Genomic DNA, 115,343 nt, shown 5'->3' with positions numbered 1-115,343 from the left:
CAGTGCTCCCAGATCGTCGTAGCGCCCTTCGTAATCTGGTACAGCCAGGAAGGATAATCCTGCTGGAACAACAACTTATATGCGATATCATTATGCCCGTTATCGCTCAGCACGAAGTTCAAATACGGCGTGCCGACAAAGCCGGTCGTCAAATGATAATTGCTCTCCTTCAGCAGCTCCATCAGCTTCTGGGTGGCACGTTCCTTCGCCTGGCCCTCTACCAGCCCGAACATTAGAGCCAGTACCTGCGCGGTCTGCGTACCCACGGCTAGTCTTCCCGACGGGGTAATGAATTCATCCTGGAAAGCCTTCCGCACATTGCGGTACAACTCGGCATATTTCACGGCGTCGTCCGCCTTATTCAACACTTCTGCCGCCTTCAACACTAAGGATACCGAGTACGCATAGAATGCCGTGGCGATATATTCGCGGTCGGTCGCGCCAACATAGCTGTCTTCCTTGGCATCCAGCGCCAGCCAGTCCCCGAAATGGAAGCCGGTATTCCATAGAAATTCGTGCTCTCCCTGGCTGCGGATATATTCCACCCAGGCTTTCATGCTGTCATACTGCTCGGCCAAGAGACGCTTGTCGCCGTAAACCAAATAGATCGTCCACGGGTTAATGACCGCCGCATCTCCCCAGGCCGCCGAGCTGTGCTGATCCTTGAACTCCTCGCCGCCTTTCTTGCCAAGCACGTTTGGAATGACGAATGGCACGCCGCCGTTATCGAGCTGATCAGCAGCTAAATCCCGCAGCCATTTCGTAAAAAAGTCGGCAGTACCATGCAAATACGCCGCCGTACGGATGAACATCTGCGCATCCCCCGTCCAGCCGAGCCGTTCATCGCGCTGCGGACAATCGGTGGGGACGTCCAGGAAGTTGCCTTTGAGTCCCCATTCGATATTGTGCTGCAGCTGATTCACGAGCGGGTCCGAACATTCGAAGAAGCCCGTACGCTCCATATCAGAATGCAGCACCATGCCCTTGAATTGCTCCAGGCGTACCTTGCTTTCGTCAAAACCGATCAGCTTCACATAGCGGAAACCCTGGAACGTAAAATGGGGCTCATAGGTTTCAACGCCATTTCCTTTCAATGTATAACGTATCGTTTGCTTCGCTTTACGCAGATTGCCGATGTAGAAATTGCCCTCGCGGTCCAGTACCTCAGCGTGCTGCAGCATGATTTCCTTCCCGGCTTCTCCCTCTACCTCGAAGCGCACCCAGCCGACCATATTTTGCCCCATATCGATGACGAGCTCACCCTTTGGCGTCTTCATGATTTCCACGGGTTCAAGCTCATTGACAATCCGGACAGGGTCGCTCTCCTGAGCGACGAGTACGTCTTTGGAGTGAGGCAGAATCTGTACCGGATGCCAGCCATCCCGATCATTGAAGCCGGCTTCCGACCAGCCCGCCTGCTCCAGCCTGGCGTCATAGGTCTCCCCATGATAAATTTCCGACATCAGGATCGGGCTGCCCGCCGCCTTCCACTCGCCGTTGGACACGATTGTCAGCTGTTCTCCATTTTCCAGCTCAACATGCATTTGCAGCAGCAAAGCCAACTGGTCGCCGTAAATGGAATGCAGTCCTTCCCAGGCGAGATGGCCTTTGTACCACCCTGTGCCGAGAAGGGCTCCGATGACGTTGTCGCCAGATTGCAGCATGCCTGTGACATCATAGGTCTGATACTGCAGCCGCTCATTGTAACTCGTCCAGCCCGGATTAAAGTAGCTGTCGCCCACTTTCTGGCCATTCAGCTTCAATTCGTACAGACCAAGCGCCGTCGCATAAATCCGCGCCGCTTTCACCTTGCCCTCGATCCGGAAGCTTCTGCGCAGCATAGGACACTGCTCGGCGCGATCTGCAACGTGGCTAGCCTGAATCCACTCCCCTTCCCACTCCTGCGGAGTCAACAGACCCATTTCCCAATAAGCTGTGTCCGACCAACCGGTGCACTCCTCCTGCTCGTTCCAGGCGCGGACACGGTAGTAGTAACGCTTGCCGGACTCGCACGCCATGCTGTCCAGCTCGATCTGGATCGAAACATCCGATGTCACTTTGCCAGAATCCCAGAGCATCTCGTTCCCCGGCTCATCCGCCGATACGGCGATTTGATAAGCCAACTGCCTTACTCCCCGCCTATCCGATTCCAGCTTCCAGCTAATCCGTGGATGCGGTACAGCCAGACCAACCGGGTTGACCTTATATTCGCACCTAACGTCAGTGATCTTAAACATAGCCATCCTCCTCATTTAAAGATTGATTATCCTTTAACCGCGCCAGCCGTCATTCCCGCTACGATCCGCTTATTGAAGATGAGGAACAGAATCAACGGCGGAATGGTCAGCAGAACGACATCGGCAAACAGCAGATTGTATGACGTGTTATACAAGCTCATGAAGTTGTACAAAGTCAGCTGCGCCGTTGCGTTCTCTGCACCCGGCAGGAAATACAGCGGGTTGACGAAATCATTGAACACGTTGACCGAGGTCAGCACGATAATCGTGGATGTGACCGGTTTAAGCAGCGGCAAAATCATGCCAAAGAAAAAATTCAGGCTCCCTGCGCCGTCCACGAGTGCTGCTTCATCGATTTCCCGCGGAATCGTAGCGACAAAGCCGGAATACAAAATAATCGCAAACGGGATATTGATCGCAACCTCAATCAGAATGAGCCCGGCCATCGTTTTGAACATGCCGATTCCGTTCAAGACCCAGATGGTCGGCACAACCGCAGGCGGAATCATCAGCCCGGCCAGGAATAGAAAGTGAACGATTGTGAGCGGCTTGCTCTTTCTGCGCTGCATAATAAATCCCGCCATCGCGCAAACGAAAACCAGAATGACGATCGAAGCGACCGTAATAAATGCGCTGTTGCCAAAAGCGCGAATCAGCATGTAATCCTGGGCCTGAATCACTTCGCGGTAATTTTCTAGGATTTGAAATACGTTCGGCCATTGCAGATTCATCTTGGAAGCTTCCTTGCTGTTCTTGAAGGAATTGATCAGGATGAAATAAAACGGAATGACGAACAAAATCACTGTAAGCAAAATAGCGAAAATCTCCGCCATGATTTTTCCAAGTTTGCGCATTACAGATCGACCTCCCTTTTCGTCAGGAACCGGTAGAGCGGGAAGGCCAGCACGGCGACGATCACGAATAAAATGACGTTGCCCGCCGTTGATAATCCGTAAAATCCGCCTTGATATTGCTTGTATATGATCGATGCGATCAGATCAGAACTGAAGCCAGGTCCCCCCTTGGTCATCGTCCAGACCAAATCGAAGGTTCGCAATCCGCCTATAAACGATAAGATAATAACGGAATTCATCGCCGGCCGGATCAGCGGCAGCGTAATATGCCAAAATTTGCGAAAGGCGTTCCCGCCATCGATATCGACCGCCTCGTAATAATCGGCCGGGATCGACATCATCCCTGCAATATAAATAACGGTAGCAAAGCCGACGCCTTTCCAAATATCCACAAGTCCGACCGAATAAATCGCGAGCGCCGGATTCCCGAGCCAATTCGGCCCCTGAATGCCAACCGCCGCCAATACCGTATTAATTAAGCCCCGTGACGGGTGCATCAAGTAACTGAATGTAATCCCGACCGCAATCGTACTGATCAGAGTTGGAAAAAAAACGACCGATCTCAAAAAATCCTTGGATCGAATGCCAGAGGTCAACAGCACCGCCAGCAGCAGGCCAAGTACCACCTTCATCCCGCTGGTCATGACGGCATAAATAAACGTATTGCGAAACCCGATGTTCAGCGAAGACTCCTTAAAGAACATAATGAAGTTGTCAAAGCCGATGAATTCCCAATCGGTGAGCGTCCAGCGCGTCATACTGAAGAAGAAGGACACGATCGTCGGCAGCAAGAAAAAAATAAAGAAGATGATGCCCGCGGGAAGCAAAAATCCATAGCTGTACAAAGACTTCGTTGATTTCATATAGGCTTCACTCCTTCCTCGGAATTGCCGGCCCCGCAGCAACTGCCGCAGGGCCGATTGTTATCAAACAGCCGTTACCAGCCTTCAAGACCGAGTTGGAGCGCTTGCTTCTCAACGTCGCTGTCGTACTTCGCCGCGCCTTCAGCTGCGGTCGAAATTCCGGTAGCTACTTCGACGGTTATCTGCTCCAGAGAAGGTCCCTTGATCGGGGAATAGAACTCCAGCGCGGGAGCCGTATTGCCGGACTCGAAATAAGGCAGCATTTCTTTTACAGCGGCGTAGGTATCGTCGGGCAATTCTACGCCCTTGATCGGCATCGGCCCTTCCGGCTTCATAGCCGTCAAATAGGCCTTAACGCCTTCTGGTGAGACGAAGAACTCCATCCACTTCTTGGCGGCATCTATATTAGAGCCCTCTTTGTTCACATAAATGCCGCCCGGCATCCAAATCGTCAAGCCGTTGACGTCCGCCGAATCGCTCGGCTGGGCGAACACGCCAATATCATCCATAACCTCAGGGTAATTCGCATTAATATTTGTCAGTACAAAAGTTAACATCGGATAATGCGCCGCTTTTCCCTCAGCGATCATACCGAGCGCATCCGCCAGTGTCGTTGCCGTAGCATCATCATTGAAATGCTTCTTATCGCGAAGCGACTGCAGTTTCTCGAAGCTGCGAAGCGCTTCAGGCGTCGTGGCGTATTTGGCTTTGTTATAGGTATAATCATCCGCAAAATTCGGAGCCAGGGAATGCACGTTATAATAATCAGCCAGCACGGCCAACTGGGAGGTCCAGGAATCGCTGAAGGAACCAATGACCGGCGTATATCCGGCTTCTTTGATTTTGTCGTTATTCGCCAGCAGCTCATCCCAGGTCTTCGGCACAGACAGCCCTAGTTCATTGTAGAGTTTCTTGTTGTACAGCCATGCTCCGCCAACTGTTGAGCCGCCTGGAATGCCGTACACCTTACCGTCCACCGAAACCGTGTCCTTAAAGGAATCCAGCACATTGTCCATAAACGGCTCGTTCGTCAGATCTACGAAATACTCCTGCGGATTCAATGCTTTGAACAAGGAGCCGGAATTGTAAAACATCAAGTCGGCCATATCGCTCGTGGCTAGGCGGGTTTTTACAACGTTATCTCCCTCTGTGCCGCCGGGACGCAGCTCGATCTTGGTCTCAATGTTCAATTGCCGCTCGATTTCATCGGCTACCGCCTTAATGCCATCTACGGCAGTCTGGTTGTCGATAAGCAGCGTGAGCGTCGTTTTCACAGGCGTGTTCGAGCTTGACTTCGCCGGATCGCTGCCGGCATTTCCGCTGTTTGCGCCTTTGCCGCAAGCCGAAAGTACAAGCAGCATCAAAACCAGAGTTAGGCTTAACCATGTTGATTTTCTTGTGAACATCTTGTACGAACCCTCCTTTAGGTCATGTTGCCCCCATCTTATTTGCACCCATTTCCCGCCCAAGAGCCCGGGATCTCTTAGGCAAAGCGTCCGTTAAACGCTTACATGTATAGTTTAATTTTAAAATGAACGAAGCACAGCTGTGGATTTTTCGCATTTAGGGGGAGTGATTTTCCTTTAGACAAAAAAGCCAGGCGAACCCCTGCCTGACTTCATTTAACTTGCAGCTGTTTCTGATATTCTGTCGGCGTAACGCCCACAGTCCGCTTGAACAGGTGACTGAAGTATTTAACGTCCTCATAACCGACCATATGGCAGACATCTTGAATACGCTCAATTCCGCCGACCAAGAACTCCTTCGCCTTCTCCATCCGATATGTCGCCAAATAGTCCGAGAAGGACTGCCCTGTCTGAGCCTTGAAGAGACGGGACAAGTATCCGATACTCACATGATGCTCGCTTGCGAACTGCTGTAGATAAATGTTCTGGTGATAATTCTGATGGATCCATTTCAGGAGCACAGGGATCAACTCTTTAGGCAGGGTATCCTGTGAGACTGTCTGGGCACAGAGGCTTAAAGCGAAATGCTCCAGATGCCGGCCGAGCTCTATGAATGTGGATGCCCCCTCGAACACTCCTTGCAGCTCGCTATCCGCCTGCCACCTTTCCACGGATTCCTGCTGCAACTTATATTTTAGTGAATAGGCCATGTCATTCAGGAAAATCATCAGCTGGCGGCGGGGCACTCGCTTCCCGGCAATCTTGGCGACGATTGTGGCGGCGGTTTCTTTGATTTTGGCCATTTGGCCTTTCTTGATAAAGGCTTCCAGCACTCTGATGTCGTCCCATAGGTCGCTAAGATTCGCCTCGCAATCATTTTCATTTGGACTGATCCAGGTCGACAGAGCGAAGCTCCGATTCGCTTCCATACTGCTGTCCAGCAGCCTATACGCAGCATGCAGCAAAGTCTTCGCCTGCTTCAGTCCCCAGCCGACGTGCATCACTCCATCCCGCTTCGCTTCGTGGAACCATTGGTGCAGCCCGGTTTCATACCGCTGCAATACTCCAGGTTCGGTTAACGGATACAGCAATATTTTACGCTGCCCATCCAGCTCCACCATGTAGCCGCCGCCGGCCGCATAATTCATGAATTCACGGAGGCTATCATCTACAGCAGGCGGCATATTGACCATACCTTGCTCTGCCATAACCAGGACCATGAAATAGGGCTGCTCGAATATCTCATCAAAAAGCGGAGAATCGACAGGCTCCGGATGAAGCAGCATTTGCGACAGCAGCCATTTGTCCTTGGCGCTCCTCAGCTTCTCGTCGCTTTGGATGCGCTCGATGGCGTGATCAATCGTTTCGTAGAGCGCTTCTCTTTTGACGGGCTTCAGCAAATAATCGATGACTCCGAGCTTCAAGCCTTGCTGGGCGTAAGAGAACTGATCGTGCACGCTCAGAATGACCGACCTGATCGCCGGATCCAATGCTGAAAGCCTCTCGACTAATTCCAAACCGCTCATACCGGGCATCGTAATATCCGTGACAACCAGCTCTGGCCTGATTCTCTCAGCCGCTTCAAGCGCATCATCCCCGTTGTCATAGCTGTAAACCCGGTGCTGCGGCTCATAAGCCTTGAACAGCTCCGCCAGTTCGGCAAGCGCCCAGCGCTCATCCTCGACTAAAAAAATATTCATTCTTTCGTCACCTCTGCCAGCAATGGTGTAAAAATTTTGTAAGGAAAGGTCAGCGTTACCGTAGTCCCCGCTCCCCAGGAGCTCGCTAACTTTACGCCATACATTTCACCGTACAGCAGTTGGATGCGTTGATGGATATTGCTAAGCCCAATTCCTTCGGTATCTTCCTGCATTAGATGCTTACTGCGCTTATTGTAATCAGCAAGACGCCGCTCCAGCTTCCGGAGCTCCTGCTCCTGGATGCCCAGGCCGTTATCGCTGACCGAGATCAGAAGGAGTTCCCCTTCCGTGTATATCTTGAGATCGATCCGAGCGTCCGATTTCTTTCGGCTAAAGCCATGGATAATCGCGTTCTCCACCAGCGGCTGTACCGTAAGCTTGAGGACGGAGGCGTTCATTAGTTCCTCAGGGACTTCCATTCTAAGCTCGAACCGGTCACCGAAGCGATGCTTCTGAATGTTCATATAATTATCCACGTGCTCCAGCTCCTGCCGCAGCGATACGGGAAGCTGCAAATTCTTCATTGTGTATTTGAATAAATCGGCTAGTGATTCCGACATTTCCGCAACCTCTTCAACACCCTTTAAACGGCTGATGGACTTCATGATATTCAGCGTATTGTAGAGAAAATGCGGATTGATTTGCGCTTGCAGCGCAGACAGCCTGGCATTGTTCTCGGCAAGCTTGGATTCGTATACCTCTGTAATTAGGCGCGATATACTGTTTAGCATATTGTTGTACACGCGGCTGAGCACTCCGAGCTCGCCCCTGTTTTTCATGTCCATCCTTCCGCTTAAGTCACCCCGTTCAACCCGGTTCATCTCGGTAATAAGCTCCCTTAAGGGCTTGGTCACATGGCGGGCAATCATGTATGCGACTATAGATGCAAGTACGGCTGCGATTAATCCGACAATGATAAGGATGATCTGTGCCTCCTGCTGTTTGGCGACCAGGAATTCATTAGACAGCAGGATCAGGATATTCCAATCGGTGTAGCCCGATTTCTCGGAGGTGTACAAATACTTCTTATCTTGCCAAACAATTTCCCCCCTATCGTCTGCATTTAGCGCATGAGCGAAGGCTGCGACGCGCTGGCCCGTATAGGCATCATCATTGTCGTAAATGACAGCGCCTTCATCTGTGACGATGAATACGCGCATCTGCTCGCCGAGCGGGTCGGAGCCGGAGTAGACGAGCAAGCGTCCCATTTCATGGGCATTGATATCTATTTTGAGCGAACCGATTTTATCCCTCTTCGGTATCCGGTAGATATGGCGCACAAGGGAAAGGTTTTTCTCCCTGTAACCTTCTTTGCTTGAGGAGGAAGGCGGGAGCAGCAAATAACCGCTTTTGGATATGGCGTCAAGCCGGGTCTGCCAAGGCTCCTCCAAATATACTTCGGCGTTCAAGGTTGACCCAGAGTCATAATTATAGGAAATATGGTCCGTCGTATAAAGGCGGATTCCCGCAATTTCCGGACGGGGATGGGCATAGTTAAAGAGCAGGGCAAAGAGCTCGTTCCTTATCTTCAAGCCTTCTTCTGGCTTGATAGTCGCATGTTTCGCCAGAATTCCTTGGATCGCTGGATCGCTGAATATGGATAGTGAAATCTTCTCAATGTCATCCATAAAAAAGTCGACCGTTCTGCTATACTGCTTGCTAAGCGTGTTTAGCATCGAATAAGTGTGCGTCTTTGTATCCCTCGTATTTTCGTAATAGAAAATCATGCAGGTCAAGCCGATGACCACGAATAAAACAAAAATGAAGGCGATCAAAATTTTCGTCTGCAGCATGAGATTGCGCCAGGTTCTCAGTGGAATCATCTCTTTTCCTCGATGTCTAGTAGAAAGCGTATCGCTTTGCATCTATTATAACCATGAGTATTTTTATAACAACTAGAATTTTAAGGCCGCGGTCATTAAACAGCAAAGGTCTAAACTCGGTATTCTACCGGGTTCAGACCTTTTAAAATAACCCTGCCTATTATCCTTTTACCGCAGAACCCATAGTCATCGCCCTTTCTACCTGTTCACTGAAGAACAGATAGATGATAACCATCGGAAGGCTGGCAATTGTCATCACAGCCCCCATTCCGCCCCAATCCGTACTATATTGACCCTGAAAGAACAATAGTCCCAAGGGTAGTGTTTTCATCGATTCATCGGAAATAAGAATGTTCGCTAGCATGAACTCATTCCAGTTGTTCAAGAATTGAAATATAACCACCGTCGCGATCGCAGGTACGACTACGGGGACTATAATTTTAGTGAACAGCCGATAAACACTCGCTCCGTCCATACATGCCGCTTCTTCAATTTCAGAAGGGATATCGCGCATAAAGCCATAGAAAATAAGCGATGAAAATGGTAATCCAATGACGATATAAGGAATAATGAGTGCTCCATACGTATTCGCCAAGTGAAAGTCCTTTACGAGAATAGCAAGTGGTATCATGATTACCTGCAACGGCATGAACATGCCAACCAGCATATAGAGCCGGACCGTTTCCCGGAACTTCCAGCGTAACCGGGCGATAGCGAACGAGAACATTAACGCTAAAATGACGATAAATAACGTTGCCACCGTAGAAACGACCACACTGTTCATAAAATACTGCGGGAGATTAAATTGAGTCCAAGCATTAACGTAGTTTTCATAACGGAATTGGGTCGGCAGCCCAAATGGATTGGTAACAAATATTTCATTGTTATCCTTGAGCGAATAGGAAATCATCCAGAACAGCGGATAAACGGAAATGATGAAATACAGCCATAAAGGAACCTGTATGAAGAATGATTTAACTCGTTGCATAACGATCTCTCCTTCTAAGATGCATGTTAATCATCTTTACGATCAAACACCTTGTTGATAATCATCGTCGCTACTAGTGAAATGGCGACCAATAATACAGATATGGCTGAGGCATAACCATACTTATTCTCCAGGAAGGCGTAACGGTAAATCATGAAGGTTAAAGTATAATTGCTAGTGCCCGGTCCGCCATTCGTCATAATGAGCATTTGTACAAAAGCGCCGATTCCTGATGTGATCGCAATGATAAAACAGAACTTAAAAGTTTCTTTCATCAAAGGGAGCGTTACTTTACGATGAGCCATCCATTTGCTGCAGCCGTCGATGGTTGCTGCTTCATAGTATTGCTCGGGGATCGATTTCACTCCTGCGTAGAGGAGGCTGAATTGATAGCCCATGAACTGCCAGGCGTTAACAAAAGCAATGGCAATAATCGATACCGTCGGCGAAGTCAGCCAATTTTGTTGATAAGAGATGCCCATGATCTGAAAAAGCTTATTAATCAAACCGTTCGTCGGATCATACATCGCAATCCAGAGCTGGCATACTACTGTCACAGACAAGATTACAGGTACAAAATAAGCCGTCTTCAGCATTTTTCTAAATTTGACTCGCGGATCGGCACAAGCAAGCGCTAGAATCGTGCCGAGGCCAATTTGAAAAACGACCAGAACAACTGCAAAAATCAAGCCATTGCGCAAGGCTGTCATTAAAAGGGGATCCTGAAACATTTCTTTATAATTATCAAGACCGTTAAATACGGCTGTACCTAATCCATCCCATTCAAAAAAACTGCGATACATCGTTTGCAGCACCGGGGAGATGAGAACGATCGTATAGGCGAGCAATGCCGGCAGCAGAAAAATCAGTATCGCTTTCTTGTTGCTTAAATATCTATCCATGGTGTAACCCCACTCCTTTCCTGGAAGCAATCCCCCCTGATTTAACTAATGCATCAAGGGGGATTGCCTGGGTCTCTTTTTCTCAGTTGTTCTCTTTAGCCAATACCGCATTCAGATTTTTAATGAACTGCTCCACGGAGTAACCGTCAATCAGCATACTTTGTGTGTTGTCATCCAGCACATTTCTGATCGAAACATTGTTCAGAGCGACCGCATAATTCGTAGCATTTGGAAGCACCTCATCGGCGATGCGCTGCATCATCGGCGGAATTTCGGCAGTGATTTCTTTATCCACTTTTACGGATACGATAGGACTGCCAAGCTGGGCGTATTTATACTCGGCTGCCTTTTGGGCAAGAAAGCTGGCTACTTTCACTGTCAGCTCCGGATCTTTCGTCGATTGAGATACGGCGAAGCCGCCGGGGGATGGAGATCCATTGACCGCATATTTTGTTTTTTCATAGGTTTCTTCATCCTTCGCCGGCCAGTACATCCAGTCCACTTTATCGCCGAGCTTCTCTTGAGAGCTATAGATTTCCCATTGTCCGTTTACGAACATAGCAGCCTTACCCGTGTAAAATAAGGATGAAGCTTGGTCATAGTTCGTATTTGTAGCGTTTACATCAAATAAGCCAGCTTCTTGCAATGTTCTCAGTTGATGAGCTGCAGTGATGAAGGACTCGGGCAGTTCGGTGACACCGGCTTCATCCAGCTTTCCGTAGCCCATGGCTTCCTCGCGCGTGACAAGGCCTTGATAAAGCGCTGTGGAGATCCACTTCTCTTTTGCAAAAATGGAAAGCGGAACATATCCAGTTTCCTTCAGTTTTTTGGCAGCCTCCGCTAATTGATCAACAGTCTTAATCGGCACTTCAATACCGGCCTCTTCAAATATTTCTTTGTTGTAATAGAGAATTTGGAATTCGATCCCGGTAAATGGAAATGCGTAAATATGACCGTCTGGTGCAATTAGCCTTCCTTCAACCCCGGGATTCAGTTTATCCTTAAAAGTTGTAGTTTCTTCAAACTCATCTAACAAGAGGACGTTTTTAGATTTAGCGAACGTTTGCAAAGTTACCCAGTCCGTTTCGAATATATCTGGCATATTCCCTGTAGCGGCATAGGTTTTTAGTTTCTGATATCCATCTTGCACCGCAGGATCCAACACAATTTCAACATTCGGCATTTCCTTCTTCAGTTCTTCTACCGCATAGTCAAACGGTTTGGAGGTATCGTCGTCAAAATGCTGGGCATACACCTTCAGTTTAACCTTCTCTTCCCCTGAACTGCCGCTTGAGCTTGTAGAACTCTGACTCGAATTTCCCCCTGAGCAAGCAGCTAGTAACAAAGATAACATGGCGATGGTGACTAGAACTGTTAAAGACTTGAACCTCATTTTTTTCATGCTGTACCCCTCTTTTCTGGATTTAACTTGATGCCCACCTTGTCCTTGGCAGCGTTTTCAAAGTGTATTTTTATTATAAAATTGTTCAGCGTTTTGATTAATGCAATAATCGAGCACGATAAGGAATAAACAGGACAAAAAAGACGAATCTATTCAGGATTCGCCTTATTTGCATGAAGCTGCTCGAATTCGGAAGGGGTTAGACCAAATCTCTTTTTAAAGCATTTACTGAAATAATTCGGGTCATTATATCCTACCTTGTCTGCCACGGCTGACAGCTTCATGGGTCTGGTTAGCAGGATGTCCTTCGCTTCCTTCATGCGAATATAGGTAATATAATCTACGACTGAAATGTTAGCTTCCCTCTTAAACACTTTGCGCAAATAACTGGCATCTATATATAGGGCCTGTGCCACACCTTCGACGGTCAGCTCTGAATCTGAATAGTTTTGTTGAATATATGCTTTGGCAGCCGTAAATAATTGATACGATTTCGAAGGCCTAAATGATTCTCTATAGTTAACCGCTTTGCTGAACAGCTCGGCGATCCATCGCTCGGCCTCTTCCCAGGATCGCAGCGCTTGCAGCTGCTGTTCAAGTGTGCTGTCAGTTCCCCACACTTCTTCCGAGCTCAGTTCGGACTCGATGATATAAGCACGACAAAGGCTGATTAGTGCCTCCAGATAGCTCTGTCCCATAACGCTTGAAATATCCATCTTGTTAATAACCTGCCAGATTCGGCTCAGCTCTTCGTGAACTGCATCCGTCTCTCTCATCCTTAGGGTCAGAATCAGCGTCTCCTGCACATCAAATGGGAGAACTCCGGTGTTTGCCGCTTTCTGAGGAGTAGCTTTCTCCTGAAAAGCTGGCCGTGAGAGTTCATCCAAGGTACGCTTTACCCGCTGAAGCGTCGTCGAAAATTCCACCTTATTGAACGGTTTAAGCAGATAATCCTGTGCCCCGAGCCGGATAGCCTGCCTTGCATAATCAAACTCACTGTGCCCTGTCACAAAAACAACAGATATATCAGGCTGTGTCTGCTTTAATAGTTCCGCCAATTGCAGCCCGTCGATAAACGGCATGGATATATCAATGAATGCGAGATCGGGGCGATTCTCCTTGGCTTCCTCCAACGCTTCTCTTCCATTAGCCGCCTCGCAGCAAATATGGAATCCATGGCTAGCCCAGTCCAGCTTGCTTCGCATGTAGTCTCTGAATAATGGTTCATCGTCAACAATCATAACTTTATACATGATGCTCACCTTTATCATAGTTATTGGGTAGAATGAGTTTAACTGTCGTCCCCTGTCCTTCCCTGCTCTCGATGTGAATTCCATAGATGTCACCGAAATACAGCTTCAATCTCTCATGCACGCTAAATATGCCGATTGATTTTCTTTTATCCGAATCCTCTTTGAAATCAGTAATACGGGATACAAGCTGTGGAGACATTCCTACGCCATTATCCTCCACTTCAATGATCACGCGATCCCTGTCTGCATGCGCAGAAATCCGAATAAAACCGCTGCTGTCTTTCGTCTTCAATCCGTGATATATCGCATTTTCAGCCAGGGGCTGCAGCGACAATTTAGGAATGTTGATCCCCTTGAGCTCGTCAGGAATAGCAATATCGTATTGTAAAATATGAGGATAACGGACCTGCATAATCGTTAAATAATCATTTACGATTTTGACTTCTTCTTCGAGCGTAATAATTTCATAGCCTTTGCTTAGAGCGACACGATAGAAGTCCGCAAGGGCCTTGGTGGTATCCCTGGCCTCCTCCGTTCGTTCCATGTCAGTAAGCACATAAATCGTATCCAAGGTGTTGTATAGGAAATGCGGCTTTATCTGGGCATGCATAAGCGCCAGCTCGTATTCCCGCTTATGCCGCTGCTCATTCTCCACAGTGGCGATAAGCTGCTTGATTTGTTGGATCATGAGGTTAAATACGGAAGCAAGCAGCCCCGTCTCATCCTGTGTACGAATAGCCGCCGTTACGTTCAGATCCCCTTCCTTGACTCTCCGCATCGATTTAGCAAGCTGAAGCAGAGGATTCACTATAATCTTGGATAATAGACCTATCCCTAGTAATGCAAGCAATAAACAAACCATCCCGATCGCGACGGTCATCCAGACATTATGACTGATCATGCTTTTTAGTGCGGTCATCGGGTTCATGTTCACTAAGTTCCAGTTCATTCTGTCGTAGGGATATATACTGATGAATTCCTGCCCTTGGGCACTGTCCATAATCTCTGAATACGGTTCAGTAAGAAACGTCAAGGGTTGCTTAATCTTCAAGTTATCGAACGGCTCTAGAAGATATTTCGGATTGGAGCTGGAAATAATTTTCTGAGCGCTATCCACTAGCAAATAAGATTTGGTAATGTCCTGTTTTTTCTCTGTACCTAGAAATGAAGAGAATGTAGTCTCCTTCACATTGATAAAAAGAGCGCCTAATTTGTTGCCGCTATCTACATCAATTACGACCTTGCCAAGAGTAAGCACGGGAACCGCCGGGTCACTGACCAGAAAATTACGCTGCTCCATCGAAAACCAGCGATTCTTTCCATAGCTTCCCATCCGCGTCATCTGTTCAATCATTCCGCTATCAAATACCTTCTGTTCGTATTCGTTGATGCGAGAGTATGAAGTATGAATATGGTTGTTCCTATCGATAAAAATGGCAGAGTCAACATCGGGAAACAGAATGAGGTCTGTAGATAGTTTGCTCTGGATTTGTCTTCTGAACTTCAGCTCTTGTACCGAATCGCGTTGCTCCGGTGAACTGGAGATAATGCGATTAATGTCAGTAGCAATAAAGTTTGCGCTATTCTCCGCATTGTTAATAATAGAATCGATTTGGGAGACAATTAATTTTGACTCGTCCAGGGCGCCTTGCTCCATATTTTGGATGGTAGATTGACTGAAATTATAGCTAGAGAGATATCCCGATATAAAAAGAGGAATAACAATCAGAGGAAGGAATATAAAAATAATTTTGTGCATGATTTGTAATCGTCCAAACCATTGGAACATGGACTTCCATCTTTTCACTATAATACCTCCCGCGATTTCATAGCTGCTACTAATCATTCTAGAATTCAAATTGTAATTTGTATAGGAGGTCTTCTTTTTTTATATAATTATGGATATTCTGGATCAAATTTATATATTGTGATTCCAATCACTCAGTCGCCATTGCGCCTGCGTTATGCTTCTGATGAATTGATGATGTGCATGATTGCACAGGCCGCTTTCACAAATAAAAATGGGGAGGTAACATAGATGGATCAAGCTGTATTAAATAAGCCTGAACAGCAAATGCCCATGTTTTGTTTTCAATGCCAGGAGGCATCTAAAGGCACCGGTTGCACGATCGTAGGCGTATGCGGGAAAACATTCGATGTAGCAAACCTGCAAGATTTGCTCATTTTTGTTCTGAAAGGCATATCATTCTTTAGCGTAGATACAGAGCTGCCTGAAGCGCTTGAACACCAAGCATCTGTATTTATCATGGACTCGTTGTTTGCAACGATTACTAACGCTAACTTTGACAGAGAAGTGTTCGTCGCTAAAATTCGGGAAGCGCTCAAACTTCGCGATGAAGTGCGCCAACATTGGGAGCGTCAGCAACCAGCAGGCAAGACGTTGCTGCCGGATGCGGCGGTTTGGCATAGCGACGATGACAAGTCGTTTGATGCTAAAGCGGAGCAAGTCGGTGTGCTTGCCACAGAAGATGCCGACATCCGTTCGTTACGAGAATTACTCACTTACGGGCTTAAAGGAATGGCTGCATACCTGTATCATGCCTATCAATTGGATTATATCGATGCTCAAGTTGATAAATTTATGCGCCGGGCTCTCGCTGCTACTCTGGACGATACATTGACCGCAGATCAATTGGTCGCACTCGTGATGGAGACTGGCAAATTCGGCGTGGATGCGATGTCCTTGCTGGACCAGGCGAACACCAGCACATACGGTCATCCTGAGGTTACAAAGGTCAACATCGGAGTACGCAACCGTCCAGGCATTCTGATCAGCGGGCATGATCTGAAGGATCTCGAGGAGCTGCTGCAGCAAACCGAAGGTACAGGCGTAGATGTGTATACCCACAGCGAAATGCTGCCAGCCCACTACTATCCAGCCTTCAAGAAATACGAGCATTTTGTGGGGAATTACGGCAATGCGTGGTGGAAGCAAGCTAGTGAATTCGAAGACTTTAACGGCCCGATCCTGATGACGACCAACTGTATCGTACCACCCAAACCAGGTTACATGGATCGCATCTATACGACGGGTAATACCGGATATCCTGGCGTACGGCATATTCCAGATGGGATAGACGGCCAGCCTAAAGATTTCTCCGAAATCATTACCCTCGCCAAGCAGTGTCAGCCTCCGACTGAGCTGGAGACCGGAGAAATCATCGGCGGATTTGCCCATAACACCGTGACCAGCATCGCCGACCAAGTTGTCGATGCCGTTAAGACGGGTGATATCAGACGTTTCTTCGTCATGGCTGGCTGCGATGGCCGGATGAAATCCCGCAATTATTATACTGAATTTGCTCAGCAGCTTCCCCGCGATACAGTCATTCTGACTGCAGGCTGTGCGAAATACAAATATAACAAGCTCGATCTCGGAGATATCGGTGGCATCCCGCGCGTTCTAGATGCGGGCCAGTGCAACGACTCCTATTCGCTCGCCATTATTGCGCTAAAGCTTAAAGAGATACTGGGACTTGATGATATCAATGAACTACCGATTTCATATAATATCGCCTGGTATGAGCAAAAAGCGGTCATCGTGCTGTTGGCTCTGCTCTACCTCGGGGTCAAAAACATCCATCTCGGGCCGACGCTGCCTGCCTTCCTCTCTCCAAACGTTGCCAAAGTGCTGGTTGATCAATTCGGCATCGGCGGCATTACGAATGTCGAGGATGACATGGAAATGTTCCTTGGAGCTTATGCTCAATAATTAGTAAAACGCCTTGTCGGCGTAACTCCCAGGATTATACTCCATATATTAAGAGACAGGCTGCGCCCTTCGCTTGATTAGAAGTGAGCGCAGCCTGACTTTCATCATAGAACTATTTCAAAACCAATGACTTAAAATCCAGCTTTCCCGATCCCTCATAGGTAAAATAGAGCGCCTGCTTCCCATTCTCCACACTGATTTTCGTCCCATAATATGTAAAGGCACTGCTTGGCGTTATCGTTATCCTTGCGATCGGCTCTGTATGTAAATCATTCGATACGAGCATGAAACCCGAAGCACGCCCCCGAACACATACAGCGATTTCCGTTACATCCTGCATCAAAAAATATTTGAAGCCCGCCACTGCTCCATTTCTCATATTTGCAATATATTGAAAAGGATTATTTCCCCTATCTTTCCCGCTTTGCGTGAAATACGGATGATTTCTGAAAGTTATATTTCCAAAATATACACCATACCGGCCAGCGCCTTTCGCCGACATCAGGTGGCAGGCAATTCGTGCCTCATACTCTACTTTGCCAATAAGCGGACCGTTGTTCAGACCGCAGCTGCTCATCTCCACCTGAGGAATCGTCCCATCCTCCCTAATCTCGATCGGTTCGGCAAGTCCCTGTCTGGAATAATGATGCCGGTTCGTTTGCCTGTGATGAAACACATACCATTGATCTCGGACCTGAACGATACCGCCATGATTGTTGCCAATATAGTTATAGGCAAGCTGATCCGAATCGTGACCGTTCAAGTAAAGGTCGCCATTGCTTACGATCGTTCCGCCGAATTTAAACTCGCCTGTCGGGCTTTTGCTTGTGGCATAGCATAATTCATGGCCATTGATCGACGAATATATCAAATAATAAGTATCTTTTATTTTACGAATGGAGCTTGCCTCAAAAAACTCATGTCCTTCGAACCCGGTTCCGTCCGCCTCCCCCACTTTTGGCAGGATAAGCTTCGGCTCGTCGATCACGGTCTTCATATCCGGCTGTAACTGAATTACGTATCCGCCTTTGCAAGTGCGTCTCTTCCATCCGGTCATGAAAAAGGGAACCTCTTTCTTGGGAGCAAAGCCCGAATACAGATAGACGCATCCATCATCATCAACTAGGACGCCGGGGTCGAATAAAATAGGATCTCCGCTGTTATCCCACAACAAATCTCCATTCGGATGGCTTACATAACCGTAAAACTCATACTTGCCTGCTGGTGAATCACATACGGCGATGGCCATAACGCTGCGAAAAGCCAGGGTATAATACAGGTAATATCGCCCGTCAGCGCCCCTTGCCACATCGGGAGCATACATCTGATACAAGCCTAATTTATTCATAGGATCTTGAGTTTTCTTATAAATGACCCCTTCGTATCTCCAAGCGCTTAGGCCATCAATAGGGGCAGACCAGCAAACATAATCATTCATACAGAATAGCTTCCCATTAAATCTGTCGTGCGAACCAAATACATATAATCTATCTCCGAATACATAGGGTTCACCATCGGGGATGTATTCGAAGCTAGGCAAGTATGGATTCAAAGCCTGGCGCGGCATCATCTTTGACTTCATCTCCCTTTATGTTTATACAACAGTTTAAAGGAATAAATGAGTCCAGCATATCAACCAAAAGTTGCCGGAGGAAACTAATGACGGCAACTAAAAATTTCTTCTGTAATATAACGGCGCATTGCCCGTAACCTCCTTGAACACCCGGCCAAAATGCGTCACACTTCCAAAGCCTACTTTCCTGGCGATCAAGTGCACCTTCATGGAAGAGCCCTCCAGCAGCTTCTTGGCTTCCTTAATCCGGACGCTGTTCACGTACTCTACATATGTGAAACCTGTCGCTTTTTTAAAGTACCGGCTCAAATAATAAGGGCTGATATAGAACTTATCCGCCAGCAAATGCAGCGATAGTTCCTCCATGTAATATTCGTTAATAAAGCGAACGATTTCCGATATTCTTTCGTGCATGGAACTCGGCGAGGCTGGCAGCTCCATGGCGTTCTGCTTAAAATGCCTGCAGCAGATAATAAGCAGTTGCACGGCAAGCTTCTGCGCAAACAATTCGAAGCCGCTTTCCTGTTCCTTCATTTCCTGTAGAATAGCCCGAGACAGCGGCTCGATCGACAATTGGTTTCGCAAAGAACCGCTCATAATCAGATAATCCTGCTCCAGCAGAGGCCGAAGCGCTTCCTTATGGGAACCATCCGGCGAAAAATATTGCTCGTGTATATTAATAATGAGCCGCTCATGCTTCGGCTGGGCCGCATTGATCGTACGATGCAGAATATTCGGCGCAATAATGACCACATCGCCCTCGTTGATCGCTATCGTCCGGTCCTGAATAAAGATATTCCGCTGGCCGGACATCAAATAATAGATTTCGTACGTGCTGTGAAAGTGGCTGACCGGCATATGGTGGCTTAATGCTTCCCGGTGGGACACCAGAAAATTTCCTGTGCTATTTTCGAAATAAAGATCTCCCAAACTGCTCCGCTCTCCTTTCCTAGCCTAGCCGTTGTTAATGATGTTGATTTTAATATTTCATTATATCGCAAGAATTAAGAAGAACTAGCATAAATCTGCAAAACATGTACATTTTACGATGCTAAAATAGCAGTATAAACAAGAAGGAGGAAGGATATCGATGCCATCATCCACATCCCTTAAGACCCCGATTCAATGGGCGCAACAGGCCTGTGAAGCTTTAATGGCCAAATTCGAACCGGAGGATCTTCCACCGGACCGGTTCCACTATCATCAAGGCGTCTTTCTGTCCGGCATGGAAAAGTGCTGGCGGCAGACCGGAGAACAAAAATTATATGAATATATGAAACGTTGGGTGGACAGCCAAATTCTCGAGGACGGCAGCATCAAGAAATTTATGTCCAACGAGCTCGACGACATTCAGCCCGGCGTGCTTCTCTTCACTCTCTATGAGCAGACAGGAGACGAGCGATACAAAAAAGCGCTGCATACGCTAGTGCCTCTGCTGAAGTCATGGCCGACGAATCCGTCAGGCGGATTCTGGCACAAGGGACATTATCCGAATCAAATGTGGCTGGACGGCTTGTATATGGCCGGCCCGATTGCCGTACAATTTGCCAAGACTTTCGGCGACAGCGAATATTTCTCCATGATGACCTTCCAGGCTCTCCTCATGGAGAAGCATACGAAGGATTCGGCCACCGGCTTGCTGTACCACGGCTGGGACGAAACCAAAGAGGCTGAATGGGCCAATCCCGTCACGGGTGTCGCACCGGAGTTCTGGGGCCGCGCTATTGGCTGGTATCCCGTCGCTTTGCTGGAAATGTTCGAATACCTGCCGGAGGATCACCCGGATAAAGCCAAGCTCGTGACCATTCTGCAGGATCTGCTTATCGCTCTGACGAACTATCAGGATCCGGCCACCGGACTATGGTATCAAGTCGTCGACAAAGGAGATCGCCCAGATAATTGGCTGGAAAACTCCTGTACGGCGCTGTATGTGCATGCCATTGCCAAAGCGGTCCGGTTCGGATACTTGGACGCCAATTACATGGACTATGCTTGGAAAGGGTACCAAGGCGTAATCGATACACTGATGTTCGACGAGAATGGCAACGTCGTAATCGGCAACATTTGCATCGGTACCGGAATTGGCGACTATGCCCACTACATTGCCCGCCCCACCAGCGAAAACGATCTGCACGGCGCCGGCGCCTTCATTCTCATGTGCGTAGAGATGAATCTGGCGGCAGCAACGTAATACGGGATTTTATAAACAGCTAAAAAGAGCCGGCGGATGCCGGCTCTCCATAAATAAGTATTTGTACTCTGGCCCGTGTTGTCGAATTTCTTGAGGTTATGAACACGATACGATAGATTTTCCCTGCAGCTCATTCAGCACCTGCTCCAACACCTGCGATTCCTTAACCGCAAGCATTTGGATCTTGGCCACAGCCTCTTCCAGCAAGCTCGTATCTTCCTTTAAGAAGAAGGCATACTTATAAAATAACTTCCGGATCAAGAAGGCCTCTCGTTCAATCTCTTGATACTGGGCAGTCAATTTCTCGGGCGGGCTCCAATAGCGGTGCTGTTTCATATACTCCAATCGGTCGGCCATCCTTTTTTTGTGCTCCCAAAGCAGATGGACCGGAATAATGTTCCGGTATAATGCGGAATCGGATTGGAGCAAACGCAAATATTTGACGATTTCCTCGTAAACTTTAAGCCCGTACACGTGTTGATTGGGACTGGCGATCGACCTGTATCTCTCTGAACTGTTACGGGACAACACATAATCCTCCAGGCTTTCCATCACCAGCTGAGGATCAAATGAATAGGTTCGCTCTTTATTTAAACTATACAGTATAATTTCCTTCGTATAATACGCTTTGCTTCGATCGGCCTGTCGATAGCTTTCCAGAAACGGCTCATATCCGATATCCGTTTGTCCGTACTCATAATTGTGATTAAAACCGAGTGTATGAAAGACTTGCTTCTCATCATCATAGCCAAACAATAAAGTGTCATGCGCAAAATGATGCCGCCTGTACATGGCCTTTCCGGGCAAATAAAATTCATCTAGAAATAAATAGACATAGTCTCCTTGATCGATACTTCGCTTGAAAAAAGCGATCAAATCCGTTCCCATCTCCATCCGGCTGAGCAGATCTGCCGTCATGATTTTGAGATGAAGCAGCTCATTGTAGTGGTGTGTATGCATGGGCTGATAGTAGTTAACAAATATATGTTCATCTAGATGATTAAAAAACTCGGGGTCCGCGCTCCATTGAATATAATGGCTATGAAGCCAGGGGAAAAAGTGCGGATGCTCCGGCATAACGGATAATGGATACGCATGGTGCAAATAGCTGTACAACGCAGGCTGCATATGAACGGGGAGCTGTTTATGCATTATTGTATTCCCCCTCCGCAAGCAGCAACCGCCAGCTTATCCTCCATATACGCCGCCATCTTACGGATCGTATTGCATTCATGGAGATCGAAATGGTCAATGTCAAAATGCTTCTGCAGTTCTACCTCAAGCTTGAGCGCAAGTAACGAATGCCCGCCAAGCTCAACAAAATCGTCATCGATTCCGATATTGACGTTTTCAAGCACATCCGACCATACGGTGGCCAGCTTTTGCTCCAGCTCCGTTTGCGGCGCAGCGTATTCCGTCCCTGTATAGTGAGATCTTTCACTCGGCTCGGGCAGGGCTCTACGGTCTATTTTTCCGTTGGGGCTTAAAGGCATTTCATGAAGTTGAACGAACCGCGTGGGGATCATAAACCTAGGCAGAGACTGTGACAAAATATCCCGCAGTTCGCCAGCCCCAAATGTCCTGTCTGAAACGTAGTATCCGCAAAGCTGCTTCTCGCCGGCTTCGTCCTCCCGCACAACAACAACACTTTGCTTGATGGAAGGAACCTTAGCCAACTGAGCATCGATTTCGCCCAGCTCAATACGGAAACCGCGTATTTTAACCTGATGATCCATTCGCCCGACATACTCGATCGTTCCGTCAGGCAGCCATTTTGCGAGATCGCCTGTTCTGTAAATTAGTTCTCCCGCCGCGAAAGGATGATTTACAAATACCTCGTTCGTCAGATCATCTTGATTTAAATACCCCCGGGAAAGGCCGGCTCCCCCGATACAAAGCTCCCCTGGAACACCGATCGGCTGAAGCTGACGATTTCCATTTACGATATACATTTTGGTATTGCTGATCGGTGAGCCGATCGGCAGGGTTGCCGCTTCTGGATCAATGCTGTTGATTTTCCAGTACGCCGCATATACCGTACATTCGGTCGGGCCATATATATGATATAGGCGGCCTGCACCCAGCATATCCAGCGCTCTTCTCACATGGGGTACCGATGCCTGCTCTCCCCCAAAAAAGATGGCCTTCATATTTTTCAAGCTCGATAGCTCACAATCTATGAACAAATTAAATAAGGCTGTCGTCATAAAAGAAACCGTGATTTGCTCACTTTTGATCAGATCCGTAATTTGGGCAATCTCTCCCATTGTTTCCTTCGGAACGAGGACGAGTGCCGCCCCGTGCAGCAAAGCGTTGTAGATATCAAATGTGGATCCGTCGAACGCATAGCTGGACAATTGGAGAACCCGGTCCTGTTCTGTGATCTGAAACTCGGTTGCACCCTGGATCAGACTGGTTACATTGCAGTGCGTGATCAGGACCCCTTTGGGAGCGCCTGTTGTCCCTGAAGTGTACATGATGTACATCAGATCTCCGGGTTGATTCATATTCGGCAAATTGGATCTGTCTTCACAATAGGAGAGCTCTTCGTCCAACACAACTTGATGCTCCACACCCACAGCCTTGGCTGAAAGATGCTTTTGCAGCAGCATCAGCTTTATTCCGGAATCGCCGATCATGTAATTCATCCGCTCCTGCGGATATTCCGGGTCGAATGGAACATATGCACCTCCGGCTTTGAGGATCGCGAGAAGACCTGTAATCATCTCCATGGACCGTTCCGCGAGAATGCCAACAGGCTGCCCTGCCTTGACCCCTTTGTTTCGCAAGGTGTGCGCCAGTTGATTTACCCGTTCATTTAATTGGCGGTAAGTCATCGACTGATTTTGAAATGCCACCGCAGTCCGATCCGGGAACTGGTTGGCCTGCTCCTCGAACCATTGATGAACCGTCACGTCTCTGACGGGAAACGAAGTGTTGTTGAAATCCATCAGAAGCTTGTGCTTCTCTTCCTTCGTAACAATGTCGAATTCCTTAAGCATTTGCCCCGGGGATTTCATTCCCTGCTCCATGATCAACATCAGCCGATCGCAAATTTGCCGTATTTCCTCTTCCGTAAACAAGCAGATTCTATAGTCTATTTTAAGCAGCAGATTGCCGAGCATGTTATGAAAATGAAAAGCAGCGTCCAAAGTCAGATCCTCGCAGCCGTAATCTTCACTATTCCCCAATTGGGCCTCAGCTTCTTCCGCCTGCCCCATATCCAAATAATCCATACTTAGCTGAAATAAACGGTTCACATGGGGATGATTCTTCCTGATCTCGGACAGCAAAAGATCATATGGATACTTATGATGCCGCAGCGCAGACAACTGTTCCTGACCCGACTGTGAAACAAGTTCTCTGAATGTCATCTCCGGTTCAAGCGTTATTCTTAATGGTGTAGTGCTGACAAACATACCGAGCGCATGTTTATCATTCATATTTGTCCGGTTCAAATAATTGGTACCGACGACGATATCTTGGTTGGATGTTAATTTGAACAGAAGTATAGAGAGGGCGCTTAGAAGTAAGCTCGAAGGACTCACACGATGCTCTTGGCAATAGTGATTGATTTGCTCCGACAGCGGCTTTGGCAGAAAATATGAAAACCTTGCAGCATGTGTATTTAGGGCAGGTGCAAGGTTCGGTTTGATCGAAGAGGAGTCTGGAACAGTTTGAAATTTTTCGAGCCAATATTTCCGGTCTTTCGCAAACCTGCCGGACTGAAGATAATTTTTCTCTTCTTCTATATAAGCTTGGTAAGAATATGGCAGGGGTATTTGAGGGGATTCGCCATGAAGCAGCTTGTGATATAGCCTGTAAACTTCCAGTCCGCATTTACTTAGGGAGAATCCATCCTGAATGATATGATGGGATTTCATGTATACCCATGTTTCGTCCTCGCCTTTTAAAATGATGCAAAAGTAATACAACTCCGAATCGATGAGCTGAAACGGAATTTTTCCTTGTTCCCGAATCCACTCGTCAATGACGGATTGATCCGTATCCTCGCTGAAATGAACGATATCAACGGGTTTTAGCTCAGGCTGCGGCATAAACGATTGATATACTTCCCCCGAAGGTCTGACATGCAGGCGCAGCTGAAAAACATCATAGGATGCAATCAACGCTTGAACAGCCTTCTCCAGCACGGTTACATCCAGCCTTTGCTCAAACTTCAACGCTGCATTCAAATTTCCAATCGAGGTACCCGGATAGGTTGCTTCCATCATCCAGATTCTTTGCTGCGGATGTGTTAATTCATGCTCTCCATTTGTAACGACCAGTTCATTTGTAACCATCTCTCCACTCCTGTTCTCTCTATGTTTTCCATCTAATTTCCATGCGGAGAAATTATAGCATGTGGGAGTAGTGTTTTATACTTCATTATTTTACATTTATTGTTTAAATTCTTTTGATTAGAAATAGTCATTTATTCAATGCTTTTTAATGATTCAATCATATTGATTCGGGACACCTTTCTCCGAAGCAGCAGGTTAGAGAGAGTAGTGAGCAAGAAGGCAAGAATGACGGATACGAGCATAACAAACATATTAATTTGATCTGGGATTTGCTGATGGGTACTCGACAGTGCCTCTATAATAATGGAATACATGTAGCCGCTAATCGGCAGTGCTATAATGACGGCAAAGGTGGTGAGTATCATGTTCTCAAAGAAGATCAGCCTGTTTATTTTGCTTTTTTGATATCCCAATACCTTAAGCGTAGCCAGCTCGCGATTCCTTTCATAAATATTGATGGAGGATATCGTGTAGATGGCACCAAACGAAAGAATGACGGCACTAATGATAAACATGATGAAGATAAAACTGTTTTGCTTCAGAATATATTGTGCGGATTCTTTCAAATCCTCCTTGTCCACGATGGTATCTACCTGATGGTCTTGTTCGAAGGACTGGCGAACGTTAGTAAGGTCTGCGGCGCTGCTGGCTTTCACTAGAAGCGAGGTTGGGTTGTAGTCGATGCCAAAGCTATGGAGATACGCTGCCGTGCAATAAAAGGACGGATTCGAGTACTGATTGGATATTTGCGCAACCTTCATTTCGACCGCTTTATTCGCAAACGACGGATCGGTGAACTGGATTCGGATCGTATCCCCTACCGCAATCTTATAGTGATCCGCATACGATTTGGGTACCAGCACCCCGCTGTCCATAAGTGTCATCGGATTGTCGTTCTCGTCGAAAAATTGAATGAGAGCATTGTCCTGCTCCGTAACAATCAACGTGGCGTTCTCATGATCATCGCCTTTGACGAATTCCACGGGATAAGCTGATAGATGATAGCTGCTCTCAATCCCGGCAGGCAGCTGTACCTTCTGAAGCTCTGCTTCCCTCGCATATTCGATCCTCAGATCATAGGTATTTACCTCTTCGATCTGGTCAGCCACCCTTTGCAAGGACGTTTGAGTCCCAAAAGCCGTGATCAATAACACCGTACTTACCACAACACCAACGGAGCTCGCTATCGCCTTGTGCTTATTAAGAAAGATGTTTCTTAAAATAAGCTTATAGCTATAGGAAATCCGTCTCCAGATTCCCGGAAACCGTTCGATGAGCAGTCTCTTCATCTTCTTCGGCGGCTTAGGCCTCATCGCCTGCGCTGCCCGTTCTCGCAAAATGCCTGCGCCGCTCAGGTAACAAGCCAGCATGCCGAATGCGCTTGAGAAGAGGATAGGCGGAATGACCGAGAAAGAGGATAGGGAAAAGGTAATGCCCGGCAGCGAGTAGGATCTGGCATTGGACGCCTCAATCATTGGAACGAATAGAATCGCCGAAACGACGCAGCCAAGAATGGAGCCTATGATGCCGACAAGCACCGGGAATCCCATGTAATGGAACATAATGCTGCTGTTCTTCACTCCTAACGCCTTCATAATGCCTACTTGGTTCCTTTGCGAATCGATGATCCGAGACATGGTAAGGTAAAGAATGATCGCTTCGATCATAAAGAGAACCAATGGAATAACCTTACTCATCAATTTATTGTTATGGACCGTTTGCTGGAGCTGCGAATAACTGAACGTCCGCTCTTTGCTGATTTGGCTTACATAGAAAAGATTCTTGGATTGTGCTTCAATGTTCTGGCTTAACTGGTTTACATCGTACCCTTCTTCCGCATCGATCAACACTTCATTATAGAAAAGGCTGCCGGCGATTCGAGTAACTCCCGCTTCAGCCACATATGCGAATCCAGACGTTTTATGATTCTGGGTTTCGTTCTTCTTCGCATATTCCACATTCTCGCCCAAGCCGCTAATGGTGAATGCCACATCCTGATCATTGACGCTTAACTGTATTTGATCTCCGATTTTGTACTGATGTTCCGTAGCGTAATGGGAATCCAGCAAAATTTGATCCTTGCTAGACGGAATGCTGCCCTCGATCATCGCTGGCGTATTCATGCTATTGTTGGCAGGGATCGAATGGATCTTTAAGGTCGCTTTCGCATTGTCAAAAGATTGCATCGCATCAAAAGTGTACCGTCCTTCAATTTTGTTTATCCCTTCGATTTTGCCTAATTCCGCCATCTCCTGTTTGGAAATTCGGTCGTAGTAGACGTTCAAGTCGCTTAAATTATGCGCTTGAAAATAGTCCTTCGAATAAGCGCTAAGATTATCACTTAACGTAACTAGCCCCGTGTAGAAAAAAGCACCTACGGTGATAACCAACACAAAGGCAAGAAATTGGCCGATCGATTGCTTGATATCCCTTAACAATTTCTTGAATAATTTCATCACCACTCAATCCCTTCAACGCTTTGTTTGTGCTCATTGACTGTTACGCTTTCGATTTTTCCGCTTTTCACCCGAATGATTTTATCCGCCATCGGAGCGATCGCGGAGTTATGCGTGACCAACACAACGCACTTTTTCGTTTCAGTGTTCAAATCCTGAAGAAGTTTCAATACGGACTTGCCGGTCATATAATCCAACGCACCGGTTGGTTCATCGCAGAGCAATAGCGAAGGGTTTTTGGCAACGGCGCGGGCTATGGCGACTCGCTGCTGTTCTCCTCCAGAGAGCTGGGAAGGGAAGTTTTTCATCCGGTTCTTTAACCCTACTTTATTTAATATCTCCTGGGCATCCAAATGGTTTTTGCATACTTCAGTGGCGAATTCAACGTTTTCTAAAGCGTTCAAATTGGGAATTAAGTTATAGAATTGAAAGACAAATCCTACCTTCTCAGCGCGATATCCCGTGAGCTTCTTTTCGTTGAAGCTAGTTATATCCTGACTGCCCACAGTCACTTTACCCGAGGATGCCGTATCCATGCCGCCAAGTATGTTCAGAATCGTGCTTTTTCCGGCGCCGCTTGCCCCAAGAATAACGACGAACTCGCCCTCGTTGATGGAAAAGTCAACGCCGTTCAGCGCCTTGATCGGCACTTCGCCTATTTTGTATTCTTTCGATACGTTTTTGAATTCGATTAATGTTTTCATAAATCATATCTCCCCGTTATTGATTTTCGACTTCTGAAACGCTCCCTTTGGCCTTGTATATTTTAATGTATGACGGTATACTACTCATGTAGCATACTATAATACAACAATTATATTGTCAATAACTGGATCGCGTGTGAAAAGCTCCTCTTTTCCTCAAGGCCATTTGCTATTGACATCTTTTTACGCTTAAGTTATGGTTTGCTGCTAGATAGGTAACAAACTACGATGCTGAGTGGTGAGGCAATGAACGTAACTTTCGACGATAAACAGCCGATTTTTCAACAAGTAGCCCATATCATTGAGGACGATATCCTGAACGGAACCTACCGAGAGGACGAACAGATTCTTTCCGTGGCTCAGTTTTCTCAGCTGTTTCAAATCAATCCGGCTACCGTAGTGAAGGGGATCGGCTTGCTCGTAAATGAAGGTATTTTGTATAAAAAAAGAGGGCTTGGCATGTATGTCTCGACGGATGCCAAACAAAAGATTCAAAATCAGCGAAGAGACCGTTTCTATAAGGAGTTGCTGTCAGATCTACTTTGCGAAGCCGATAAACTCGAGCTGACGACCGAAGATATCATTAACATGATCAAACAATTACGGAAGGAATGAATCTATTGTGAGCATCGTATTGAGTTGCGATAAATTAAACAAAAAATACGGTCGAACCTACGCATTGCGGGATCTGGATATGCAGTTGGAGAAAAACGTGATTTACGGCTTGCTCGGGCGAAACGGTGCCGGCAAAACGACCTTGCTTAACATCATAGCAGGCGGAATTTTGGCGAACGACGGCACCATTGAGATAAGAGGACGGAAGCTTGGAAAAGGAGAATTTCCTGAGGATTTCTGTTTCGTTCGGGAGAAGAACAAGCATTTCGGAGGAGCACGAGTGATCAAGGCTTTGCAGCTTGCTGCAAATTTTCATCCCCATTGGGACTGGACGTTTGCTCATAAGCTGCTTCAAACGTTTCAGCTCGATCCAAACAAAAAAATCAAACAGCTCTCAAGAGGCACGGAATCGCTCGTAGGTATCATCATCGGTCTGGCCAGCCGGGCGGCGTTGACCTTATTCGACGAACCCGTGCTTGGACTTGATGTCTTGATGCGAGAAAAGTTCTATAAGGAGCTGTTAGAGGATTACGCCAATTACCCCCGTACGATTTTGCTTTCTACACATTTGATTGACGAAATCGCTCCAGTCGCAGAGCGGGTTTATATCATGGATCAGGGCTCGCTCCTGCTTCATGACGAGATTAATCGGTTACGCATGGCAGCTTATTTAATTCGCGGAAATTCGGATGCCGTGACATCGTTTACGGAAGGGAAGCGAGTATTACATACGGAATCTTACGGTCACGGGAAGCTTGCCGCCATTTTCGAAATGTTGAGTGATGGGGACAGGCTGCAAGCACGCCAACTTGACATTACGATTGAACATTTGACGCTTCAAAAGTTTTTCTCGTATTTGATCGAAGGGGGACACTAAATTGAGTGCATTGGCCGTTCATTTAAAGGCGACCTATTTGCAATTGAAGATTTACATTTGGATGGTCATTATTTTCATCCTCCTTGGCAGGTTGGCGGAATTCATTGTTGGTCTCTTTATAGACAGCAGCCAAAGCGCAGTACTTGCGGATGGCAACCTGCTGCTGCTCATTTTGCTATTTATCGCCATCGTGCTTCCGCTTAGTTATTACAAACGCATCGTACATTTAGGCGCAAGCCGCAAACAATATTTTTGGGGACTTCAATTCGTGTATGCCGTGTGGGCAGCAGCCATCGCATTATTCAATTGTTTATGGCCTATGGTTGAAGTTAATGTGCTCCATAAGAACACCGTTAATCTTATCGAGGCGTTCCGTTGGAATGATTTTGGCCTGGCCGGTTCTTTCCTCTACCAAACCGTTTTTTATTTGATGGTTATGGCGCTCCTAAGCACGCTGGTCTCCGGTTACTACCACTTTGTCGGTTGGCTGGTGTGGGCGCTGTTCATTGTGGCGATTCCGACTGGAACGGCGATTCCTTCCCTGCGCATTCATGTTGTTTCTTTTTTCGAAGCGTTGTTATTCAACGGCTCGCTGTTCGCGGGCGTCGGATTTAATCTTTTGCTTCTCTTCCTATTCGTAGCCGGTGGTTGGTTTTTTACCAAGAGAAGAACACACTAAATTTTGTTCTAACGGTTACCATTGCCGTTAATCCGCCGATTTTTCACTTTTTGAGAATCTAACGGTTGTATATACGGCTATTCTAACTTTTTTGATATGTTGCGACGAATTCTGCACAAACAACGTGGATTACAACCGTTAGAACATCGAAATGCTCATTTTCGACTCATTAACGGCTGTGGCAATCGTTAGAGGTTTGGAAGGGTTTCAAGCTTTCCAAATCGTCTTTGAGTCTCGTCCCCATTAGTGGACTGTTTTTGAAAAGGTTTGCAGGAGGCTGCACTCAAAATGCCCTTCATTCTAGCTCTCAGAGCTTGTTGAAGGGCATTTGTGTTACCGACCTCTTGATGATATAGACACAACCCGATGCCACCTCTGAGCTCGCTCGGACGTGATAGCAGATTGGTATGCGTCAGGGGGGAATCGGGCAACTCTCGACTATTAATAGACCTTTTTCAATATTTCTATCATCTCATCTAAGGTAAGACCGAAGGACTTGTAATAGGACACCTCGCCAGCCATTTGTTTCATAACCATTTCGTTGCGCATTCGCAGCTTCTCGTCGGGTGAGTACTCCGCCACAAAGCATCCTTTTCCTGTGATCGTATTGATCAAACCGCACCGCTCGAGTTCTTCCCATGCCTTCTTGACGGTGATGACACTAATACGCAGCTCGTGGGCTGCTTGCCTGATGGGCGGCAGACAATAGCCGCTCTCCAGCTCGCCTTTCAGAATTTGAGCGCTGATTTGCTCGAATAGCTGCTGATAAATTGGTTTCTCAGAGGTATTCGAAATAGCTACGTTCATTGGATCTCCACTTTAAGGAATCGTTTGACCCCAATTCGATAAGCAATGGCGGTAAGTGCTATAAATATCACGATCCCCCCGATCAGGATATAGGTTTGAAGCGTCCTGCTGTAAGCATTCGTGCCATAGAATATATCAGACATCATCGGACTCTGGAACCCGAGCCACTGGGCGATCCCAGCGAACAGCATGGTAGCCGTTATGGAGTAGAGCAGCGCAGCGCCGATTTTGTATGCCGTCTTGTAATATATGGGGATAAAGACAAGGTTAAAGATCGCCAGCATGGCAAAACACAAACCCCAGAAACCCAAATTTGGCGGGAAGAAAATGTAGTTCATATTCGGATATAAGCGCAACGTGATCAAACTATAGACCATGGCGATCACAATATGCAACACCTCCAAGCCGGCAACCACAATTATTCTTGCTTTTACGATATCCCGCTTGGTGACGGGCATCATCGAAGTAAACATCAAATCGTTCTGCGATCGAAATTGGTTAAACATATTCGGTACCGTGATCCAGACAAAATACAGAAGAACGATGAAATAGATCCAGCCGGGAATGAGCATTAAAGCGCCGGTCATAAAAGGCATGATAAAAAACATTGGATGTACACCTAATTTAATATCCTTCATTACCAAGTTATCCATGGGTATCCCCCTTCTTCGTGAAATATACCAAGATATCCTCAAGGCTTGGCGTGGCAGTTTTTATGCCATAGGATGGATTGAAATCGCCAACGTGAATTAATCCCGTAAAACCGAACGAATTCGTTTTATATGATATCATCTGATCCTTCACCTGCAGCAATTGGCTCTTGGTACCGTTCAGTAGGAGGAAAGATTCTTTGAATTCCTCCTTCTCGCAGCTAAGAATAATTTGCCCATCCGAGATAAAAGTAATGAAATCCGCACACTTCTCCAAGTCGGAGGTAATATGGGTCGAGAACAAAATGCTAACTTCGCCGCCTACGATAAGCTCTTGGAAAATATCCAGCAGATCGTCTCTCGAGGCCGGATCAAGCCCGCTTGTCGGTTCATCGAGGATGAGAAGCTTCGCCCCATGGGATAAGGCAAGGGCAAGGCTGTATTTCACCTTCATTCCCGTCGACAGGTCGGCGATTTTTTTGTTTTCATCCAATTTGAACCTTCGCAGGTAGTTGTAGTAAGTCACATCGTCCCAATTCTGATAGAACTTTTTAATCGTATTGGTCAACGTCTTTATTTTGCTCCGCCTATAAAAATCGGTGCCTCCGAAGGCGAATCCTATGTCCTGCTTCAACTCAAGTTCGTGTTCGGCCATGTTTCTGCCCAGAATATGAACCTCGCCGCTATCGATATGGGTCATATTCAAAATCGATCTGATCGTGGTTGTTTTACCTGCACCGTTAACACCGATAAACCCCATAATGTAGCCCTTCTCCAGCTGGAACGAAACATCTTTGAGTTCAAAATTCGGGTATTTCTTATTTATATCTCGAATATCTAGCGCCAGCATTCTTTACCTCCTCGAAAATTGTGTTTACCGTACATGCACAATATATCACCAAAAGTTGGGAACGTCAACGACCCCAAGCCTTTGGAGTAAAAATTATTTTAAAACACCCGTCAGACTTTAAAGTCGGCGGGCTTATTAGGTATCTAGTAACCTCCTGCTCCCAAAATATCTATGAGCGTAATCTCATTCCCCTTTTTATCCGTTCCTATCGGATCGTGTAACGACACATCTTTACGGGTTTTCTTCAATGACCTAAAATGCATCAGTATCTCGTTCTCGATACAACGTGCGGCAAAGCGGAGAACTCAAGATCAATTTAAACTAACCTTCCCGTTAGTTTAATGAACAAGATATACTATAATACTATGTATTCTACTTTATGGCCCCTTTTATATTTGCTCATCAACGTCCTTCTTTTCCAGGTTAGACGTTATGTATACAAAAACTTAAACAGACTGCTCAGCTATTGACTGTGCAGTCTGCATAATGAGTATACCTCACTTCTTCTTATAAAACTCATGATACAGCTTCATCAATGCCCGCTTCTCAATCCGCGATACATAGCTCCGGCTAATGCCCAGTTCCTTGGCGATTTCACGCTGCGTCCGCTCCTCGCCCCCATGTTCAAGACCAAAGCGACCCTTAATAACCTCCTGCTCCCTTGCTTCGAGAATATCTAGGTTTTGGTAGATTTTGCTCTTCTCCATCTTCAGTTGAACCCGGTCCACCACATCGTCGGCTTCCGTTCCCAAAATATCTATAAGCGTGATCTCATTACCCTCTTTATCCGTTCCAATCGGATCGTGCAGCGACACATCTTTACGCGTCTTCTTCAGTGACCGAAGATGCATCAGTATTTCGTTCTCAATACAGCGAGCCGCAAACGTCGCCAGCTTCGTCCCTTTGTTCGGCCGGAAGCTCTCGATCGCTTTAATCAAACCGATCGTTCCGATCGAGATGAGATCCTCCAGGTCTTCGCCCGTGTTATCGAATTTTTTTACTATATGCGCGACCAACCTAAGGTTATGTTCAATCAACAGGTTACGGCTCACGGGATCACCTTCGGCCATACGCTGAAGATGTAGTGTTTCCTCTGCTTCTGTCAGAGGTTGGGGAAAAGCGTTATTTTTGACATAGGAAACGAGCAGACTAAGCTGCTGAATAAATAAAGCAATCATACTGAACATCCCTGGCATAGATGACAACACCTCCTGAGGAATGAGTGCTTTCTCTGTGGTCTGTTCATTGTATGTAGGCTGGAGCCCAGTCGTGCCTGTACAGTGGAAAAAGAAATAACCCTTCTACAATATCTTCCCAGAACCTATTCCATCAGTACTTCATGTGTTAATGAACCATCTCAAACACATCCTGCTTAATGAGATAAGCAAACATCCGCTTACATGGAAAGGTTCCTAATAAGAATCAAAGGGACCCCTTTGTCCATTCTTCGTCTTGCGTTTCGGTTAGCTCACCTAAGCTTCCAATAATACACACCATATACTTTCGGAAAAACATTGGGACAGCGGTAGCACCTGTACCTTAATCGAGCACCAGTTTCTTTATTTAGTCGGCCCGAATAGGTTGTACACCCCCACTTGCGGCCGCAATGGCCGTAGCGTATTAATGATTTCAGCAAATAATTATAGTGTACATTTATTTACATTATTTAGCTGTTTTTCTTGGTTGGCTATCTCGGTTGTGTTAATTAGTATAATTTTTGTTCTCCAAAATTTCTTGGGGTATAAAAAAATAGTGTACAAAGGAGGTTTTATATTAATAGATGATTTTCTTATGCATAGATACTGACAACTAATTGATAAAAAGGCATGAAAGTGCGATTTAATGAAGAAATTAAACATCTGCATGATTATAAGGTTTCACATTACAAATATTAATCGAGAGTTTTAGTGATGGAAGGCGTCATTTCTAAGAAAAATTAAGGGGTTATGAACGAAGTCCGCTTTAGTAAGCTAACGCATCTTGAAAGTAATCAGATTTATTTTTTGATTTTAGATTCTGACAAAATGCACTTTTCCTAGTGTCACCTGTTTCGTGTATATTTTTACTTCCTTCATAATTGGGTTGGTTTAGAGGAATTAAAAGTCGTAAATATGCCTACAACAATAGTTCTCCAAGTTTAAAACTGATTATTTAAGTTAGATCCTTGATTTTTATAACGTAAAAACGCCCATCGGCATGTGATGGGCGCTAAAATAAATCTATTGATTTAAAAAACTATCAATTAGTTCTCAGAAAAAAGACAAATATAACAACTTAAAAGATTAAAGTATATATTAGGTTACCTGGAAATTGAAAAGAAAATCCCAGTGAGAATGTGTGCCACGTTGTAATGTTGCCGTAATGTTGATACCACAAGTATAAGCAAGACCATTTTTCAGAACTGCATCCCAACCCCAGTTTCTGACAAGTATTGTATCAGAATCATATGCATTTAGGGTGTCTTTTTGATTAGTTATAGCCTTGCCTCCATTTGAATAACCAACTCCATTTTGTGATACTAAAATCCGTTTATTAGATACTGTTACAGAACGATCTTGTAGATCGAATCTATAATCAATTTTATCTATTCCAACGTAAGTGAAATTATTCTTCGAATAAGAAGTATAATAAATTGTTGCATAAACCGTAAGTGAAAGACTGTCATCGCTCTTGCTACCAGATTGTGTATGGGTTGTTGTTGCATTTATTACAGCTTCCGCCTTATATTGTGTCGCATTTTCGTTAGTCTGGATTCGTATAAATTCATCTAGCTTTTGCACTTGAACTCCTTCTACTTCAAGTTCATAAATTTCGCCTGTTTCCAGGTTTTTAAGTTGTCCATTTGCATCGAGTATATTTTTTACCACAACTCCCTCACTTTTATATTTGCTTCAATGTACTATTGAACCACGAAATTCTAATGAATTAATTTTTGATGTCGCTTATAATATAGCTAGTCCTGGTAACGTTTCTCAACTTAGTGGAACTATAACTTCTGATACTGATAGTTACCTTAGGGATAATGTAATTTCTCCTTCAATTGACACCAACTTTTTGCCAAAGCAAGGTGAGGATATAATCATTACAATTAAATGGAATAAGAAGTTTGAAGAGGAAATTGTCCTCACGCCTTAATGAGATAAAATTTATCTCAACACACTAAACCCGGTCAAGATTGGCAATTATAGTTATAATATTGGCTATTAACTTTTCGTATTTCTCTTAATAAGGAGATTGATAAGATCCTTGTGCAATATATGTAGTTCATACTGAATAAAAATCAGCCCTTTACCTAGGCTGATTTTTATTATTTTTAATCTTGGATGGAACTTTTCATAGTAATATCTACCGAGAACTTACTGACAGGTTTCAACATTTCTGAAATAAGAGCCGCTCCGTTAAAGGATCGATGTGTTCTTCTACGAAGTTGTTACAAAAAAAACTGAATGACATCGCTATATACGCTTTTCATGATGATTACCTCATTTATTTTTCGATGAAGAGCCGTGTCACGTTACTTCTTCGTACAAACCGTATCGCTCAATTTCGCTAACAATGTATCCACACTTGCTTTACCCAAGGTCAAATCCAAAAATTCGATCCGAACCTCCACTCCATCCCTGCTATCATAAACTATAGGCTGCTTAATATCCGAAAGGCGAGGGTTCCAGGGATAGAGAAGATAGACCTCACTGGCACTATATTTTTTACCATAAGCGTATGCCTGATACATATCTGCTTGTGATATGCCGTAATCTGGAGTATGTGTTCAAATGATCTGGCGCAGATTTTGAAATTGACCCACTTTCCAGCTCCTTCAGAAAATCCTCGTAGTACGCAAGACTGTACTGGAATGCCTTGTTGCCGGCCTTTACATTTACCTCATCAAAGTTCTGCGCCTGCTCCATCACTTTTCTCATGCCCCAAAGAAACATCACTGCAGAGCCCGGCCAAATCGGATATAATAAGTAATCCAGTCTTTATTCCGCTATCGGAGGAATGAAGCAATATATCATCTTGTGGAGGCTTTTAAGAAACCATGCAAACTGTAAATTCTACTCATGTAAAAATCATAACGGCTGATCCCAGCGGAATCGGCCTATTCGGACTGGCGATCGTCACTCTGGTCGCTTCCTCTCAGAAGCTAGGGCTGACGGACGGCTTAAGCTATGTCCTTCCCTGGGCAATATTCCTTGGGGCATTCGCCCAGTTGTTCGCCTGCATCCAGGATGCGAAGCATAATAACACTTTTGGGATGACGGCTTTCGGCGCCTATGCCTTTTTCTGGTTCGGCATGGGTGCTAGCTGGTTGATCAAGCTGGGCGCATTCGGGCCGGAGCTGGCAGCTGGCATAGACGGCAAGCAGCTTGGTTTTGCGTTTGCCGGATACCTCATCTTTACTATATTTATGACCATCGGTGCCATGGAGACGCATAAAGTGCTCTTTTTCATCTTCGTACTGATTGATCTTCTTTTTCTCGGTCTTTCTTTGGATGCTTTTGGCGTTGCCCCGGGAGTGTTCCATGCCCTGGCTGCTTACGCGGAAATGGGCATTGCCCTGCTCTCGTTATATGGTGCCGGTGCAGCAGTGCTCAATGTTCATTTTGGCCGGATTTTTCTGCCTGTAGGGCGCCCGTTCGGCATCTTCAAACCCCGGGCCTAACCCGCTGCTAACTTTGCTAACTACAAAAACAAAGCCGCCCTTCGCGCTCCGATACGCGATAGGCGGCTTTTTCATATATTGCAATTTAGTCACCGGGCTTTCCAGGCACGTCGGCGGGAAATCGCATCCGTCGCCAGAAACAGGATTCCTCCCACGAGGGAAGCAATGCTTGCAAACAAATACATGCTTGATCCCCCGAACAGGTCGGATAGTCTACCGCCCACAATCCCGCCAGTCATTCCGGCCAGACCAAGGTAGACCATGCTCAACAGTGAAAAACCTGTAGCCCCTAACTGCGGAGGAAGAATCCGTGCAACATAATGCATAACCACGATCCAGAACACCGCAAAGGTAATAGCAGCACCCGCTTGCAGCGCCAGCAGCACCCACGGATCGTCCGACACATAATACATGAACCAGCGAATCGTGTATAATAGGCCGACAATGCCAATCAGCACATATTCATGGATTCGGTTTAGATATTTACCGAGCAAAGCGAATACGGGGATTTCCATGGCAGCGGCCAAAGCCCAGGCCCATCCGACCATGGCATCGGTAGCGCCCAGTTCCTTCATGTACAAGCCAAGCATCACATCATTCATCCGATGAGGAACCGAAATGACGAATACAAGGAACAGAAACCATAGGAATGATTTGTTCGTGAACAGTTCTTTTAAGGCTGTTAAGGTTATGCCTTCCCCTTCGGCAGGCTCGTCCCGCAGAAAGATCAGCAGCACAAACGGTACGATCCAGGCCCCCCACAGCAAATACGGCAGCCCAGTAATCCCGCCCAATGCTGCCAGCAGCAGTCCCCCCGACAGGGATACTACGGTGTAACCCAAAGAACCAAACAGCCGCAGCGAACCGTAGGATTTCCCTCTGCGCGCCGCCGCCTGGACCGAAATGCTATCCAGCAAAGGCATGGAAGGCTGATAGAAGAAATACAACGATAATACGAAACACAGGGTCAGCACGTAGCTCCCCCCAGAGTTAAACAACGCGACACTGCTGACAATCGCCAAAATCCACAGCCAAAAAATCATCATCTTCACCGTCTGCAGCCTGTCGCTTAAATACCCCCAAAACGGCTGTATCATGCTTGCCACGAACGGTCCAATCATCATAAGAAAGCCGATTTGCGAGGACGAATAGCCCAAGTTCGCAAAATACAACGGTAAAAATGGCGCAAGCACTGCTAAAATGGCATACTGCCAGAAGTTTATTCCACGAAGGATCAACATCTGTCTGTCTTTTCGTGCTGCAGCTCTATTGTTCATTGTTGTCAAAATTGATCTCTCCGCTTCATGATGCTATACATGCGTTAATTGTAATAGTCAGGTACTTAAGCTCGTGATTATGATATAACAGTTGCATATCCGCTTCAAGTCAACTTTGTCCAGTTTCGGCCGCATAATTGAAAAATTAAGTACATTGTAACCTAATTGACTATGGAGACTCATCTACGGCCCATCTCCCACAAAAGGAAACAGCAGCTTCTGATGCTCCTGGAAATACATATTTTGCTTCGTGATCACGACTGAACCCGTATCGATTACCTTATCCACTTTGCGGCCTTGGACGACATCAACAGCGGTTTTCACAGCTAAATATCCCATATTAAACGGCCTTTGGACAACCGTCGCCTGGAGCACACCCTTTTCTAAAAAGATGACTTCATCCCTAGAGCTGTCAAAACCGATCAGTTTCACCTGCCGGTCGCCCTCCAGCTCGGCGATCGCCTGCGCAGCTCCGACAGCCGAAGGCTCGTTAAGGGCCACGATGCCGCTCAGCTCCGGCTCCGTTTGCAGCAATTCCCGCGCGATTTCATACGCGCGTTCTCTCAGTGAGCCGCTATAACTGCTCGCCAGCACGGATACCTGGGGATAGCCTTGCAGCGTATTACGGACTCCCCGTTCGCGGTCCCACGCCGCTTCCGAGCCGCGGACGGTATTAATTATCCCTATGCGGCCTTCCCCGCTGATCGCCTTAGCCATCATGACGCCTGCCTGCTCGCCCGCCGCATAATTGTCCGTCCCGATAAAGCTTGCGGACTGTCCTCCCACAAGCCCCGAGTCGACGGTTACCAGCTTGATTCCTGCGTCCTTCAGTTCTCCCGCTGCTGGCAGAAGCAGCTGCTGGTCGGTAGCAGCCAGAATGACCGCATCCGGCTTCTCAACGAGTGCTTCGTGCAGGATCGCGATCTGTCCTTCGCTATCGCTTTCCGTCGTGGTGCCCTTCACGACAATCCGAACGCCGTATTCCTCCGCTGCCGCTGCGGCGCCCTGCTGAGCCGCTACCCAAAATTCAACGGTGGAATCCAGCGACTTCGGCACATACCAGACCGTCATCGTACGGGGAGACATATAACGGTTCATGTAGCTAAACGCTCCAAACAGCACAGCAGCCAGCATGGCACAGTTAACCACAATCCATATCCGTCCCCGCATGGGATTCCCTCCTTTCATTCAATTCCGGAATACGAAGCGACACCGTCGTACCCTCCTCAAGCTCGCTCTCCACCGAGAGCCCGTATTTACGGCCAAAATGCAGCTGCACGCGGTGATTCACATTGAACAGCCCGACGCCACCAGCACTGTGACCTTGCTCTTGTTCCTTCAGCAGTGCTGCAAGTTCCATTCCTCCCTGAAATGCATCCGGCATGTCATTTGCAAACTGATGCTGGAATTGCGTCTGAGACTGAGATTGAAGCTTCATCACTAATCGCTTCTGCTGCTCCGGGGTCATCCCCAGCCCGTTATCGCTGACGGCCAGATCGATTCCATCTGCCGTTCGCCGCCCACGAACGGTAATGTGACCCCGATCTTCCATACTCCGGATGCCGTGGTAAATCGCATTCTCTACCAGCGGCTGAAGCACAAGCTTAATCGTCAGGCAACCGAGAATCGCCGGATCGATGTCAAGGGAATAAGTAAACTTGTCCCGATAACGGATCGTCTGGATCGTCAGGTAATTTTGCACATGCTCCAGCTCCGCGCGGATCGAAACAAGCTCCTCTCCGCGGCTGATGCTGGAACGCAGCAGCTTGGAGAGCGCCGAGGTCATGGTGACTACCTCTGCTGATTTATCCATTTCCGCCATCCAAATAATCGAATCGAGCGTATTGTACAGGAAATGTGGCTGAATCTGCGCCTGAAGCGCTTTGAGCTCGCTGACCCGCTTCTCCTCCTGCTCCTGCATAAGCTGGTTCACGAGCTGCTTGATCTTCGCGGCCATCAGGTTGAAAGTTCTGGCCAGACGGCCGATCTCGTTGATGCCGGTAATCTCGACCCTCACGTCGAAGTTGCCTGTCTCCAGCTTTTTCATCTGCCGGCCCAGATTTTTCACCGGTTCCGTCAATTTCAGCGACAACAGCAGCGATACGCCTAGAGCAAAAACTAAGGATATGCCGCCCCATAAAAAAGAGGTGTTCTGAATCTGCCCCTTGTTTCCCGCCAGCTCTTCAGGGTCGTTGACGCCGACGATTTTCCAGCCGAATACGGAGTTCCGCACCGTATACAACTTGGCAACTCCGTCGTTCTCCGCCTCGAAGGCAGCGTCCCCGGACGCGAGAATCGCCTCGATCGGCTCAGATTTTAGTCCCGAGTAAATCAGCTGCTGCTGCGGATGATAGACGAAGCTTCCGTCCGGCGCTACAATGAACACGTAACCGCGGCTGCCCATTTGCAGCGATTTCCCAAGGTCGTTGATGACATTGTAGTTCAAATCGACGAGCAATACGCCCCCGGCTGTTTGGCCTGCCGTATCGGGTCCGATTTGCCGGCAAATCGAAACGACCCAGCGGTATTCCCCCTGAAACAGATGCTGCACCCGAGAGGAAGTGATGACCTCGCGTCCTTTCGCCTCCTGGGCCGACGCATACCATTCCTGGCGGGTCAGCTCTCCATAATCCTTCAGCCCAGGCCGATTCCGGTCGGACACTACAGCACCGTTGCTGCCGACAAACAAGATCGCGGCGATATCCTGCCTCGATTCCGCGACCACCCGAAAAAAATCGGCCGTGCGCGCAGCATAATCCCGCCCCTCTTCTCCATCCGGATCGCTTGAGTACATCAGAGCCTGCAGATCGCCATTTTGTCTCGCCATGTCGGAAATACTGGTCATATTCCCTACATAAGTTGTTATATTCGTATTGACCTGCTCGATCAGCTTGGCCGAGTAACGGCTGGAATTTTGCTTCACTGCTTCCGAAGACAGCAGGAACGTATTAAGCGTCAGCACCGCCGTCGTGCACACGATCAAGCAGGAAAACGCCACCGCGATTTCGGTGCGAATGCTCCTGAACCGGAATCCTCCCCATTTCGCCATCTAAGCTCTCCCCTTCAGCGAAGCCCGATATTCCTTCGAAGTAAGACCAGTCATCCGCTTAAAAATGACGCTGAAATACTGCGGGTCCGCGTAACCGACTTTTGCTGCGATGTCATACGTTTTATGGCGGGTCAGAGCCAGCAGCTCCTTAGCCTTGTCGATGCGCAGGCGGGTAACGTACTCCACAAATGTACAGCCGGCATGCTGCTTGAACAAGGCGCTGAAATAGCTGGTACTGAGAAACACGTGCTGGCATACCTGAGCCAGAGAAAGCTCCGGGTCGCTGAAATGGTCGTGAATGTAAGATACCGCCCGGCTCATTTGCTGCTGGCTGAGGCCTTCGCGCCGCTCGGATAGAAACTGGATTACCTGGCGGCAGTTATGATCCAGCCAGCCCTGCAAATCGTCCAAGGTTTGAAGCGGCGGTATTTTGGAAAACGGATCCTCCCCGAACAGCTCCTCGTCATCGAACCCGGCATCCGAAATCATATTGATCAGCACCGCGAGGAGGCGATGTGCGGAGGCATAACAGCGACGTGGCGGCGAGGCGGCAAGCCTTAATTGGTTAAAACCTTCCTCCAGCGTTTCGGACACGAGATCGGCATTGCCCGTCTTGAGGGCGGCGGTGAGCTTTTTTTCAAATTCGCTGTATTCCGGACGTCTCTCCGGCTTGCCATACTCAACATCCTGAATCGACAGCACCCGGCCTCGCCCATGTAAAAAGCGGTACTCTAGCGCCGAGGAAGCCTCCTTATAGGATTGCTTCAGCTCGCTTCTAAGGTGACAAATTCGTCCGATCCCAATCGAAACAGAGCTTCTTAAATAATTCTCAGCCGCATATCTCGCCTGCTCTGCTGCCGACTGTGCCGCCGTTTCCAGCTCATCCAGCTCCCCGCAGAGCACTAGCCCGATTTTGTCGTCACGGGTTCGAAACGCCGCTCCGCCCCTTTCCTTGGCAAAGATCTCCTCGAAAATGTTGAAAATCGCAAACCGATTCAACTCCCCGTAATCCGGGTCTTCAGCTATAGCTTCGGCAGAGGTCCGATCTCCGTTCTCGTCGAGGTCGGCGACCAAGGAAATATACGCCGGACCGGCCAGGCCGAGCTGAAAATAATGCAGCTTGTTCATGATCTCCGTCTCACTCAGCGAGGAGGTAACCATCCTCTCCAGAAACCGCTCCCGCAGCAGCGGCAGGCTCTCGTTCAGCCGCAGACGCAGCAGGCTCAAATCTTCCCGTTTGGCCCGCTCCTCATCCAGCTCTCGCTTCATTTTCCGCAAAAAGCCGGTAAGTTCGCTGAGGTTGACTGGTTTTAGCAAATAATCATGCACTTTCAGCTTGATTGCCTGCTGGGCGTACTCGAAGTGCTCATGCCCCGTCACAATCACGATGCGGATATCCCGATAACGGGAAACCACGTTTCGCGCCAACTGCAGCCCATCCATGAACGGCATGCAAATGTCGGTGATAATGACATCAGGGCGCAGCAGCTCCACCGCCTCCAAGGCGTCTCTACCGTTGCAATAGTCTCCCGCCAGCTCAAAACCGCAGGTGCTCCAGTCCGTCTTCAGCCGAATTCCTTCCCTGACTTCATCTTCATCATCCACAACGATCAGTTTGTACACGTCGCTTCCCTCCTTGGCCTATTTGCACGGAAGATGCATCCGGCTCGCTTCCACTGATATTCGGCAGCGCTTACAATTCTCCCTGTTCCAGTCAGAGCGCAAACGGGATATAACCTCACATAGGAGGCCATATCCCGTATGGTTGCATCCGCAAAAAAAATATTTCTGCCTAATCGTACAAGAGAGGCTTGATCTCCTCCGCGTCGATGTTCGATTGATCGTACCAATGATATCCCGTATCAATGTTTTGCTCTACCGTTTCGCCGCGAATAGCCATGACCGCTACCTTCACGGTCCAGTAACCGATCCCGATCGGATCCTGGGTTACCGCCCCGGCCATTGTTCCCTCCCGTACGGCGTCCGTCTGCAGCTTGCCGGAATCAAAGCCGACGATCGTGATTTTGCCGCCCTTTCCTAGCTCGTTAACCGCATTTACGATGCCGATCGCAGAACCCTCGTTTGAACCGAAAATCCCCTTCAGGCCGGGATGAGCTTGCATGACGGCCTTCGCCAGGTCGGTCGATTTCAACTGATCCCCGCCGCCGTACTGCACATCGACGATCGTAATCTTCGGGTACTTCTCCTTGATCCGTTCCATGAATCCATCACGGCGATCCACACCGGTACGGCTCGTTTGGTCGTGAACGATGAGGGCAATCTCTCCTTCTTCCCCGATCAGTTCGGCCATTTTGTCCGCGGCCAGCCCGGCTGCCGCTTTATTGTCAGTAGCCGCCGTCGCTACAGGAACATCGCTGTCGACCCCGGAGTCAAAGCCGATGACCGGAATGCCTGCCGACTTGGCTTTCTCCAGCAGTTGGAAGGCCGCTTGGCTGTCCAGTGCCGCGAGGCCGATCGCATCAGGCTTCTTGTCCAGCGCGGCCTGCAGCATTTCGATCTGCTTATCGACCTGCGATTCATTCTCCGGTCCCTCGAACGTGATCTGCACGTCGAACTCCGCCGCTGCCTTCTCCGCCCCCTGCTTCACCGCCTGCCAGAACTGGTGCTGAAACCCTTTGGATATGAGCGGAATGTACAATTTGCCGGCCGTGCTGGCTTTGCCGTCGGAGCCTGGAGAACTGCCTAAGTTCCCGCCGCCTGCATTTCCTCCCGTACTGCTTGCGTTCCCTCCACTGCCGCTATGTTTACCTACCTCGCCGCAAGCGCTGAGCACCATGACTGTCACTACCAGCATAACGATCGCCATCACCCAATTGCGTCTTTTCATTTCCTTTCTCCCCTTTGCTTCATTTATAGAAAATGAACTATTTTTTGCGCCGCCTTAAAATATCGGCGTAGACCGCCATAATAACGACCGCGCCTACGATGACGGTCTGCCACTCCTGCGGCACGGATAAGATGCGCAGCCCATTCGTCAATACGCTCATAATAAGCGCTCCGATGACAGTGCCCAGAATCGAGCCCTGCCCGCCGCTAAGCGAGGTTCCCCCAATCACGACTGCGGCGATCGCTTCCAGCTCGTAGCCTGAGCCAAGCGAAGGCTGGGCGGAGCTCAGCCGCGAAGCCATCATGATACCGGCAATCCCGGCAAAGAGCCCTGTAATTACATAAATGACGATTTTCCAGAAAACCACGTTGACCCCAGAAAGGCGAGTTGCCTCTTCATTGCTGCCAAGCGCAAAATTATACCGGCCGATAATCGTCTTGGAGAGCACAATGCTCGCGAGTACAGCCAAGCCAAAAAAGATAAATACCGCTGACGGGATGCCGAATAGCGTTGCCATGGAAATCCGGGAGAACCCGGGAGTATCATTGAAATAGATCGGTTTGGCCCCGGATACGACCAGCGACAGCCCTTTGGTAACCATCATCATCCCGAGCGTAGCGATAAACGGCGGAATGCTCATTTTCGTAACGAGCCAGCCGCTGATGAAGCCGCAGGCCGCGCCAGTCAAAATCCCGCCCAGAATCCCTAAAGGGATCGGCAGGTTCCAGAAAGTGACGATCACCCCGACCATCACGGAAGAGAACGTCATCACCGTACCGACAGAAAGGTCGATTCCTCCGGTAATAATGACAAAGGTAGAGCCGAGCGCCAGCACGCCGATGACCGCAGTCGAGAGCATGATTCCGATCAGATTGTCAAAACGGAAGAAATTATCGGATGATAACGAAAATACGACAACGAGCAAAATCAGACTGGCGAAGGCCAGTATTTTTTGCGCGGCTCCGGCCTTGAGCAGCGCCGGCTTTGGCCTCGCCGCCCGGATCGCCGTTTCTTCAAGTTCAGCCATGGTTTGAGCCCTCCCAAAAGTTTTGCGGAGCATTACTTCTTCGAATTTACTTCGTAACAAAACTTGCATCGGAAGCATACGCTTAGTTTTGTGGAGCATTACTTCTTCGAATTTATATCGCAACAAAACTTGCTTCGGAAGCATGCGCTTAGTTTTGTGATCCCCCCCGCATCGTGGCGAATTTCATGATCGCCTCTTGCGTCGCCTCCTCCCGGGTGAGTTCCCCGGTAATTCGGCCTTCGCACATGACCAGCACGCGATGGCTCATCCGCAGCACCTCCGGCAGCTCCGACGAAATCATGATGATCGACTTCCCCTGCTGTGCCAAATCATCCAGCAGCTTGTAAATCTCGGCTTTCGCCCCGACGTCGATGCCGCGTGTAGGTTCGTCGATCATCAGAATGTCGCAGTCGCGCGTCAGCCATTTGGCGATGACTACCTTTTGCTGGTTTCCCCCCGACAGGAACTTCACGATTTGGCTCACTCCGGGAGTCTTAATCTTCAGCTCAGCGGAGCGGGCCTCCGCATCTTTACGGATCGCTTCCCTCTTCATCCAGCCGAAGCCTCTTCGATATTTCCGCAGTGCAGCGATGGCTATATTGCTCTTTACATCCATATCGACCAACAGCCCATAGCGCTTGCGGTCCTCGGACAAATAACCGATGCCTTGCTTAACAGCATCTGCCGGACTTTTTAACCGCACTCTTTTCCCATGTACATAAATCTCTCCCCCTTCTGGCGTCTCTGCACCAAAAATAGCCCGGGCCACCTCGGTTCTCCCCGCTCCCATCAAACCCGCAAAGCCGAGTATCTCCCCCTTCTTCAAATGAAAGCTAATGTTCCTTACGGCTTTGCCGCGGCTGAGATTTTTCACTTCCAAAACCTTCTCGCTGCTCACTTGAGCGATGTTATCCGGTTGGGATGTCACATAAATTTGTCTGCCTACCATCATCGCGATAATGTCGTCGATTTCGACCTCGGATGTGGTTACGGTATCTACGTAACAACCGTCGCGCATCACGGTGATTCTGTCGGTAATTTCCTTTAATTCGTCCATCCGGTGCGAAATGTAGACGATACCCACCCCTCTAGCCCGCAGCCGCCGAATCGTGTGGAACAGATCCTCGATCTCCCGATCCGTTAAAGCTGCCGTAGGTTCATCCATAATTAGCACCTCTGAATGATAGGAAAGCGCTTTCGAAATTTCTACCATTTGCTGCATGGCCACCGTCAATCCAGCCACCTTCGCCGCGGGTTCAAGCTTGACGTTCAATTGTGCAAACAAGGCGCTGGCCCGTTCGTTCAGCATCCGCTCGTTTAAGAGCAATCCCCGATATTTCCTCGGCTCACGCCCGATGAATATATTTTGCGCGACCGTCAGATCGGGCATCAGCTGCAGCTCCTGATGAATGATGCTGATGCCTAGCTCACGAGCCGTCCTCGTATCTGGGATGTCTGTGCTGCTTCCTTTATAGAGAATAGTACCCGCGTCTTTTTGGTAAACGCCTGTCAGAATTTTCATCAGCGTCGACTTGCCCGCCCCGTTCTCGCCAACCAGCGCATGAACCTCTCCAGCCCTCAGTTCGAAATGGCATTGGTTCAATGCCCGAACGCCTGGGAACTGCTTATCAATCTCTTTCATCGAGACCAGAACATTCTCCACCCGCTTCACCTCGCTTGAATTGTTGTCACGAACAGTTTATATGCAGCCGCCGTGAATTAGAGTGGAATAATCTACTGAAAAACATTTAAAATTTTATGATTCAAAAATTGGGGGTTTGCCCCAAAAGTGCTATTTGCAGTATGATGATTTTATTCACGGATACATGAACTTTTTTTAAGGATACGATGATTAAAATCAATGGATCGGAGGCTTTAATATGAGAGATTTTCGGTATCTGGACGCATTGCTGAACGGCTTCACGAAGAAGAATCTTGCTGGCTGTGCCTGCGCTGTAGCAAGACATGGGGAAATTTTGTATGAAGGCTATCACGGTTACGCCAATGTAAGCAAGGAAATCCCGATATCTGACGAAACGGTGTTCCGGTTGTTCTCCATGACAAAAGTCGTCGTATGTACCGCAGCCATGATGCTCTTTGAAAGAGGACATTTTCTCCTGAATGAGCCGCTGCATGAATACATTCCCGAATATAAAAATCCGCAGGTCGTCAAAACCAATCCGAATGGCGAAATCTATATTGAGGCCGCCAAAAACCCGATTCTGATCAAAGACGCGTTCTGCATGACCGCAGGAATTCCTTACCCCATCGGGGAATCCGAATCGGCTAGGCAGCTAAGAGATCTGCAGCAGAAACTAAAGGATGAGCATGGAAAATACAGCTTGCTCACCGAGGCTAAATCAGTGGCCCAGGTTCCGCTGGCCTTCGAGCCGGGCACGCAGTGGCTTTACGGATATGGGCACGACTTGGTTGGCGCCTTGATCGAAGTCATCTCCGGTAAGAAGCTGGGGCAATTTTTGCAGGAAGAGCTGTTCGAGCCGCTGGGAATGGCCAGCACCGGATACCGTTACCGCGATGACATCGAGGAGCGGATGGCCTCCTGTTATAGCCCCACGGCAGAGGGAACTCTGCAGGAGGTTTCCGGCTGGCTCGATGATCGGCATCAGGCAGACGCGGTTTATGAAGGCGGTGGGGTCGGACTCTATTCCACCCTGAAAGACTATCTGGCCTTCACACAAATGCTAGCCAACGGCGGGGTTTGGAACGGGGAGCGAATCATTGGGCGGAAGACGATCGACTTGATGCGCACCAATCACTTGAACGACAAGCAGTTAGCTGATTTCCGCAATTCCTATCATGCCGGTTATGGCTACGGGCTTGGCGTCAGAACGATGATGGATCCGGCAGCCGGCCATTCCAACAGCTCCATCGGTGAATTCGGCTGGACCGGTGCCGCGGGTACCTGGACGTCCATCGATCCGAGCGAAGGCTTCTCGGTAGTGTACATGCATCAATTGTTCCCTAACATGGAGGAGCATCACCACCTTCGCGTCCGCGCAGCGGCTTATGGCAGCTTGTAACCCAATACAGCAGCAGAATAGAGCGTAATGATAGATTATTTTAAATGCATAAAGCCAATCTACAGGGTTGAGAAGACCGTAGATTGGCTTTTTCCAGTTTCGCTATGAACGATATCTGAAAGGCACGAAAGGCTACTTGCCCGAATGAACCTTCAATTGAACGCTATAGCCGTTGTAGATCGCCTGAGCTTTATAGCCACTCGGCAAACCGGCGGTTTCTACCGATGCAAACTCTCCATTTTTATCCGGACTACCGTCCGTAATGATCGTGATGACGCCCTTAGGCACGTATCCATTCGCAAAATTTACACGCAGCTTTCCTCCGTACGACGCGCTTCCCTTAATCCGCAACCCGTCATTTGGGCCGTCGAGGTGAAGCTCCAGTGTTCCTTGCTCAGACTGCTTGAAGCTTCCCCCGATCGTCAGCTTACCAGAAGCATTAGCAACGACGAGATTGCCTCCCTGATTCAGAACGTCCCCGATACCGAAGGCCGTTTCCGATTCGCCAACGAGCGTCCCTCCGTCGATCCGTGTTCCTCCAGAATAGACATTTCTGCCATCCAGCTTTAATGTGCCTGTCCCTTTCTTGATCAGCCTGCCTGTGCCAGAGATGTCATTGCGCCAGCGATCTTCTGCGTGAAAACCGCCTTGCGTGGAATCCATTGTTACCGTAACGTCTCCTGTAAATGCGCCGTATCCATCCGCAGCCGCAAAGAGATTGAGACGTCCCCAGCCTTCTTCGTCATCCAGCACGGGATAGCCGGAAGGGAGTACCGTCGTAGCCAGCACCCAGCGGCGCTGTATATCATCAAGGTATGGCAATCGCGTCTCAAGCAGCACCTCCGCTCCTTTCGGAACGACGGCCGGTTTGTCCGTTGACCCTGCCTGTGGAAAATCATAAGTCAACCGCTTCGTAAAATCCTGCTTGTTCGCGGCATAATCGCTGAAATGATCTGCGGCGGCCCCCGTATGAGCGAGCAAAATATTGTGCGCCTCCTCGTAGGCCGCCTTCTTCAGGCTGCTGTTGGACGGATCATTCAGAATCGCGGCGGCCAGCGCCGTCGCCATAACCCGCCCTCCCATTACATCGAACGGCGAGTGCATGCCCGCGACAATGCGATTGTGCCCAAGCTCCGAAGCGCGGGTAAGCAGCTCCTGGTAACGCTCCGGCACAGCATACGCCATCGCAAACGCCGTCAAGTACGCGGCATTGGTATGTCCGCTAGGATACCCGCCATCATTGCTGGGATCGGAATTTTGGGCAGGCACAAGAGTCGGCAGGACGGATACCCCATCGCTCCAGCGGAAAGGCCGGGCGTAATTGTAGAAGCTCTTGGACGGATTCGTCGATGAGTAAGTGCCGCGCAATGTATTCACCAAGTTAACCATGTTGCCCAGGGATGATTCAGCGTTGCCTGAATTCGTCCCTTCGTCTTCGTATTTTTTCGTCGTAGCATCAGCCGGAATATTTTTAATGGTCGTTGTAGCCCCCGCTTTAACGCGATAAATATCGGTAAGGGGGCCCAACCCTTCAATGACGCTGTAGCTTTGCTTGCGGCGGTCATCATAATAGGCGGCTTCCGCCTCTTCAGCCGTCCGGTTGGCAGTAATTTCGACGACCTTTTGGATATTGGCGTCCAACAGCGCATCGTTCAATTTGCTTCCCGTATCCCAGTTGTCCCCGGGAGCCCAAAGCTTATGATATTCCGACAGCACCCCGATCGCGGGGTTTGAAACGGCCGATAAATGATCTTTATCATTATTTTTGTAATGGTCCACGAAGTAACCCCATGACGGCTTCGGGGGGGATACCGATTCCGGGATTACAGCGGCGGTTGCTGCTGCTCCTCCGCCAAGACTCCCTGAGAGCATACATACGGCCAAGGACACAATGATTCGTTTTTTGTTCGACGGCATCAACTTGAACATAATTCTCCTCCTGCTGGCATGAATTCAAGATTTATACAAAAATATGTATATATCAACCGTAACTTACGATTGTCATGGTAGAGTCCCAGATATGTCATTAAACTATTAAATTTATTCCGAAATCAAGACAGCATTTCTGTTTAAACATCCTCTTCTTTCCTTTAATATTAAAGGTGGGCCAACTGCTTCGCCTTGTTCGGCAGCTGCCCATTTTGAACTTAACAACCCACCCTACTAGCTGATGAAAAGGACGTAATAAACCATGCTGCATTCCATCAACCGACGGCTGAACCGCTTGATGCCTTTAATCACTCCGGTGAGCATCATCATTGGTCTCATTTGCGGCAGCCGCCTATCTTCATTTACTTATTTATCCCCATGGCTGTTCGCATTCATGACATTTGCCGGAAGCATCAGCCTTGGTTTTAAAGATTTTATGAATGTACTCAAGAAGCCCCTGCCATTGATCGTATGCCTGTTCATCCTGCATCTGGCAATGCCTTTAATTGCGATGGGCTTCGGCCATTTTTTATATCCGGGAGACATTCATATGATAACCGGTCTTATACTCGCTGCCAGCATTCCGACAGGGGTCAGCAGTTTTGTATGGGTCAGCATGTATAAAGGAAACATAGCCCTGACGCTATCGATTATTTTGATCGACACGATGCTGGCTCCCTTCCTTGTTCCCGGCATTCTATCTCTCCTCGTTGGCACAGATGTGCAATTGGATGTGTTCGACATGATGAGCAGCCTGTTCTGGATGATCGTCGTCCCTTCGCTAATTGGCATGATTCTTAATGAATGGAGCAAAGGAGCGGTCGCTCCAGTATGGGGACCAAGGTTGAACCCGTTCTCCAAACTCACGATGGCCGCCATTGTGGCCATTAACGGCTCAGTCGTCGCTCCCTATCTCACGGATATCAGCCTGCATTTAGCAGGTCTGGCCATCGTCATCGTGGTCCTTGCTTCTACCGGCTATTTGCTCGGACTAGGCTTCTCCAGGCTGATGGGCTGGAATTATGCCGACAAAGTCGCGCTCATCTTCAATGGCGGCATGCGCAATATTAGTGCGGGAGCCGTGCTGGCTGTTACCTACTTCCCCGCCCCCGTTGCCGTTCCGGTCGTACTTGGCATGGTATTCCAGCAAATGCTCGCATCGCTCGTCGGCTACTTGCTGGGCCGCCGCGTCCCGATAGATCAACAGCAATCGAACGCAGCTTCAACCTCTTAAACATCCGTACCGAATTCAGTTTCCTTACGCTTGACCGCTAAACCAGCCTTTGTAAAAACATATAAGAACCCGCGCGATTGCACGGGTTCTTATATTGTGAAGTCAACGGACAGACGATCCGCTATTTGCTGTTGTTGCGCGAAATTAGCTAGGCAACGGACACAGAATGCGCTATTTGAGCAAATTGGGCATCGAACTCTTTGATTTTACGCGAATAAGGCCCGCTATGTCCGTTAGCTGCGGATAAAACAGCTTTTTTGCGAAATAACGGAACTAAGGTCCGTAAGAGAATTCATTTGAAACAAAATTACTTTTTTGATATCGAAATCCGGCGTAGACTAACCGGCTCAGCACCTCAATCCCAACTTAGAGTTCAATCACATTACTAGACAATCCGCCCAACGACTATCGATACGTCGGCATAACGATGCCGATGCTGCTCACCGTCTCGAAGCCGCCTCCCGTAAATGCTTGCTGTTCATTCCCCTTAACCGCAATCGGGTAAGCTTTTCCTTCGACTCGCACCATACCCTCTACCGAAGCCACGCTCATTCCAATAACCTTCATCAACTGACCATTACGATCGGTCACAATTCTCGTGCCATATGGGAATCGAATATAGGCTTCCCCGTCCCGGTATATAGCCGAGCCCTCGCGCGTATTGACCAGCTCGAACCTCGTACCGTCAACGATTCGCGAATAAGCCGTCTCGTTCGAGACTTCCTCCCCATGATCCATCGGGTACGGAACAAGCCCCGTAAACCACAGTTCATCATCTGCTGTCGGCAGGATTCCGCACATGCGTTCCACGAAGTCAAGCACGCATAAAATCGACGGAGAGTAAGTATCCGTATAACCCTCCGCACCTGTCCACGGACTTAAAGTTTGCGGGAAACGCGTCATTCTTGCCATCGCCGACATAATCGGCTGCATCATCCAAATCAATTCCACGTATCGCTCGTGGTACTCAAACGCATGCGCTGTACGAATCAGCGTCAGGAAATTCGTCGTCCCGGCCCAGCTGTTATAGGCGGAGGACGGATCGAACCGGGGATCATCCATCGCTACCGAGGTTAGAGGATATTTGGCGAAAAATTTGCCCGTGTTCAGTAAATAACGCCTCAGCGCCTTATCGAACAGCGCTCGATCCCCTGTCTCGCAGGCCAATACCCTCAGCAATACATCGGACTGAACGCGGACGAACTCCCCGTTCCGATCCACATCATAGAAGAATTCGTCCATTTCGTCGAAGCAGTGCCCGAACAAGCTTTGCTCGCTCTGCTTCGCCTTCGCTTCCCATGCCACCCCCTCCGCATCCGCTCTCAATTCCCGCGCCATCCTGGCCAAATATTTACGCTGACAATATACGTTGGCCGTCAAATCAGGCGCCAGGAATGGAAGGATGGGCGAGTCTGGGTTATACTGCCGGGCATCGTCCAAATGAGCGGAATCCGGAACATGCCAGAAGCGCGGGGACAGATCATGGCCGGTATCAAACGTGCAGAATGCTTCCACGCAACCGGTGCCCCGAGTGTTCCGATACCGAACGAGCCATTCGTCAAAACGGGCCATGGCGGTGTACATTTCCTTCAGGAAAGCTTGATCTGTTTTATCCCGCTTATTCAGCATATTGTGATTCCATACGCTTCTGGCCAGCGGAGTTACCATCTGAATTTGCCTGTAGGCCGGCCCCTGCTCTGTTATTTTATAGGGCATTTGGCCGTCGTCTCTTTGATATTCGGCGAACAAGCGGAACGTAGCCTCTGCCACACCAGGCACGAACCGCGACAGCAGCTCAGCATTGATCGTTCCCGTGCTCTCCAGCCAAGTTCCCGGGTAGGCCCCGCCTTCATGCAGGACAGGAGCGCCCCCGCGGGACGCGACAATGCAATCCAGCAGCTTGCGGACTGCGGAGTAATAGACACCCTCGAATCGTTCCGAGGAGGACGCAAACTTGACACCCGAGCGCTGCCATTCCTCAAGCACCGAACCGTGAGAATTTTGCTTCGCCTCCCCGATCAGCGTCACTGCGTCCATATCCCGCAGCTTTGTCAATAAGCTTTCGTTCAATCTTATCAGCCTCTTTGCAATGTAGTCATAGAATTAAGCGCTGTGTACTCCCTTACCCGCTTACGCCCACGGGCCATCGTGCTCGTAGCGGAAACCTTGAAAGTCGGCTCTGCCGCCTTTCTCTCCGGTCGTATAACTAAACAATGCGACTCTCGCTCCCTTCCAGAAACCTGCGCCCATGCGGCACTCGCCGCCTAACGGCATGAACGTTATCCCATCCAGACTGAAGAAGAAATTGGTCTCGCCCGTTAAATCGATATGACTCTTCAACCAGACCGTCTCGCCCGCAAGCTTCGGACCGTGGAACACCGTTCCGCCTGTAACGGCTTGAAGATAATTGCCGCCTTCCTCTGTCATGATGCCGATCCAGTTCTCTTCCCGGGCGCAGAGGAAGGCCAATCCTGCCCGCTGTCCCGGATTCATATGCAGGACGCTAAGCTCGGTACATACAATGCCTTTGCTTCCGATCAGCTTCTGGGTCAAAGTATTCCTCGCCTGCAGAAGCTCCGGCGCCTGCATCGCCTTCAGCCGCAAATAACCCGGCCTTTCTCGCAATGACCAGCCGTCATTAACCGGATTATGATTCCACTGCCACTGCAGGCCGAGCTCCGGCCCCGCAAACGTATCCGAGGTCTGCGGCAGCCGCACCGGATGGCGCCCGGCAACGGACGGCTTCGCATACACGGTTACAGGCTCTCCGGCCGCGCCGATGACGGGCCAGTCGTCCACCCACTCCACCGGTTGCAGGTGACACACCCTTCCGATCACACCCGCGCTCTGGAAGTGCATGAACCACGATTCCCCGCTGTCCAATTCCACCAATGCCCCCTGATGCGGGCCGTTGATATCGGTAGCCCCCTTCTGGAGGACGACCCGGCGTTCATACGGTCCGTAGATATCCCTGGCCCGAAGCACAGTTTGCCAGCCTGTCTCTACACCGCCCTCGGGAATAACCAAATAATAATACCCGTTTCTCTTATATATTTTCGTTCCTTCGGCAATTTTCCCTACATAGACAATCACGCCGTCATCCAGCAGCATCCTGCCGTCCGCACTCATGCGGTGAATAATAATCGGGCCGGCGCCAACGGTGCTGTGACCCAGATAGGCATTGCCGTCGTCGTCCCAGAACGGGCAGGGATCCTCCCAGCCGGCGACGCGTTTCACCTCATGAAGCGGGCTCCAGGGACCGGCCGGATCCTCGGCCGTGCTCATGTACAGCCCTTCATCCGGCGTACAGAAATATACATAGAACAGCCCGTCATGATAGCGGAGCGCAGGCGCCCAGCTCCCTTTGGCATAAGCCCGCATTTCGTCATACGCCGGATCGATATCCAGCCGTTCGTATACTTTGCCGATGATCGACCAGTTGACTAGATCCTTCGAATGCAGCACCGGCATGCCCATAAAATGAAAATCCGAGCACACCATATAGAAATCATCGCCCACGCGGATGGCGTCCGGATCGGAGAAATCCGCATTAAGCACAGGATTGCGATAATAGCCGTTGCCAAGATCTCCCCACGTAGGCATTGTCATCGTTCGGTTCATATCCACCCTTTTTCCACTCCTTTATTTTAAAAGCCTTATCCTTATCCCTTCACACTTCCAAACACAAGCCCCTTCATGAAATACTTCTGCAGGAACGGATAAATGATCAGAACCGGGAAGGCAGCCAAAAATACCTGAGCCGATTTAAACGTCCGGTTCGAAATCTCCGACATATCTAGCAGCTCATTTGAGCTAACGATGCTCGGATCCACCTCGATGATGATCGTCTGCAAATAGCTCTGCAGCGGATAATTGGAAGGCGAGTTCATATAGATCAAGCCGTCAAACCAAGAGTTCCAGTGTCCTACCAGGACAAACAGCGAAATGGTCGCTAAAGCAGGCTTGGACAGCGGACAATAGATGCTCCACAGTACGCGCCAATGCCCGGCCCCGTCGATATAAGCCGCCTCCTCAATTTCTTTGGGCAGATTGCGGAAGAAATTCATCAGCAGGATGACATTGAAGACGGGTACAGCTCCAGGCAGTACAAGCGCCCAGACTGTATCCAGCAGCCCCAAGGACTTGATCGTCATGTAAGTCGGAATCAGCCCGCCGTGGAACAACATCGTAATGATGAAAAACCAGGCGTACACGTTCCGCATTCCGAGCGCCTTTTTCTCCTTAGAGAGCGGATAGGCGATCGAAATGGTAATGAGCATGTTGACGATATAGCCGAGCAGCACTCGTTTGCCTGAAACGAAAAAGCCGGTCAGAAATTCACTTTTATTCAGCGCATATTTATATGAGGCGACCGTAAAATCAACGGGCCACAGTTTAACATATCCGGCAGCGGCGGCGCTGCTGGAGCTGAAGGATATGGCGAGCACGTTGATTAACGGCAGTATGCATACAATGGCGGTAACGGTTAACAGGATATAGTTGAACGTCAGAAATATTTTTCGGCTGATTGATGGTTTATGCATGCTTCTCCCTCCTAGAAAACCCTGTATCCGGCGTACTTGTTAGCCAGCTTGTTGGACAGGACAATCAAGACGAAGGAGATGAGCGATTTGAACAAGCCAACCGCCGTCGCCACGCCGTATTGCGCGTCCACGAGACCGATCCGGTACACTAGTGTATCGATGATGTCCCCCGTGCTGTAGACCATAGGGCTGTACAGGTTGAACACCTGTTCAAAGCCCGCATTGAGCACATTCCCCAAGCTCAGCACGGTCATCAGCGTGATGATCGGCAGCATGCCAGGCAGCGTGATGTGGATCGTCTGCTTCCAGCGGTTCGCGCCGTCCATGGTAGCCGCTTCATACAGGCTCTGATCAATTCCCGTCAAAGCGGCCAAATATACGATCGTGCCGTAGCCAAAGGTTTTCCAGGTATCGGTCAGGACAAGCGTATAAGGGAACCACTTATCATCCCCTAGGAAAAAGATCGGCTTAATGCCGAACACACCCAGGAATTCATTCACGATCCCGCTCGAAGGAGATAATATATCGATCAGAATCCCGCCCAGGATAACCCAGGACAAGAAGTAAGGAAAATAAATAATCGTTTGGATCGTGCGTTTGAAAAAGGCTCCGGCCAGCTCATTGAGCAGCAGCGCAAATATAATCGGGACAATCAGTCCCGCGATAATTTTCAAAATAGCGATAAATACGGTATTCCACAGTACACTCGTAAAGTTCGGCATATCCAGCATGTAGCGGAAGTTGTCCAGACCGATCCATTTCGAGTTGAAGATCCCTTTGGAGGGAACGAACTTCTGAAAAGCGATCACCGTCCCCAAAATCGGGACATAGCTAAAAATTACAGTTAAAATAATGCCGGGTAAAATCATCAAATGCAGAGGAATTTCCTGCAGTTTCTTCTTCAATCCCATCGCGGCTCCTCCATTCATATCCATGCTGACAATAAAAAGGGAAAATAGAGTTGCCCCTTTCTTCCCTTTTCATCGTCCTCTTATCCAATCCGTGCCCGACTTCTATTTGTTTTTCTCAGCCCATTCATTGACTTCCTTCGTAATTTGCTCTCCGCCAAGCTTCTTCCAGTCCTCCACGAACTTGTCGAAGTTGTCGAGCGACTGCCCCATGATGATTTTGGTGAATACCTCTTCCTCCATCTTATCCAGCGTAGCAAGCTTCTCGACCATCGTCGGCGTTGGCGCCCCGTAGAAGGCATCGAAAATATAGTTGTCCCCTTGGACGTAATGATCGATCACGTCGAAGCTGCTTGGCGAGCCGAATACGCGTTCCGTTCCCCAGTTGGCTTTGTTGCCGCCCCGGTAGTCGACGATTCTATCGTAGTAGCCCTTTTCCTCTACAGACAGCTCGGACGGGTCATTCGCCTCCAGAGCCTTCATCGTATTCAAATGCGCGTTCAGGTTTTTCTTGGCCGGGTCGGCGCTGATCAAGCTGTACAGATAGACCGGAATGTTCGTATCGGTAATCCCGAATTTGCTGTTCTCTTGGGCCACTTCCGGGTCATAGCCCTGCATGCTGAAGTTCAGCAGCTTGATAATCGCTTCCGGATGCTTGCTGTCCTTGCTCACCCCGTAATATCTCGTAATCGGCATTTTGCCAATCGGAGTAGCCTTCTTGTCATCCACGGATACAAGCGGCAAAGCCTTCCACTCAGCCTTCGGATCATTGTCGACATTCTGCTGGATGATGGACAGCGGAGCGGACATGGAACCGTAGAACATGCCTACCTTGCCGCTTGCCACAGATTCGGTAACCTTGGCGCGATCCTTCACGCCAAACTCTCTATCCAGTATGCCTTTGGCGTACAAATCCTGAAGCTGCTGGAGCGCGTCCTTCACACCGGGCTGAATGCTGCCGTACACGAGCTGACCGGAATCGTCCTTCACCCATTTGCCCGGATTCACGTGGTAACCAGAGAAATATCCCGACGTACCGAAATGAGCATCCGTCAAAAATGTTTTGGTGAAGGCAAGGCCAAACGTATCGTCTTTGCTGTTGCCATCCGGGTCATTCTTTGTAAATGCTTCCGCAATCGCAAGCACATCCTGCATCGTCTGTGGCTCAGGCAGCCCGAGCTTCTCCAGCCAGTCGGTACGGACATACAAGATTGGCAATCCGTCTACTGCGGAGGAAGTATGAGGGATGGCCATCAATTTGCCGCCGATCTTCGCGGTGTTGAAGCTGGCTTCATCCTGCAGCATGATTTCCTTCGTGATTGGCGATGCGTATTTCTCGAACAAGTCCGTCAAATCGTACAGCATGTCGTTCTCCGCCAGATCGGTCAGCTGCTTATTCTTCAGCCACATAATATCGGGCAAGTCCCCGGAGGCGATCGACACGTTCATCTTCTGATCGAACTGCTCGACGGGAACCGTCCAGACATATTTCAAATTGATGCCAAGATCGCTTAAATAAGTGCGGGTATAAATATTGTCTTCGATCGTATCATTGTTTTCGTACTTGTAAGTTGACTCGGTATAACGCCATGCCGTAATGTCTGCGGGCGGATCATATTTCGCCATCAAATCTACATCCGTCTTGGCCGGATCAGGAGCGGCTGCGGGCGAGTTCGCTTCCTTTGCGCCTCCGCAGGCCGTGAGCAGCACGAAGCCTGCCAAGCATAGAATTGCCGATTTTTTCATTGTTCTTCTCTTTGTCATATGAACCTCCCTGAAAGTTTTAAGTTGTTTAGGGCCCTTATATCTACAATGTTAGATTTGAAACCGCTCTCATTCAATATTCATCTCTTGACATTTGAATCAGCTGTTTACCTGTTGAATATGGTGGCTCGATATTCCTGAGGCGTCATATGCGTCGCCTTGCGGAAGGAACGCGTAAAGTTCGTGGCCGTCCCGTATCCGACAAGCTCCGCCACATCCTGGATCTTTACGTCCGGATTTTCCAGCAGCCGCTTGGCCCTCGTCATTCGGCACGCCGAGATGTATTCGGATAAATTCGTGCCAGTCACCTGTTTGAACAGCCGGGACAGGTAGGACGGGTTGAAATAAACCAACTCCGCCAGCCGGACCAGCGATATCTCATCGGGATCATGCAAATGGTCCTGCACATGCTTCTGAATGACGGTAATGACGTCCCTTGCCCGTCTCTCCTCCTCCTGACTCTGGAGGTCGAACAGCATGTCCCCGACATGAAGCAAATAGTCAAAAGCGTGCCGCCAAGACTCATGCTCCCCCGGCTGCATCAGCTTGTGCAGGCCGATTCGGCCCGCTGCTGTCTCTACCAGCTTCCAGCGATTCATGTAAGAGAGGAATACCAGTCCAATGGAATAGTACAGCTCTTGGGCCGGAACATGATGCATACTGTCGATGTCGGCCAGCGTTGCCGCGCAATCGAGCAGGATAGCTCTGAATTCAACTCGCTGCCCGTGCTCCAATTGATCGGCAAGCACAGTCAGCTTGGCATGACGCAGAAGCGGCTTCTCGCGTTGTCCGTCCCCCGGCAGTCGGAGCTCCTGCTCAATCATCTGCTTATCAAGAAGCAGCATGCCGCAGCCTTGCCCGATCCGGTAATTCATCAGCATATTCAGCGTGGAGAAGCGCTCCGCCGCATTCTCCCACATCACCGGGCTATCGTCGAGCACGAACGACAGCACTTCGCCGAGGGACTCGCGGCACGCCGACTGGATCAGCTCCAGATTGCCCTTCATAAACGTCAATGCCCGTTCCCAGCCCTCGGCTTCGCCGCTTTCTTGAAGCGGCTGAATAAGCCAAACCGGATCCATGCTCTCACTGACCACATCGATGAACGAGACGCGGGCGGACAAATACTGATTGGCTATGAGCCTGATTCTATAGAGCTGCCTGGATTTCGTCGCATAGGTTAGCCCGCTGGCGAAGCTGTTGACCCTGCCCAGCATGATGAGAACAGGACGGTCCGCGCGCAGCGGAATCGCCAATTCATCGAACTGCTTCTGGTGGATCTCCTGCACGCCGATCTGCTCGTTCAAAATTCCTTTGACGTAATCTTTTTGCAGCAATTCCCTTGTCGCATCAAGCTGCTCCTGCGCCTTCTGGAGCAACGCCTCCGCCTTCAGCTCCGTCTCAATATCCACAGCCGCCTGCTCGACCATTTGGATCACTTTCTCATAGCCTTCGGTCTTCAATAAATAGCTGACCCCTTCATACTGGAAGGCCGAGTAAATATAAGAAAACTCATTATGTCCCGTCAGGAAAATAACCCTGCAGCTAGGCCATCTCTCTCTGATCTTGTCCAGCAGCTCAAGTCCGCTAAGGCCCGGCATCCGGATATCCGTAAGCACGATATCAAACCGCGTCCGGTCGAACAGCCGCACCGCCTCATCTCCGGAATAGGCTTTGTACACATCCAGCTCCAGCTGAGGCAGATTCGACAGAACCTCATATAGCCCGTCCGCTATAATCATTTCGTCATCAACAACCAAAAGTCTGTACATATTACATTCCTCCATCTGAAATCACGATCCGAATCGTCGCCTTCAATCCACCCAATTTGCTTCGCTCCATATATAATCCGCTGTTCTGCCCGAACTTCAGGCGGATTCTCTGATGTATGTTGAGCAGCCCCGTTGTCTCCGTCTCATCCGGACGGGACAGACATTCGTTCAAAGAGCGGATTTGCTCATCATCCAGCTCCTCGCCGTTATCCTCTACGATCAGCAAAAGCTCGTTTTCAGTTCTGACAAAATGCACGCTTAAAATTCCGTTCGCGCTTCTTTTCTCCAGAGCGTATTTGAATGCGTTCTCAATAATCGGCTGCAAAATCAGCCTTGGCACCATAATATGTCCCACATTCTCCGGCAGCTCGCCAAATTCAATCCGGTTGCGCTTCGCGAACCGCATCGCCTGGATTTCGGAGTACACCTTGGCGTGATTGATTTCCCTTCCCAACAGCACCTCATCGGAATCGCCCCGCGTAATGAATTGGAAATACTCTCCGAGCTGATTCGTGAACCGCTCTAGATTGTCGTAATCGCCCAGCCGCGTCATTGTGTTAAGAATGAAGAAGCTGTTGTACAGGAAATGCGGGTTGATTTGGGACTGCAGTTGCTTCAGTTCGGCCTTATGCGTCAATAGCTGCTGTTTGTACACCTGGTCGATCAGGGACTTTAAATTTTCCAGCATGGCGTTAAAACGCGTATAAATATATTGGAACTCATCATTGAAATCATGGTCGATCTGCTCGTTGAAATCGCCGTGCTCGACTTTGCGGAAAGCCTTAACCAGCTTGTACAGCGGCTTGTGAATGTACTTGTAGACGTAAAGGGAATAAACGACGATAATGGCGAAGGACACGAGCAGCAGCAAAACGAACCAGCTCCGGTACTTTTCGAGCGGTTGGAATACGGCATGGACCGGAACGTATTTGCTGAGCACCGCCCCGAAGAAATGCGAGTAGCTGTATACGGCCAAATACTGCTTATCCGTAATCGTCACGGTCTGCGCCGTGTTGGGATCGACATCGCTTAACATTTGCGATGCGGCCGCAAGGTCGAAGTGGGCGTCATGGCTGGTCGTGATTTCAAACTGCGAGCTTTTAAAAACCAGTCCCTCCCCCGGGGAGTTGACCATCTTCTTCAAATTTTCCTTTAGCTTATCTTTAGAAATTTCGATGACCACGATAAAGATCGGCCACTTCTTGCTCTCCGGCGTAACGAAAGGATACGAGGCGATCAAATAGGTTTTACCGTTCATATTGATCAGCTTCGAATCCAGAGATAGCGGAATATTCTTAAAATCGTTATATTCCTCCGGATTGAGCGAGGAAATCGTTAGAGCAGATACATTTTTTTGGATCGCCGGAATATGGGCATACACATCGACGATATAGGCGCTGCTGTTCCGTATGGCGTTAAGCCGCTGCTGCAAGCGCAATATGCTCTGCATTTTCTCGATATCATTCATCGATTCCGGGATAGCGCCCAGCGCGTTCAGATTATCATCGCTCAAGACATCATACTGCAGCGTTTGAATTCTTTTGAACTCCTCCTCCAGGCCGCTGTAATATTGCGATACTTGGGAAATCATCGATTTAGAGATTTCGTCCTTCAATGTGCGAACTCCCCAGTTATAGATGATCATGCTGAGAAGATAGAGCGGAAGAAGAATGCAAATAAACGAGAGGATCAGTCTTTTAAGCACGTTTTTTTTCCATGGATGATTCAGGTTCATATTCTCCCTCCCCCATTTAAATAGAAAAGAGCCTTCGCCGTAGGGCAGTGTTCCCTACCGAAGGCCGATGAACTTGTAACGTCAATCATTACGCCTGCTTTTCCGCCGCAGCCTCTTCAAGCCACAATATGGCCGTTACGCCCCGCGGATAATATTTGCTGCCCGTAATTTGCCCCGAGATGATTTGATCGCTCCAGCTCCAGACGGAGAGCTCCGGATGCGTTAGCCATTCCACATGGGCTCTGTCGGCATGGCGGCCCTGTTCATCCCAAGTTAGCCCGAGAATTTGCCGGGCGATGAACTGGCAGAGGTAGATTTTGCTAAGCCAGCTATTGTTGCTCGTCGAGGACAGCTTCCAGCCCCCGTCTTCAAACAGGCAGATGCCGTCCTGCAGCACGCTGCGCAGATGTGTATCCAGCACCCCGATATATTCTCCAAAACGGCCGCTGCGCTCCAATGCATCCGGGCAGCCCGTCACATATGGGAATATCAGTCCTTCAACGGCCGGAATGATTTTGGAATCATTTCCCTCCCCGATAACCGCCGGAATATAACCTTGCTCGGTGACGCTGGCTACTAGCGTTGCTGCACATTTTACAGCCTGTTCCCCTGCGGTCTGAGCTCTCTCAACCATTCCAAACTCGGCAAACAGCTTCTCCATCGCTACATAAGCCGCCCAGCTTTTGCCCGCCAAATAAATATTGTTGCGCGCTTGGCCAAGGGATACGTCCAGGCTGTCATACGTAGTAATTTCCGCACCGCCTTTCGTTCGGGTGCTGTCTAGACCCATCATGCCGTTTCGCTGCGCTGGATCGGGATGATCCCGGTTCAGCATGCTGTCGAGACAGCGCTCCATAATGCCGATGTTGTGCGTCATCCATGCAGAGTCCTTCGTCTTGTCGTAATACGCTGCAGCGCAAAGTATCCAATTCACCAGCTGCTCATGAGTCATATGCGAAAAGCAGCCGTCCAGGCCGTATATTTCGTAGGAGGAATGACCCGGACGGGAGACGGAATTATTGACGCCCATGTCATGCGTAAAGCTGATTCCTCCCGGATACTCGGTGTGATCGCCCGGAAATGTTACGGTATCCTCGTAGCTGAAGCGCCCCACGAACATGTCCAGCTCATTGCGCACCGTCCAGGGGTTCATTCGCAGCTCATAAAACAATTGATCCACCGTCAAATCGAAGGTGTTCATCATCCGGTACTCGCCTTCATTGACAATCCAGAAGGGCTCGCCGTTGTAATCAAGCAGCTGCGTGGAGCCGTAATAGCTGCGAATGGCATGGGCCAGCATAAAGGCCTGATCCTCGTTTAAGGAGGATTTATCGATTAAATCATTTGCCTGCTCTGCCTCCTCCTTCAGAACATCAAACCTGGACAAGGCATATTCGGCGACTGATTCGATATTCGGGAAGTAGCGGTTATAGTAATAACTCGCATCGATTCCGGTAGTTACATATCCGGCGCGGTGGAAGCAAACGGCAAAACGATAGGTCTGCTTCGTCCCGGCCGGAACGTCCATCAGCATAGCCCCGGACGAGCCGAGCCCGAAGCCCCAGTTCTCTTCATGCGCCGGTCTGAGAATTTCCTCTATATTGAAGTAGAGCCCGGACTGCGCCGTCCCGCGCTCGGCCGCAATCGCGATGAATCGGCCCTGTCCTATCCCGGACAGCCGATCCGATACATCGTCCAGTCTGCGCATGGAGCCTGCAGGGTCGTTCTTCCGAAAGCCAAAGAAGGCTCGTCTTGACCGGCTGCATCCCGTATTATCCACTTCCATCTCGATGAGAACCGCGGGGACAAGCACATCCTTCAATTCCTGCTCGGTAGCGGTCTCCGGATCGGGAACGGAGCGTACCTGAGAGATAATGCGGAAGGTCAAGCCGCCTGCACTCCAACTGTCGGTCGCGAGCCGGAAATCCCGCTTGATCTCTTCCCGAGGGAAATGATGGATAATTCTCCGTTTCTTTTTGACAGCAGGGTCGTCTTCTTTCTCTACGTCATAACGCTTGCGGTCATCCTCTCCCGTCATTTCATGGAACGGTAACGAATCGTATCCGCTGCCATCCTCCCGTTCAAGGCCAATGTACACATTTTGCATAGGCGACTGGCCCAGCTCCAAATCAAATCCTCCGCCTGCCTCGGGAAAACCTAAGGTAAAACTGGCAAAAGCTCCGATCGGCGAATGATGAGCATTAAAAAACTGGTTTTTTGGCGTCATGCTTCGGACACTCCTTTAATGCGATTCTCCTAAAATCCATAGGGTTCAAAAACTATGGTAAGGCTTACATTCAAGGAGGAACAGGGTCAAACCTTACGACAAAATGGGCAAAACGGACGTCCTCCGTCCAGATTGCCTAATTCCGTATGATATAATAAAGCCACCAATTCAAAGTAGACGAGGTTCCGATCGTGATGGATTATACCGGCATACCTAACACCATGGACAGCATCATGTCCCCGGATATTCAGGCCGCCTTCCGCATCTATGCCACCCACTGGCGCAAAGTCAACGCCGCATGGCGTTATCCCGAGCATCAGCACCGCGCGTTTGAAATCAATATCGTGTTGGAAGGCGAGCAGCATATGACTGTTGCCGGCCGCCCCTTCCTGCAGCAAACCGGAGACATCCTGTTCATCCGCCCCGGCGTAGAGCATTCCAGTCAGGGCTCCGGCGGGCCGGAAGGAATGACGTATTACGCCCTTAATTTCGATATCGATGATTCATCCCTAAGGCGCTCCCTGATGATGGCGGATTCGGTCATTCTTACGGGAAATACCGCGGAAATATTGGGCGTTCGGCAGGCGCTCGACGATTTCATCCGTTCGACGATTTCCGGGGAGGCGGATACGCACCGTCAGCGTTTAAATGCGCTTCGCGCCTCCCTCCGGCTGCTCACCGCACTTAGCGGCTGGGCATTATCGGAACTGCCCGATGACCCGCCGGCGTACGAGCCAAGCCCGCCCGAGAACGCGATTCTGCTCGCCAATGCCATTGAAGAGCATCTTGAGGGGCTAGTCTCTGCTTCGGCAGCCGGCGGCGAAGGAAGAGCCGGCATTGAGGACATTGCCGCGAAACTAGGATACAGCCCTGCCCACTGCAACCGCGTATTCCGGCAAGTCTACGGCAAATCGCCGCGCCAGTACTTATCGGGGCTAATTATCCGCCAGGCCAAGCTGCTGCTGCTGAATTACAGCCTGTCCGTGGAGAAAATCGCCCTGCGGCTCGGCTACCGGGATGCCTCCCATTTCAGCAAGCAGTTTAAACGCTGGACAGGCCTTTCTCCGCAGGGCTATCGCAAGCTCAATCATCCCGATCGCCGGGAGATCGATGCCGAGCGACATTATCGCGACAATCCGTTTGTTTAAAAATAAGTGTTCAAAAAGTAAGTCTTTCAGCACCGAAGCGTATGCTTCCGATGTGCGTTTTTTCAAAACGCCTTAGGTTGGATGAAGCTAGAGGCTGAGGAGCGGAGCTGCACGTTTTCGAAGAAAACGACTCCGAAAACATATGCTTGGCGAAACCTACGTGAGCACCTAAAATGTTTCCGTAGGAAACATACTTCGAAAGCATTAGCTTGTCTCGGCTGAATTCAAGATTCGATGTCGAATACACTCCCTGTTTTACTTCGTGATCAAAGATTGACTTTTTGACAACTTCTTAAAGAGTGGAAAATAATAACGATCTACGGGCCGCTGTTATCCGCTATTTGCCTTGATTAGATTTTGATGTAACAAATGGCTCCTAAAGGCGGACGCAAACTCCCTACGACTCGTTATTCTTTTCCTGGAGGCAGGAAGAAAGTAAGATAATAAATGGATTTCATGTATCTAATTATGCTCTAAACGAATGCTTAAGGGGATTAGATGGATTTTATGCAGCTATAATCAAGAATCCATTCCATGATTGGCAATTTTCCTAATTCTAACGACATGAAATCCATTTAAATTTACATTTTCTTCTTGACCGTAGAAACTAACTACTATAAATCCATTTAAACAAGGGTTGAACTATTAAAAGGGTGCAGGATAAGCAGTAAGTGGATACGATGTAAAGCCTTCGCCATTATAAAAGTGCAAATCGAGGATATCGGCGCTTCCTGTTACGCGGCCTGCCCAAAGTAAACCTAGAGGTCGGGCGGTATTCACTTGCCCATAATAATGCTCAAATGGGCCACCATGAAGCAAAAAGCGCAAATTCAGGGGCTGGTATAGCCCGAGAACTTGCGCCTTTTTTCGTAAAAGTGAAATAGTGTTTCTCGCTACAACTGTTCCTGCTTTGAGAAAACTACTAATAGAACAGTCCCTTGCATCTTCCTATTGGATTAATCGATTTTAATCACGATTTTTACGACATCGTTTTTCCGGTTGATATTGACGTCAAACGCCTCGGCAATTTCACCGAAGCTGTACTCGTGGGTAACGATGCCGGACACGTCGATGAGCCCTTCGGCCATCGCCTTGATCGCCTGCGGATAGATGTTCCGGTAGCGGAACACGGTTTTGATTTCCGCCTCCTTGCCCAGCAGCTTGGCGAAGTTGTATTCAATGGTATCCTGCGGAGCCATGCCGACCAGGACGACGGTACCGCCCCGCTTGACCATATACGCTGTCTGCTGAACGGTTTTTACCGCTCCAGCGGTCTCCATCACGATATCTACGCCTTCGCTGTCCGTCAGCTCGTCAATCAGCTTGACCGCATCCCTCTCGGCCGCGTTGATGACTCGCGTTGCGCCAAGCTCCAGCGCTTTATCCAGCCGCTTCGGAATGACGTCCACGACGGTAATGTCGATGGCGCCAAACGCTTTGGAAGCCAACAATGTCGTCAGCCCAATGCAGCCTGCGCCAAGAATGACCACGGAACTGCCGAGCGTGACGCCGCCCTGCTTGGCGGCATGCATGCCGACCGAAAGCGGCTCGACGAGTGCGCCCTCTCTGGTCGTAATGTGATCAGGAAGCTTGAACGCCATGTTCTCCGGAAATGCAATGTAGTTTTCAAAGCAGCCATGGTAGGGCGGCGTAGCGAGAAATTCAACGTCAGGACAAAGATTGTAGCGCCCGCTTTTGCAAAATTCGCATTGCCCGCAGGTCACGCCCGGCTCCAGAGCTACACGGTCTCCTACCTGCAGCTGCTTGACGTCCTTACCGATAGCGACGACCGTGCCTGCGCACTCGTGCCCGAGAATAAAATCGCCGTTGACAATAAAGTCGCCGATTTTGCCATGCTCGTAATAATGCACGTCCGATCCGCAAATGCCGACGTATTCAAGCTTGACGAGCACTTCCTTCTCTTTCGGCTCGGGCACCGGAATATCGCGGATTTCCATTTGCTTCAGGCCGGTCATAAATGCTGCGCGATTGTTCAACAGAAACGCCTCCATCTTGCGTTATTATTTCAATTCATCAGTCCTCGATGCGAGGAATCCGGTCAATGCGGGGATCGGCAAAAATATCGTATTCGTCAAGGCTCCTGGTGCTGAATTCGGAAACGACCGCACCTGCCGGGCCTGCCTGAAACCAGTGCTTCGTATTCGGGTAAATCGTGTATTGCTCGCCCTCGTTCAACACGATTTCATGGAATACGGAATAGTGCTCTTTACCGCTCTCCGGCAGAATGCCGTGAATATTCGAGCTGGGCTCACCTTCCACATACAGGTACACCGTGCCATATCGGCAGCGGAAGGTCTCTTCCTTGCCCGGATAATTCAGTTCAGGAATCGCCGGGTGCCTGTGCTCGGGACAGGTCTGTCCCGGCAGAAGCACCATCTCCTTCGCGCAGCAGCGGTCGGTATTGATTAGGGTGACGATGGAGAGCCCCACCTGCGCGAATTGATCCAGCCCGAAGTCGGCGATCTCCAAATTCTCTTTCTCCTGTTCGGTCAGCACGATATGGGCCTTGTCGTAATAATCCAGAATAAGCGGCTTAAACTGCTGATATACTGATTTTTTCATAACGGCCGCACCCTCCTTATCTCCTATTATCTAACAGAAGCAAACTTGAGCGATTCGCCGCCCGCGGAATAGACAGTTATCGTCTTCACCTCACCCGGCAGCAGATCGAAGTAGAGGTCAGAGCAATCATAACCGCCCGCAACGTATACGCCATGCGCATAACCTTTGCTGGTCAGCGTAATTTTGCGATCCGTTCCTACCTGCTCATCACTCACCATTTCAAGCGGTGATGGATCGAATACCATCGTTTTCATATCGCCCGTCCGCAGGGATATCGAGTTCACCGTATCGGAATCTGGAATCAGCATAATGCTGCCCTTGGTATAATCCTGATCCGGCAGTTTCTCCGTGAGGAGGTAAACCCGGCTATGCGGCTCAAGAGAAATTTCCAGCGTTCTCGTCTGCCGAACTGTTCCATCGAACGAAATATAGCCGTATTCCGCCTGAAAACTCACCTTTTCTGCCGTATCATTCATCCCTTGAACAACGACGTTTCCGTCCACCACGCGCATCGACAGCTTCGTATGAGCCAGAGCGCGTTTTACGCCATAGTACGGGATTTTGCGGTTCAGATAATAATCGATGATCGTCCAGCCGACCTCGCCCCAGGCATCGTTGTACATCCAGAATAACGCGCCGCCGCAATCCTCCTTGAATCGTATCGCTTCCAGTGAATACTCAAGCATCAGCGAGTGCACCATGCCGCCGTAAAGCAGATAGTCCTCGATAGACAAATTGTCCGTGCGGTCAAGGTAGTTTTTAGCGATACCCGTTACGACAGTGCCTTTTTCAAACACATTGCAGTGCATTTGCCACACTTCGCTGTTGAAGTCGATTTCTTCCCCGCCCAAATATTTCTTCGTGCTCTCCAGAGAACAAGGGCCGACGAAGCCATATTCGCTTACGAATTTGGAATTCACCGTATCGAAGTCCATCGGCTCGATGCGCTCGTCCATATTGAGGCTCATGAAGGCGTTATGCCAGCGATGGACATCTCCGACCGTATCGTCGTTCGGAAGCGCCCCGCCGTACGGCGAGCTGTTCCAGTAAGGTATATGGGAGCAGTTGTTGTACATGATCTCTTTGGCGAGAATGTTCGCGATGTACATGCCGTACTGCTTCTCATGCTTGAACTCAATCTGCCATCTCGGATTGTCATATTTGTTAAAGATCCAGTGCACCTCGTTGGTTCCGCAAAACAATGCAATGGATGCCCGGTTACGGAGGCGCTTGGTCTGATAGTCCATCTCAGCCCGCATCTCATCGCGGAATTCCCGTTTGTGGTCAGGATAAGTGGAGCATGCCATCATGAAATCCTGCCACACCAGCAGGCCGTTCCGGTCGCACAGATCGTAGAAAATATCCCGCTCAAACAGCCCGCCGCCCCAGACGCGCAGCATGTTGAAGTTCGCTTCCACCGCCTCGCGGATCAAGGTCTCGTACTTCTCGTCGGTAACACGCGCATGGATGAAATCAGCCGGAACCCAGTTGCCCCCTTTGCTGAAAATAGGAACGCCGTTGACGATCAGCCGGAAATTGCGCTCTTCGCCGCGCAGAATTGACGTGTCCAGCTCGACCGTCCGGATGCCAAATTGGAATGCGGGATATTCGGTCTTCGCATTCGCGCTCGCTGCGGATACCCGCACATCGTACAGCGGATGATCCCCATGCCCCGCAGGCCACCACAATCGGGCATTTTCCACCTCAAGATCCACGTCAAAGTAGTTCGTGCCAGAGGTCAGGAGCTGGTTCTCGAGCTTCTTCGTCACGCAGGATTGCCCGTCATAGGAAATGTCGATCTGCAGATCGCAGTTTATCGTCCCGATGATGTCCAGGTTCTCGATGTTAACGGTCGCTTTAAGCCGGGCAGTTGGGGCGGCACTGACGGTAACAAGCTTCACCTCGCGAATCGCGATCTCTTTCTCGCAGCGCAGATATGCGTTTCCGCCAAGTCCGCAGGTAACGACGCGCGGTCCCCAGTCCCAGCCTACCGTATATTGCGGACGCCTTACGTAGGAACGGCGATAGTCGCCGCGGTCTTTGCCGCCGTTGTCGTATTCGCGGCAGGTCGCCCAGTTGAGCTCCGACAGATCGTTGTCGGTAACGTCCTCCAGCCCGGTAGTGACGCGCACCGTAAGTGTGTTTTTCCCGGCGGTCAGAATGTCCTTTATATTGCGGACGAACGGATAATGTACGTTGCGGTGGCTGCCAACATATTGATCGTTTACGAAAATATCGCTGTTCGTGTCGATCGTTTCGATGACGAGCTCGATAATGTCATTGTCAAAGTCAATACCTGCGCCATCGAATTCTTTGGTGTACCACCAGGAACGCTGTTCGATCCATTCGCTGGCGAGCGCATGATCGGACTCAAGCGGCTCCTGGATGATGCCATGCTCAATTAGAGGAATGCGGACATCCGTCGGAAGCGCGCAAGGATACCAGCCTTCCTTCAAAGCCTTCACAGCGGCCAAGCTGTCTCTGCCCCAGTGCAGCGGCGCCTCATGAAGAAGCCATGCATCGTTTAAGTCAAATCTTTTCATAAGTCTCCCCATCCTTGTTGTGTAGTTGTTGTGTAATTATTGATGTGAATCAACCCTTGACCGAACCAGCGACCATACCCTTGATGATCTGCTTGGAGAACGCGAAATATAAAGCCATGGCGGGAAAAATAGCGATCAGCATCGATGCCATCATTTTCGGATAATCGGTGACAAACTGTCCTTTGAACAATGTAATGCCGACGGGCACAGTCATCAGTGTCTCTTTGCTGATCAAGATCAGCGCGAACGTAAATTCATTCCATACGATAAAAAATTGAATGATGCCGACAGTGAAGAGGATCGGCTGGCACATCGGAAGCACGATGCTGAACAAGGTGCGATGGAAGCTGCAGCCATCGATGTTGGCAGCCTCCTCCACTTCAATGGGAATGCTTCGCACATAACTCTCTACCAGGAAAATCGCAATCGGCAAACCAAAAGCCGCATAAGGCAAAATCAGCGTGTACCATTGATCGCCCATCCCGGTTTTCGTAAACAGCACGTACATCGGAACCATTAAAGCATGAATCGGAACAAGCATCCCGAGCAGGTAGTAGTTGTAAAGCGCATTTTTTCCTTTAAACCGGAAGCGGGAAAGAAAGTAACCGATAATAAAGCCAAGAATCAGGATGATAGCCAGCGACAGCACGCTATTCCGGATGGTGTTGCCCATCCATAGCAAAATTTTGCTCTTGGTCAGAATCGCAATGTACTGCTGAAAGTTCGGGTTATGCGGTAATGAAATCGGGTTGGCGTAAAACTCGGCCTTCCCTTTCAGCGATGAATAGAATAGCCATATCGCCGGAAAAATGCAGGTAATGGAGAAAACGGCCAAAACCAGATTAGGGACCAACCCGGACAAAAAACGGCGTTTACTGCTCTCCCCCATCACTCCACCTCCTTGTCCTTCGTAAAGCTCAGCAGCAGCCATCTCGTTCCGGCGATAAATATCAGGCTCAGAATCAGAATGCCAATCGACATCGCGCTGCCGTAACCCATCTTATAGCTGAGGAAGGACGTCTTATAAGCGTTTAGCGCCATCACGTTGCTTGAAGTCCCCGGCCCTCCGCCAGTCATCACATAGATGTGATCGAAGACCTTCATCGTCCCTGCGATACAGAGCGTCACACAGACGACCAGCGTATTCTTTACGAGAGGAAGTGTAATATGGACCGCCTTCTTCCAGCCGTTCGCCCCGTCGATCTCTGCCATTTCCAGCACCTGCGGGTCAATGGCTGCTAGAGCGGAGAGGATAATGATCATGTAGTAACCGATATATTGCCAAATCAAAGGGATGGCGACCAACGTTAGCGAAAGGCTCTCATTGTTCAGCCATGGCTGAATCCATTCCGCTTTTCCGATTTGTTTAAGAAAAATATTGATCAGCCCGTAATTGTAGTCATAGAGCATCGTCCAAATAAAACCGATCACGACCGCCGATAATACCGACGGAAAGTAAGACATCGTTCTGTGAAAAGCCTTGAATCGGACGCCTCTTGTATTCAGCAGTATAGCGAACAGGAAGGCGAAGCCGATTTGTCCGACAATGCACAGCACCGTAAGATAGATGTTGTTAACAAAAGATTGGATGAAAATGTCGTCCTTAGCCAGAGCCATAAAGTTATCCAAACCGATATAAGTCATTTTCGTCCCGCCCGACCAGTCAAAGAACCCGTAATAAAATGCCAGCACGATCGGAACGAATACGATAAAGGTGTACAGGATAAAGCCCGGCAGCATGTACAATATGAAAGCCTTCCTTGACGGACGAATTGCCTGGTTCATGTCGCTGCTTCCTCCTTCATTAACGCATGGATGCAAACTGCTGGCACGCCGGTGGTGCCAGCAGCTTGAACCATCACGGCGGTTACAAGCCTTCCTGCCCGGATTGAAGCTGCGCGGCCAGATCTTGGCCTGTTTTCGTACCGTTCAGCACTTCCTGCAAACCTGTATTCATGCTTTCAATAATCGAGCCTTCCATCAGCATGTCGTAAATCGGTGTGAACGTCAGGAAGCCGGTCAATGCGGCAAAATCCTGCGTCAATTGCGGGAACTGCGTCAAATCGGTGCCTTCAATCAGGCTTGGGCCAGTCATGCCGTATTTTTCAGCATAAACTCTGGAAAAGTCATAACCTGCCGTGCTGAATAAGAAGTCCATAGCCGCATCAAGCTTCGCGCCTTCCAGATTTTTGTTGATCGCAACATACCAGCCGGCTCCGCCGGAGATCGTATTACTATCGCCCTTTCCACCATCAACTGGCGGCAGGATCGCAACCTTGGTCTGACTCAGTACTTCCTCCGAGGCATTGGACAGCAGGTAGCTAAGCGCCCAATGACCGTCAATTGTAGCAGCCGCCCTGCCCTGTGCGTAATATTCCTCAGCCTGCGCATTGGAGATGATATTGAAATCAGGGTTAAACACCTTGTTAGCCGCAATATTCCGCATCTGATCGAGTGCGCTTACAAACTCAGGATCGGTAAACTTCGCATTGCCATCGCGGCCTATAATAGAATTCGTCCAATCTGTACCTGTGAAACGGTCGCCGATAGTCGATAGGATGCTGGATTCTGCCGGCCATTTGTCTTTGTTGCCAAGTGCGATGGCCGAGATTCCTTTTTCATTAAATTTCTCGGCGGCCTTGTAAATGTCTTCCCAATTGTCTGGAAAACGGTCATAGCCGATTTCTTTCCACATTTGTTCGTTATAAAAAACAACCGAGGTGATCGACAACTGATTCGGAATACCATAAATGTTACCGTCGCGGGTAGCTGCATCAAACACGCCTTTGCGGAACTGGTCTTTGTGCTCGTACTTGTCTAAATAATCGTTGATTGGCATCAACAGATTGTTATTGGCAAAGTTGCTCACCCAGGAGCCTTTTAAGAAGAAGATGTCCGGTATTTCGTTGACGGCGGCCTGCGCCTGGATTTTTGTCGAATAATCCGCCTGCGACATGACCGACTGAACCAGATTGACATTCGGATTGTTCGCTTCCCACTCTTCAACAAGTGTCATGTAGCTGTCCATTTCTGCGCTAGTTGGGCGTTCCTCCTCCAAATAATAATGTGAGAAGGTCAATTGGATCTGTTCTCCCTTTGCGCCGCTCGCGCCGGAGTTTCCAGGGGTCGTGCTGCCATTGCCGCTTCCACCGCTGCCGCTGCCGCAGGCGGAAAGGATCAGCGAAAGAGCTGCCAGAAATGAGATGATTTGCATGATCTTTTTCTTGTTCATGTTGCCCCTCCAAAATGTATATTTGATTTCATAACCTAACTATAAAAGACGTGAGATTTATTTTGTATCCGCTTTCTTGTCTTCATTATCCTCGTATTTTGTCATAATCAAAAGAAAAATCGGAGCAAGCTCTGCTTTTGTTGCGAACTATATCCTTAAAATTTGATATATATCTCAAAACATGACCATCTCATTAAATTAGCATAGGACAATTGACACCTGTCCGGCGCAATGACAGAATAAATTCATAACATCAAGAGGGGGAGGCTGCGCCTGTGACCATGCGTAAGAAGCTCATGCTGTTCTTCATCTGCCTCGTGATGATCCCGATTCTCACGATTTATGCTGTAGCGATCAATATCTTTTATGAAAGCACGAAAAATGATTTGCAAGCGCTTTTTTCGAACCATATCCATGGAATCGGGAAAAGCGCGGATCAATTTTTTACCGATGCGCTGGACCTTACGACCTATCCATTAATGGAAACGAATCTGAAAGCCTTCTTAAGCAAGCCGAAGGATGATGAGAACTATTTCACGCTGACCAGCAACGCCAATAGCATTTTGCTCTCCATGCCCTACGGTTTTTCCAACGGCATTCGCGGCATTTCTCTCCTTTCACAGGATCAAGCCTTCATTAATGTAGGCATTTCGCTAAAAATATCGAAAGAAGAGCTGGAAGCCGCACGAGCCGGTGAATCGAGGCCCTATTGGGATTATCGCGACAACCATATTACGCTAACCCGTCTGCTGAGAAATCCGAGCAATTTGTCCGAGGAAATCGGCTTTATCAAAATCGCCATGAGCAGGAAGCAGCTTATCGATACCCTGATGTCGGATCGGATCAATCACGATATTTCCTATTTTATAATTGATGAAAATAACAAGATCCTCGCAGATACGAGTTCCGGTCAGAGCTACGCCAATTTGAAAGAAGATATTTCCTATCAGCATCTTCTCCAGTTGGCCTCAAGCTCGGCCAACACGCAAATCAACGGGCAATACTTCATTTCTGCCCACAAAATAGAACGAACCCCGTTCGTTCTATACAGCATCGTAAAACCGAATATTCTGACTATTATTAAGGAAACTCTGCTTAAGGGCTTGTCGCTGACCGTGGTGCTTGTACTCCTGTTTACACTGCTATTGTCCTTCACTTTTTCCCAGATCATCACGGCCCCGCTTGTCAAGTTAGGCAAGCGCATGAAATCGATCACAAACGAGGATTTCTCCGTGCGCATCGATGTGAAGAGAAATGATGAAATTTCGGTGCTGGCCAACAATTTCAACCGTATGGCGCAGCGGCTGGACTTTCTGTATAAGGAAGTCTACATGGGGAATTTGAAATTACAGCAAGCACAGCTAAGCGCCCTGCAAACACAGATCAACCCCCATTTTTTATATAACACGCTGGACACGATCTACTGGATGTCGGAGATGGGCGATACCAAAAATGTCAGCTCCATGGTTTCAAATATGTCGAAAATGATGCGCATGACGCTCTCCCCCAACAATAGTGACATGGTGACGCTGGCGGAAGAGCTGGAGCATCTAAGCTGCTACATCCATATCCAACGAATCCGCTACGGCGACCAGTTCGTGTTCGAAATCGATTGTCCGGAGCATTTGAAGTCTTATTACGTTCTGCGCCTTCTGCTGCAGCCGCTGGTGGAAAATGCATTGCTCCACGGTCTGAAGAACAGCACCCATGGCATCGTAAAGGTGCGAATTTATGAAAACGAAAATACGCTCGTTTACGAGGTGATGAACAATGGCACACCGGTGGACGTCACTGAAATTAACCGTCTGCTGGAGGAAGAGGGCAGCGGCATGCGTGGATTTGCTTTACGGAACATTAAGGAACGAATCGCTCTGAAAAATGGAAAGGGCTTTCATCTCGGTTGTTTTTTGCATGACGGATTCAGCGTCTTCCAAATTACGCAAAAGCTAAGGATTGAAGATGCCGATTCCAGTGAAATTACGCCTTCGGACTACAACAATGAAAAATAAGGATAAGGGGCTGAAGACATGATAAAAATCCTGCTCGTTGACGACGAGGCATTTATCCGTCAGGGAATCCGCTATACGATTCCGTGGGAAGAGAACGGGATGGAAATTGTCGGAGAAGCAGCTAACGGAGAAGATGGCTTGAAGCTGGCCATTCAGCTCTCCCCCGATATCGTTTTTGCAGACATCCAGATGCCGATGATGAGCGGAATTGAGCTGGCCAGAAAATTAAACGAGTATTTGCCGCGCACGAAGGTGATCATCCTCTCCGCATATGGCAATACCGAAAACTTTACCCGTGCGATTGAAGTGAAGGTAAGCTCCTTTGTTCTGAAAAATGCCGATTCCGGCAAAATATTAGAGGCCGCCCTCCGGGCAAAGGACGCAATTTCGGAAGAAAAGGCCACGTTTGGACGCCAGGCGCTTATGCAGACGATTTATAAGGAAAATCAGCATTTGATTAAGTCCGCCTTGTTTGCGAAATTTTTAAAAAGCGAAACCCCGTTGAACACTTTTCAAAAAAAGGCCGAAAAACTGGATCTGCCGCTGCTGGGCCCCTGCTATTCAATATTGCTCGCCCGCTGTGTTGCGAACGATGACTGGCTAGTGTACAACCATTTTGCACAAGCTTTTCAGGAGCTCGAGCCCTTCGTATTCTTTATTGACGACGGCAAGCTTGTGACGGTGTTGAATGTCGATGCACAGGGTGTTTCGGAGGAGGTTATGGACAAAGCGCTCGCCAATCTCAAACCTTATATTTTTGGCAACAGTATGGTGTTAATGAACCGCATCGAGTCGCTGGACAAGTTCTCTGGCTCCTATGCGCTGCTGGACAGTGCGTTGGATGCTTGCTTCTGGAACACGGAGCAGGAATATATGGAGGTTACGCCAAAAGATATATTTCCTAACGTTGGGCTAAGTGAAGTCCGCAATAGCGAGAGCAAGGTCATCTCTGCGGTATTGTCCAAAAATGCTGCCCTTATTGAAAACGCTATCCAAGAATACGCCGAGTTTATGCGCCAAAATGCCGTCTCGCGATCGCGCTTTTTGGAATCGGTGAACCGGATTATCGTGCTGATGGAAGCGGTAATGGAAAGGCAAAACGACGCCCGCAAAACGGCGGAAATTATTGCCGAAACCGAAACGCCAGAGGAAATTATTGAGCTGATGCTAAGTCTGGCCAAACCGAACATGGAGACGGATTATAAAAATGTGCAGTTTGCAGCCGCACTGGATTATATCAGCCAGAATTATAACAAAGATCTTAAACTAACTGATGTCGCAAAGGCTGTTTACATTTCCACCGGTTATTTGAGCAGGATCTTCAAAAGCGAAACCGGTTATTCCTTTAAAGAGTGGGTGAACCGTATCCGCATCGAAAAAGCGAAGGAACTTATTCTTAACAGCGATTTGAAATATTACGAAATCGCCGAACTCGTAGGGTACAACGATTACAAGTATTTCTCCGCCTATTTCAGCAAATTATGCGGGATCAGCGCCAAGGAATATAAAGTGCTGAACAGCCCGATGCTTCATCGTTGAATCAGCTCCTATTGGGACTTTAAAAAAACAGGGCTTCCCGCAGTCGTTCATGACTGATGGGAAAGCCCTGTTTTTTCGTCCGCTATTTCACCGAACCCAGCATACCCTGTACAAATTGCTTCTGCAGCAGGAAGAATATCAGCACCGTCGGCAGCGTCGTAATGACGATGGCCACCATAATGATTCCGTAGTCCGGATTATAGGAGGAAGCCAGCGACGATACGACCAGCGGCAGCGTCTTCTTGTCTTGCGTCTGCAATGCGATCAGCGGCCAGAGGAAGCTGTTCCAGTAGTTCATGAACGTAATGATGGCCGCGGCTGCATAGGTCGGTTTCATCGTCGGGACATAGACTTGGGCGAACAAGCGCCACTCGCCTAATCCGTCGACCCGCCCAGCCTGCAGCAGCTCGCGCGGAAATGACTTCGTATTCTGCATGAAGAAGAAGATCATGAACGCCGTCGTGATCGAAGGCAGGATGACCGCCGTCGGCGTATTCAGCATGCCCATGTTGCTGAACATGCGGAACAACGGAATCATGACGGCCGCAAACGGCATCATCATGGAGAGTATGAGCACGCCGAACAGCCTGTCTTTACCTTTGGAGCGGTAAATTTCAAAGCCGTATCCGGCCATGGAGCTCAAGACCAGCGTTCCAATCGTGCCAATGACTGCGATCAGCGCGGAGTTCCCGAAGGCAGCCCCCAAATTCGTCATATCCAGCAGCTTGGTCAAGTTGCTCTGCAGCATCGAGCCGAAGCTGAACTTGCCTTTCACGATATCCGAAGATGTGTTGGTCATCCCAATCAGCATCCAGACGAAGGGAAACAGAGAAATGACGGACGCGATAATCAGGAACAAATGAATGCCCAGCGAGCTTAATTTTCTCATTGTTTCTCACCCCCGACTTTGAGCTGAAGGAAGGCCAGCACAGCTACCATAATTACGATCGCATAGGACACCGTTGCCGCATAACCGAAGTTAGGCGTATAAACGAAGGAAAGATTGTAGATGTACTGGGAAATCGTCATCGTCGAGTTGCCCGGACCGCCGTTCGTAATGTTGACGACCTCATCGAACAACTGCAGTGTCCCGTTCGTAGAAATAATCGCCGTAAACAAAATAATCGGCTTTAACATCGGAACGGTAATGCTGAAAAATTGCCGCGTCTTCGACGCTCCGTCAATCGAAGCAGCCTCATAGACGCTTGGATCGATGTTTTGCATCGCTGACAGATAGAAAATCATGTTATAGCCCGTCCAGCGCCAGGTAATCGCCGCAATGATGACGATTTTCGCCCATACCGGATCCATGAGCCAGGCAACCGGCTCTTGGATCAGATGGATGGACATCAGCATCCGGTTCAGGATGCCGTCGACGGCAAAGATACTCTTGAACAGCACCGCATAAGATACAAGCGATGTTACGCAGGGCAGAAATATGGCCGTACGATAAAACCCTTTGAAGCGGAGCTTCGGCATGTTCAGAAAATAAGCGATCACCAGCCCGAGCATCAGCATGATCGGCACTTGGACAATCAGGTATAACAGCGTATTAAGCACCGCTTGCTTGAACATCGGATCCGAAAACAAGCGCACATAGTTGGCCAATCCTACATATTGATACACCGATCCTTTGCCGGACTGAAACGACAAGAGCAAGGATTGCAGCATGGGATAGAAGCTGAACAACAGAATAAGCGCTGAAGGCAGGAGCACAAACTGCCATCCCATCAAAGAAGATTTATTCCATTTACTGCCCATTGGTTACCACCCGCTAACTTAGTATTTATTGCACCTGCTGTCCAAAATGTTTCTGGATGTTAGCCAAGCTTTGGGTCAGGTCCGCGCCGTTCAGAATGTTAGGCAGCTCGTTCTTAAGGGCATCCTTGGCTTCTTGCGTGTACATTCCCAAAGAAATACCTGGAACCTCTGTGGACCATCTCGTAAAGTCGCTATAGATCGCCTGACCTCCGAAGAACTCCGGCTGTTGGTTGTATACTTCGCTGGAGAAGGCCGGGATATAAGAGCCTACTCCTCCGTTTTCCGTCAGGAAGCGCTCATAGAATTCCGTATTGCCGCCAATCGTGGAAGCCAGGAAGTCAATCGCCAGATCTTTATTCTGGGAGCCGTCAAGCACGAACCAGCTGGAGCCGCCCTCGTTGGAAGCATTTACGCCACCTTCCACGTTCAATCTTGGAATCGGTGCAACTCTCCATTTGCCGCTTTGATCCTGGGCATCCATGATCGATGCGATTTGCCATACCCCGGATACAACCGTAGCGACGTCGCCGGCATTGAAGCTGCCCACAAATTCGCTCCAGCCGGTTACTGGCTTAGCGATTCCGGAATCAGCGATCGCTTTGTACACGCGAAGCGTCTCTGCCATGGCCGGATTGTCTACGAAGTTTCCTTGGTTATCCGGCGTAATGTACCAGGATCCAGCGGATTGAAGCAGGATCGAAGTCAAGGCTTCATCGTTCGGGTTGATGGTAGCCATGTATTTGCCCGTTTTTTCCTTTACAACTTTACCGATTTCAATATATTCATCCCAAGTAATGTTCTCGAGATCATCCGCCTTATAGCCGGCTTCCTCCAAATAATCGACGCGGTAGAACATACCCGTTACACCGATATCGAACGGAACGCCGTAAATCTTGTCGTCGATACGCAGTGCGTCCACTTTATAAGGAGAGAATTGCGTAAAATCAACGTGTTCTTTAAAATCAGCAAACGTTCCCGGATAAGCGGTAACGTATTTTTGAATGTTCGGATCGTTAACCAGAATGATGTCCGGCAGTCCGTCTTTAACGCCTGCAGCCAAGTTCGTGTTCAGCTTTTGCTCCAGATCCGCTTTCGCCATATCGATAACTTCCAGCTGGAAATCCGGATGATCTTTCTTGTACAGATCCTCTGCAATTTTCAGTGCCGCTCCGTTAAAGGAAGGATCCCACGCCCAGGCAACGACTTTCTTTGTTCCGCTGGCTTCATTGCCGCCCTTCTCCGCAGAGTTCGAATTCGAAGAACCGCACGCCGCTAGCAGTGACGCTGTCATGGAGACCAGCAGCAACATGGATAACCATTTTTTCAATCTTTACAACCCCTTTTAATGTGTTTTTGTAAGCGTTTCATGTAATTCGTTATCTATTTTAGAAAATTAAAAATGCGAAGTATAATCAAAATTAGCTCTATGTTAGCAGTAATTATTGCTCTCTAGCTTATTGTAAGTATTTACCTAGTAAAAATTATGGATAGTAGCAGTTATTTTGTATTTTCTAGTTTTCCCCTGTCCAATCATACCTTTATCACAGGGATTGGTATATGATGAGGACAAAAGACTATGCAGGTGAGGTGTGATCATGGAAGAACGTCCCGCGAACTATCGGGTCATGATCGTGGACGATGAAGCGATCCTGCGCACAGGTATGCTGCATTTATGCAATTGGAGCGAGTATGGAATCGAAATCGTTGCCCAGGCCTCCAATGGCCTGGAGGCACTCCAGTATATAGAAGTCGTTCATCCCCATGTCGTGATTACCGATATTGTTATGCCGATTATGGACGGAGTCGAATTCGCCAAAATCATGGGCAAAGAACATCCTGAAATCAAAATTGTAGTTCTGAGCTCCTACAGCGAATTCAATTACGTGCGTGAAGTTTTCAAATACGGTGTCACCGACTATTTGCTTAAGCCTAAAGTCTCCGCATCCGAACTGATATCGTTGATTCAATCGCTCTGCAGCGGCATCGATTTAAGCGAACAGAGCCAGCCTTCTGCTAAAAATGATCCTGCCCTGCTGCTGGGTCAGTGGCTTGGCAGCCATATAGAGGAAGACAAACAAAATGAAGCTCTGCTTCAGGAGCTTGATCGGCAATTCGAATCCGAGCTCTTCATCATCGCCAAGGCCAGTACAAGCCTACTTCTCTCCAGGACCAATTATACGCAGAGCCAACTGGAGCAAGTCCTGCTCGATCTGGCAGCTAAGCATTTGACCGGGATGAATTATGCCCTCGTTTTTTTGAAAAATGAATGCCTTCTGCTTATGAACTATGAGTCACATCGGTCCGTTGAGGTGTTATCCGCCATGAAGCGGTTTGCGGACTCGGCCTCCGAAAGTCTATCCTACCTGTCATTCGTTCTCTCGAATGCCTTTAAGGACCTTCGGCAAATGAAGGCAGAGCATATCAGGCTGACTCCCTATCTCGGGAAGCTGCTATACTTTAACGAACAGGCACTCGTTCCTGAAGACGATATCCTGTTGCAGAGCGAGAGATCAGATTTCAATCAGGAGCATTTTACGGCGGCGCTGCGCAGTTTCTCCATCGATGAAGCAGGCTTGCAATTGGAAACGCTTTTTGCGGAGATCACAGGCAGCATGGCCTATGACGAATACAGCTTGAAGCGCCTATGTCAGAACCTCATTTATACGGCAATGAGCACACTTGAGCAAATGAAGCAGCCCGTAGGGGAGCTAGGCTCGTCCAAGCTGAAGCTGTTCAAAAGAATAGATCTGGCCTATGATATCGAAGAGCTTGAAGCCATCATGCAGCAGTTCCTGCAGGATCTAAGAAGCATACTTCCCGGCGCAGATCAGCAGCAATCGCAAATACTCCAGCAAATTTACGCTTATGTCCACGACAACTATGCGAACGAAATATCGCTGTCCGAAATGGCCGACAGCCTGCACTTGAATTACAGTTATTTGTCCTCGTATTTCAAGCAGCGCACGCGCGAGAACCTGACTTCTTACATTAATCGGGTGCGGACGGACAAGGCGAAGGAGCTGCTCCTCGACCACAGGCTGTCGGTATCGGAAATCAGCCGTTTGACAGGATTTTCGGATCATAATTATTTTTCCAAAGTATTCAAGAAAATGACCGGGATGACCCCCGTGGAATATCGCAATCAAATCTCTTCATAAAGATAGGTGTTTAAATGTGCTGCGCAAGAACAGCATCTTTATAAAAATTCTCGCCCTGATGCTCTCGGGCATTCTGATTATTTCATTGCTGCTGACGCTGGCCTCTTCAACGATCTCGGAGCGGATTTTGCTGAACCAGGTCGTTAAAAATGCGTCCGCCAACATGAATCACATTAGGGACGAGCTGTTGAATTACAACGATCAAGTCGTCAATACGATGCTGCAAATCAATAGCAGCAGTGAATTCAGAAACTATATTACGAAGCCGGCGAATACGCCGCAGGAACAAATCAATCTGGTGATGACCCTGGGCAAATACATCGACTTGTACAAGGATTATTTAAGCCCGGACAAATCGCATATTATCGTGTCGGCGCTTCCCGGAGAGGGCGGACGCCACTATTCCAGCAACGCTTTGAAGTGGGATAAAATCCCGCAGGATATCGTCTCGACCTACATGACCGTGGACGGAACGATTCCCAACCGGATCCGCTACAACAGCAGCCCGGATTTATTCGCGGAGTCCGTTCCGTACGACAACTATATTTTTGCCACCAAGCCTCTTGTCGACAGCGGGTCAGGCTGGATATACGGATATGCCGCTGTCGTGATGGACGAGCTGAATATTTACCGCAAATACAGTCCCTATATTTCCGAAGGCATCCATATTTCATTGATCTCGTCAGATGGTACGATACTATCCAGCAGCCGCAAAGATTCCACCAGCAAGAAGAGTATGTCCCTGCTATCCACGGCCAATCACGTCTCGCAGCAGGGCGGTGTATGGTCGGATTCGGAAGACAAGCAGACTTACATCTCTTACTATTTGCCGGAGTTCAACGCGTATTTACTTGAGGAAATCGATCAGTTGACGGCCTTTGCGCCCTTATACCGCATTTCCATCGAAATCCTTACCGTCATCAGCGTCGTGCTGCTCGTCACCATGCCGTTCGTCTATTCCCTGAGCCGGCGGATTACCCGTCCTCTAAGCCAGCTGGTGACAACGATGCAGACAAGCAAAGGGGATAATTTGAAATTTCATCCCCTGAAGGAAGGCGACAGCTATGAGACTAATGTGTTGACCAAGTCGTACAATCGGATGATCCGTGAGATTGATCAGTATACGGATAAGCTGGTGTACGAGCAGCAGGAACGCAGAAAGGCCGACCTCAATGCGCTGCAAATGCAAATTAACCCGCATTTTCTTTATAACACGCTCAGCTCGATCAAGTATTTAGCGAAAATGCACCGCACGGATGAGGTGGACCAAACCATCGATAGCTTGATCTCCATGCTGCAGAGCACCCTGGGTTCGACCGAGGATATGGTCACGGTGGAGACAGAAATTGCAACTCTAAAGCATTACGTATTCATTAACCAGATTAGATACGGCGAGCAGATCGGAGTTCATTATGAGATCGCGGAGGACTGCTCTGAGCTGCTCGTTCCGAAGCTGATCATTCAACCCTTTGTGGAGAATGCCTTCTTTCATGCTTTTCCGGGAATCGCGAGCGGGAATATTCATATTTTTATCCGCAGGCTGGAAGAGAAACTCATGATCGAGATCATGGATGATGGGGTCGGTATGACCTCTACGGCAGAGCAGATCAAAGAGAAGAAGAGACACCACTTGTCCGGGATCGGGATCAACAATGTCCATGCGAGGATTCAATTGTTATTCGGTGCCGATTACGGCGTTCAAATCGAAAGCGAAGCAGGCTACGGAACAGCAATCAAGATTACGCTTCCGGTTACTGAAGCTGTGGAGCGGACGAATAATGGAGACGAACACAATAAAGAAGCTAGCCGGCCGTAAAGCCGCTAGCTTCTTCTTCATTGTTATCAATTCAAGCGTTCAAATATCCACTGCTGGATCGTGTTGTTCAAGTCCTCCCACTGCTGCACATTAACGCCGTCAGCCGTCCCGCCATTGGTCACATCAAGCACTTTGCCGCTATTTCGGTTGTGGATCTCGAAAAATTGATTGTTGGTGGAGACGAACCGCCATTGCTGGCTGGTCAATCCGCTCGAAGTATACTGTGCAACATTAGCGCCATTGGCGGTGCCCCACACGTTGCCGGAGTAACAATTCGAGCCTGTGCAATAAGCCGATGATTTCGTGAACACCGTCTTTCTTTCTCCGCTGCCAATTCCCGATAATGAGGAGGAGCGGACGATATCGATCTTGTCCCAATTTTGGGAAGTATGGACGAAATAATAATAACCGTCCGTATGCTTCATCACATGCGGGTCAGCCGAGGAATAAGGCGCGACCGGGTTGATGAATGTAGTAGAGGCCGCGCTGGCTTGCAAAGGAAAGGAGGCGAAAATTAGAATGCAAGCCAGCAGGAACCCGGCAAGTCTTTTATTTTGAATTTCCATAAAACAAACCCTCCCTCAATCTACTTCAATGCAGACTATACGCGATGGATAAACCTCTGCCTTAATACGTCGGCCAGCCGCTGGAATCCCAGTTCAAATCGCTGATGAGCAGCTTCGGATTGCCGTTGTCGTTCCGGTCATACGCGTGTCTTGCAATCACGTTGTTATACACATGCTGTCCGCCAGGTCCGGCCCAACGCGTATTGCCTGCATCGAATACCGTGCCCCCGCCGCTCATCATGTCCACCCCGCTCTTATCCTTGTAAGGCCCGGTAATGCTGCTTGATCTTCCAACGACGATTTTATAGTTGCTGTTTGAGCCCTGGCAGCAATTATCGATGGAAGCGAACATGTAATAATAGCCGTTGCGGTAAACGATGGACACGCCCTCGATGCCGTTGCTCCGCTTAGCGATCGAATAAAGGCTGCCCGTCGGCTTCATCGTCGTTTTGTCCAGCTTCGTGATCTTGATGCCGCTGAACCAGGAGCCGAAGGCCAGCCAAGGATTTCCGGAGGCGTCAATGACGAGATTCGGATCGATCGCATTGTAATCCACCGAAGTATCTGATTTAATGACAAGCCCGTCATCCCGCCAGCTGCCCGCCCCTACGCTCGTCGCCGAAGCCAGGCCGATCGCTGAAGTGTTCTTGCCGAAGGTCGAGATCGAATAATATAGCCAGACCCGGCCATTATACAGCTGAACATCCGGTGCCCACACATCGTTTGTGGTCATATTCGGCACATAGGTCTTCCACCAGGATGGCGGGCTCAGGAAAATTTGGGGAACACGGTACCAATTGGTGCCGTTATCCGACCTCAGCACTTGAATGCCCTGCCCCGTCGAGAACGTATACCAAGCCGATCCTTCCTTGATGATGGATGGATCATGAACGGCGACATCTCCGGTCAAGTTCCAATGCGCCGCTAGCGCCGTACCTACGGCTGCACCAAGAATAGCCACACTGCAGACGATCGACAAAAGCAATTTCCGATAACGCATTTGACATTCCTCCATTAAATTAAATTTGGAGAGAAATATGATAGCGCTTTCTTTCTCTCAACTACAATATACTAGAAAAGTAAATATTTTGGAATATAAAATTTAAAACGATATACATTTTTATGAAATAGTCTTTATAAAAAAGCAGCTACCCCTGATAATATTTGGGGAAAATCAACAAAAAAAAACGGCGGCTATCGGAAATTCTCCCAATAGCCGCCGTTAATCGCAATTTTACTGTTGCCCTTTACTCAAGCCTAGCCTTACAAATCCAAACAGATGGCTCCTTGCTCCCGGACATTGATAATGAATGTCGAGGTACCGATCGTATCCTTGATGAACTCGGCGTACTTGGCCGCCTCTTCATTTGGAAGAATCGTCAGGATTACTCCAGCGAAGCCGCCGCCATGCACCCGGCAGGCTCCTTTGCCGATCGACTTCAAATATGATTCCGTCAGCGCCAGCGTAACCGTAATGCCTTGATGGCGAACGTCGGTCTCCTGGTAACAGTTCTGCAGCCATTTCCAGGAGGAGTTTCCGGAATCCGTGATCAGCTCTAGAAATCTGTCCAATTGTCCGGCCTGCAAGGCTTCAACCTGGGCATCCACCCGGTCATTCTCTGCAAAAAAGTGCAGCGCCCGCAGTACCGCCCGATCACCGCATTGTTCGCGTAGGGAATTCAGGTTGCGATAAATGTCCTCCGTCGTCAAATCGCGGCAGACCTCTGCACCTAGCGCCTTGGCTACGGCCCGCATTTCATTTGGCACCGCGGCGTAATCCTCTGTCAAATCGGCGTGGTTGCCGCCGGTATTGACGATAACCAATGAGTAGCCGCTATTCTGGAAGTCATAGCTTACGGGTTGAACGACAGGCTGATCCGGGTCAGCGAAATCGATCGTGATGAGTCCACCGTATGCGCAGGCCATTTGATCGAGCAATCCGGAGGGCTTGTTCCAGTACTTGTTCTCGGCATATTTGCCGATTTTGGACAAGGCCACGGCATCCAATTTCGATTCGTTATAGAACGTATTCAGAATGCTGCCGATCAGCATTTCGAACGAAGCCGAGGAACTTAGGCCGGATGCGGGAATAACAGTAGTCGAAATATAGGCTTTAAAGCCGCCGACCTCACAGTCAATCTCCTTGAAGCCCGCTACGATACCGCGAACCAGCGACAAGGTTGCGGCTTCGTCCGCAACCGGCTCCTGCTGCGTCAAATCAACTTCGAACTTCCCCGCATAACCTTCCGAAATGAAGGTAATAATCGGCTCGTCCACCTTCACGGCAGCAGCAATTGTATCGAGATTAATGCTGCCTGCCAACACTTTTCCATAGTTATGATCCGTATGATTTCCGCCGATTTCGCAGCGGCCGGGCGCGCTGAACAAAGCCAGCTCGCCGTCTCCGAAATTCTCCTTATAGGATTGCACCAAAGCACTGTAACGGGCAATCTGGTCCGTTAGCTGCCCTTCCCCGTACATTTTAGACAGTAATGCTTTGGCCTTGCCGCTTTGCAGCTTTTCCATTGTTTGCTCTGCGTTTTGCATATTTAAGTCCTCCTGTCTCCTTACAACTGTTTCATCTTCCTGCTCGCTACCGCGACCCGGTACACCGGCTCAGCCGATACCTCGTGAAACTCTGCAATCTGCTCTCCCACGAACAACTGCTCCACCGCCATGGCGGCGTCTTGCGCCACATTCATGACGCCCTTGCGCAGCGGCGTCGTTTCCAATACGATTTCCCCGCCTTGAATAGCCTCCTGGAATCGCGACAAGCCCATCTCCCACGGAGCACCATTATAGAAATGGTCGTGGAACAGCCTGCCCTCTGAAAAGGCATAACCGACATTCCCCGTATAATCGATTTTGAGAAGAACATCATGAGCATCCTTCAGGATGCGTTGGTCGAGGGAAACCAGCACCTTATGATCATGGATGCGTTTAACTTCCATTTTAATCGGTTTGGCCGGAATCTGTATATGACAGGTTTCGAACCAGCCTTCCCGCTTGGCCGAAATCCGGCAGTCTATTCCATCGGCCAGCCACTCCTGCTCGTTCCTTTCATCCGTATATTCCCGGAATGAAAATTCATGCGCACCATAACTGAAAAATTCCAATCCTTGCGCCGTCCCGGCAAGCGGGGTTTCCGAGAACAGAATGCGTCTTCCTGCTGCCGAGGTTAAAACTGAGGCCGATTCATCCTCGCCTCTTCCTGTGCCCGTTTCCACTTCCGACAGCATGGAAGCTTCGTCGGATGCCATCGCATAAATGCGGGTCTCGCTGCCGTCCGTGCGGTGAATACGAATCATTGCCGATTCATGATGAGGCACGACGATACAGTAGCTTCCGTCCGCTTCTCTCCCCACCGTACCAGCATCGGCCTCAACGCTCCCAATGCCATCTGCTGCCAGCATAAACTCTCCGTCGATCCCTTCCGGCATGGCGAAGAAATAAGTGCTCCTTTGCCCGGAACCCGCAACCGTTACCGGTTGTGCCGTGGCATAACGCAATAACAAGCCTGACAAGTCGAATTGGAACGGCAGTATGAACGAAGCGTTTTTGCGAATCGTCAATGTATTATTCAGTGGCAAGCGAATGCTGCCCTCCCGCAGTTGAATGTCAAATTGAACGCTCCGATGCTCCTTCATTTCGACATGGTCCTGGTAATTGTTCACGAAGACGAATCCCGAATTCCCGTCGGTACGCAAGGCATACCGAAGGATCTCCGTATTGTCCGGCGCAAGCCCGATTGCTCCTTCCGGCAGAACTGTCGAAGTCGGAGCCAATCGATCCCCGAAGGCCCGCAGGAAATAGTGCAGCTGGCGAAGCAGATGGTTCGATTCCCGGATTTGACCGAATTCCCCGATCGGAGCCTGAAAATCATAGGTAATCCGCGGAGTCGTGCTCTCGTTCAAATAACCACTCTGCCCCACAGGGTTCGTTCCGCCATGAAACATGTAATACCCGATAAAGTTGCAGCCGCCCGCAATTTTCATCAGGCTCATCGCGGATACGCTCTCCGGCTCCACCTGGAAGCGGGACAAATACCACGTCTGCATCCCCCCGCCCATTTCGCAACAGGCAAACGGATATTTCTCCTTCGGGTACGGCGGCGCAAATTCCCCGGCTACCCCTCCGTCATGATAGCTGTCAAATAAATACTCCCGTGTCGGCTGCTGCAGCGGATTTCGCGCGCTTATGCTCCACGGCGTATAGGCATAGCCTCCATAGAGCGGCAGCACTTCATCCTCCAGCACCGGAGCTCCGCCCCAGCCTGTGCTCGTATAAATCGGCGCTTCAAGGCCAGCTTCGATCGCCAGCTCCTTCAGTTGACGCATATGTTTAATTCCTTCGCTGCCCCGGCTGCCTCCACTTAAATACTCGTCTCCCTGCTTTGCTGTCATCTCCCAGATTGCCGCAGCAGCGTTAAGCTCGTTCTCCAGCTGAATTCCAACGACAGGTCCGCCGTCCTTGAACATGAGCCCGGACGCCTCCCGGCCAATCTCCGCGTACAAGCGCCGCACATAATGCAAATATCCCTCGTCATTGGAGCGCACGTCGAACGTCCGGCCAAATAGCCAGTCCGGCAGCCCGCCGTTGCGTACCTCCCCATGACAAAACGGCCCGATGCGCAGAATCACGTAAAGGCCGCTGCGCTGGCACAGCTCGATGAACTTCCGCAAATTGCGGTTTCCCCGCCAGTCGTACAGCCCTTCGATCTCCTCATGATGGTTCCAAAAAATATAAGTCGCGAGAATGTTGATGCCTGATGCTTTCATCTTGTTGATTTCCGCTTCCCAATTCGCTTCCGGATAGCGGGAATAGTGAAATTCACCGCAGATTGCAAAATACGGCTTTCCATTCAGCTCCATATAGTAGTTCGTGAAGCTGATTTCGTCTCCATCCGGATTTCGTCCGCCGAGCCGCAAGGTTGAAGCGGATATTTCTTTAGGCATAATATTGGCTTGAATGGAATATTGCATCGTCAAAACTCCTCTCACAGGGCATTTTTGGCAAAACAATCAGAGAAGACAAGCCGGGCATTCGCTCCGGCTTGTGATTAGGCTAACATGCAAATATCATATATTATTGGCGGTTCTCGTCTTATGCCGGCCGTTTTATTACGACTACTCCATGAACAGGCAAGATAAACTCGCCACTCAACGCTTCGCCCGTTTCCATATTCGCATATTGACGATCGTCCAGTTTTACGCGCTGCTCCTGTCCGCTGAAGTTCATCACGAACACATAGTCGGATTCTCCATCCGTCCGAACCTGGGCGGTCACGCCGGCAGGCAGTTCTGTATGAATAACCCGCTCAACGCCTGCGACATCAACGATCTGCTTATAGAACTCACCTAAGAAATCGTCCTTCAGACGCGTTGCCATATGATAAGCGCGGCCTTGTCCGAAGCGGTTCACAGTCAATGCCGGTCTGCCCGCATAGAAGCTGTCCGTATAGGTTCCCAGCACCTCAGCGCCTTCCGTATGAATCAGCTCGCAGATTTCATGGGACTCGAAGCTGCCCGTGAAGCCTAGTTCATTGCCTTCAGCCATCGCTACACCGTTCCGGTCATGATCGTATAATCCTTCGATCTCCTCCGCCCAGATGCCAAGCGTCTTGCGCAGCGGCCCCGGGAACCCGCCGAGATGGCACAGATCATGCTCATCGACGATGCCAGACCAATAGGTCGTAACCAAAGTTCCGCCATTCTCGACGAACTTCTCCAGCTTGCGGCCCGTCTCCTCACGGCATAGGTACAGCATTGGAGCAACGATCAGCTTATATCCGCTAAAGTCATCTTCCGAGCCGATAATATCCGTCGGGACGCCCTGTCCCCAAATCGCCCGGTGATGCGCAATGACCGTTTCCTCGTAATGGATGCCCGAATTGCGCGGACCCTGTGCATCCTGTACAGCCCAGCGATTATCCCAATCGAAGAGAATCGCCGTCTTTGCCGGGGTCGGTGTGCCCGCAATCTCCGAAATATCGGCAAGCGTACGTCCCAAATCCGAGACATCCTTAAATACTCTCGTATGCTCATGCCCAACGTGATCCACAACTGCTCCGTGGAATTTCTCGCTGGAGCCTCTGCTCTTGCGCCACTGGAAATATTGCACGGAATCCGAACCGTGGGCGACCGCCTGCAGCGAGGACAGCTTATGCATGCCCGGCTGCTTCAGCTTGCTAATCGGCTGCCAGTTCGTCAGGCTTGGCGTGCTCTCCATCAGCAGGAATGGCTTCTGCTGCAGCGAACGGTACAGATCGTGCCAGAACGAGACTGAAGCGCCCAGCTCGATATCATTTTTATAATCATGCCAGGTCGGATACACATCCCAGGAAATGACGTCAAGAATTTTGGCCAATTTCCGGTAGTCCAGCCCTTCGGTCATATGCATATTCGTCGTCGCCGGCAAGGCTGGATTCGCCTTCTTCACGGACTGGATTTCGTGGTCGCAGAAATCTGTCATTTGATCTGAAACAAAACGGCGCCAGTCCAGGTTTTGACCGTGAACCATGTTCTCTCCGTGGGGAGCAGGAGATTCGACTTGGCTCCAATCGGTGTACGTATGTGCCCAGAAGGATGTCCACCAGGCAAAATTAAGCTTCTCAAGCGTGCCGTATTTTTCCTTCAGCCATGCCCGGAACGCATCCTGGCAATAGTCGCAATGGCAGTCCCCGCCCAGCTCGTTCGAAATATGCCAGCCGATGACGGCAGGATGGTTTCCGTAGCGCTCCGCCAACTTGCCGTTGATGATAGCTGTCTTCTCCCGGTAAACCGGGGATGTGTAGCAATGATTATGTCTCATGCCGTGCAAATTGCGGACGCGGTTCTTCTCTACTCGCAGCACTTCGGTATATTTCGCCGACATCCAGGCCGGGCGTGCGCCGCTTGGCGTGGATAGCCAGGCATAGATGCCGTTCGCCGCGAACGAATCAAGTACCTGATCCAGCCATTCAAACGTAAATACCCCTTCCTCAGGCTCAAGGGCAGCCCAAGAGAACATGCCGAGCGCCATTACGTTGCAGTTGGCGAGCTTCATCATACGGATATCCTCTTCCAGCACCTTAGGATCATGCAGCCATTGATCCGGGTTATAGTCCGCTCCGTGCATCAATACGGGAAGCCTGTCACTGATCGGTGGAAATTTCTTCGTCATTGCTGTATCTCTCCTTATAAAATCGTCATATTCACTTATCTACCTTTGATAATAGACTAAAATCCCCTTATAATCATAGAACATATACATCTAATAATCGTCCTATCTTAACATTGGATTATTTTTTCGATTTGGAGGTCACTCAAAACCATGATGCCTTTCCTGCTTGCGGAATTCACCAATTTAGAGCAAATACTCCCGCTCTACGTTTACTGCGTCGGGAGCCATGAACAGAAGCACCTCGAACGGCCCGAGGGCTACCCGGCCCATCAGCTCTTCTTGTCGCGAAGCGGCCAGGGGATCTTCCGCATCCCAGGCCATGCCGATATTCTCTTGACTCCCGGTACCGCACTGCTTCTGCCGGCCAATTACCCGCACGCCTATTTCCCCCATGAATCCACAGAGAATTGGGATCTGGGCTTCGTCGCCTTCGACGGCCATGCAGCCAAGCCGCTGCTGGAGCAGATGAGCGAGCTTATGCTGACAGCGCTGCAGGTGCCTAACTTCGAATTGCTCTGGAGCCAACTGGAATCGCTTTGGCACCTCATCAGTCTGAACGGGGAACAATCGTACTGGGAAGCCTCCAAGCGCATTTACGGTATGACCATCTCCCTGCTTGAGGGACAGACGAGCGACAAAAAGGCGCCCAAGGGCGTCACCGCTCCCGGCAGCCCGCTGCCTGCCTTGCAAGCCGCGGTAAAGCTCATTCACGACCACTACAACGAAAGACTGCTGCTGACGAACGTAGCCCGGGCCGCCGGATATTCACCCCAGCACTTTCACCGTTTGTTCGTGACCAGCTACGGCTTGACGCCTCAGCAGTATATTTTGCAGCTCCGAATGCGCCGGGCGACCCAACTCCTTCAGGAGAATCCCGACATTACGGTGGAAAGCGTGGCTGAGAAGCTGGGCATGGAGACGAGCTATTTTATCCGCATGTTCAAACGCACTTACGGCCTGACACCCAAAAAATACAAAGAACAATTTTAATTTCATTTAAAAAGCTGCCCCAAACTCAGCGTTTGGGACAGCTTGAACCTGCTTTTATTTCTGCGCTGCCAGGAATGCATCGACTTGGCTTTGCATCTCGATGCCTACTTTATCAATGCCTGCCGCTTGCAGTTGCTTGATCAGTTCTGCCTGGCCTTTATCGATATCCTGAATCAGGCCGTATTCCAATGGAATCGCATAGCGCAGCATAACGTTCCCCAGGTTCGATACTTCGTTCTTCACCTGACTGTCGTCGAAAACGAAGGTTTCAAGAGGGTAATGGTATACATGCTCCTGCCACCCATTAAGCATTTCGTCAGCTTCCTTAGGATACGTCGTATCCGTACGGTTCAGCAGGGAGTTCCATCCCCAGTTCGAGAAGCCGGTGTAGTTCGTGGAGCTCGGCCCAGGCGTAAATTGGTCGTCGCCTACCGGCTCATAGTGCTTGCCGACAATGCCGTACATCGTCAAATCGTGAATTTCCTTGTCGTTTTGCAGCAGATCGATCAGCATCAGCGCACGCTCCGGATTTTTGGAGGTGGCATGAATCGCCATGCCGTTTTGGGTCGAAACCGCAGCGGATTTCATTTTATCCGGCGTCAAATCGACAACCGCCATATTATATTCCGGTTTATCCCGGCGCGCTTCTGCCACGTTGAACGCAAGCGTACCCAGGTTCTGCGCACGGGATGCGAATTTACCGGCTTTCATGTCCTGCCATACATCGTTTTTATAGCTGATGACGTTTTTCGACCATACCCCGTTATCAACGAGATCTTTATAATATTTCAGCAATTCCGTAAATTCAGGCGTATCGTAAACGTTAAACACTTTTCCAGACGGATCGTCCATTTTGAACGCGAACGGTACGTTCGGATCAACGACCTTCCAGTTGTTTTGCTGCTCCAGCAGCACCTCGTCGAGCTCATGCCATTTCCAGCCGTCGCCCGGCTTGGCACCGAACGCATTCATTCCTTTTTCGTTGGCTGCAATCGTTTTAAGATATGCTGCATACGTCTCCGGGCTGTTTACCGGCTCAAGATTGTATTTCTCGCGCAAATCCTCGCGGATCATTACCACTTTGTCAACGACTTCATTACTGTTTTGCGGTACCATGTATACTTTGCCGGATACCTTTGCCTGGTCCCACGCAGCCGCTGGCAGCGCCTCCCACGTTTTCGGCGTGTACTTCGCAAGCATATCCTCCGTCAGCTCCAGGAAGCCGCCGCGAATCGCCTGATCATTGTAGAATGCCCAGTTTGCCGTATAAGCGATGTCGAAGTCTTCGTTCGCAGCGAACTTCAGCGGATATTTCTGCGTCCAGTCGGACCAGTCGAGGAATTCCGCTTCCACCGTAGCGTTGATTTTCTCTTTCAACAGCTTGTTCAGCTCGCCAAAAACCTCATCATAGTCCACCGGCTTGCCGCCGACCAGAAGCATTTTCAGTTTGACTTCCTTGGATATATCGATCGTATCTGTGGATTCTGTGCTGTTTGCTCCACTATTTCCTTTTCCTGCGTTCGCAGATCCGCCATTCTCTGCTGCATTTTTCCCTCCGCCGCAAGCGCTCAACAGCGTTGCCAGCACCAGAAAAACAGTCAGCAGAAGTGTTACCGTTTTTTTAGTCTGTTTCATGGCATGTTTCCCCCAATCAATTAATGTAATCAATAGTAGCTATATATTGATAACCAGGTTTCCCTGAGGTCATCCTTTGACAGCCCCGATCGTCAGCCCTTGCACGAAGAAGCGCTGGATGAACGGGTAAGCGATTAGGATCGGCCCAGTTGCCACGATGGTCATGGCCATCTTCAAGCTCTCCGTCGGAATGTCGATATTCATGGCCACCCCGGATTGCATCATCGCCTTCCTCATGCCGTCCATGTTGCCTAACAGCCTATAGAGATAGTACTGGAGCGGCATCAGCTCGGATTTCGAAATAAAGAGCAGCGCGTGGTACCAATCGTTCCAGTAAGCCAAGGCGATGAACAGGCCTATCGTCGCCAGCGCCGGCTTGGAAAGCGGAATGATCAGCTTCAGGAAAATCAAGATATCGCTGGCCCCGTCAATTTTCGCCGATTCCGTGATCGCCTCCGGAATGCTGCTCATGAACGACTTCATGACGATAATATAGAACACGTTCATCAGCATCGGCACGATCAGCACGACCAATGTGTCCTTCAGATGCAGGTAGTTGACGATCATCAAATACCACGGAACGAGCCCGCCGCTGAACAAAGTCGTAAAGAAGAAGAAGAAGGAAAAGTGGTTGCGCCACTTGAAGTCCTTTCTGGACAGCACATAAGCCGTCATCGAGGTCAGGAATAATCCGACCGCCGTTCCGATCAATGTCACGCTGATCGTCACCCCGTAAGCTTTTAGCATATCCGCGGGATACTTGAACAGGATGCTGTAGGCTTCCAAGGAAAATTTGGTCGGGATGATTTGGAAGCCATGCTCGATAATCGTGCTTTCCTCGGTCAGTGAGGATGAAATAACCAGTATGAACGGAAAGATGCAAAATAACGCTAAAATCGTTAGTAATGTATACCCGATAACCGCGAGCAGTAGACGGTCCGAAGATTTCCCCTTGCCTTGCCCGGCCCGGATTTCTGGATCGAAACGCCCGGGATTTGCTGTTGTTGCACTCATAGCCTCAGGCCTCCCTTTCTAGAACAAGGCGCGATCCTTGTCGTATTTGCGCACCGCGTAGTTGGCGAACATAATCGTCGCGAATCCAAGGATGGATTGATAGAACCCTGCCGCCGCAGACATGCCGATCTCATTGGAGGTCGTTAACGAACGGAACACATAAGTGTCGATGACGTCCGTGGACGAGAAGAGAAGTCCGTTATTGCCCACCATATTGTAGAACATGCCGAAGTCTCCGCGGAAGATATTGCCGATCGCCAGCAGGAACAAAATGATGATGGTCGGCATGAGATTCGGTATCGTAATTTTGAAGATTCGCTGAAAAATATTCGCACCGTCGATTTCCGCCGCTTCGTACATTTCCGTGTCAATGCCCGTAATCGCCGCCAGATACATAATGGAGCCGTATCCCAGCGCCTTCCATGCCGATACCACGATGAGGATCAGCGGCCAGTAGGCAGCCGTGTTATAGATATCGATGGGACCGAGACCGATCGTTTTCAACATGACGTTCAGGGTACCTACGTCGTAGTTGAACAAGTTATAAGCGATCGCCCCGACGACTACCCAGGAAATGAAGTACGGCAGGAATAATACCGTCTGAGTCACCTTGCGGAACCATTTTCCCGCTACCTCGAACAGCAGGATCGCCGTAACGATCTGCAGCAGATTGTTAATGATGATGAACGCGATGTTATATAGTGCCGTATTGCGGGTTACGCGCCAGGCGTCTCCCGATTCCAAGAAAAACCGAAAATTTTCCAAGCCGTTCCACGGGCTTCCGAATATGCCCCCTTGATAATTGAACTGCTTGAAGGCAAGAACGATGCCGGCCATCGGTATATAGGCAAACAGCAGGAAAAACAACACAGCGGGGGTGAGCATCAGCAGCAATGCTCTATATTTCTTTAGATCGCTGAAAAAGCCCTGATTTTTCATGTCTACTCCCCTCTCGAAATCTCTTTATACTCTCTAGTGCCCTTACTTTTCATTATAAGGAGGCGCTTCCCGCGTGAGGATTCAGGCAAACAACAAAAACTAATACTAATTCACCGATTCATCGAAAATTAGATAATTCAGACATCTTAAAAAAGCCCCCGGCCTATTGCCAGGGGCAGCTTGCTTTCAATCATTAGCTTTCTTTCCAATGCTAGATCTTGTTCTTTTTTCTGTATTCCCCGGGCGTCATTCCCATACTCGCTTTAAATTGCCGATTGAAATAAATGATGTTTTTGTAGCCCATCAATTCGGCCACCTCGTACACCTTGAGGGTCGGATCGCGCAGAAGCTGACAGACGCGGTTCATCTTGCATTCGTTCAGATATTCGCTAAACAGCATGCCTGTCTCTTCCTTAAACAGATGCCCAAGGTAGTTCGGCGTGAAATCAAAATGCGCCGCCACTTCCTTCAAAGTGATTTTCTTCTCCAAATGTTCCTCAACATAGCCCATGATTTCGTCGATCAGCTTGCGCTTCTGCCGCTGCCGCTTTACATACAGCTTCTCCGACAGCTCGAAAAACCTCCGTCTCAGCCAGGACAAGACGTCATGCACCGTCTCGAACTGAAACAGAACATCGGGCTGATGCGATTCCCACTCCAAGAGCTCATACAAATTCTCGCTGCGCTGCAGCAACTCGGCATGCAGGCTCGACGTGATGCGGATAATGAGCTCATATACATCCTTCTTGCTGGCCAGCGGCATGTCTTTATAGAGCAGATCAAGCAAGCAGTCATCGATGACGACGAGATCATAGTCAATGATGGCTTTTAGCATAACAGTGATGGTGCCGTCAATCGGCGTGCCGGGCGCGCCCTGCCTCGCCGGTTCCGTCGTGTCGCGCAGCAAGCGGTTCTTGCCGAGCAGCCATTTCGCGCTGAGCGCAGCTTGTGCCTGCTGAAAAGACTCATGCAGAGCTTGGGCATCATTCGCGTATTTCCCTACGCCGACCGTAACCGTGTAGGCGGTCGTCTGGGCGACTTCATGAATGAGCTCGTTCAGCCGTTTCACGAACAGCTCCTCGGGTGCTGCCGACAGAATAATCAACCGGGTCTGCCGAGCTATGATCAAGTTGCCAAGCTCCGTATCCATCGCCAGCGACTTTATCCCTTGGACAATGGCGCGCGTTTCCGCCCGGCGGATATCCTCGGATAAATCCCGCAGTTTCCACTCCAAATCATCGATCTCAATGAACGCGGCGGCGCAGCCGGACGACAATAACGGATGAAGAATGGTCTGTAAATGCGGTTCGGGAAAACTGGAATCATCGTGCTCCAGCCATCGAATCAGCAGCTCCTCGCTGACCAGCGACAGCGTCTCAGAGAAGGAGCGCGCCTGTTCCTTCTCTTCCTCCACCTCTTTGCAAAGCTTGCTCAGCAAGGTGTATAGCTCATTGTCTTCTACTGGCTTCAGCAAATAATCACATGCATTGATTTCTATCGCTTCCCTGGCGTAATTAAAATCCTCGTGGCCGCTAATAAACACCACCTTGACCTCGGGATTGATCGCTTTGGCTTTGCGCGCAAACTCCGTTCCAGACATGATCGGCATCCTAATGTCCGACAAAATCAAGTCGATCCGCTGTTCCTCCATTACTTTAAGGGCCAGAAAACCGCTGTTGGCTGTACCGGCTACATGGATGTCCAACCCGCTCGTCAGCACTCTGCGGCGCAGCCACTCCAAATCGACGGCCTCATCGTCTACTAGCAATACATTTACGCTCATCTTCCGCGACTCCTCTCTAAGAAGCAATCTCATGTTCTGATTATAAATACGGCGCCTCCGGCAATTCAGGCGTATCGTCATCCTCCCCGCGATCGACCGGCAGCAGAAGCCGAACCGACGTGCCCCCGCCATAAATACTGGCAATGCGGACGCCATAGCCTTCACCGTACCTAAGCTTGATTCGTTCGTCCACATTTTTCACCCCGTATCCCCCGGCTTGGCTGGGCCCCGTCATAAGCCGGCTGACCTGCTCGGGACGCATGCCTACTCCATTGTCGATAATTTTCAGCTCGATGTTGTTGTTGATACGCCGGCCCGTAATTCGAATCGCGATCGTTTCCCCGAACCAGGCATGCTTGAATACATTCTCAACGAAAGGCTGCAAAATCAGCTTAATGACTTGATAGTTCAGTATCTCAGATTCGACATCGACATGCACGGTAAACGCGTCGGCGTACTTTACGCGCTGAATTTCCAGATACGTCTCGACCTGCTCCAATTCTTTTCCCAAATGGATATTCACATTTCCTTGATTCAGCGTTAATCGGTAAAAACGGGATAGACCCTGAACCATCTCTGTGACTTTGCTGATTTCTCCGAGGTTCGCCAAACTATTGATCGTGGACAGAGTATTATAGAGAAAATGGGGATTGATCTGCGCCTGCAGCGCTTCCAGCTCGGCCTGCTTCTTCTGAATCCCTTGCAAATACACGCTATCGATCAATTCCTGGATGTTCATCGCCATCATGTTGAAAGCTTCGGCAATCCGGACGAACTCGTCATTACCGGAGAAGCGGATGCGTTTCTGGAAATTTCCTTCCTGAAAAGAGCGGACAAGCATGACGATTCGCGTCATTTTTCGTCCATTGAGCCTTGCTACCATGAACCCAATCAAGGTCATCCCAATAAAGCTGATAGCGCACACCCCGAGAATCACCTGCTGCAGCTTCCCGGCGTCTTTCGTCAGATATGCCCTGGGAACGAGCGTTTCGATGGCAAAATCGGTTCCTGGGATAGGCTCATGAAGACGGAGAAAAGCATCGCTGCCGCCCTTCTGTTTCCCCAGTTCAGCTTGCTCGGCTAATTCCGCCGGGCCGCGTTGATAAACCCGCTCCCCCGTCAACTGATGGATCAATCGGACTGTAATCCCTTCTTCCACCGGAAAGGTTGCGAAATTACCGAACAGGGCATCGAGAGGGACGGTAATTCGCACATAGCCGATGATCGCCCCGTAATCGCTGTACGACACGAGCTTGCGGATATGAGATATATTATCCAGTTTTTTATCCGTATCGATTTGCACCCAAAGGTTGTTGCGCTCCGAATTTTTGTACATTTGGTACCAATCGGTTGAATCGATGTCCTGTAAAGGAAGAATGTAATAATCGCTTTGCTTGATCGGTTCGTCCAAATTATCGCCGTTGATAATGATCATGTCGCTGTTTGGAGTGTACAGCATAAAGCGAATGTTGTTGCCGAACAACTGCAGCGGCGATACGATTTGAGGAATCACCTCGTCCATCATCGTCAAATAGATGTCCAGCGGCTCCCCTTTCTTTTGCAATGCTCTTTGAAAAGCCACGCTGCCGAACAGCGTATCCGACATACGCTGAATCTCATCCATTTGGTACTGAATATTGTTCCTGGCCTGCTCCATGCCTGTACGTATGTTCGTTTCCGCCATTTCCGTCCGCGACTCCGTCAGCATCGTATAGGAGATATAACCGATGAGCACGTCGGTCAGCAGTACTAGGAGCAAATAAGGGATCATCATTTTATAGGTAAACGGCACGTAGCGCTTCTTCATGTTGGGCATGCTATGACTTCCCCTTTTAATCTGTAATCTAGCATGAGCTGGTATAATTATCTTATCGTGATCCTCTACGCTTTATTGAATATCAGTTTAACAGGAATAATTGAAATATGTGCGATAAAAAAGACACCGCGGATTCTACAGCCATGAATCGCAGTGCCTCTTTTCGTATTCATTCGAACGTTTCCTTTAACATAACTTCGCCGTTACGCCAATTAATCTTCGGATGGAAATAACGCTTCACGTGCAGGACAAGGCTGCTCGTCCAAAAATTGTTTTAGCGCCGTCGGCATGTCGGTATAGATATCGCGCAGCGAAGTACCCTTATGAATATTGCCAATAATGACGGGATGGCAAAGCTCCGAAATAAGTATATCGCCGTTGCCATGCAGGTGAAGCTGCTTCTTCCCTTCGATACAGTGCGGGAAATATACGCCGGGCTGCTCCTCGAAGCCAAGCTCCGCCATAAACCGGTCCATGCAGGTGAAGTACAATGTCATGTCTTCTTTTCTATGGGCAATGAGCTCGTAAACTGCCTGCTTTAACGTGTCCCGGGCCGCAATGGCTTTCCAACCGCTATGGTTCATGATGATGCTGTTCTGTATCTCATGCGTGCGAACGCCCATATCGTAGACGTGGTTATGAATTTCCTTCATATGACGCTCGTTTTCGCTGAACAGAAGTGTCTCTAACACGGTATCCACCCTAGTTGAAGCAAACATGGTGATGTTATTTCTAATTTTGTGATATATGCTGGGGTGGATATGATAATATCGGGAAAACTCCTCCGCCGTCGTAAAATTGAAGGAAATATGGATCGTCGTTAATCCTGCGCCAACCAGCCGTTCAATCCGCTCCTCATTCAACAGGCTGCCATTGGAATTCAGCTGGGTTTGAACTCCACGGGCCGCGCAGTAGCTTACGACCTCGACGCAGTCCTCATACTTTAAAGTCACTTCCCCGCCGGATAACCTGACTCTCTTCAGGGACGGCAGCTGCTCCAGCAAGGGAATGATTTCCTTCGCGCTGATGCTGCTTCCATCGTTTCTCTGATAAGCGCAGCAATAATCGCAGCGAAAGTTGCAATTAGACGTAACGCCGATTTCTAACCCTTCCAACTCATACTTCAGAGGTTTCTCCAGCTCCAAAGATTTATATTTCATCTTCTGACTCCTTTAATGAAAAATTGGCCAGCTTAATTTTAAAATAACTGCTCCGCGCCGTCTGTGACCCTTCTTACTACGATAACGAAGATAACGGCGTGCTCCAATCAGACAAAAAAACGCGTGACCCTAACGGGTACACGCGTTTAAATAATTCATTCCTTTATTTTCCCACGTTAATCTTGCCCACGCCTGCGTTCGCGATAACATGGCTCTTCACCGTGTTTACCGCATCCAGCGTATAGCTGTATGGTGGAGTATAGCTCGTCGTTGAAGTCGTAGGCATGCTGCCCGTGCTGTTCACGAACAAATTATTTTTCACATCCCAAAATCCTTGCTCCGCGCTATACAGCGAGATGATCGGATCTTTGGAGTTTTCGAATACGTTATGCTCGATGCGGAGCTTGGCTCCCATTCTGGAGTTGATGCCCGTATCGATAATATTGTTGTAATAGTTATTGAACAGATGGCCCTGGCCGAAGCGGAACAGCGGTCCACGAGAATTAATATTCTCAAAGCGGTTATGATGATAAGTGATTTTCCGGTCGTAATTGTCGCTGTCGGACGAGCCGATGAGTGATGTTTTCCAGCTGTCATGGATGTAGTTGTAGGAGATCGTGATATATTGAGCATTTTTCTTCACGTCGATCAGACCGTCGTAATAATCCTTATCGGAATTGAGGGTAGCGTACAACTCGTTGTGGTCAACCCACACGTTATTCGCCGGGCCTTCGATGCTGATCGCGTCTTTGTCGCCAATATTGACATGGTGGATTTTCAAATTGCGGATAATGATATTGTTCGCACGGGTCACTTTAATGCCAATGCCTTCAAATTCAGCACCGGCGCCTGCGCCGAGAATCGAGACATCATTGACGTCTTTGATGCTGATTTTGTCATCCGAGGAGTTGGCCGCCGTAATTTTGCCCGACACATAAATGGTCAGCGGCTGGCTGCCTTTGTTCTTGAGTGCGGTTTGAAGCGCTGCCCCAGTGGTGACGGTGACGGAAGTGCCGCCTGCACCGCCGGTTGTTCCACCGTTCATGGTTGCAAATCCAACATATCCGGGATCGGCCGCTTTCGAAGATGGAAGAGAGAACATGCTTATCATTACTGTCAGTGCCAACAATAAAGCTAATCTTTGTTTCATACTATTCACATCCCTTTTAAATTTATAGTAAGTACAAAAACTAGTAAGCGTTTTCAATTTCCTGGCTGATGGATTGGCCTTGCAACCTCCTTCCCCCTCTTATTCTCCTCATTATCACCTCCTATTTTTCAATTTTACCATAATTTATATATTTTTCTATAATTTATTTAAAAAATTCCTAAAAAACGGGACTATTCTACAAACTGAGCCAGTTGCAGAAATAGTCCCTGTCGATTTTATGTTGTTTAATAGATGCTAGCGCTTAGATGGCGGCTCCTGTCACCGAATTAAACTGCTCCGTGAAATGATGCGTCGTCTGGATGTAACTGATCGTTCTATTCTCGGAACCCATAATAACGGAATGCGTCTCGGCTTTATGCTTCGGCAGGTAGCGTACCCCGTGCAGGAAATCACCAGAGGTGACGCCGGTAGCGACGAACAAGACGTTGTCATGACCGATCATATCCTCCATCCGGAGCAGCTGATCCGGCTTGGATAGCCCCATGCGGATGCAGCGGTTGTATTCCTCGAGGCCGCTTGGAAGCAATCTCCCCTGCATTTCCCCGCCAAGGCATTTCAACGCGGCTGCAGCGAGCACTCCTTCCGGAGCTCCGCCAGAGCCTACATACATATCGACTTCCTTCTCCATGGCGGCTTCAATGGCTCCCATTACATCGCCATGGCTCAGCAGCTTGATCCGGACGCCGGATTTGCGCAGCGCGTCGATCAAAGCCGAATGCCGCTCCCGATCCAGGATCGATACCGTCATATCCGCTAGCGGCTTATCCAATATTCGGGAGGCTTTTGAAAGCGTCGTCTCGATCGGATCATCAAGCGAAAGCTGTCCAGCAAGCGCCGGGCCAACGGCCAGCTTCTCCATATAAATATCTGGGGCATGAAGCAAGCTGCCCTGGGGAGCTGCGGCGATGACGGAGATAGCGTTGTTCAGCCCGTTAGCTACCGTCTCGGTTCCCTCCAAAGGATCGACGGCAATGTCGACTCTCGGTCCGCGGCGGTTGCCGATTCTTTCGCCGATGTAAAGCATCGGTGCTTCGTCCATCTCCCCCTCGCCGATAACTACCGTCCCGTCAATAGCAACGGAATTGAATTTGCTGCGTATTGCCATCGTTGCCGCCTCATCTGCGCTATTCTTATCGCCCCGACCTGTCCAACGCGCCGCCTCAAGGGCAGCCGCTTCCGTAATGCGTGCTAATTCCAGTGCTATGTGACGTTCCATTGTTTCTCCCTCCACCCAATTTTTTTTAAAGGTAATTCAAAAACTCCCCTTTTGATCACAAGTGCTTCATAATCAACCCTGCTGTTTCTTCGATCGCCTTATCGGTGACATCGATCACCGGGCAGCCTAGCGAAGCAAACAATGACTGGGCATATTTCAGTTCATATTCCACTCGCTCAAAAGATGCGTATTCGGCATCATCCGGCAGGCCCAACGCCTTTAACCGTTCTGATCGAATCTTCACTAAATGCTGCGCGTCAATCGTTAATCCGATAATTTTATGGCTGCTGACCTCTCTCAGTTGGCCAGGGGGTGTTAATTCAGGTACAACGGGATAGTTGACGACCTTTCTCCCCTTGTGTGCTAAAAACATGGACAGCGGCGTTTTGGAAATACGCGAAACCCCTAAAATCACGATATCTGCCTTAAGTATTGCGCCTACGTCTTTGCCGTCGTCGTTATTCACGGCGAATTCGATAGCATCTACCCGCTGGTAATAATCCTCATCGAGCTTATGGCCGGGCGTACGCTTCGGCGTATCATTGAATGTATCAACAAAAGCCTGTATCATCGGCCCCATAATATCTACGGCACGAACGTTTAAGCGAACCGCTTCCTCCCTCATTGCTTCCCGCAGCTCGGGCTGAACTAACGTGTATACAACGAAACCTCCGCGTTCAGATACTTCCTCCATCAACCGACTTAACTCTTCTTCATTGCGAACGTTCATGAATCTCTTGATCTCGGTGTTGGGTAATTCGAACTGCTCAAGAGTGGCCCGGACAACCGCTTCCGCAGTCTCCCCGATGGAATCTGAACAGATTGCTATAAAATGAGCTGGAGCCTGATTCATCCCATTCCTCCCACTAATCCTCAGCTATCGTATCTAGCAGCATTTTTATAATATTTGTCTTAGAAATTCGCCCGACCACTTTTACGTCTCCCTCTTCGCCGGTCTCCGCCGGGACGACTACAGGCAAGCTGTCGATTTGATGAGCGATGATTTTCCTTGCCGCCTCGAGCACCGAGTCTTCCGGCGAGACGGTAATGATATTAGGCCGCCGAGTCATGATGAAACTTACCGGCATCGAGGATGCAGTGGCGTTGCCTAGCGTAACCTTGAGCAAGTCCTTGCGGGATACGATTCCCGCCAGCTTTCCCTGCTCATCCGTAACAATCAAATGGCCTACGTTTTCTAGAAAAAGCGAGACGACCGCTTCTTGAATCGTCGTCGTTTCGCGAACGATAACCGGTACGCCGTGAAGATCCCCGACCTTCATATCGAGCAGCCTAAGCTTGCTCTCGTCTTCCGGCGTTCTTCTCTTGCCCAAAAAATATCCTACTTTCGGTTTCGCATCGATATAATCGAGCATGACGAGAATGGACAAATCTGAACGGATTGTCGGGCGAGTCAAATTCAGCATTTCTGCTATGAGATCTCCGGTAATCGGAGCATGCTTCTTTACAATGTCGATAATTTCCAATTGACGGGATGTAAGTTTGATAATAAATCCCTCCGCTTCAGATAGGTTCGCTCCTAGTATAACATTCCTCCATCGTTCATTAGAATGTCATATTGGCGAAATTTGATTCCTCCTTCCCGTAAGAAAAGTTTTATTGTGTATATAATACGTCATATTTAATTATTATTCAATATATAATACGCACTATTTATTGATTTGAATCGATTAATGTGTAAATAAGGAATAGCCAGGATAAGAACGGCCTCTGTTTCCCTCTAGCATACTGCTTCTCAAGGGCGTCTGATCGTTTTTTTCGATTCGGCCAACCCTAACATGCAGTATCAGTGCTGCTGCGTTCCCTCGCTTAATAAACTGGTTTGCTCTTTCATATTTAAAATCTAAATGTATTTTGTACAACTAGTTAGGCTCTTTTATAAAAAATACATGCGTTAAATGTAAAACATACAGTTAGTTTTCCTGGATTAAGCTATTTCGTTGAAAAAGCTTAAAACTAAATGTAGGCTTTGCAGTTAGTTCCCTCTAACACGGCCAATGCTGATGAACTAATTGTATGAAATACATCTAGTTACCTATCCTGATCATCTTGGAATAGTTGGTGGGTGGCGGCCATCCTGCTCCTGGTTTTACTAGGTTATTTGAAATCTAAATGTATTTAATGCAGAATAGGCCGACGCCTTGATGGCCCGGCCATGTTCTTTTATGAAAATAACAAGCTTCATATTTATGATTGCCAAACCAACTGCTGAGCGAGCAATCGCTTCAGAAACAAGGCCACTTGCTCGAAATGCTCATGCAAATAAAAATGACCGCCCGGGAACTGATGCTGCCAAAGCTGTCCTTCGCAGTAACGTCCCCATTCTTCCATCTCCTTTAAATCGACGAAACCATCCTCCGTGCCATTCAGCACGCAAATACTTGTATGCAGCTTAGGCCTTCCGGCCTGCAGGCGGTACGTTTCCACCAGCTTGAAATCGGAGCGGGCAATCGGTATGAAATATTCGGCAAATGACGGATCTCCCAGCAATTCGGGAGGCGTCCCGCCCAAGGAGACTAGCTCCTTGCGAAATTCCGCCTCGGGCAGCAAATGGCGATTGGCTCGCACTTGCATATGGGGCGGATTTTTCCCGGATAAGATCAATATAGCAGGGGCAGGCAACCAAGCCCGTTGAAGCGCACAAGAGAGCTCGTAAGCAACCAGCGCCCCAAGGCTATGCCCGAATAGGGCATACGGAATGCCGTCAGCCAGCTGCGGCTTCAGCATACCCGTAAGATCCGCCACGGCCTCGTCCATATTTTCATATAATGAGTCGTTCGTTCTGCCCCCGCGTCCTGCATACTCGAGAGGAATCAGCTTAAGGCTTGAATCAAAGCACCTGTTCCAACGCAAATAAGATGATGCACTGCCGCCCGCATGCGCAAGGCAGATCAATTTACCGATAGACATAGACTCTCCTTCCGATCCCCACGCGGGAATATTCCATATTTTCCTTATAATAGATTTATTATACTTCAATGTTTTAAAGAGTAACAGGGCAACCTCGATTAGACATTAATTGTACTTCTCGATATGATAAAAGCATGCAATGTTCTAAGCACGGGAGTGAGAGCATGAAATCTTTCTATCAAAATTGGAAGCTCGATTATGAGCTGCCATTAGTTATCCACCACGGGCATAACTTGACGTTCTATGCGCACTATCATTCCGAAATTGAGTTCATTTATGTCGAATCGGGCAGCATTCTCGTCGGCGTAAACGAGGAGAAGCGCCTGCTTACTCAGGACGATATGGTCATTTGCTGCAGCAACGACATTCATTATTTCGAGAGCAAGGATAATTCGCAGGTGATCATTCTCATATTCAAGCCGGAAATGATCAGCCTCTCCGTGAACTGGCCCAATGATTTCAGCTTCGTTTCCCCCTTCATTTCAGGAGGAGACCCGTCATTTAAGCATATCAAGCGGCTGCTTTACGACATGATGGAGGAAAAAGAGAAGGCCAAGCCGGGGTACCAAATGTTCATCAAAGCAGGTCTGCTCGAATTATGCGGGACGCTGCAGAGGCACTCGCCGAGTCAAAGCTTGAACCGCAGCTCGCGGAGCAAACTTGAGTCAAAGCGGGCCAGAATCCAGCAAATTTTATCCTTCATTGAAGAGAACTATCAGGACGACCTATCGGTGGAAATGATCTCGACCCATTTTCAAATGGAGCCGTCTTATTTCTGCCGCACCTTCAAACGCGCTGTGGGTATGAATTTCAAAACTTATCTCAACACGATTCGCGTGCTCAAGGCGGAACGCAAGCTGATCAGCAGCGATGCCAGCATCATGGATATTGCGCTGGAATGCGGCTTCAACAGCATCCGTACGTTCAACCGGGTCTACAAGGAACTAAAAGGCTGTGTTCCTTCCAGCTCGCGCTACGGCGCCTCTTAATTTGAATATCCCTGCAGCGCAGCTTCAGGAATGTAAATGCACTTTATTTTAAAGTGCATTTTTTGTCTATCAATAAGCATAAACTGGCGAGAGATTCATCCAAGTAATTTCTATAATAATAGTGAATTCAATTTATTATCGATGGAGGGATACAATGAAGCAGCTGCGCGTCGGAATGATTGGCTACAAATTTATGGGAAAAGCACACAGCAACGCTTACCGGACTCTGCCGATGTTTTTTCCTGAGGCTATGAAGCCTGAAATGACCGCTCTATGCGGAAGAAACAAAGAAGCCGTAACCGAGGCTGCGGCACAATTGGGCTGGTCTGATGTCGTAACGGACTGGAAGGATCTGATCGCGCGTGACGACATTGACTTGATTGATATCAATGCCCCTAGCGATGCACATAAAGAAATCGCGCTCGCCGCGGCTAAAGCGGGAAAACATATTTTCTGCGAAAAACCACTCGCGCTGACGTTAAGCGACGCCCGCGAAATGCTGCAGGCGGCGGAGGAAGCCAAGGTCGCCCATATGATCGGCTTCAATTACCGCTTTTCGCCGGCGGTCAAGCTGGCCAAAAAGCTCGTGGAGAGCGGCAGACTCGGCAAAATTTATCATTTCAGAGCCTGGTTTCTGCAGGACTGGATCATGGATCCGGAATTCCCGCTCGTCTGGCGGTTGCAGAAGGAAATTGCCGGCTCGGGCTCACATGGCGATCTCGGCGCCCATTTGATCGATCTCGCCCACTACTTGGTCGGAGACATTCACGAAGTCATCGGGATGAGTGAGACTTTCATTAAAGAACGCCCGATCGCCGAGGAAATGACGGGATTAAGCGCCAAAGGCAGCAAGGATGCTCCGAGGGGCCCAGTCACTGTCGATGATGCTACGCTCTTCCTGGCGCGGTTCGCCAACGGCGCACTCGGCAGCTTCGAAGCAACCCGCTTCGCGGCAGGACACCGGTCGACCAATTCATTTGAAATTAACGGCAGTCTGGGCAGCGTAAAATTCGACTTTGAACGGATGAACGAGCTGGAAGTGTATTTTACCTCTGATGAAGAGGATGTCCAAGGGTTCCGGAGAGTATTGGCTACGGATCCGGCCCATGAATATGCTGAGGCTTGGTGGCCGCCTGGACATACGATCGGCTTCGAGCATACATTCATTCATGAAATATTGGAACTAACGAACGCTCTTCGGGAAGAGAGGCTGCCGCAGCCGAATTTCCGCGATGGCGTGAAATGCCAGGCTGTCCTGGAGGCCGTGGATCGCTCCATCGACGAGCGCCGCTGGGTCGAAATCTCGGATATGTAAAGGAGACATAGAGATATGAAAAAGGCATTAATCGTCTGGGGCGGCTGGGACGGACACGAGCCGGAGCAAGTCGCAGGCATCTTCGCAAACATCTTGCGAAATCATCAATTCGACGTGGAAGTCGCAGATACATTGGAAGCGTATGCAGATGCAGAGAAGCTGATGGGTCTTGACCTGATCGTGCCCGTATGGACGATGGGAGAAATCCCGCAGGCATACGTCAACAACGTATCGGCGGCCGTGCAGAACGGAACTGGACTCGCCGGCTGCCACGGCGGCATGTGTGACTCCTTCCGCCACAACGTAGACTGGCAGTTCATGACGGGTGGACAATGGGTAGCCCATCCGGGGAACGACGGTGTGGAGTATATGGTAGAAATCAAACAGTCCTCCAGCCCGCTTGTCACTGGAATGCAAGATTTTAAAGTGGTCAGCGAACAGTATTACCTGCATGTGGACCCGGCGGTCGAGGTGCTGGCAACAACCCGTTTCCCTGTGGCGGACGGCCCTCACCGGTTGAACAAAGCCGTCGATATGCCGGTCGTCTGGACGAAGCACTGGGGAATCGGACGCGTATACTACAATTCCCTTGGCCATCACGCAGACATCGTTGCGATGCCCCAGGTTACCGAGCTGATGACCCGCGGTCTGCTCTGGGCAGCGGAAGGCAAGCAGCTCGCTAAAGGGATGTATGACGACCAAGCACTCAAGCAGCAAAATCACTATACCGGCATGGGCGACAGCCAATAAACCGCCAGCTGCACGGAAGAGGAGATGCGTATCATGGACAGTATGAAGGTAGGCATTATCGGCTGCGGTAAAATCAGCAGCATTTACATGGAGAACTGCAAGAAATTCAGCGTCCTGGAGCTCGCAGCCTGCGCTGACCTGGACCTGAGCCGGGCCCGGGAGCAAGCGGAGAAATACGGCATTCCCCGCGCCTGTTCCGCCGATGAGCTGCTTGGAGACCCGGAGATCGACATCGTTATCAACCTGACGATTCCAGCCGTGCACGCCGAGGTAAGCCTCAAAGCTCTAGAAGCCGGCAAACATGTGTATGTGGAGAAGCCGCTTACCGCTACGCTCGAGGAAGGCAGGCTCGTGCTGGATACGGCGAAGAGGCTCGGCCTTATCGTCGGCAGCGCTCCTGAGACCTTCCTCGGTGCCGGCATTCAAACCGCCCTCAAATTGATCGAGGACGGCGTGATCGGCCGCCCAGTGTCGGCGACAGCCTTCATGATGAGCCGTGGGCACGAGTTCTGGCATCCGGATCCGGAGTTTTACTATGCGCAAGGCGGAGGCCCAATGTTCGATATGGGACCATACTATTTGACCGCCCTGGTGCAATTGCTTGGACCGATTCATTCCATTGCCGGGATGACGGGTAAAGCGAAGGAAGAGCGAATCATTACGAGCGAGAAAAAATATGGAAAAATGATTCCCGTCGAAATTCCGACCCATGTTGCCGGCACGCTCCGTTTCGAGAACGGCGCCATCGGTACCCTGATTACGAGCTTCGATATCTTTGGCGGCAGCAGCCTTCCGCCAATCGAAATCCACGGGACGGAAGGAACGCTGCTCGTGCCTGATCCGAACACGTTCGGCGGGCCGGTGAAATACCGCAAAATCGGAGAAGCCGAATGGACAGAGCAGCCGCTTCTTCCAGGCTATACGGAGAACAGCCGCGGAATTGGCCCGGCAGACATGGCCTATTCCCTGCTTCGAGGCCGTCCGCACCGGGCGAGTGGAGAACTTGCTTACCATGTGCTCGAGGCGATGTGGGCGTTCCATGAGTCGTCCGATTCAGGCCGTTATTACGAGATGCACAGCCGTTGCGAGCGCCCCGCAGCTCTTCCGGCCGATCTTGCGCCTTATACGCTGGATTAACTTATAAATTAAACGACAAAGGAACAACAAAATCGGGCAAGGGATGCGTTTATCCCCTGCCCGATTTTTGGCTGCTGCCTTATTTTCTTCGTACGCCTATCTTATGATTGGATCTCCCGGAACTTGGCCACGTATTTGGCCGCCAGCTCGGCGATCAAATCGTAACGCCCTTCCTTAGCAGGTGCCGTCAAGTTCCCGCCGATTCCCACGGCAACGCACCCGCTGCGTACCCACTGCTCCATGTTGTCGAGGTCGACTCCGCCGGTCGGCATAATGTTCACATGCGGCATCGGGCCTTTGACGGCTTTGATATAACCCGGATCGAAGTTATTGCCTGGGAACAGCTTCAGTACGTCTACACCAAGCTTCAAAGCTTCCTTCATTTCATTGAGCGTCATGCAGCCAGGCATATAAGGTATGCCGTACAGATTGCACAACTTGCCCGTCTCCTCATCAAAAGAAGGGCTCACGACGAACTCGGCTCCCGCCAATATGGCGATTCTCGCAGTGATCGGATCCAGCACCGTTCCCGCACCGATCACGGCCTGCCCTCCGTATTCCTTAATCAGCCGTTTGATCACCTCGTCGGCGTCCGGCGTCGTAAAAGTAACCTCAATATTGTTCAAGCCGCCTTCGATACAAGCCTTGGACATTTGGTAGGCTGACTCCGCGTCGTCACCGCGGATTACCGCTACTACGCCCAGCTCCGTAATATTTTGCAGCACTTTTATTTTCTTCATCGCCATCTTCCTCTCGACTAAACTTTTTTATCTTATTTATCTTGCCATTTACTATTATCTACATCATATTAAACAACAATCCTGCTGTAAATGCACTATATTTCTCGAATAATTATCGTTTTTACGCTAATACTCACGTTTTTTATGGAATTTCTGTGTCGAGGGATGATTCAACAATTCCTTTATTGTACAAAACCGATTTATGTGTTAATTTCAAGATAACCGATATTCTTGATTTACGCCAAATAATTTCTTCATCTCACAATTAGGTTTAGGAGGAAGCACAAATGAACAAAAAGCTTGACGTAGTCACTTTTGGCGAACCGATGGCCATGTTTTACGCCAATGAACCCGGGGAATTGCATAAAGCGCTTTCTTTCTCCAAGGGAATGGCCGGCGCCGAATGCAACGTCTCCGTCGGATTATCCCGTTTGGGCCATTCCGTAGGTCTAGTCACCAAGCTCGGGGAGGACAACTTCGGCCGTTTCATTACCGATACCCTGAACAAGGAGAACATCGATACCTCCAACGTAAAATTTACGAATGAATATAGAACGGGTATGCTGGTCAAATCGAAAGTACTGACGGGAGATCCCGTCGTGGAATATTTCCGCAAAAATTCAGCTGCCTCCACAATCAGCTTGTCCGATTTTAACAGTGATTACTTCGCATCCGCCAAGCATATGCATGTGACCGGCATTTTCCCGGCCGTATCGAAATCTTGTCATGAATTCGCCCTTCACGCCATTGATTTCATGCGTGCCCAGGGAAATACCGTATCCTTCGATCCGAATCTGCGCCCTTCTCTATGGCCGGATACCGAGACGATGGTGCAAGCCATTAACGACTTGGCCGCCCGCTCCAACTGGGTGTTCCCGGGCGTTAGCGAGGGCAAGCTGCTGACGGGTCATGATAAGCCGGAGGATATTGCCGATTTCTACCTGGAGCGTGGTGTTTCGCTCGTCGTAATCAAGCTTGGACCAGAAGGCGCTTATTTCAAATCTGTGGACGGAGAAGGGTACGTTTCGGGCTTCAAGGTCGAGGAAGTCGTGGATACCGTCGGAGCGGGAGACGGCTTTGCTGTCGGCGTCATCAGCGGATTGCTGGAGCAGCTGCCGCTGCAGGAAGCCGTCCGGCGCGGCAATGCGATCGGTGCCATTAACGTCATGTCTCCAGGAGACATGGACGGTCTGCCTGACCGGGAGAAGCTGCAGAAATTCATGGAGCAATAATTTCCGATCATATAAAAGAAGAACATGCCCCTCGTTAAAGGGCGCATGTTCTTTTTTATTTATATTTTTAGCACGGATTGCCCCTGCTGCAGCACCGGCGGGAAACGGTAGGTAATCGGCAGCTCCGTCCCCTTCTGCTCGATCGAAGAGAGCAAAATTCTCGCTGCCTGCGAGCCCATGTCGTAAGCCGGCTGGGATATCGTCGTAATGACCGGATTGTAGATATGCGCAAATTCCGCATCATCGATACCGATCACGGACAGCTGGCCGGGAATCCGCAGGCCCGTCTGATTGGCGAACTTCAAAATTTCGGCCAAGACAATATCATTGCCTGCCAGCAGCGCTGTAGGCGGTTTAGGCAGCGCCAGCAGCTCTTCAAGCACCGCGGCTATATTTTCTTTTGGGGCATGGCAAATATAAGCTTCATCAACCGGAAGGCCGAGCTCCTCCATCGCTTTTTTATATCCGCTGATCCGCTCCTTGCGAGGTGTGATAGCGTATTCGCCAAGCGGAAGTGACAGGATCGCAATCCGTTCATGCCCATGGCTAGCCAGTTCCTGTATCGCGATTTTCGCCGCAGCTTCGTTATCAAGCAGCAAGCTTTGCGTCGTAATGCCCTCAACGAGCCGATCCAGAAATACAAGCGGGAGCTTCATGTCCATCACTCTGCGATAGGAGCTATTGCCGTTGCCGGTCGGGAACACGATCAGGCCATCGACCTGGCGCGCGGCCAGCATCTCGATATATTCGCGCTCTTTTTCCGGGCTTTCGTCGGCGTTGCAAATGATCACTTGCGTTTTATGCTGCTGCAGCTCATTTTCGATGGCGCGTATGCATTTGATCGATAGCGAGTAATCGATATTAGCCACGATGATGCCGACCATGAAGGTCCGATTCTGCTTTAGGCTTCGGGCAAGCCCGTTAGGCTGGTACTTGAGATCTTCAATAACCTCGCTAATCCGCCTTCTCGTATCCTCGCTCATATATTGATATCGTTCGTTCAAATACTGGGAAACCGTGCTTTTAGAAACCCCGGCTCTTTTGGCCACATCTTCGATTGTCGGCTTTTTCATCAACCTTCTCCGCTCCTTGTCCAACCAGCTGAGGAACAATACTCATCGGATATCGTCACTCAATTCATCCATGTTACTAAAAAAGTATACCTATCTTTTAGTAAATAATCTATAGCTATAGTTCGTTTATGTCTAAATCCCTTGCCTAGCTACCATAGAATCGCCAAAAAGCCAACCAGAGCAAAAAAAGGACATCTGCTTCCAGATGTCCTTCTCGACTCATTCCCTTATGTCCTAGTATCCCAATCGTATACGTTAGCTCAGACCGCCTACGGCGATCCATGTCACGAATCCGTAATTTTTCGAACTGGACTTCAATCTCGAGATTTCAAGAATCGCTGAATCAGGCGCTTGCGATTTCAATGAAACGCAATACCCTGGGTTATTAGACATCGCCACGATGACATAATGGGCATGGGCAAAGGGTTCCTCAAACAATACCATCACTTCCGTGGACTCTTCGTGATTCTGAAGAAGAAATGCAGCCATTCCAAACTGCTGTACCGTCGGTTGATTACGTGTGGAAATCACGGGCGAAACCGACATATGCTCCAGTTGAACCGCACCCTGCTTAATATGCTGGCCCTCGATCGCACCTGTGGACAAATGTTGGCTTTGAACCAGCTCATCAGCCAAGTGATAGCTCTGGACGGCTCCTGTCTGCAAATGCGACGTCCCCACGGATTCTCCTTGCAGCACAGCCCCGTCTACCGCACTGAGCTGCAAATGTGCGCGGCTGATCGAACCAGCAGCCAGATCACTTCCCTTCACGCCGCCCTCCGGAAGCAATCCTTCCTGCTGCAGTTCAGCGGACAAGTGCTCCACTTTCACCGCGCCAACACCGATATGATGGGAGACTACCGCTCCTTCCGCGATGTGGCTGTCTGACACGATGCCTTCACCCAGATGGTAGGACTCCACCTGACCAGCAGCCAGATGATGACTTTGGACCAGTTCGTCAGCCAAGTGATAGCTCTGGACGACTCCTGCCTGCAGATGTGCTTCCCCCACGGACTCTTCCTGCAGTACCTCACCGTCTACTGTGCCTGGCTGC

At 49.3% G+C, this 115,343-nt stretch carries 87 protein-coding genes (1 of these 87 running past the window's edge); 19 read left to right on the top strand and 68 right to left on the bottom strand.

The features are described from left to right. The 11 genes from ACYUJT_RS22885 to ACYUJT_RS22835 all read right to left on the bottom strand — a co-directional run. On the bottom strand, positions 1-2,237 hold the 5' portion of the coding sequence (locus tag ACYUJT_RS22885; RefSeq protein ID WP_460326717.1) for a family 78 glycoside hydrolase catalytic domain. Its footprint begins 451 nt before the window's first position; the window shows 2,237 of its 2,688 coding nt (coding positions 1-2,237); the start codon lies at positions 2,235-2,237; the stop codon falls past the left edge of the window. 26 nt (positions 2,238-2,263) lie between these two features. Then, the gene (locus tag ACYUJT_RS22880; protein WP_460326714.1) at positions 2,264-3,091 is read right to left on the bottom strand and encodes a carbohydrate ABC transporter permease; all 828 of its coding nucleotides are present in this window, start codon (positions 3,089-3,091) and stop codon (positions 2,264-2,266) included. Then, positions 3,091-3,954, bottom strand: a complete 864-nt coding sequence (locus ACYUJT_RS22875; protein ID WP_460326712.1) for a carbohydrate ABC transporter permease — start codon at positions 3,952-3,954, stop codon at positions 3,091-3,093. Before ACYUJT_RS22875 ends, ACYUJT_RS22880 begins: the two co-directional genes overlap by 1 nt. Positions 3,955-4,028: 74 nt before the next feature. Beyond that, positions 4,029-5,360, bottom strand: a complete 1,332-nt coding sequence (locus ACYUJT_RS22870) for an ABC transporter substrate-binding protein (protein WP_460326710.1) — start codon at positions 5,358-5,360, stop codon at positions 4,029-4,031. A 212-nt stretch (positions 5,361-5,572) separates the two neighbouring features. Beyond that, positions 5,573-7,060 (bottom strand): response regulator transcription factor, encoded by a 1,488-nt coding sequence (locus tag ACYUJT_RS22865; RefSeq protein WP_460326708.1) that lies wholly within the window; start codon positions 7,058-7,060, stop codon positions 5,573-5,575. After that, positions 7,057-8,883 (bottom strand): sensor histidine kinase, encoded by a 1,827-nt coding sequence (locus ACYUJT_RS22860; protein WP_460326706.1) that lies wholly within the window; start codon positions 8,881-8,883, stop codon positions 7,057-7,059. Before ACYUJT_RS22860 ends, ACYUJT_RS22865 begins: the two co-directional genes overlap by 4 nt. Positions 8,884-9,043: 160 nt before the next feature. After that, on the bottom strand, positions 9,044-9,871 hold the full coding sequence (locus ACYUJT_RS22855) for a carbohydrate ABC transporter permease (RefSeq protein ID WP_460326703.1): 828 nt from the start codon (positions 9,869-9,871) through the stop codon (positions 9,044-9,046). A gap of 26 nt (positions 9,872-9,897) precedes the next feature. Continuing rightward, positions 9,898-10,773, bottom strand: coding sequence for a carbohydrate ABC transporter permease (locus ACYUJT_RS22850; RefSeq protein WP_460326700.1), 876 nt, complete (start codon positions 10,771-10,773; stop codon positions 9,898-9,900). A gap of 82 nt (positions 10,774-10,855) precedes the next feature. Then, a complete protein-coding gene (locus ACYUJT_RS22845) occupies positions 10,856-12,127 on the bottom strand; it encodes an ABC transporter substrate-binding protein (RefSeq protein ID WP_460326697.1) in 1,272 nt (423 codons plus the stop codon). Between the two features lie 197 nt (positions 12,128-12,324). Beyond that, positions 12,325-13,428 (bottom strand): response regulator transcription factor, encoded by a 1,104-nt coding sequence (locus tag ACYUJT_RS22840; protein ID WP_460326695.1) that lies wholly within the window; start codon positions 13,426-13,428, stop codon positions 12,325-12,327. Further along, entirely contained in the window at positions 13,421-15,235 is a 1,815-nt protein-coding gene (locus tag ACYUJT_RS22835; protein WP_460326693.1) for a sensor histidine kinase, read from the bottom strand. The genes ACYUJT_RS22840 and ACYUJT_RS22835 overlap by 8 nt, the downstream gene beginning before the upstream one ends. Before the next feature lie 231 nt (positions 15,236-15,466). Between ACYUJT_RS22835 and hcp the strand changes: the two genes are divergently transcribed. Beyond that, on the top strand, positions 15,467-17,161 hold the full coding sequence (gene hcp / locus ACYUJT_RS22830) for a hydroxylamine reductase (protein ID WP_460326691.1): 1,695 nt from the start codon (positions 15,467-15,469) through the stop codon (positions 17,159-17,161). A gap of 112 nt (positions 17,162-17,273) precedes the next feature. Here the strand turns inward: hcp and ACYUJT_RS22825 are convergent, their stop codons facing one another. Continuing rightward, entirely contained in the window at positions 17,274-18,728 is a 1,455-nt protein-coding gene (locus ACYUJT_RS22825; RefSeq protein ID WP_460326839.1) for a family 43 glycosylhydrolase, read from the bottom strand. A 102-nt stretch (positions 18,729-18,830) separates the two neighbouring features. Then, positions 18,831-19,664 (bottom strand): AraC family transcriptional regulator, encoded by an 834-nt coding sequence (locus ACYUJT_RS22820; RefSeq protein WP_460326689.1) that lies wholly within the window; start codon positions 19,662-19,664, stop codon positions 18,831-18,833. A 160-nt stretch (positions 19,665-19,824) separates the two neighbouring features. Here ACYUJT_RS22820 and ACYUJT_RS22815 point away from each other — a divergent pair, with 160 nt between their 5' ends. After that, a complete protein-coding gene (locus ACYUJT_RS22815; RefSeq protein WP_460326687.1) occupies positions 19,825-20,925 on the top strand; it encodes a glycoside hydrolase family 88/105 protein in 1,101 nt (366 codons plus the stop codon). Between the two features lie 96 nt (positions 20,926-21,021). Here the strand turns inward: ACYUJT_RS22815 and ACYUJT_RS22810 are convergent, their stop codons facing one another. From ACYUJT_RS22810 to ACYUJT_RS22795, 4 genes are all read right to left on the bottom strand, one after another. Continuing rightward, entirely contained in the window at positions 21,022-22,077 is a 1,056-nt protein-coding gene (locus tag ACYUJT_RS22810) for a cysteine peptidase family C39 domain-containing protein (protein ID WP_460326685.1), read from the bottom strand. Further along, a complete protein-coding gene (locus ACYUJT_RS22805; protein WP_460326683.1) occupies positions 22,077-25,229 on the bottom strand; it encodes a non-ribosomal peptide synthetase in 3,153 nt (1,050 codons plus the stop codon). Before ACYUJT_RS22805 ends, ACYUJT_RS22810 begins: the two co-directional genes overlap by 1 nt. Before the next feature lie 131 nt (positions 25,230-25,360). Beyond that, a complete protein-coding gene (locus tag ACYUJT_RS22800; RefSeq protein ID WP_460326837.1) occupies positions 25,361-27,685 on the bottom strand; it encodes an ABC transporter permease in 2,325 nt (774 codons plus the stop codon). Beyond that, positions 27,685-28,389 (bottom strand): ABC transporter ATP-binding protein, encoded by a 705-nt coding sequence (locus ACYUJT_RS22795; protein WP_460326681.1) that lies wholly within the window; start codon positions 28,387-28,389, stop codon positions 27,685-27,687. The genes ACYUJT_RS22800 and ACYUJT_RS22795 overlap by 1 nt, the downstream gene beginning before the upstream one ends. 246 nt (positions 28,390-28,635) lie before the next feature. Between ACYUJT_RS22795 and ACYUJT_RS22790 the strand changes: the two genes are divergently transcribed. From ACYUJT_RS22790 to ACYUJT_RS22780, 3 genes are read left to right on the top strand one after another with little or no spacing between them, the layout of a single operon-like run. After that, positions 28,636-29,004 carry a GntR family transcriptional regulator gene (locus ACYUJT_RS22790; RefSeq protein ID WP_460326679.1) on the top strand — a complete coding sequence of 123 codons (369 nt, stop codon included), beginning with the start codon at positions 28,636-28,638 and terminating at the stop codon, positions 29,002-29,004. 7 nt (positions 29,005-29,011) lie between these two features. Continuing rightward, positions 29,012-29,881 carry an ATP-binding cassette domain-containing protein gene (locus tag ACYUJT_RS22785; protein WP_460326677.1) on the top strand — a complete coding sequence of 290 codons (870 nt, stop codon included), beginning with the start codon at positions 29,012-29,014 and terminating at the stop codon, positions 29,879-29,881. 1 nt (position 29,882) lies between these two features. Beyond that, on the top strand, positions 29,883-30,560 hold the full coding sequence (locus tag ACYUJT_RS22780) for a hypothetical protein (protein WP_460326675.1): 678 nt from the start codon (positions 29,883-29,885) through the stop codon (positions 30,558-30,560). 441 nt (positions 30,561-31,001) lie between these two features. Here ACYUJT_RS22780 and ACYUJT_RS22775 read toward each other — a convergent pair whose 3' ends face one another. The 7 genes from ACYUJT_RS22775 to ACYUJT_RS22745 all read right to left on the bottom strand — a co-directional run bounded on the left by ACYUJT_RS22775 (position 31,002) and on the right by ACYUJT_RS22745 (position 36,787). After that, positions 31,002-31,367, bottom strand: a complete 366-nt coding sequence (locus ACYUJT_RS22775) for a GntR family transcriptional regulator (protein WP_460326672.1) — start codon at positions 31,365-31,367, stop codon at positions 31,002-31,004. Next, complete coding sequence (locus tag ACYUJT_RS22770) at positions 31,364-32,020, bottom strand: ABC-2 transporter permease (RefSeq protein ID WP_460326670.1); 657 nt, start codon at positions 32,018-32,020, stop codon at positions 31,364-31,366. The genes ACYUJT_RS22775 and ACYUJT_RS22770 overlap by 4 nt, the downstream gene beginning before the upstream one ends. Next, complete coding sequence (locus ACYUJT_RS22765) at positions 32,013-32,867, bottom strand: ABC transporter ATP-binding protein (protein ID WP_460326667.1); 855 nt, start codon at positions 32,865-32,867, stop codon at positions 32,013-32,015. The genes ACYUJT_RS22770 and ACYUJT_RS22765 overlap by 8 nt, the downstream gene beginning before the upstream one ends. Positions 32,868-33,364: 497 nt before the next feature. After that, positions 33,365-34,063, bottom strand: a complete 699-nt coding sequence (gene sigK, locus ACYUJT_RS22760; protein ID WP_430216587.1) for an RNA polymerase sporulation sigma factor SigK — start codon at positions 34,061-34,063, stop codon at positions 33,365-33,367. Between the two features lie 1,098 nt (positions 34,064-35,161). Next, positions 35,162-35,734, bottom strand: a complete 573-nt coding sequence (locus ACYUJT_RS22755; RefSeq protein ID WP_460326664.1) for a hypothetical protein — start codon at positions 35,732-35,734, stop codon at positions 35,162-35,164. A 647-nt stretch (positions 35,735-36,381) separates the two neighbouring features. Then, a complete protein-coding gene (locus tag ACYUJT_RS22750; protein ID WP_460326662.1) occupies positions 36,382-36,600 on the bottom strand; it encodes a hypothetical protein in 219 nt (72 codons plus the stop codon). Next, the gene (locus ACYUJT_RS22745; RefSeq protein WP_460326853.1) at positions 36,575-36,787 is read right to left on the bottom strand and encodes a hypothetical protein; all 213 of its coding nucleotides are present in this window, start codon (positions 36,785-36,787) and stop codon (positions 36,575-36,577) included. Before ACYUJT_RS22745 ends, ACYUJT_RS22750 begins: the two co-directional genes overlap by 26 nt. Before the next feature lie 119 nt (positions 36,788-36,906). On the opposite strand from ACYUJT_RS22745, the gene ACYUJT_RS22740 reads away from it, so the two are divergent. Then, positions 36,907-37,530: an acetate uptake transporter gene (locus ACYUJT_RS22740; RefSeq protein ID WP_460326660.1), complete on the top strand. Its 624-nt coding sequence runs from the start codon at positions 36,907-36,909 to the stop codon at positions 37,528-37,530. Positions 37,531-37,619: 89 nt separating this feature from the next. Here ACYUJT_RS22740 and ACYUJT_RS22735 read toward each other — a convergent pair whose 3' ends face one another. From ACYUJT_RS22735 to ACYUJT_RS22705, 7 genes are all read right to left on the bottom strand, one after another. Next, on the bottom strand, positions 37,620-38,807 hold the full coding sequence (locus ACYUJT_RS22735) for an MFS transporter (protein ID WP_460326658.1): 1,188 nt from the start codon (positions 38,805-38,807) through the stop codon (positions 37,620-37,622). 183 nt (positions 38,808-38,990) lie between these two features. Then, positions 38,991-39,977, bottom strand: a complete 987-nt coding sequence (locus tag ACYUJT_RS22730) for a substrate-binding domain-containing protein (protein ID WP_460326656.1) — start codon at positions 39,975-39,977, stop codon at positions 38,991-38,993. After that, positions 39,949-41,856, bottom strand: a complete 1,908-nt coding sequence (locus ACYUJT_RS22725) for a cache domain-containing sensor histidine kinase (protein WP_460326653.1) — start codon at positions 41,854-41,856, stop codon at positions 39,949-39,951. Before ACYUJT_RS22725 ends, ACYUJT_RS22730 begins: the two co-directional genes overlap by 29 nt. Beyond that, entirely contained in the window at positions 41,857-43,479 is a 1,623-nt protein-coding gene (locus ACYUJT_RS22720) for a response regulator (RefSeq protein WP_460326651.1), read from the bottom strand. Positions 43,480-43,648: 169 nt separating this feature from the next. Beyond that, positions 43,649-44,704 carry a substrate-binding domain-containing protein gene (locus ACYUJT_RS22715; protein ID WP_460326649.1) on the bottom strand — a complete coding sequence of 352 codons (1,056 nt, stop codon included), beginning with the start codon at positions 44,702-44,704 and terminating at the stop codon, positions 43,649-43,651. A gap of 37 nt (positions 44,705-44,741) precedes the next feature. Continuing rightward, on the bottom strand, positions 44,742-45,731 hold the full coding sequence (locus tag ACYUJT_RS22710; RefSeq protein ID WP_460326647.1) for an ABC transporter permease: 990 nt from the start codon (positions 45,729-45,731) through the stop codon (positions 44,742-44,744). Positions 45,732-45,879: 148 nt separating this feature from the next. After that, complete coding sequence (locus ACYUJT_RS22705; protein WP_460326645.1) at positions 45,880-47,394, bottom strand: sugar ABC transporter ATP-binding protein; 1,515 nt, start codon at positions 47,392-47,394, stop codon at positions 45,880-45,882. A gap of 217 nt (positions 47,395-47,611) precedes the next feature. Between ACYUJT_RS22705 and ACYUJT_RS22700 the strand changes: the two genes are divergently transcribed. Then, positions 47,612-48,772: a serine hydrolase domain-containing protein gene (locus ACYUJT_RS22700; RefSeq protein ID WP_460326643.1), complete on the top strand. Its 1,161-nt coding sequence runs from the start codon at positions 47,612-47,614 to the stop codon at positions 48,770-48,772. 132 nt (positions 48,773-48,904) lie between these two features. On the opposite strand, the gene ACYUJT_RS22695 is transcribed toward ACYUJT_RS22700, so the two are convergent. Continuing rightward, positions 48,905-50,701 carry an acid phosphatase gene (locus ACYUJT_RS22695; protein WP_460326641.1) on the bottom strand — a complete coding sequence of 599 codons (1,797 nt, stop codon included), beginning with the start codon at positions 50,699-50,701 and terminating at the stop codon, positions 48,905-48,907. A gap of 262 nt (positions 50,702-50,963) precedes the next feature. On the opposite strand from ACYUJT_RS22695, the gene ACYUJT_RS22690 reads away from it, so the two are divergent. Beyond that, positions 50,964-51,935, top strand: a complete 972-nt coding sequence (locus ACYUJT_RS22690) for a bile acid:sodium symporter family protein (protein WP_460326639.1) — start codon at positions 50,964-50,966, stop codon at positions 51,933-51,935. 405 nt (positions 51,936-52,340) lie between these two features. On the opposite strand, the gene ACYUJT_RS22685 is transcribed toward ACYUJT_RS22690, so the two are convergent. The 8 genes from ACYUJT_RS22685 to ACYUJT_RS22650 form a co-directional block, all read right to left on the bottom strand. Beyond that, complete coding sequence (locus ACYUJT_RS22685; protein ID WP_460326637.1) at positions 52,341-54,005, bottom strand: MGH1-like glycoside hydrolase domain-containing protein; 1,665 nt, start codon at positions 54,003-54,005, stop codon at positions 52,341-52,343. 60 nt (positions 54,006-54,065) lie between these two features. Continuing rightward, positions 54,066-55,556, bottom strand: coding sequence for a glycoside hydrolase family 43 protein (locus ACYUJT_RS22680; RefSeq protein WP_460326835.1), 1,491 nt, complete (start codon positions 55,554-55,556; stop codon positions 54,066-54,068). 41 nt (positions 55,557-55,597) lie between these two features. Beyond that, positions 55,598-56,479 (bottom strand): carbohydrate ABC transporter permease, encoded by an 882-nt coding sequence (locus ACYUJT_RS22675; RefSeq protein WP_460326635.1) that lies wholly within the window; start codon positions 56,477-56,479, stop codon positions 55,598-55,600. An 11-nt stretch (positions 56,480-56,490) separates the two neighbouring features. Continuing rightward, positions 56,491-57,390, bottom strand: coding sequence for an ABC transporter permease (locus ACYUJT_RS22670; protein WP_460326833.1), 900 nt, complete (start codon positions 57,388-57,390; stop codon positions 56,491-56,493). 102 nt (positions 57,391-57,492) lie between these two features. Continuing rightward, complete coding sequence (locus tag ACYUJT_RS22665) at positions 57,493-59,151, bottom strand: extracellular solute-binding protein (protein ID WP_460326633.1); 1,659 nt, start codon at positions 59,149-59,151, stop codon at positions 57,493-57,495. Positions 59,152-59,258: 107 nt separating this feature from the next. Continuing rightward, the gene (locus ACYUJT_RS22660; RefSeq protein ID WP_460326630.1) at positions 59,259-60,923 is read right to left on the bottom strand and encodes a response regulator transcription factor; all 1,665 of its coding nucleotides are present in this window, start codon (positions 60,921-60,923) and stop codon (positions 59,259-59,261) included. A gap of 1 nt (position 60,924) precedes the next feature. Beyond that, on the bottom strand, positions 60,925-62,658 hold the full coding sequence (locus ACYUJT_RS22655) for a sensor histidine kinase (RefSeq protein ID WP_460326628.1): 1,734 nt from the start codon (positions 62,656-62,658) through the stop codon (positions 60,925-60,927). Positions 62,659-62,746: 88 nt separating this feature from the next. After that, positions 62,747-64,885 carry a glycoside hydrolase family 52 protein gene (locus ACYUJT_RS22650; protein WP_460326626.1) on the bottom strand — a complete coding sequence of 713 codons (2,139 nt, stop codon included), beginning with the start codon at positions 64,883-64,885 and terminating at the stop codon, positions 62,747-62,749. Between the two features lie 194 nt (positions 64,886-65,079). On the opposite strand from ACYUJT_RS22650, the gene ACYUJT_RS22645 reads away from it, so the two are divergent. Continuing rightward, the gene (locus ACYUJT_RS22645) at positions 65,080-66,033 is read left to right on the top strand and encodes an AraC family transcriptional regulator (protein WP_460326831.1); all 954 of its coding nucleotides are present in this window, start codon (positions 65,080-65,082) and stop codon (positions 66,031-66,033) included. 956 nt (positions 66,034-66,989) lie between these two features. Here ACYUJT_RS22645 and ACYUJT_RS22640 read toward each other — a convergent pair. The 6 genes from ACYUJT_RS22640 to ACYUJT_RS22615 all read right to left on the bottom strand — a co-directional run bounded on the left by ACYUJT_RS22640 (position 66,990) and on the right by ACYUJT_RS22615 (position 74,391). After that, positions 66,990-68,030 carry an NAD(P)-dependent alcohol dehydrogenase gene (locus ACYUJT_RS22640; RefSeq protein WP_460326624.1) on the bottom strand — a complete coding sequence of 347 codons (1,041 nt, stop codon included), beginning with the start codon at positions 68,028-68,030 and terminating at the stop codon, positions 66,990-66,992. A gap of 37 nt (positions 68,031-68,067) precedes the next feature. Further along, positions 68,068-68,616 (bottom strand): D-lyxose/D-mannose family sugar isomerase, encoded by a 549-nt coding sequence (locus ACYUJT_RS22635; RefSeq protein WP_460326622.1) that lies wholly within the window; start codon positions 68,614-68,616, stop codon positions 68,068-68,070. A gap of 26 nt (positions 68,617-68,642) precedes the next feature. Beyond that, positions 68,643-71,159, bottom strand: coding sequence for a glycoside hydrolase family 2 protein (locus ACYUJT_RS22630; protein ID WP_460326618.1), 2,517 nt, complete (start codon positions 71,157-71,159; stop codon positions 68,643-68,645). A 49-nt stretch (positions 71,160-71,208) separates the two neighbouring features. Continuing rightward, entirely contained in the window at positions 71,209-72,048 is an 840-nt protein-coding gene (locus tag ACYUJT_RS22625; RefSeq protein WP_460326616.1) for a carbohydrate ABC transporter permease, read from the bottom strand. Continuing rightward, positions 72,048-72,944, bottom strand: a complete 897-nt coding sequence (locus ACYUJT_RS22620; protein WP_460326613.1) for a carbohydrate ABC transporter permease — start codon at positions 72,942-72,944, stop codon at positions 72,048-72,050. The genes ACYUJT_RS22625 and ACYUJT_RS22620 overlap by 1 nt, the downstream gene beginning before the upstream one ends. An 82-nt stretch (positions 72,945-73,026) precedes the next feature. Continuing rightward, positions 73,027-74,391: an ABC transporter substrate-binding protein gene (locus ACYUJT_RS22615; protein WP_460326611.1), complete on the bottom strand. Its 1,365-nt coding sequence runs from the start codon at positions 74,389-74,391 to the stop codon at positions 73,027-73,029. A 281-nt stretch (positions 74,392-74,672) separates the two neighbouring features. On the opposite strand from ACYUJT_RS22615, the gene ACYUJT_RS22610 reads away from it, so the two are divergent. Both ACYUJT_RS22610 and ACYUJT_RS22605 read left to right on the top strand, forming a co-directional pair. Next, a complete protein-coding gene (locus tag ACYUJT_RS22610) occupies positions 74,673-76,400 on the top strand; it encodes a sensor histidine kinase (RefSeq protein WP_460326828.1) in 1,728 nt (575 codons plus the stop codon). An 18-nt stretch (positions 76,401-76,418) separates the two neighbouring features. Beyond that, positions 76,419-77,939, top strand: coding sequence for a response regulator (locus ACYUJT_RS22605; protein ID WP_460326609.1), 1,521 nt, complete (start codon positions 76,419-76,421; stop codon positions 77,937-77,939). Between the two features lie 82 nt (positions 77,940-78,021). On the opposite strand, the gene ACYUJT_RS22600 is transcribed toward ACYUJT_RS22605, so the two are convergent. Genes ACYUJT_RS22600 through ACYUJT_RS22590 form a run of 3 tightly spaced genes read right to left on the bottom strand, consistent with a single transcriptional unit; the run spans position 78,022 to position 81,027 of the window. Next, complete coding sequence (locus tag ACYUJT_RS22600; protein ID WP_460326607.1) at positions 78,022-78,828, bottom strand: carbohydrate ABC transporter permease; 807 nt, start codon at positions 78,826-78,828, stop codon at positions 78,022-78,024. Beyond that, positions 78,825-79,700: a carbohydrate ABC transporter permease gene (locus ACYUJT_RS22595; protein WP_460326605.1), complete on the bottom strand. Its 876-nt coding sequence runs from the start codon at positions 79,698-79,700 to the stop codon at positions 78,825-78,827. The genes ACYUJT_RS22600 and ACYUJT_RS22595 overlap by 4 nt, the downstream gene beginning before the upstream one ends. A gap of 25 nt (positions 79,701-79,725) precedes the next feature. After that, positions 79,726-81,027 (bottom strand): ABC transporter substrate-binding protein, encoded by a 1,302-nt coding sequence (locus tag ACYUJT_RS22590; RefSeq protein WP_460326603.1) that lies wholly within the window; start codon positions 81,025-81,027, stop codon positions 79,726-79,728. Positions 81,028-81,295: 268 nt separating this feature from the next. On the opposite strand from ACYUJT_RS22590, the gene ACYUJT_RS22585 reads away from it, so the two are divergent. Both ACYUJT_RS22585 and ACYUJT_RS22580 read left to right on the top strand, forming a co-directional pair. Beyond that, positions 81,296-82,858 carry a response regulator transcription factor gene (locus tag ACYUJT_RS22585; RefSeq protein WP_460326601.1) on the top strand — a complete coding sequence of 521 codons (1,563 nt, stop codon included), beginning with the start codon at positions 81,296-81,298 and terminating at the stop codon, positions 82,856-82,858. Between the two features lie 16 nt (positions 82,859-82,874). After that, the gene (locus ACYUJT_RS22580) at positions 82,875-84,674 is read left to right on the top strand and encodes a sensor histidine kinase (protein ID WP_460326599.1); all 1,800 of its coding nucleotides are present in this window, start codon (positions 82,875-82,877) and stop codon (positions 84,672-84,674) included. Positions 84,675-84,700: 26 nt separating this feature from the next. Here the strand turns inward: ACYUJT_RS22580 and ACYUJT_RS22575 are convergent, their stop codons facing one another. From ACYUJT_RS22575 to ACYUJT_RS22555, 5 genes are all read right to left on the bottom strand, one after another. Continuing rightward, positions 84,701-85,240, bottom strand: a complete 540-nt coding sequence (locus ACYUJT_RS22575) for an RICIN domain-containing protein (RefSeq protein ID WP_460326596.1) — start codon at positions 85,238-85,240, stop codon at positions 84,701-84,703. A gap of 61 nt (positions 85,241-85,301) precedes the next feature. Then, positions 85,302-86,240 (bottom strand): glycoside hydrolase family 43 protein, encoded by a 939-nt coding sequence (locus ACYUJT_RS22570; protein WP_460326594.1) that lies wholly within the window; start codon positions 86,238-86,240, stop codon positions 85,302-85,304. Between the two features lie 263 nt (positions 86,241-86,503). Next, on the bottom strand, positions 86,504-87,787 hold the full coding sequence (locus ACYUJT_RS22565; protein WP_460326591.1) for a galactokinase: 1,284 nt from the start codon (positions 87,785-87,787) through the stop codon (positions 86,504-86,506). A 20-nt stretch (positions 87,788-87,807) separates the two neighbouring features. After that, positions 87,808-90,222 (bottom strand): beta-galactosidase, encoded by a 2,415-nt coding sequence (locus ACYUJT_RS22560; RefSeq protein WP_460326589.1) that lies wholly within the window; start codon positions 90,220-90,222, stop codon positions 87,808-87,810. Positions 90,223-90,343: 121 nt separating this feature from the next. Beyond that, a complete protein-coding gene (locus ACYUJT_RS22555) occupies positions 90,344-92,401 on the bottom strand; it encodes a beta-galactosidase (RefSeq protein ID WP_460326587.1) in 2,058 nt (685 codons plus the stop codon). Between the two features lie 150 nt (positions 92,402-92,551). On the opposite strand from ACYUJT_RS22555, the gene ACYUJT_RS22550 reads away from it, so the two are divergent. After that, on the top strand, positions 92,552-93,391 hold the full coding sequence (locus tag ACYUJT_RS22550; protein WP_460326585.1) for an AraC family transcriptional regulator: 840 nt from the start codon (positions 92,552-92,554) through the stop codon (positions 93,389-93,391). Positions 93,392-93,445: 54 nt separating this feature from the next. On the opposite strand, the gene ACYUJT_RS22545 is transcribed toward ACYUJT_RS22550, so the two are convergent. From ACYUJT_RS22545 to ACYUJT_RS22495, 11 genes are all read right to left on the bottom strand, one after another. After that, on the bottom strand, positions 93,446-95,026 hold the full coding sequence (locus ACYUJT_RS22545) for an ABC transporter substrate-binding protein (protein WP_460326583.1): 1,581 nt from the start codon (positions 95,024-95,026) through the stop codon (positions 93,446-93,448). 69 nt (positions 95,027-95,095) lie between these two features. Continuing rightward, positions 95,096-96,040, bottom strand: a complete 945-nt coding sequence (locus ACYUJT_RS22540; RefSeq protein WP_460326581.1) for a carbohydrate ABC transporter permease — start codon at positions 96,038-96,040, stop codon at positions 95,096-95,098. Positions 96,041-96,058: 18 nt separating this feature from the next. Further along, positions 96,059-96,979: an ABC transporter permease gene (locus ACYUJT_RS22535; RefSeq protein WP_460326579.1), complete on the bottom strand. Its 921-nt coding sequence runs from the start codon at positions 96,977-96,979 to the stop codon at positions 96,059-96,061. Between the two features lie 211 nt (positions 96,980-97,190). Further along, positions 97,191-98,762 carry a response regulator gene (locus ACYUJT_RS22530; protein WP_460326577.1) on the bottom strand — a complete coding sequence of 524 codons (1,572 nt, stop codon included), beginning with the start codon at positions 98,760-98,762 and terminating at the stop codon, positions 97,191-97,193. 40 nt (positions 98,763-98,802) lie between these two features. Beyond that, complete coding sequence (locus ACYUJT_RS22525) at positions 98,803-100,578, bottom strand: sensor histidine kinase (protein ID WP_460326575.1); 1,776 nt, start codon at positions 100,576-100,578, stop codon at positions 98,803-98,805. 212 nt (positions 100,579-100,790) lie between these two features. Further along, a complete protein-coding gene (locus ACYUJT_RS22520; protein ID WP_460326573.1) occupies positions 100,791-101,738 on the bottom strand; it encodes a radical SAM protein in 948 nt (315 codons plus the stop codon). 163 nt (positions 101,739-101,901) lie between these two features. Continuing rightward, on the bottom strand, positions 101,902-102,849 hold the full coding sequence (locus ACYUJT_RS22515) for a pectate lyase family protein (RefSeq protein WP_460326826.1): 948 nt from the start codon (positions 102,847-102,849) through the stop codon (positions 101,902-101,904). A gap of 301 nt (positions 102,850-103,150) precedes the next feature. Beyond that, positions 103,151-104,125, bottom strand: a complete 975-nt coding sequence (gene glpX / locus ACYUJT_RS22510) for a class II fructose-bisphosphatase (protein ID WP_460326571.1) — start codon at positions 104,123-104,125, stop codon at positions 103,151-103,153. 55 nt (positions 104,126-104,180) lie between these two features. Next, entirely contained in the window at positions 104,181-104,978 is a 798-nt protein-coding gene (locus ACYUJT_RS22505; RefSeq protein WP_460326569.1) for a pyruvate, water dikinase regulatory protein, read from the bottom strand. 13 nt (positions 104,979-104,991) lie between these two features. Next, positions 104,992-105,609, bottom strand: a complete 618-nt coding sequence (locus ACYUJT_RS22500) for a helix-turn-helix transcriptional regulator (protein ID WP_460326566.1) — start codon at positions 105,607-105,609, stop codon at positions 104,992-104,994. A 721-nt stretch (positions 105,610-106,330) separates the two neighbouring features. Beyond that, a complete protein-coding gene (locus tag ACYUJT_RS22495; RefSeq protein WP_460326564.1) occupies positions 106,331-107,053 on the bottom strand; it encodes a thioesterase II family protein in 723 nt (240 codons plus the stop codon). Positions 107,054-107,217: 164 nt separating this feature from the next. Here ACYUJT_RS22495 and ACYUJT_RS22490 point away from each other — a divergent pair, with 164 nt between their 5' ends. The 4 genes from ACYUJT_RS22490 to ACYUJT_RS22475 all read left to right on the top strand — a co-directional run bounded on the left by ACYUJT_RS22490 (position 107,218) and on the right by ACYUJT_RS22475 (position 111,244). Continuing rightward, positions 107,218-108,042, top strand: coding sequence for a helix-turn-helix domain-containing protein (locus tag ACYUJT_RS22490; protein ID WP_460326562.1), 825 nt, complete (start codon positions 107,218-107,220; stop codon positions 108,040-108,042). 154 nt (positions 108,043-108,196) lie between these two features. Next, positions 108,197-109,357, top strand: a complete 1,161-nt coding sequence (locus ACYUJT_RS22485; protein WP_460326560.1) for a Gfo/Idh/MocA family protein — start codon at positions 108,197-108,199, stop codon at positions 109,355-109,357. Positions 109,358-109,372: 15 nt separating this feature from the next. After that, entirely contained in the window at positions 109,373-110,107 is a 735-nt protein-coding gene (locus ACYUJT_RS22480; protein ID WP_460326558.1) for a ThuA domain-containing protein, read from the top strand. A gap of 33 nt (positions 110,108-110,140) precedes the next feature. Next, positions 110,141-111,244 (top strand): Gfo/Idh/MocA family protein, encoded by a 1,104-nt coding sequence (locus tag ACYUJT_RS22475; RefSeq protein WP_460326556.1) that lies wholly within the window; start codon positions 110,141-110,143, stop codon positions 111,242-111,244. Positions 111,245-111,345: 101 nt separating this feature from the next. On the opposite strand, the gene ACYUJT_RS22470 is transcribed toward ACYUJT_RS22475, so the two are convergent. Beyond that, on the bottom strand, positions 111,346-111,984 hold the full coding sequence (locus tag ACYUJT_RS22470) for a bifunctional 2-keto-4-hydroxyglutarate aldolase/2-keto-3-deoxy-6-phosphogluconate aldolase (protein WP_460326554.1): 639 nt from the start codon (positions 111,982-111,984) through the stop codon (positions 111,346-111,348). Between the two features lie 287 nt (positions 111,985-112,271). On the opposite strand from ACYUJT_RS22470, the gene ACYUJT_RS22465 reads away from it, so the two are divergent. Continuing rightward, a complete protein-coding gene (locus tag ACYUJT_RS22465; protein ID WP_460326552.1) occupies positions 112,272-113,216 on the top strand; it encodes a sugar kinase in 945 nt (314 codons plus the stop codon). A gap of 59 nt (positions 113,217-113,275) precedes the next feature. Here the strand turns inward: ACYUJT_RS22465 and ACYUJT_RS22460 are convergent, their stop codons facing one another. Together ACYUJT_RS22460 and ACYUJT_RS22455 are read right to left on the bottom strand one after the other, a co-directional pair. After that, positions 113,276-114,289, bottom strand: a complete 1,014-nt coding sequence (locus ACYUJT_RS22460) for a LacI family DNA-binding transcriptional regulator (protein WP_460326550.1) — start codon at positions 114,287-114,289, stop codon at positions 113,276-113,278. Positions 114,290-114,544: 255 nt separating this feature from the next. Then, the coding region (locus ACYUJT_RS22455) for a WIAG-tail domain (protein ID WP_460326548.1) at positions 114,545-115,343 on the bottom strand (799 nt) is incomplete at its 5' end.

Source organism: Paenibacillus sp. YSY-4.3, assembly GCF_054767475.1.
Note: the sequence above shows the minus strand (reverse complement) of the source record. Positions and strands in the feature narration are given on the sequence as shown.

Bases quoted from the DNA above. Each gene is read 5' to 3' on its own strand.
- ACYUJT_RS22545 (WP_460326583.1), bottom strand. From the start codon at position 95,026: ATGAAACAGACTAAAAAAACGGTAACACTTCTGCTGACTGTTTTTCTG.
- ACYUJT_RS22575 (WP_460326596.1), bottom strand. From the start codon at position 85,240: ATGGAAATTCAAAATAAAAGACTTGCCGGGTTCCTGCTGGCTTGCATT.
- ACYUJT_RS22725 (WP_460326653.1), bottom strand. From the start codon at position 41,856: ATGGCGAAATGGGGAGGATTCCGGTTCAGGAGCATTCGCACCGAAATC.
- ACYUJT_RS22490 (WP_460326562.1), top strand. From the start codon at position 107,218: ATGAAATCTTTCTATCAAAATTGGAAGCTCGATTATGAGCTGCCATTA.
- ACYUJT_RS22810 (WP_460326685.1), bottom strand. From the start codon at position 22,077: ATGCATAAACAGCTCCCCGTTCATATGCAGCCTGCGTTGTACAGCTAT.
- ACYUJT_RS22795 (WP_460326681.1), bottom strand. From the start codon at position 28,389: ATGAAAACATTAATCGAATTCAAAAACGTATCGAAAGAATACAAAATA.
- ACYUJT_RS22495 (WP_460326564.1), bottom strand. From the start codon at position 107,053: ATGTCTATCGGTAAATTGATCTGCCTTGCGCATGCGGGCGGCAGTGCA.
- ACYUJT_RS22585 (WP_460326601.1), top strand. From the start codon at position 81,296: ATGGAAGAACGTCCCGCGAACTATCGGGTCATGATCGTGGACGATGAA.
- ACYUJT_RS22870 (WP_460326710.1), bottom strand. From the start codon at position 5,360: ATGTTCACAAGAAAATCAACATGGTTAAGCCTAACTCTGGTTTTGATG.
- ACYUJT_RS22515 (WP_460326826.1), bottom strand. From the start codon at position 102,849: ATGATAAGCATGTTCTCTCTTCCATCTTCGAAAGCGGCCGATCCCGGA.
- ACYUJT_RS22560 (WP_460326589.1), bottom strand. From the start codon at position 90,222: ATGCAATATTCCATTCAAGCCAATATTATGCCTAAAGAAATATCCGCT.
- ACYUJT_RS22655 (WP_460326628.1), bottom strand. From the start codon at position 62,658: ATGAACCTGAATCATCCATGGAAAAAAAACGTGCTTAAAAGACTGATC.
- ACYUJT_RS22700 (WP_460326643.1), top strand. From the start codon at position 47,612: ATGAGAGATTTTCGGTATCTGGACGCATTGCTGAACGGCTTCACGAAG.
- ACYUJT_RS22750 (WP_460326662.1), bottom strand. From the start codon at position 36,600: ATGTATCAGGCATACGCTTATGGTAAAAAATATAGTGCCAGTGAGGTC.
- ACYUJT_RS22565 (WP_460326591.1), bottom strand. From the start codon at position 87,787: ATGCAAAACGCAGAGCAAACAATGGAAAAGCTGCAAAGCGGCAAGGCC.
- ACYUJT_RS22850 (WP_460326700.1), bottom strand. From the start codon at position 10,773: ATGGATAGATATTTAAGCAACAAGAAAGCGATACTGATTTTTCTGCTG.
- ACYUJT_RS22775 (WP_460326672.1), bottom strand. From the start codon at position 31,367: ATGAACGTAGCTATTTCGAATACCTCTGAGAAACCAATTTATCAGCAG.
- ACYUJT_RS22675 (WP_460326635.1), bottom strand. From the start codon at position 56,479: ATGCATAAACCATCAATCAGCCGAAAAATATTTCTGACGTTCAACTAT.
- ACYUJT_RS22865 (WP_460326708.1), bottom strand. From the start codon at position 7,060: ATGAATATTTTTTTAGTCGAGGATGAGCGCTGGGCGCTTGCCGAACTG.
- ACYUJT_RS22860 (WP_460326706.1), bottom strand. From the start codon at position 8,883: ATGATTCCACTGAGAACCTGGCGCAATCTCATGCTGCAGACGAAAATT.
- ACYUJT_RS22610 (WP_460326828.1), top strand. From the start codon at position 74,673: ATGCGTAAGAAGCTCATGCTGTTCTTCATCTGCCTCGTGATGATCCCG.
- ACYUJT_RS22730 (WP_460326656.1), bottom strand. From the start codon at position 39,977: ATGCGGGGACGGATATGGATTGTGGTTAACTGTGCCATGCTGGCTGCT.
- ACYUJT_RS22470 (WP_460326554.1), bottom strand. From the start codon at position 111,984: ATGAAGAAAATAAAAGTGCTGCAAAATATTACGGAGCTGGGCGTAGTA.
- ACYUJT_RS22845 (WP_460326697.1), bottom strand. From the start codon at position 12,127: ATGTTATCTTTGTTACTAGCTGCTTGCTCAGGGGGAAATTCGAGTCAG.
- ACYUJT_RS22805 (WP_460326683.1), bottom strand. From the start codon at position 25,229: ATGGTTACAAATGAACTGGTCGTTACAAATGGAGAGCATGAATTAACA.
- ACYUJT_RS22570 (WP_460326594.1), bottom strand. From the start codon at position 86,240: ATGCGTTATCGGAAATTGCTTTTGTCGATCGTCTGCAGTGTGGCTATT.
- ACYUJT_RS22505 (WP_460326569.1), bottom strand. From the start codon at position 104,978: ATGAATCAGGCTCCAGCTCATTTTATAGCAATCTGTTCAGATTCCATC.
- ACYUJT_RS22540 (WP_460326581.1), bottom strand. From the start codon at position 96,040: ATGAGTGCAACAACAGCAAATCCCGGGCGTTTCGATCCAGAAATCCGG.
- ACYUJT_RS22525 (WP_460326575.1), bottom strand. From the start codon at position 100,578: ATGCCCAACATGAAGAAGCGCTACGTGCCGTTTACCTATAAAATGATG.
- ACYUJT_RS22520 (WP_460326573.1), bottom strand. From the start codon at position 101,738: ATGAAATATAAATCTTTGGAGCTGGAGAAACCTCTGAAGTATGAGTTG.
- ACYUJT_RS22630 (WP_460326618.1), bottom strand. From the start codon at position 71,159: ATGAAAAGATTTGACTTAAACGATGCATGGCTTCTTCATGAGGCGCCG.
- glpX (WP_460326571.1), bottom strand. From the start codon at position 104,125: ATGGAACGTCACATAGCACTGGAATTAGCACGCATTACGGAAGCGGCT.
- ACYUJT_RS22665 (WP_460326633.1), bottom strand. From the start codon at position 59,151: ATGACAAAGAGAAGAACAATGAAAAAATCGGCAATTCTATGCTTGGCA.
- ACYUJT_RS22650 (WP_460326626.1), bottom strand. From the start codon at position 64,885: ATGACGCCAAAAAACCAGTTTTTTAATGCTCATCATTCGCCGATCGGA.
- ACYUJT_RS22670 (WP_460326833.1), bottom strand. From the start codon at position 57,390: ATGGGATTGAAGAAGAAACTGCAGGAAATTCCTCTGCATTTGATGATT.
- ACYUJT_RS22605 (WP_460326609.1), top strand. From the start codon at position 76,419: ATGATAAAAATCCTGCTCGTTGACGACGAGGCATTTATCCGTCAGGGA.
- ACYUJT_RS22645 (WP_460326831.1), top strand. From the start codon at position 65,080: ATGGATTATACCGGCATACCTAACACCATGGACAGCATCATGTCCCCG.
- ACYUJT_RS22535 (WP_460326579.1), bottom strand. From the start codon at position 96,979: ATGAAAAATCAGGGCTTTTTCAGCGATCTAAAGAAATATAGAGCATTG.
- ACYUJT_RS22465 (WP_460326552.1), top strand. From the start codon at position 112,272: ATGAACAAAAAGCTTGACGTAGTCACTTTTGGCGAACCGATGGCCATG.
- ACYUJT_RS22815 (WP_460326687.1), top strand. From the start codon at position 19,825: ATGCCATCATCCACATCCCTTAAGACCCCGATTCAATGGGCGCAACAG.
- ACYUJT_RS22710 (WP_460326647.1), bottom strand. From the start codon at position 45,731: ATGGCTGAACTTGAAGAAACGGCGATCCGGGCGGCGAGGCCAAAGCCG.
- ACYUJT_RS22735 (WP_460326658.1), bottom strand. From the start codon at position 38,807: ATGAACAATAGAGCTGCAGCACGAAAAGACAGACAGATGTTGATCCTT.
- ACYUJT_RS22460 (WP_460326550.1), bottom strand. From the start codon at position 114,289: ATGAAAAAGCCGACAATCGAAGATGTGGCCAAAAGAGCCGGGGTTTCT.
- ACYUJT_RS22825 (WP_460326839.1), bottom strand. From the start codon at position 18,728: ATGCCGCGCCAGGCTTTGAATCCATACTTGCCTAGCTTCGAATACATC.
- ACYUJT_RS22695 (WP_460326641.1), bottom strand. From the start codon at position 50,701: ATGTTCAAGTTGATGCCGTCGAACAAAAAACGAATCATTGTGTCCTTG.
- ACYUJT_RS22680 (WP_460326835.1), bottom strand. From the start codon at position 55,556: ATGAACCGAACGATGACAATGCCTACGTGGGGAGATCTTGGCAACGGC.
- ACYUJT_RS22660 (WP_460326630.1), bottom strand. From the start codon at position 60,923: ATGTACAGACTTTTGGTTGTTGATGACGAAATGATTATAGCGGACGGG.
- ACYUJT_RS22615 (WP_460326611.1), bottom strand. From the start codon at position 74,391: ATGAACAAGAAAAAGATCATGCAAATCATCTCATTTCTGGCAGCTCTT.
- ACYUJT_RS22550 (WP_460326585.1), top strand. From the start codon at position 92,552: ATGATGCCTTTCCTGCTTGCGGAATTCACCAATTTAGAGCAAATACTC.
- ACYUJT_RS22530 (WP_460326577.1), bottom strand. From the start codon at position 98,762: ATGAGCGTAAATGTATTGCTAGTAGACGATGAGGCCGTCGATTTGGAG.
- ACYUJT_RS22765 (WP_460326667.1), bottom strand. From the start codon at position 32,867: ATGCTGGCGCTAGATATTCGAGATATAAATAAGAAATACCCGAATTTT.
- ACYUJT_RS22635 (WP_460326622.1), bottom strand. From the start codon at position 68,616: ATGAAAAAATCAGTATATCAGCAGTTTAAGCCGCTTATTCTGGATTAT.
- ACYUJT_RS22880 (WP_460326714.1), bottom strand. From the start codon at position 3,091: ATGCGCAAACTTGGAAAAATCATGGCGGAGATTTTCGCTATTTTGCTT.
- ACYUJT_RS22800 (WP_460326837.1), bottom strand. From the start codon at position 27,685: ATGAAATTATTCAAGAAATTGTTAAGGGATATCAAGCAATCGATCGGC.
- ACYUJT_RS22715 (WP_460326649.1), bottom strand. From the start codon at position 44,704: ATGAAAAGACGCAATTGGGTGATGGCGATCGTTATGCTGGTAGTGACA.
- ACYUJT_RS22595 (WP_460326605.1), bottom strand. From the start codon at position 79,700: ATGGGCAGTAAATGGAATAAATCTTCTTTGATGGGATGGCAGTTTGTG.
- ACYUJT_RS22475 (WP_460326556.1), top strand. From the start codon at position 110,141: ATGGACAGTATGAAGGTAGGCATTATCGGCTGCGGTAAAATCAGCAGC.
- sigK (WP_430216587.1), bottom strand. From the start codon at position 34,063: ATGCCAGGGATGTTCAGTATGATTGCTTTATTTATTCAGCAGCTTAGT.
- ACYUJT_RS22770 (WP_460326670.1), bottom strand. From the start codon at position 32,020: ATGGATAACTTGGTAATGAAGGATATTAAATTAGGTGTACATCCAATG.
- ACYUJT_RS22485 (WP_460326560.1), top strand. From the start codon at position 108,197: ATGAAGCAGCTGCGCGTCGGAATGATTGGCTACAAATTTATGGGAAAA.
- ACYUJT_RS22480 (WP_460326558.1), top strand. From the start codon at position 109,373: ATGAAAAAGGCATTAATCGTCTGGGGCGGCTGGGACGGACACGAGCCG.
- ACYUJT_RS22740 (WP_460326660.1), top strand. From the start codon at position 36,907: ATGCAAACTGTAAATTCTACTCATGTAAAAATCATAACGGCTGATCCC.
- ACYUJT_RS22790 (WP_460326679.1), top strand. From the start codon at position 28,636: ATGAACGTAACTTTCGACGATAAACAGCCGATTTTTCAACAAGTAGCC.
- ACYUJT_RS22555 (WP_460326587.1), bottom strand. From the start codon at position 92,401: ATGACGAAGAAATTTCCACCGATCAGTGACAGGCTTCCCGTATTGATG.
- ACYUJT_RS22875 (WP_460326712.1), bottom strand. From the start codon at position 3,954: ATGAAATCAACGAAGTCTTTGTACAGCTATGGATTTTTGCTTCCCGCG.
- ACYUJT_RS22745 (WP_460326853.1), bottom strand. From the start codon at position 36,787: ATGAGAAAAGTGATGGAGCAGGCGCAGAACTTTGATGAGGTAAATGTA.
- hcp (WP_460326691.1), top strand. From the start codon at position 15,467: ATGGATCAAGCTGTATTAAATAAGCCTGAACAGCAAATGCCCATGTTT.
- ACYUJT_RS22840 (WP_460326695.1), bottom strand. From the start codon at position 13,428: ATGTATAAAGTTATGATTGTTGACGATGAACCATTATTCAGAGACTAC.
- ACYUJT_RS22690 (WP_460326639.1), top strand. From the start codon at position 50,964: ATGCTGCATTCCATCAACCGACGGCTGAACCGCTTGATGCCTTTAATC.
- ACYUJT_RS22620 (WP_460326613.1), bottom strand. From the start codon at position 72,944: ATGAACCAGGCAATTCGTCCGTCAAGGAAGGCTTTCATATTGTACATG.
- ACYUJT_RS22855 (WP_460326703.1), bottom strand. From the start codon at position 9,871: ATGCAACGAGTTAAATCATTCTTCATACAGGTTCCTTTATGGCTGTAT.
- ACYUJT_RS22600 (WP_460326607.1), bottom strand. From the start codon at position 78,828: ATGAGAAAATTAAGCTCGCTGGGCATTCATTTGTTCCTGATTATCGCG.
- ACYUJT_RS22625 (WP_460326616.1), bottom strand. From the start codon at position 72,048: ATGGGGGAGAGCAGTAAACGCCGTTTTTTGTCCGGGTTGGTCCCTAAT.